The 115,343-nt window shown below is 58.4% G+C and carries 87 protein-coding genes, 1 tRNA gene, 1 pseudogene and 1 riboswitch (2 of these 90 cut by a window edge); of the genes and pseudogenes, 47 read left to right on the top strand and 42 right to left on the bottom strand.

Going from position 1 to position 115,343, the window contains the following annotated elements:
* Positions 1–635, bottom strand: partial view of an undecaprenyl-diphosphate phosphatase gene (locus tag HHJ06_RS05250; RefSeq protein ID WP_215428269.1) — the 5' portion only. Its footprint begins 202 nt before the window's first position; the window shows 635 of its 837 coding nt (coding positions 1–635); the start codon lies at positions 633–635; the stop codon falls past the left edge of the window.
* A 26-nt stretch (positions 636–661) separates the two neighbouring features.
* Positions 662–1,810 (bottom strand): twin-arginine translocase subunit TatC, encoded by a 1,149-nt coding sequence (gene tatC, locus HHJ06_RS05245; RefSeq protein WP_215428267.1) that lies wholly within the window; start codon positions 1,808–1,810, stop codon positions 662–664.
* Positions 1,811–1,962: 152 nt separating this feature from the next.
* On the opposite strand from tatC, the gene gltX reads away from it, so the two are divergent.
* Complete coding sequence (gene gltX / locus HHJ06_RS05240; RefSeq protein ID WP_215428266.1) at positions 1,963–3,264, top strand: glutamate--tRNA ligase; 1,302 nt, start codon at positions 1,963–1,965, stop codon at positions 3,262–3,264.
* Between the two features lie 71 nt (positions 3,265–3,335).
* Here the strand turns inward: gltX and HHJ06_RS05235 are convergent, their stop codons facing one another.
* Entirely contained in the window at positions 3,336–4,658 is a 1,323-nt protein-coding gene (locus HHJ06_RS05235; RefSeq protein ID WP_215428263.1) for an amidohydrolase family protein, read from the bottom strand.
* Positions 4,659–4,867: 209 nt separating this feature from the next.
* On the opposite strand from HHJ06_RS05235, the gene HHJ06_RS05230 reads away from it, so the two are divergent.
* The 3 genes from HHJ06_RS05230 to queC are packed head-to-tail and all read left to right on the top strand — an operon-like array spanning position 4,868 to position 8,465.
* Positions 4,868–7,324 (top strand): mechanosensitive ion channel family protein, encoded by a 2,457-nt coding sequence (locus tag HHJ06_RS05230; protein WP_215428261.1) that lies wholly within the window; start codon positions 4,868–4,870, stop codon positions 7,322–7,324.
* 30 nt (positions 7,325–7,354) lie between these two features.
* On the top strand, positions 7,355–7,762 hold the full coding sequence (queF, locus tag HHJ06_RS05225) for a preQ(1) synthase (protein ID WP_215428259.1): 408 nt from the start codon (positions 7,355–7,357) through the stop codon (positions 7,760–7,762).
* Positions 7,763–7,772: 10 nt separating this feature from the next.
* Complete coding sequence (queC, locus tag HHJ06_RS05220) at positions 7,773–8,465, top strand: 7-cyano-7-deazaguanine synthase QueC (RefSeq protein ID WP_215428257.1); 693 nt, start codon at positions 7,773–7,775, stop codon at positions 8,463–8,465.
* Between the two features lie 33 nt (positions 8,466–8,498).
* On the opposite strand, the gene tmk is transcribed toward queC, so the two are convergent.
* From tmk to HHJ06_RS05200, 4 genes are all read right to left on the bottom strand, one after another.
* Positions 8,499–9,125, bottom strand: a complete 627-nt coding sequence (gene tmk / locus HHJ06_RS05215) for a dTMP kinase (RefSeq protein WP_215428255.1) — start codon at positions 9,123–9,125, stop codon at positions 8,499–8,501.
* On the bottom strand, positions 9,122–10,492 hold the full coding sequence (locus HHJ06_RS05210) for an MBL fold metallo-hydrolase (protein ID WP_215428253.1): 1,371 nt from the start codon (positions 10,490–10,492) through the stop codon (positions 9,122–9,124). The genes tmk and HHJ06_RS05210 overlap by 4 nt, the downstream gene beginning before the upstream one ends.
* 193 nt (positions 10,493–10,685) lie before the next feature.
* Complete coding sequence (locus HHJ06_RS05205) at positions 10,686–11,174, bottom strand: GNAT family N-acetyltransferase (protein ID WP_215428251.1); 489 nt, start codon at positions 11,172–11,174, stop codon at positions 10,686–10,688.
* An 87-nt stretch (positions 11,175–11,261) separates the two neighbouring features.
* Positions 11,262–12,023, bottom strand: coding sequence for a hypothetical protein (locus HHJ06_RS05200; RefSeq protein WP_215428249.1), 762 nt, complete (start codon positions 12,021–12,023; stop codon positions 11,262–11,264).
* A 338-nt stretch (positions 12,024–12,361) separates the two neighbouring features.
* On the opposite strand from HHJ06_RS05200, the gene HHJ06_RS05195 reads away from it, so the two are divergent.
* The 4 genes from HHJ06_RS05195 to HHJ06_RS05180 all read left to right on the top strand — a co-directional run bounded on the left by HHJ06_RS05195 (position 12,362) and on the right by HHJ06_RS05180 (position 15,257).
* Entirely contained in the window at positions 12,362–12,649 is a 288-nt protein-coding gene (locus HHJ06_RS05195; protein WP_215428247.1) for a YkvA family protein, read from the top strand.
* A 23-nt stretch (positions 12,650–12,672) separates the two neighbouring features.
* Entirely contained in the window at positions 12,673–13,365 is a 693-nt protein-coding gene (locus HHJ06_RS05190; RefSeq protein WP_215428246.1) for a DUF4230 domain-containing protein, read from the top strand.
* An 81-nt stretch (positions 13,366–13,446) separates the two neighbouring features.
* Positions 13,447–14,694 (top strand): NADP-dependent isocitrate dehydrogenase, encoded by a 1,248-nt coding sequence (gene icd / locus HHJ06_RS05185; RefSeq protein ID WP_215428244.1) that lies wholly within the window; start codon positions 13,447–13,449, stop codon positions 14,692–14,694.
* Positions 14,695–14,825: 131 nt separating this feature from the next.
* Positions 14,826–15,257 carry a VOC family protein gene (locus HHJ06_RS05180; RefSeq protein ID WP_215428241.1) on the top strand — a complete coding sequence of 144 codons (432 nt, stop codon included), beginning with the start codon at positions 14,826–14,828 and terminating at the stop codon, positions 15,255–15,257.
* A gap of 125 nt (positions 15,258–15,382) precedes the next feature.
* Here the strand turns inward: HHJ06_RS05180 and HHJ06_RS05175 are convergent, their stop codons facing one another.
* Genes HHJ06_RS05175 through nrfD form a run of 5 tightly spaced genes read right to left on the bottom strand, consistent with a single transcriptional unit; the run spans position 15,383 to position 21,513 of the window.
* Positions 15,383–17,719 carry a c-type cytochrome gene (locus HHJ06_RS05175; protein WP_215428239.1) on the bottom strand — a complete coding sequence of 779 codons (2,337 nt, stop codon included), beginning with the start codon at positions 17,717–17,719 and terminating at the stop codon, positions 15,383–15,385.
* Positions 17,716–18,948: a hypothetical protein gene (locus HHJ06_RS05170; RefSeq protein WP_215428237.1), complete on the bottom strand. Its 1,233-nt coding sequence runs from the start codon at positions 18,946–18,948 to the stop codon at positions 17,716–17,718. The genes HHJ06_RS05175 and HHJ06_RS05170 overlap by 4 nt, the downstream gene beginning before the upstream one ends.
* The gene (locus HHJ06_RS05165; protein ID WP_215428235.1) at positions 18,945–19,616 is read right to left on the bottom strand and encodes a c-type cytochrome; all 672 of its coding nucleotides are present in this window, start codon (positions 19,614–19,616) and stop codon (positions 18,945–18,947) included. Before HHJ06_RS05165 ends, HHJ06_RS05170 begins: the two co-directional genes overlap by 4 nt.
* Positions 19,613–20,176, bottom strand: a complete 564-nt coding sequence (locus HHJ06_RS05160) for a quinol:electron acceptor oxidoreductase subunit ActD (RefSeq protein ID WP_215428233.1) — start codon at positions 20,174–20,176, stop codon at positions 19,613–19,615. The genes HHJ06_RS05165 and HHJ06_RS05160 overlap by 4 nt, the downstream gene beginning before the upstream one ends.
* Entirely contained in the window at positions 20,173–21,513 is a 1,341-nt protein-coding gene (gene nrfD / locus HHJ06_RS05155) for an NrfD/PsrC family molybdoenzyme membrane anchor subunit (protein WP_215428231.1), read from the bottom strand. Before nrfD ends, HHJ06_RS05160 begins: the two co-directional genes overlap by 4 nt.
* 324 nt (positions 21,514–21,837) lie before the next feature.
* Between nrfD and HHJ06_RS05150 the strand changes: the two genes are divergently transcribed.
* Positions 21,838–22,851 (top strand): chorismate-binding protein, encoded by a 1,014-nt coding sequence (locus tag HHJ06_RS05150; RefSeq protein WP_215428229.1) that lies wholly within the window; start codon positions 21,838–21,840, stop codon positions 22,849–22,851.
* Between the two features lie 31 nt (positions 22,852–22,882).
* Here HHJ06_RS05150 and HHJ06_RS05145 read toward each other — a convergent pair whose 3' ends face one another.
* Positions 22,883–25,279: a glycoside hydrolase family 31 protein gene (locus HHJ06_RS05145; protein ID WP_215428228.1), complete on the bottom strand. Its 2,397-nt coding sequence runs from the start codon at positions 25,277–25,279 to the stop codon at positions 22,883–22,885.
* A gap of 220 nt (positions 25,280–25,499) precedes the next feature.
* Between HHJ06_RS05145 and HHJ06_RS05140 the strand changes: the two genes are divergently transcribed.
* Both HHJ06_RS05140 and HHJ06_RS05135 read left to right on the top strand, forming a co-directional pair.
* Positions 25,500–26,798, top strand: coding sequence for a glycosyltransferase (locus HHJ06_RS05140; RefSeq protein WP_215428226.1), 1,299 nt, complete (start codon positions 25,500–25,502; stop codon positions 26,796–26,798).
* A gap of 51 nt (positions 26,799–26,849) precedes the next feature.
* Positions 26,850–28,028 carry a glycoside hydrolase family 57 protein gene (locus HHJ06_RS05135; protein ID WP_215428224.1) on the top strand — a complete coding sequence of 393 codons (1,179 nt, stop codon included), beginning with the start codon at positions 26,850–26,852 and terminating at the stop codon, positions 28,026–28,028.
* Positions 28,029–28,193: 165 nt separating this feature from the next.
* On the opposite strand, the gene def is transcribed toward HHJ06_RS05135, so the two are convergent.
* Genes def through HHJ06_RS05115 form a run of 4 tightly spaced genes read right to left on the bottom strand, consistent with a single transcriptional unit; the run spans position 28,194 to position 31,095 of the window.
* Complete coding sequence (def, locus tag HHJ06_RS05130; protein WP_215428222.1) at positions 28,194–28,742, bottom strand: peptide deformylase; 549 nt, start codon at positions 28,740–28,742, stop codon at positions 28,194–28,196.
* Positions 28,743–28,773: 31 nt separating this feature from the next.
* Entirely contained in the window at positions 28,774–29,172 is a 399-nt protein-coding gene (locus HHJ06_RS05125) for an ExbD/TolR family protein (protein ID WP_286010589.1), read from the bottom strand.
* Positions 29,173–29,209: 37 nt separating this feature from the next.
* Positions 29,210–29,836, bottom strand: a complete 627-nt coding sequence (locus tag HHJ06_RS05120) for a MotA/TolQ/ExbB proton channel family protein (RefSeq protein WP_215428218.1) — start codon at positions 29,834–29,836, stop codon at positions 29,210–29,212.
* 41 nt (positions 29,837–29,877) lie between these two features.
* On the bottom strand, positions 29,878–31,095 hold the full coding sequence (locus tag HHJ06_RS05115; RefSeq protein ID WP_215428216.1) for a hypothetical protein: 1,218 nt from the start codon (positions 31,093–31,095) through the stop codon (positions 29,878–29,880).
* A gap of 192 nt (positions 31,096–31,287) precedes the next feature.
* Here HHJ06_RS05115 and HHJ06_RS05110 point away from each other — a divergent pair, with 192 nt between their 5' ends.
* The 13 genes from HHJ06_RS05110 (at position 31,288) to HHJ06_RS05050 (ending at position 47,856) form a co-directional block, all read left to right on the top strand.
* A complete protein-coding gene (locus HHJ06_RS05110) occupies positions 31,288–31,794 on the top strand; it encodes a single-stranded DNA-binding protein (RefSeq protein WP_215428214.1) in 507 nt (168 codons plus the stop codon).
* Between the two features lie 160 nt (positions 31,795–31,954).
* Positions 31,955–33,211: a phosphoribosylamine--glycine ligase gene (purD, locus tag HHJ06_RS05105; protein ID WP_215428212.1), complete on the top strand. Its 1,257-nt coding sequence runs from the start codon at positions 31,955–31,957 to the stop codon at positions 33,209–33,211.
* Between the two features lie 25 nt (positions 33,212–33,236).
* Positions 33,237–33,836 carry a DUF1287 domain-containing protein gene (locus tag HHJ06_RS05100; protein WP_215428210.1) on the top strand — a complete coding sequence of 200 codons (600 nt, stop codon included), beginning with the start codon at positions 33,237–33,239 and terminating at the stop codon, positions 33,834–33,836.
* Positions 33,837–34,014: 178 nt separating this feature from the next.
* Complete coding sequence (locus HHJ06_RS05095) at positions 34,015–35,637, top strand: formate--tetrahydrofolate ligase (RefSeq protein WP_251841426.1); 1,623 nt, start codon at positions 34,015–34,017, stop codon at positions 35,635–35,637.
* Positions 35,638–35,675: 38 nt separating this feature from the next.
* On the top strand, positions 35,676–36,593 hold the full coding sequence (locus HHJ06_RS05090) for a 2-dehydropantoate 2-reductase (RefSeq protein ID WP_215428205.1): 918 nt from the start codon (positions 35,676–35,678) through the stop codon (positions 36,591–36,593).
* 33 nt (positions 36,594–36,626) lie between these two features.
* Positions 36,627–38,588, top strand: a complete 1,962-nt coding sequence (locus HHJ06_RS05085) for a DUF2075 domain-containing protein (RefSeq protein WP_215428203.1) — start codon at positions 36,627–36,629, stop codon at positions 38,586–38,588.
* A gap of 56 nt (positions 38,589–38,644) precedes the next feature.
* Positions 38,645–39,523, top strand: coding sequence for a hypothetical protein (locus tag HHJ06_RS05080; RefSeq protein ID WP_215428201.1), 879 nt, complete (start codon positions 38,645–38,647; stop codon positions 39,521–39,523).
* Between the two features lie 118 nt (positions 39,524–39,641).
* On the top strand, positions 39,642–40,379 hold the full coding sequence (locus HHJ06_RS05075; RefSeq protein ID WP_215428199.1) for a metallophosphoesterase family protein: 738 nt from the start codon (positions 39,642–39,644) through the stop codon (positions 40,377–40,379).
* A 317-nt stretch (positions 40,380–40,696) separates the two neighbouring features.
* Positions 40,697–41,956 carry an ABC transporter permease gene (locus HHJ06_RS05070; RefSeq protein WP_251841425.1) on the top strand — a complete coding sequence of 420 codons (1,260 nt, stop codon included), beginning with the start codon at positions 40,697–40,699 and terminating at the stop codon, positions 41,954–41,956.
* A gap of 5 nt (positions 41,957–41,961) precedes the next feature.
* The gene (locus tag HHJ06_RS05065; RefSeq protein WP_215428195.1) at positions 41,962–43,569 is read left to right on the top strand and encodes an ABC transporter permease subunit; all 1,608 of its coding nucleotides are present in this window, start codon (positions 41,962–41,964) and stop codon (positions 43,567–43,569) included.
* Positions 43,570–43,597: 28 nt separating this feature from the next.
* Positions 43,598–45,847: an extracellular solute-binding protein gene (locus HHJ06_RS05060; RefSeq protein ID WP_215428194.1), complete on the top strand. Its 2,250-nt coding sequence runs from the start codon at positions 43,598–43,600 to the stop codon at positions 45,845–45,847.
* Positions 45,848–45,850: 3 nt separating this feature from the next.
* Complete coding sequence (locus HHJ06_RS05055) at positions 45,851–46,828, top strand: ABC transporter ATP-binding protein (protein WP_215428192.1); 978 nt, start codon at positions 45,851–45,853, stop codon at positions 46,826–46,828.
* Between the two features lie 20 nt (positions 46,829–46,848).
* A complete protein-coding gene (locus HHJ06_RS05050) occupies positions 46,849–47,856 on the top strand; it encodes an ABC transporter ATP-binding protein (protein ID WP_215428190.1) in 1,008 nt (335 codons plus the stop codon).
* A gap of 104 nt (positions 47,857–47,960) precedes the next feature.
* On the opposite strand, the gene alr is transcribed toward HHJ06_RS05050, so the two are convergent.
* Complete coding sequence (gene alr / locus HHJ06_RS05045) at positions 47,961–49,064, bottom strand: alanine racemase (protein WP_215428188.1); 1,104 nt, start codon at positions 49,062–49,064, stop codon at positions 47,961–47,963.
* 213 nt (positions 49,065–49,277) lie between these two features.
* Between alr and HHJ06_RS05040 the strand changes: the two genes are divergently transcribed.
* The 5 genes from HHJ06_RS05040 (at position 49,278) to dgt (ending at position 55,177) form a co-directional block, all read left to right on the top strand.
* Positions 49,278–49,352 (top strand) — tRNA-Val (locus HHJ06_RS05040).
* Positions 49,353–49,506: 154 nt separating this feature from the next.
* On the top strand, positions 49,507–50,439 hold the full coding sequence (locus HHJ06_RS05035; protein WP_343206604.1) for a DUF5655 domain-containing protein: 933 nt from the start codon (positions 49,507–49,509) through the stop codon (positions 50,437–50,439).
* Positions 50,440–50,548: 109 nt separating this feature from the next.
* The gene (locus HHJ06_RS05030) at positions 50,549–51,418 is read left to right on the top strand and encodes an EamA family transporter (protein ID WP_215428184.1); all 870 of its coding nucleotides are present in this window, start codon (positions 50,549–50,551) and stop codon (positions 51,416–51,418) included.
* A gap of 119 nt (positions 51,419–51,537) precedes the next feature.
* Positions 51,538–53,787 carry a multicopper oxidase domain-containing protein gene (locus tag HHJ06_RS05025; protein WP_215428182.1) on the top strand — a complete coding sequence of 750 codons (2,250 nt, stop codon included), beginning with the start codon at positions 51,538–51,540 and terminating at the stop codon, positions 53,785–53,787.
* A 67-nt stretch (positions 53,788–53,854) separates the two neighbouring features.
* Positions 53,855–55,177: a dGTP triphosphohydrolase gene (gene dgt, locus HHJ06_RS05020; RefSeq protein WP_215428180.1), complete on the top strand. Its 1,323-nt coding sequence runs from the start codon at positions 53,855–53,857 to the stop codon at positions 55,175–55,177.
* A 16-nt stretch (positions 55,178–55,193) separates the two neighbouring features.
* On the opposite strand, the gene HHJ06_RS05015 is transcribed toward dgt, so the two are convergent.
* The 6 genes from HHJ06_RS05015 to thiC all read right to left on the bottom strand — a co-directional run bounded on the left by HHJ06_RS05015 (position 55,194) and on the right by thiC (position 63,436).
* Positions 55,194–57,560 (bottom strand): PDZ domain-containing protein, encoded by a 2,367-nt coding sequence (locus tag HHJ06_RS05015; protein WP_215428177.1) that lies wholly within the window; start codon positions 57,558–57,560, stop codon positions 55,194–55,196.
* Positions 57,561–57,835: 275 nt separating this feature from the next.
* The gene (locus tag HHJ06_RS05010; RefSeq protein ID WP_215428176.1) at positions 57,836–58,789 is read right to left on the bottom strand and encodes a S1C family serine protease; all 954 of its coding nucleotides are present in this window, start codon (positions 58,787–58,789) and stop codon (positions 57,836–57,838) included.
* Positions 58,790–59,192: 403 nt separating this feature from the next.
* On the bottom strand, positions 59,193–59,861 hold the full coding sequence (locus tag HHJ06_RS05005; protein ID WP_215428174.1) for a hypothetical protein: 669 nt from the start codon (positions 59,859–59,861) through the stop codon (positions 59,193–59,195).
* 17 nt (positions 59,862–59,878) lie between these two features.
* Positions 59,879–60,457: an RNA polymerase sigma factor gene (locus HHJ06_RS05000; RefSeq protein WP_251841424.1), complete on the bottom strand. Its 579-nt coding sequence runs from the start codon at positions 60,455–60,457 to the stop codon at positions 59,879–59,881.
* Positions 60,458–60,577: 120 nt separating this feature from the next.
* Positions 60,578–61,522: a thioredoxin family protein gene (locus tag HHJ06_RS04995; protein ID WP_215428171.1), complete on the bottom strand. Its 945-nt coding sequence runs from the start codon at positions 61,520–61,522 to the stop codon at positions 60,578–60,580.
* 90 nt (positions 61,523–61,612) lie between these two features.
* Positions 61,613–63,436, bottom strand: a complete 1,824-nt coding sequence (thiC, locus tag HHJ06_RS04990) for a phosphomethylpyrimidine synthase ThiC (RefSeq protein ID WP_215428169.1) — start codon at positions 63,434–63,436, stop codon at positions 61,613–61,615.
* A gap of 61 nt (positions 63,437–63,497) precedes the next feature.
* Positions 63,498–63,618, bottom strand: a riboswitch (TPP riboswitch).
* Positions 63,619–63,804: 186 nt separating this feature from the next.
* Between thiC and HHJ06_RS04985 the strand changes: the two genes are divergently transcribed.
* A complete protein-coding gene (locus HHJ06_RS04985; RefSeq protein ID WP_215428168.1) occupies positions 63,805–64,398 on the top strand; it encodes an RNA polymerase sigma factor in 594 nt (197 codons plus the stop codon).
* Positions 64,399–64,658: 260 nt separating this feature from the next.
* Here the strand turns inward: HHJ06_RS04985 and HHJ06_RS04980 are convergent, their stop codons facing one another.
* The 3 genes from HHJ06_RS04980 to HHJ06_RS04970 form a co-directional block, all read right to left on the bottom strand.
* Positions 64,659–66,653: a sialidase family protein gene (locus HHJ06_RS04980; protein WP_215428166.1), complete on the bottom strand. Its 1,995-nt coding sequence runs from the start codon at positions 66,651–66,653 to the stop codon at positions 64,659–64,661.
* Positions 66,654–66,851: 198 nt separating this feature from the next.
* Positions 66,852–67,364 (bottom strand): hypothetical protein, encoded by a 513-nt coding sequence (locus HHJ06_RS04975; protein WP_215428164.1) that lies wholly within the window; start codon positions 67,362–67,364, stop codon positions 66,852–66,854.
* A 162-nt stretch (positions 67,365–67,526) separates the two neighbouring features.
* On the bottom strand, positions 67,527–68,576 hold the full coding sequence (locus tag HHJ06_RS04970; protein WP_215428162.1) for a hypothetical protein: 1,050 nt from the start codon (positions 68,574–68,576) through the stop codon (positions 67,527–67,529).
* A 467-nt stretch (positions 68,577–69,043) separates the two neighbouring features.
* Here HHJ06_RS04970 and HHJ06_RS04965 point away from each other — a divergent pair.
* The 7 genes and pseudogenes from HHJ06_RS04965 to HHJ06_RS04935 all read left to right on the top strand — a co-directional run.
* Positions 69,044–70,429: pseudogene (locus HHJ06_RS04965) on the top strand (sugar MFS transporter); the annotation flags it as partial.
* Between the two features lie 573 nt (positions 70,430–71,002).
* Positions 71,003–72,781, top strand: coding sequence for an L-fucose isomerase (locus tag HHJ06_RS04960; protein ID WP_215428159.1), 1,779 nt, complete (start codon positions 71,003–71,005; stop codon positions 72,779–72,781).
* Between the two features lie 50 nt (positions 72,782–72,831).
* Entirely contained in the window at positions 72,832–73,197 is a 366-nt protein-coding gene (locus tag HHJ06_RS04955) for a four helix bundle protein (RefSeq protein ID WP_215428156.1), read from the top strand.
* 24 nt (positions 73,198–73,221) lie between these two features.
* Positions 73,222–74,646, top strand: coding sequence for an L-fuculokinase (fucK, locus tag HHJ06_RS04950; protein ID WP_215428154.1), 1,425 nt, complete (start codon positions 73,222–73,224; stop codon positions 74,644–74,646).
* A 13-nt stretch (positions 74,647–74,659) separates the two neighbouring features.
* Entirely contained in the window at positions 74,660–75,475 is an 816-nt protein-coding gene (locus HHJ06_RS04945) for a class II aldolase/adducin family protein (protein ID WP_215428152.1), read from the top strand.
* A 413-nt stretch (positions 75,476–75,888) separates the two neighbouring features.
* Positions 75,889–76,422 carry a metal-dependent hydrolase gene (locus tag HHJ06_RS04940; protein ID WP_215428149.1) on the top strand — a complete coding sequence of 178 codons (534 nt, stop codon included), beginning with the start codon at positions 75,889–75,891 and terminating at the stop codon, positions 76,420–76,422.
* A 907-nt stretch (positions 76,423–77,329) separates the two neighbouring features.
* Positions 77,330–83,905 carry an autotransporter domain-containing protein gene (locus HHJ06_RS04935; protein ID WP_251841428.1) on the top strand — a complete coding sequence of 2,192 codons (6,576 nt, stop codon included), beginning with the start codon at positions 77,330–77,332 and terminating at the stop codon, positions 83,903–83,905.
* Between the two features lie 220 nt (positions 83,906–84,125).
* Here HHJ06_RS04935 and HHJ06_RS04930 read toward each other — a convergent pair whose 3' ends face one another.
* Positions 84,126–87,287, bottom strand: coding sequence for an AsmA-like C-terminal region-containing protein (locus HHJ06_RS04930; RefSeq protein WP_215428145.1), 3,162 nt, complete (start codon positions 87,285–87,287; stop codon positions 84,126–84,128).
* 208 nt (positions 87,288–87,495) lie between these two features.
* Here HHJ06_RS04930 and HHJ06_RS04925 point away from each other — a divergent pair, with 208 nt between their 5' ends.
* Positions 87,496–88,194: a pirin family protein gene (locus tag HHJ06_RS04925; RefSeq protein WP_215428143.1), complete on the top strand. Its 699-nt coding sequence runs from the start codon at positions 87,496–87,498 to the stop codon at positions 88,192–88,194.
* A gap of 74 nt (positions 88,195–88,268) precedes the next feature.
* On the opposite strand, the gene HHJ06_RS04920 is transcribed toward HHJ06_RS04925, so the two are convergent.
* A complete protein-coding gene (locus HHJ06_RS04920) occupies positions 88,269–88,832 on the bottom strand; it encodes a DUF2062 domain-containing protein (protein WP_215428141.1) in 564 nt (187 codons plus the stop codon).
* 160 nt (positions 88,833–88,992) lie between these two features.
* Here HHJ06_RS04920 and HHJ06_RS04915 point away from each other — a divergent pair, with 160 nt between their 5' ends.
* The gene (locus HHJ06_RS04915; RefSeq protein ID WP_215428139.1) at positions 88,993–89,721 is read left to right on the top strand and encodes a TlyA family RNA methyltransferase; all 729 of its coding nucleotides are present in this window, start codon (positions 88,993–88,995) and stop codon (positions 89,719–89,721) included.
* Positions 89,722–89,806: 85 nt separating this feature from the next.
* Here HHJ06_RS04915 and HHJ06_RS04910 read toward each other — a convergent pair whose 3' ends face one another.
* The 3 genes from HHJ06_RS04910 to nagB all read right to left on the bottom strand — a co-directional run bounded on the left by HHJ06_RS04910 (position 89,807) and on the right by nagB (position 92,590).
* Positions 89,807–90,535 (bottom strand): nitroreductase family protein, encoded by a 729-nt coding sequence (locus HHJ06_RS04910; protein ID WP_215428137.1) that lies wholly within the window; start codon positions 90,533–90,535, stop codon positions 89,807–89,809.
* Positions 90,536–90,553: 18 nt separating this feature from the next.
* Positions 90,554–91,246, bottom strand: a complete 693-nt coding sequence (locus tag HHJ06_RS04905; protein WP_343206603.1) for a type 1 glutamine amidotransferase domain-containing protein — start codon at positions 91,244–91,246, stop codon at positions 90,554–90,556.
* Positions 91,247–91,846: 600 nt separating this feature from the next.
* Complete coding sequence (gene nagB, locus HHJ06_RS04900; protein WP_251841423.1) at positions 91,847–92,590, bottom strand: glucosamine-6-phosphate deaminase; 744 nt, start codon at positions 92,588–92,590, stop codon at positions 91,847–91,849.
* A gap of 497 nt (positions 92,591–93,087) precedes the next feature.
* Between nagB and HHJ06_RS04895 the strand changes: the two genes are divergently transcribed.
* Together HHJ06_RS04895 and HHJ06_RS04890 are read left to right on the top strand one after the other, a co-directional pair.
* The gene (locus HHJ06_RS04895; protein ID WP_215428130.1) at positions 93,088–94,272 is read left to right on the top strand and encodes a class I SAM-dependent rRNA methyltransferase; all 1,185 of its coding nucleotides are present in this window, start codon (positions 93,088–93,090) and stop codon (positions 94,270–94,272) included.
* A gap of 320 nt (positions 94,273–94,592) precedes the next feature.
* Complete coding sequence (locus tag HHJ06_RS04890; RefSeq protein ID WP_102711411.1) at positions 94,593–94,874, top strand: KH domain-containing protein; 282 nt, start codon at positions 94,593–94,595, stop codon at positions 94,872–94,874.
* Positions 94,875–94,892: 18 nt separating this feature from the next.
* Here the strand turns inward: HHJ06_RS04890 and HHJ06_RS04885 are convergent, their stop codons facing one another.
* Complete coding sequence (locus tag HHJ06_RS04885; protein ID WP_215428129.1) at positions 94,893–97,361, bottom strand: hypothetical protein; 2,469 nt, start codon at positions 97,359–97,361, stop codon at positions 94,893–94,895.
* Between the two features lie 587 nt (positions 97,362–97,948).
* Here HHJ06_RS04885 and HHJ06_RS04880 point away from each other — a divergent pair.
* The gene (locus tag HHJ06_RS04880) at positions 97,949–98,905 is read left to right on the top strand and encodes a hypothetical protein (RefSeq protein ID WP_215428127.1); all 957 of its coding nucleotides are present in this window, start codon (positions 97,949–97,951) and stop codon (positions 98,903–98,905) included.
* A 121-nt stretch (positions 98,906–99,026) separates the two neighbouring features.
* Here the strand turns inward: HHJ06_RS04880 and HHJ06_RS04875 are convergent, their stop codons facing one another.
* A complete protein-coding gene (locus tag HHJ06_RS04875; RefSeq protein ID WP_215428125.1) occupies positions 99,027–100,340 on the bottom strand; it encodes a class I SAM-dependent rRNA methyltransferase in 1,314 nt (437 codons plus the stop codon).
* The gene (locus HHJ06_RS04870) at positions 100,337–101,260 is read right to left on the bottom strand and encodes an SDR family oxidoreductase (RefSeq protein ID WP_215428123.1); all 924 of its coding nucleotides are present in this window, start codon (positions 101,258–101,260) and stop codon (positions 100,337–100,339) included. The genes HHJ06_RS04875 and HHJ06_RS04870 overlap by 4 nt, the downstream gene beginning before the upstream one ends.
* 72 nt (positions 101,261–101,332) lie before the next feature.
* Here HHJ06_RS04870 and HHJ06_RS04865 point away from each other — a divergent pair, with 72 nt between their 5' ends.
* Positions 101,333–102,283, top strand: coding sequence for an enolase C-terminal domain-like protein (locus HHJ06_RS04865; RefSeq protein ID WP_215428121.1), 951 nt, complete (start codon positions 101,333–101,335; stop codon positions 102,281–102,283).
* 102 nt (positions 102,284–102,385) lie between these two features.
* Here HHJ06_RS04865 and HHJ06_RS04860 read toward each other — a convergent pair whose 3' ends face one another.
* Both HHJ06_RS04860 and HHJ06_RS04855 read right to left on the bottom strand, forming a co-directional pair.
* On the bottom strand, positions 102,386–104,563 hold the full coding sequence (locus HHJ06_RS04860; protein ID WP_215428119.1) for a family 20 glycosylhydrolase: 2,178 nt from the start codon (positions 104,561–104,563) through the stop codon (positions 102,386–102,388).
* 110 nt (positions 104,564–104,673) lie between these two features.
* A complete protein-coding gene (locus HHJ06_RS04855) occupies positions 104,674–105,117 on the bottom strand; it encodes a hypothetical protein (protein ID WP_215428117.1) in 444 nt (147 codons plus the stop codon).
* 178 nt (positions 105,118–105,295) lie between these two features.
* Between HHJ06_RS04855 and HHJ06_RS04850 the strand changes: the two genes are divergently transcribed.
* A complete protein-coding gene (locus HHJ06_RS04850) occupies positions 105,296–106,669 on the top strand; it encodes an MATE family efflux transporter (RefSeq protein ID WP_215428115.1) in 1,374 nt (457 codons plus the stop codon).
* A 609-nt stretch (positions 106,670–107,278) separates the two neighbouring features.
* Positions 107,279–108,769, top strand: coding sequence for an alpha-amylase (locus HHJ06_RS04845; protein ID WP_215428112.1), 1,491 nt, complete (start codon positions 107,279–107,281; stop codon positions 108,767–108,769).
* Between the two features lie 89 nt (positions 108,770–108,858).
* Here the strand turns inward: HHJ06_RS04845 and HHJ06_RS04840 are convergent, their stop codons facing one another.
* Positions 108,859–109,308: a YhcH/YjgK/YiaL family protein gene (locus HHJ06_RS04840; RefSeq protein WP_215428110.1), complete on the bottom strand. Its 450-nt coding sequence runs from the start codon at positions 109,306–109,308 to the stop codon at positions 108,859–108,861.
* Between the two features lie 343 nt (positions 109,309–109,651).
* Between HHJ06_RS04840 and HHJ06_RS04835 the strand changes: the two genes are divergently transcribed.
* Positions 109,652–110,137, top strand: a complete 486-nt coding sequence (locus tag HHJ06_RS04835; RefSeq protein ID WP_215428108.1) for a MerR family transcriptional regulator — start codon at positions 109,652–109,654, stop codon at positions 110,135–110,137.
* A 139-nt stretch (positions 110,138–110,276) separates the two neighbouring features.
* Here the strand turns inward: HHJ06_RS04835 and HHJ06_RS04830 are convergent, their stop codons facing one another.
* Positions 110,277–111,323 carry a carboxymuconolactone decarboxylase family protein gene (locus HHJ06_RS04830; protein ID WP_215428106.1) on the bottom strand — a complete coding sequence of 349 codons (1,047 nt, stop codon included), beginning with the start codon at positions 111,321–111,323 and terminating at the stop codon, positions 110,277–110,279.
* A gap of 8 nt (positions 111,324–111,331) precedes the next feature.
* On the bottom strand, positions 111,332–111,910 hold the full coding sequence (locus HHJ06_RS04825) for a flavodoxin (RefSeq protein ID WP_251841421.1): 579 nt from the start codon (positions 111,908–111,910) through the stop codon (positions 111,332–111,334).
* 278 nt (positions 111,911–112,188) lie between these two features.
* Between HHJ06_RS04825 and HHJ06_RS04820 the strand changes: the two genes are divergently transcribed.
* Positions 112,189–113,925: an AAA family ATPase gene (locus tag HHJ06_RS04820; protein ID WP_215428104.1), complete on the top strand. Its 1,737-nt coding sequence runs from the start codon at positions 112,189–112,191 to the stop codon at positions 113,923–113,925.
* A 19-nt stretch (positions 113,926–113,944) separates the two neighbouring features.
* Here the strand turns inward: HHJ06_RS04820 and HHJ06_RS04815 are convergent, their stop codons facing one another.
* Positions 113,945–115,087 carry a metallophosphoesterase gene (locus HHJ06_RS04815; RefSeq protein WP_215428102.1) on the bottom strand — a complete coding sequence of 381 codons (1,143 nt, stop codon included), beginning with the start codon at positions 115,085–115,087 and terminating at the stop codon, positions 113,945–113,947.
* A gap of 141 nt (positions 115,088–115,228) precedes the next feature.
* Positions 115,229–115,343, bottom strand: partial view of an alpha/beta hydrolase gene (locus HHJ06_RS04810; protein ID WP_215428100.1) — the final stretch only. It continues 965 nt past the right edge of the window; 115 of the gene's 1,080 nt are visible here — the last part of the coding sequence; the start codon falls outside the window, past its right edge; the stop codon is at positions 115,229–115,231.

Genomic DNA, 115,343 nt, shown 5'->3' with positions numbered 1-115,343 from the left:
TACGCATCATGCGCCGTGGCCGCGCCCAGGGTAATCAGGCCCAGCAGGAAGCTGAATTCCACGGCGGCCTCCACGCTCAGCCCCACGAACATGCCTCCCAGCATGGTCATCAGGCTCCGGCTGGTGCCGGGGACCATGGCCACGCACTGGAGCGCGCCCACCGTCAGGGCCTTGGCCGGAGTAAGGCTTTCAATGGAAGCCCCGGCGTTCCCCTCATTGGAACGCCCCTGCCTGGCGCGCCAGGCGCAGTACGCCAGAATCACGCCGCCGCCCACAATCCAGGAATAAGCCACCGTGTACGTATTGAACAGGTACTCCTTGATCAGGGAGGCGCAGCACAGCCCCACCACGGCGGCGGGGAGAAAGGCCAGAATGAGGTTCACCAGCAGCTTCAGCCCGGCAGGATTATTGCCGCGCAAGCCCTGCGCCATGGACTTCACCCGGGGGAAATACAGGCTCAGCACCGCCAGGATGGCCCCGCCCTGGATGCAGACGGCCAGGGCGTCCAGGGCCTCCTTGCTCTGGGACATGTTCAGCAGGGATTCCGTCAGGAGAAGGTGTCCTGTGGAGCTGACCGGCAGGTACTCGGTCAGGCCTTCCACAATGCCCAGGATGATGATGTCCAGGAGATTCATGTTACTAGCGTCAGTTGGATGTGTTTTTAATGGTTGTAGGGAGAATTGTCGTTGTTGAAGTCTTCTTCAAACCGGGCGACTTCCTCCCGGGCGCGGGCGGCCTCCTTGCGCTCATGCATCCAGGCCAGGATGATGCATATTTCATACAGCGCATACATGGGGACGGCCATCAGCATCATGGTGGCCACGTCCGGCGTGGGGGTGATGACTGCGGCCAGAATGGCGATCGCCACAATGGCGTAGCGGCGCGTGGCCTTCATCATGTCGTAGGTCAGCACGCCCAGCTTGACGAAGGGCATCACCACCACGGGCAGTTCAAACGCCAGGCCGAACATCAGGATCATCTGCGTGGCGAAGGACAGGTAATAGCCGATGCGCCATTCATTGGAAATGCCGAATTCCAGGGAGTACGTATAGAAGAAGGTCAGCACCCTGGGAAGCACGATGAAGTAGCAGAACAGCGTTCCGGCCAGGAACAGGCCGAAGCCGACCGCCATGCACTTGTACAGCAGCTTGCGCTCATGCTCCAGCAGCCCCGGAATAATAAACTGGAGCAGGAAGTACAGCAGCAGGGGGAAGGAGATCACCACCCCGGCATACAGGGAAAGCTTGATGGTCAGCATGAACGCCTCCCCGGGCTGGAACGCGCTCATCATCTTGAGGGCCCCCCGGCCCGTCCCGTCCGTCAGAATGGCCTCCTTGGCAAACAGGGATTCCGCCAGTTCCCGCACCGTGGAGCTGGGGCTTCCCTCCCGGATGAAAATCTTCTTCCTGTCCTCCGGCAGGGGTTCCGCTCCCCGGAGCACCAGGGCTGCCTCCGTCAAATCCGCCAGGGACGGGGCAATCTGCCGAAGAAGCAGCTTCCGCTGGGCGCCGTCCAGGCTCATCATGGCCGTGGCCGTTTCCTTGGCCTTTCCCCAGGCGTCCAGCCCTATTCCCGCGGGCAGGTGGGATTCCTCAAACATGTCCCACACCTGGTTGACGGGCCGCCGCAGGATGTCCATCAGATTGGACGCGAACCCGGCGCACAGAATCGTGCTGACGGTCAGGCACAGGGCCATCCTCAGCAGCATGGTGCGCAGGTCGTCCAGATGCTCCAGAAAGGGCTTTTCCTCGTCCTCCCGCTCAATCTGCCACTTCTCCCGCAGGCGGAATATGTGCTTTAAAAAGAACACGGCGTTAAATGAACCCTAAAAACCCTTTCCAGGCAAGCCGCAAGGCCGACAACACCCGTAAAAAACGCCCGTCCCCCGCGCCGTCCTTTTTTGGCATGCACCCCCTGTATCTGCTTGACGCGGGCAGGCAGGCCCTTACTCTCTTACCCATCATGAGTCACGTCAGAACAAGATTCGCACCTTCCCCCACGGGCTACCTCCACATCGGCGGCGCGCGCACCGCCCTGTTCAACTGGCTGTTTGCCCGCAAGATGGGCGGCACCTTCATCCTCCGCATTGAGGATACGGACAACGCCCGCAACACGGAGGAAGCCACCCGCGCAATCTTCACCGGCATGGAATGGCTGGGACTGGACTGGGATGAAGGCCCCATGAAGGGCGGCGACTGCGGCCCCTACTTCCAGAGCCAGCGCAATGATATTTACGACGCCTATTTCAAGAAGCTCCAGGACGCCGGGCGCGTGTACGAGGACGGCGGCGCATGGCGCTTCCGCTTTGACCGCTCCAAGCCCGTCACCTTCCATGACCTGATCTGCGGAGACATCACCATTGACTACCGGGACGCCTCCAACACGCCGGACATGGCCATCCGCCGCGCGGACGGCTCCTACATTTTCCACTTCGTCAACGTGGTGGACGACATTGAAATGAAGATGACCCACGTCATCCGCGGGGAAGACCACATCATGAACACGCCCAAGCACATCCAGCTGTTTGAGGCCTTCGGCGTCACTCCCCCGGTCTTCGCCCACATGCCGCTGATCCTGAACCAGGACGGCTCCAAGATGTCCAAGCGGGACGTGGGCGCGGCCCTGGGCACGTACCCGGAAGAAGGCTTCCTGCCGGAAGGCGTCATGAACTTCCTGGCCCTGCTGGGCTGGTCCCCCAAGGACGACACGGAAATCTTCTCCCCGCAGGAGCTCATTGAACGCTTCTCCCTGGAAGCGGTCAACCACTCCGCCGCCAAATTTGACATCACCAAGTGCCGCTGGGTCAACCAGCAGCACATCATTGCCCTGCCTGCGGAAGAATTCACGGCCCAGGCGCGGCCCTTCTGCCTGAACGCCGGGCTGCCGGACTCCCCCATTCTGGATGACGCCATCGCCACCGTACAGACGAAGGTGCAGACGCTGGCGGAAGTGCCGGACAAAATCCGCTTCTTCTTTGACCTCAGCATGGACCCGGAAGCCGTCGCCAAGGTCCAGCCGGAAGCCCTGGAACTGCTTTCCAAACTGGCGGACAGGCTGGAACAGGAACCGGAATGGGACGGCCATGAACTCATTGGCGTGCTGAAAGCCTTTGCCAAGGAAAACGGCGTGAAGATGGGGGCCGTGATGTTCCCGGCGCGCGTAGCCCTCACCGGCCTGAGCGGCGGCCCGGACCTCTCCTCCGTCTTCTCCCTGCTGGGCCGGGAGGAATCCGTGAAGAGAATCCGCTCCTTCTCCCTGAACTGATTCCCCCTTCCGGGAACAGCTTTCCTTTCCAACGCTCCGGATGAATGTCCGGAGCGTTTTCCGTGTCCCCGTCAGGGCAGCCCCAGGAATTCAGACGGATTGGCCGTCATCAGTTCATGCCTTTCCTGCTCCGTGAAGGTGTTCCGGAAATTCTCCATGTACACCTTCATCCCGTCCAGGAAAAGAAGGTTCAGATAAAAATCACTGCCGAACAGGAATTTGCGGCGCACCTGTTCCGGGGCCTTGAGGAAATACTCCCGCATCTCCCTGAGCCTGGGCGCCTCCGTGATGCAGGACAAATCCGTATGAAGGCCAGGGAACTGCTCCATCATGCCGTAAATCAGTTCCGTCCATTCCATGCCCTCGTCCCGGCAGCCGAAGTGGGCCAGGTTCAGCCGGAGGCGCGGAAAAGCTTCCATCACCTTCTTCCACAGCCGCGGATGGTTCAGAAGTTCCGCCTTCTCCTTCACCCGGAGCTTGTCCGTCAGGCGGTAGTGCCTGAATTCCAGAACGCCGTCATGCGGAACAACCTCTCCATTCCGGTAAACGTGCCCGTGCACCATGATGGAAGGGGAAAAACTGGCAAAGCCGCCGCCGGAACAATGGGCCGTCAGCGGAACCCCGTGCCGTTCGCAATACTCGTACAGGGCCATCAGCACGGGGTCCGTAGGGGAATAGCCATTGGGGCAGTATAGCTTGAAGCCGTAAAAACCGCCCTTCCCTCCCAGCCTGGGAAGCAATCTGTCCGTCAAGAGGGAAATGTCAATCGTCCCGTCCGGACCGTGCATGCAGTTGCCGGGGCGGCGCGGGTCCACCGCGTAAAACGGAAGCACCCTGCCGGGATGCGCCGCCGCCAGTTTGAGCAACGCCTCCTCCTGCATCCGGAACGCATCCCGTTTTCCCAGGGAAAGCCGTTCCGTCTTTCCGGACAGGCGGCGGAGGGCCTGCTTCATCTCCCCCAGTTCTCTTCTTTCCCCCCTCCCGGCATGCGCCGCCAGCTCATCAAGTTCTTTCCGGAGCGCGGCCCATTCCTTCCGCGCCGCCCTTTTTATATTCTTCTTGCAGACCTTGCGCCGCCGGAACCCGTTGGAATACCCGGCGCCCTTCATGCAGTAATCCAGGTCAAACATCAACGGCACAACGGTATTGCAGGCGCCTTCCGCCAGCAGCTTGCCGTAAATATCCTCCGTATCCATCAACCCCGTCCTGAAAAAGCGGATGATCCTCTTCAGTTCGCCGATGCCTCCCGCCGTTTCCAGACGGGCCTGCATTCCCCGGCGGCGTATCCGGGAAAGGATGAAATCCGCCAGGAGCCTCCAGGAGAGAACCTCGTGGTTGAACAAATGGCAATGGGCGTCTATGGTTAAAATTTCCGGTTCCTTCATACAAATCATGGAATTATTCTCATAATAACCAATATTCCGTTAAAAAATCAATCATAAAATCAATAAGGGCCAGACGCCGGGCACGGAAAGCCGGGTCCTGAAAAAACACCCTGGGGCTGCGCCGGAAAGCGCGCGGCTTCCCCCGCAAAGCCGTCTCAGGCAGCGCGGGAATATAACCTTGACCGTAATGCCCACAGCCCCTAGAACTGGAACCGTTCATGAGCATCCCTGATTACCGGACGTTTTTCCGCTGCTGCGCCGCCTTCCTCCTGGCGGGTTTCCTGGCTCTGGGCCATGCTGCGGCACAGCAGGCTGAAGAGCCCGCCGCCGTTCCGGAACAGGCGCAGGAACCGGCCCCGGCGGAGCCGCAGGCGGAACCGGACCATACGGAAATGGACACCGTCATCATGGCCCTGTGCCATGAAATAGCCATCCTGAAAAAGAATGAAGAAAAGAGGATGGCCATCCGGGACACGCTGGTGAAGGAGGCTGACGACACCTACAATTACTTTGACACCAGGGTTTATGAAATGTCCGCCGTGCTTTACGCGCTGGACGACCAGAAAATTTTTACCCTGGCCTTTTACTGCAAGGCCGCCACCAGCCTGGTGAAGCAGTATTACTCCGAGAGGCCGGACTTCCAGGGGCAGGAGGAGCGGCTGGACAAGGAAATAGAGCGCATCAAAAAACTGGTGGAATCCCTGGAGGAAGTCAATACGGACAACCTCTCGGAACCGTCCCTGGTGCAGAGGGATGAAGCCCTGTACACCTGCCGCGCCCTGGAGGAAGCCCTTCAAAAGGAAAAAGAGCAGATCAGCTACCTCAAGGAGCTGTTCAACAGCCTGACCGTAAAAATAGAAATCCTGAACAACGAGAGCGGCAAGCTGTTCACCTCCCTGTTCAACCGGGTATTCTACACCCCGTCCAATGCGGCCAAATACATCTTCCTGAAGCCGGCCAAGACTTATGAAGTGTGCATGGCGGCGTGGGAAACCTCCGCGGACAGCAAGTTTCAGCTCCCGTCAGACCCGCAGACGCTCAAGCATTACGGCCTCATCCTGCTGGGCATCATCTTCTGTTCCTACTGGCTTTCCCGCTTCATCGTCTTTCTTGGTTTCAAAAAAACGCTGGAAAAGACGGGCCACGTCAACAAGCGCCACGCCTTCACCAACGTCACCACCATCCTCATCGTGGCGCTGGTCCTCGTCATCTCCTCCCTGCGCACGCCGGACTACCTGCTGAAAAGCGCGGCCTCCCTGGGCGCGGAATTCCTCCTGCTGGTCAGCGCCATCCTGTTCTCCCTGGTGACGCGCCTCAAATACGGCACCATCAACGCCGGCATACGCATCTACATGCCCTACCTGATCCTGGGAGGCTTTTTCATGCTGCTGCGCATGTTCATGGCCCCCAACATCATCGTGGACATCTTCATGCCCGTCCTGTTCACGCTGGTCTCCCTCTTCTCCCTGCTGACCTGGGTGCGCCAAAGGCACAAGCTGCCCCGGCTGGACCGCTTCTTCGCCACCATCTCCCTGGTGCTCACCATCCTGGGCAGCGGCCTGTGCTGGGCCGGGTTCAGCTTCATGGCCTTCCTGGTGCTGATGACGTGGATCATGCTGATGACCAGCATCCTGCTCCTGGTGGGGCTTTGGGACCTGCTGCACCACTATGAAAACCACCGCAAGGAACGGAACAAAAAGGACATCCTGTGGTTCCGCCCCTTCGTCTCCAAGCTGGTGCTCCCGTGCCTGGCCATCTTCCTCATCCTGTTCAGCCTCATCTGGCCCGCCGCCACCTTCGACATGGGGGACCTCATCGTCAGCAAAATCTTCGCCACCACGGAAGTCAAGGACCTGCTCACCTTCAGCTGGAGCCACCTCATCACGGTCATCCTGATCGCCATTGTGCTCAACTACCTGATCTTCATCGGTAAAAACACCCTGTATGAAATCTACGGGGAGGAGTATGAAGTGGGCATCATCCCCACCTTCATCACCCTCTCCTCCCTGTTCCTGTGGGGGCTCTTCGTCTTCACGGCCCTCATCATCATGGACGCCAACTACAACGGGCTGCTGATGGTCATGGGCGGCTTGAGCATGGGCATCGGCTTTGCCCTGAAAGACACCATTGAAAACATCATCAGCGGCCTGTCCCTGATGCTGGGGCGCCTGCGCCAGGGGGACATGATTGAATGCGACGGCTACCGGGGGCGCGTCTCCTCCCTGGGCTACCGCTCCACCATGATTGAAACGCTGGACGGCTCCATCATCGCCTTCCAGAACTCCCAGCTCTTCAACAAAAACTTCCGCAACATGACCCGCAACCACAAGTTCGAATGCTCCAAGGTGGAAGTGGGCATCTCCTACGGAACGGATGTGGAGCGGGCGCGCGGCATCATTCTGGAAACGCTCTCCTCCCTGACCTTCCTTTCCAAGGTGAAGAAAACCAGCGTGGTGCTGGACAGCTTTGGGGACAGCTCCGTCAATCTTGGCGTGTGGGTGTGGGTTCCCGTCATGACGAAGGCATCCAGCCTTTCCACCGTGCGGGAAAACATCTATAATGCGTTCAACGAACACGGCATCTCCATCCCCTTCCCCCAGCAGGACCTGTACGTGAAGGAATTCCCCGGCAGGGAACCCGTTCGGGAAAAAGACGGCCCCGCGCAGGAAAACTGAATCTCCACTATAACACAACATCAACCATCCATGTCCGAACCTCTGACTCTCCTCGGCTCACAAAGCTCCTTCTTCACCAGCCCTGACGACGCCAAGCTGGAATCCTTCCCCAACCGCGGCACGCGTCCCTACACCATCACGCTGGACACGCATGAATTCTCTTCCCTCTGCCCCGTCACCGGGCAGCCGGACTCCTGCCACCTGATGATCACCTACGTGCCGGATGAAAAATGCGTGGAAACCAAATCCCTTAAATACTACCTGGCCTCCTACCGCAACTACCCGGCCTTCAATGAACAGATCGTCAACCGCATCACGGATGACCTGGTGGCCGCCATCTCCCCCCGGTGGCTGAAGGTGGAAGGCCGCTTCTCCCCCCGCGGCGGCATCCAGCTCACCGCCATGGCGGAGCACAACCCGGAAAACCGCCCACTTTAACCGTTCTGCCATGGAAACAATGGAAACCGCCGTGCTGCTCAGCGGAGGGCTGGACTCCAGCGTGGCCCTGCACTGGGCGCACCGGAACCACCGCGTGCGGGTGGCCCTTAGCTTTGACTACGCCTCCAACCACGCGGAACGGGAGCTGGAATGCGCCGCGTGGCAGGCCGCCAGCCTGGGCATTGAACACCGCGTCATTGACATCTCCTCCATCTCCGCCCATTTGAAATCCGCCCTCCTCTCCGGCGCGGAAGACATCCCGGACGGCTCCTATGACGAGGAGCTGATGAAGCAGACCGTCGTCCCCTTCCGCAACGGCATCTTCCTGTCCATTGCCGCCGGAGTGGCGGAAAGCTGCGGAGCGCAGCAGCTCGTCATTGCGGCCCACTCCGGGGACCACAGCATTTATCCGGACTGCCGGGAGGAATTCATGGCCGCCATGACGGAAGCCGTCCGCCTGGGGACCTATGCCGGGCTGGGCATCCTGCGCCCCTTCATCCACACCTCCAAGGGCGGCATCGCCGCCATGGGCCATGAACTGGGCGTGGACTTCTCCCGCACCTACTCCTGCTACAAGGGCGCCGCCGTCCACTGCGGCACCTGCTCCACCTGCATGGAACGGCGGGAAGCCTTCAGGGAAGCCGGAATCCCGGACCCGACGGTTTATGCGCCTGCGGCGCAGCGGCCAAATACCGCAGACTGAACCTCAAAGGGAATTCGCGGCTTTGGAGACATCTCATTCCTGATTACCCATCACTTCGGGAAAACGCCCGGAAAGGGTTTTCCGGACTCTTGCCGCCACTTCCTCTTTCCCGGCGTCCGCGTCCACGCGGAGCATCCAGGGTTCATGGATGGAGGCGAATACATTGCGGCAGGCCGCCAGGCCCGCCTCCGTTTCAAACGCGTCGCGTTCCCCGCGGCTCCCGATGCGCTCCAGCGCCACGGAAACGGGAATATCCAGCCAGACCACGGCGTCCGGCACGGGGGCAAACTCCTCATTGGCGGCGCGGATGACGGAAGTATCCACGCCCCGCGCGCCCTGGTAGGCCATCATGGAAAGATAATAGCGGTCCAGCAGCACCCACGCGCCGCGCGCCAGAGCGGGGGCAATCAGCGTCTCCACATGCTCCCGTCTGTCCTTCAGGAATAACTCTACCTCCTCCTCCACGGAGAGGCGGCCCGTCACGGCGGAATCCCGGAGCATCCGGCCCCACTGTCCGCGGGTGGGCTCAAAACTCTGCACCACTTCCAGGCCCTGCCCTTCCAGATGCTTCCGCAACCGGCCGATGTGGGTGGACTTGCCGGTGCCGTCAATGCCTTCAAAGACGATCAGGCGACCCTTTCTCTCTCCGGTGAAACTCATGACTCAAACGTATAGCGCTGTCCCGGCACGGGTGCGATGATGGTGGAATCCGGCATTTTGGCGGAAAGCGTGTCGTGCATCCATTCCACGGCGTCCGGGTCGCCGTGCACCAGAACCACCTGCCTGGGATTCAGCTTCACGGCATAATTAACCAGCGCGTCACGGGTGGCGTGCCCGGAAAAATCAAAACAATCCACCGTGCAATTGCGGCGCACCGGCTGGCCCTTGGGCCGCATCTTCACCAGTTCCCCCGCCGGGGCGGCCCTCAACTGGCCTGCCGGGGAATCCGGATCCGCATACCCCACAAAAAGAATGGCGTTCTTCTCATGCGGAAGAACCTGCTCCGCCATCACGTTGGAGAGCGTATTCTCCGTCATCATGCCGCTGGAAACCACGTAAATATTCCCGGGGGAACACACCAGGGGAGCCTTGCCCTTGCGCGGCAGGGGCATGGTCTTGATCTCCTCCTTCAGCTTGAACTCATGGTCATGCCTGCGGGTCAGCCCGGCAAAACGGTCGTACAGCAGGGAAACCTTGGCGCTCAACCCGCCGAAGTACACGGGCGTATTGGCCGGAATCACCCCCTGCTGCTTGAAACGGTGGATATTGAACAGCATCTCCTGGCTCTTGCCGATGGCGAATACCGGAATCAGTACCGCGCCGCCGCGTTCCAGCGTCTCCGCAATCGCCTTGCCAAACCGCACCATCTCCTCCGGGCGGGAATAATGGGCGCTGCGCTGGAAGCCGCCGCGCGTGCACTCCATGATCAGCGTATCCACGCCGGACTCCGGAAAATCCGCGCCGGGAATCATGCTCTGGTCCTCAAACTGCACGTCCCCCGTGTAAAACACGGTATGGCCGCTCTCGCCCTCCAGCATCACGCCTGCGGAACCCAGGATGTGCCCGGCATCGTAAAACGTGGCCAGCACGTTCTGCCGGAACCCCACGCGGAACACCTCGTTGCAGGACTTGGCATGCCAGGCGTCGCTCAGCCTGTCCAGATCGTTATGGGTGAAAAAGGGATACTCCACAATGCCCAGGTCCAGCCTCTTGGAGCTCATCACATTCACGGAATTGTGCAGCATCACCTCGGACAGGGCGGCGGCGGCGGGCGTCATGAACACATCCGCCGCCGGCTGCTTCTCCTGAAGCACGGGCAGCGTTCCCAGGTGGTCCAGGTGGGAATGGCTTAAAAAAACGGCCTCTACGGAATTGGGCTCCATGGAATCGAAATCCGGCATGGCCGCCAGTCCCTCCCTCTTGGGGTGCATCCCGCTGTCAAGTATGATCCGGGTGCCGTCCATCTCAAGCAAATAGCAATTGGCCCCAATTTCCTCGGCCCCGCTGATATTCGTAAAACTGATCATTATATGCCGCAGGAGAGTACCCCGTGCCCTCCGCCGTGTCAATGCCGCCTTCATGTTTGCGGGAGCAGGACGTTTCCGTTCCCGGAAATGGCCGCGGATCAAGGGAAGAACCGCCCTGCTCCCTATTCCGAAGAATCGTCCGTCCCCAAAAATTCCGGAACCCGTTTGGCCCGGCCATTCCACACAAACGTTCCTACGGCAGTATCATTTCATAATCAATGTAGTCCCCGAAAAAGGCGGTATGGCTTTCGTTCCTCCTTCTCCCGCAGGCCTTGAACCCCACGCTTTCATACATCCGCCGGGCGGGAAGCATCCGGGCATTCGTGGTGACGACTATTTTCCGCGCCTCCTGCCGGGCGATCCGGCGGAGCGCTTCCCGGAGCTGTACCGCGCCGTAACCACGGCCCTTATGGGAGGATATGATGCAATTATGGCCTACTTCCACGTGTTCGGGCATCTTCCTGGGGTCCCATGACGCCAGCCCGGCGGGTCTGCCATTGCAAACAGTGATAAAACCATACCTATCTGCAATCCGGGGGTTATCAAAGAAAAAATCGTCAAACTCCTTCCAGTCCGCCCCGCAGCGATCCTGCCACCGGGAGTCAAAGGAATAGGCGTCCGACAATAATTCAAACAATATCCCGCGGTTAAACTCGGTCACCCTTCTGAAATGAATGTCCATGGCGCCTCCTTGATCAATATTCCGTTATTTTCACGGGAATCCAAACCATTCTTTTTTCCGGATAAGGCTCGTTAATTCAAGTCAAACTTAAAAATTCCCCTGTAAGGGACGGAAACCATTCTTCTCATCTTGCAGCAAGCGTAATTTGGCGCTCCAAGGTTTGCTCCGGAGAACACGCATCCTTTCAAGATAGGCATCCGCTTCCTTCTGCGATTGTTCCGGAACTGACGGATGGTTTTTGATATAAGCCATTCTTGCCTCTAAAGGCACACTGCTTTCCAGAGACGTCCAGAACACATAATCCATGATTTCATATGCCCAGTTTTTCTCCAGAGCCAGCGCCTGATCCTCATCCTTCATCTGTTCCAGAAGTTTGATGGACATTTTCATGGATTTAATAAGGTGATGCTGGTAGCTCTGCAAGACGGCCTCCTGCAACAAAGAAAGATTCCTTGGCTTGTCCTCCACGATCACGGATGGAGAAGCTCCCGCATCACACCAGTGTTTAGGATACCCTGCCTTTCCCCGTGGAATCAGCACAGGGATAATCCCGGAGCATCCCATCCCCGTTGCAGGAGTGAACTCTACAGACTTCCTTTCAAATGCCACGGTTATTGGCACAGGCAGCTTATGGCCGTTGAGAGAAAGAATATCTATTTCCCATGTATCCCGTTCGCGGATGGTTCCTGAAAAATAGGCGGGAGCCACGTGCGGAGATTCGCCATACACGGAAGAGTTAATCCGTTCCTTGAGTCCGTCAGGGACGTTGCTCCCATTCTCTCCGGCTTGCAAAGGCGGCAATGCCGTTCCCGACAACATGCACAGGAAAAACAAAAGCCACTTGTTCATCAGGTAATTCCAGCATACCGGAAAGTAAAACGCAACAAGATTCGGTGAGGCGCGAGAGTTCCGCACGCAACCCGTCCTTTCCCTTGTCGCTGCTTTCTCCGATGGAAGATCATACTGTCCATGCCTTCCGGGATTTGCCTGAATCACATTCCTTTCTACCGGTTTGCATGTCATGAGGAGGTATCCGGGAAAGGTTCTTTCCTGATGCAACGTAATTGCCGTCAACAACCCAGCCCCTGCCGAACAATGGAAAACCTGGCTCCTGCGGCATCCGGGAATTGCTCTGGACGCCGCCGGGAGCGCATGAGATAATTTTTATGTCACCCTTCCAAGCCCTCATGAGCAGCAAGCTTCCCATTCCGCCCCAAGGCCCCAAACAGCAATTGCTGGCCAGGGCCGTCAATTATTTCCGCAGCCGGGAAGGAGAACCGCGCCTGTTTACCAAACGCAAGCTTGTTCTTCTTATCCTGACGGCGCTCTATGCCTTTTCCCCCATTGACCTGATTCCGGACTTCATTCCCGGAGTAGGCCAGATAGATGACCTGACCGTCATCGCCTTTGCGTTCCTGGCCATGTTCCTGCCTCCCATCAAGAAGGACGGCTCCCATGAAGACCCGGAACCCTGAGCTTACCGCCCGTACAGCTTTTCATGAGTGATTCCCCGCCATCCTTTCTCCATTCCCCCTCCGTCGTCGCCCTGGTGAAAGGGGCCGTTCTGATCGGAGCGCTGGCCGTCGTGGTCTGGGGCGTCCGTTCCTGCCTGACGGCTCCGGTGGAAAAACCGATGGAGGTGGCGGAAAAATTGATTGAGGCAGGCAGGGAGCTGGGGCTGACGCTGATCAACAAGGGTTTTTCCACAGATCACGGCGGCGTGGCCCTGATCGTGCAGAAGGATGAAAAAGTAGCCAACCTGGTTACCGTGGAACGGACGTTTGATTATGAATACCGCTATTCCACCACCTGGTGGTGGAGCAAAAAGACGCTGGTCCTGAAAGCGGCCTACCGCGCCCACGGGGGCATTGACCTGGAAGGGCCCGAGCCGCTCCGGATCATCATTCCTGCGGAGAACAAGGGTCCCATCACCGCGGAAGGTCTTCACGGAAAACTGATTTCCTGCGAGATGGTGGAAGGCTCCCTCCGCGTCGTGAGGGATGACGCCGGAATCTGGAACAGGCTTACCCCGGAGGACTCCGCCATCGCCGTCAACCAGTTGAATGAAAGCGCCCGGAAGCACATCATGGAGAGCGATTTAAAACGCCAGGCGGAAGAAAATTTCATGCGCCGCCTCCGGGAAGAAGCCCGGCAGCCGGAAGAACAGCCCGGAAAAGACCGCTGGTTCTGATGCATGCCCATGGAGCGCAGCTTCCCATTCCGTTCTTTTATCTTGCCAAAACAGTCTGCGTCCTATAAAGGAACGCACGTCATGGCCCATTTAACATTCACCCCTCCCACGGACGGCGCAGCCGTCACCATGCAGAACGGCAGGCTTTGCGTTCCGGACAGGCCCGTCATCCCCTTCATCATCGGTGACGGAACCGGGCCTGAAATCTGGGCGGCGGCTTCCCGGGTGATTGACGCGGCCGTGAAGAAGGCGTACCAGGGCAAGCGTTCCATCGCCTGGTATGAAGTTTTTGCCGGGCAGAAGTCCTTTGACAACCTGGGAACCTGGCTTCCCAACGAGACGGTGGAAGCCTTCCGCACGTACCTGGTAGGCATCAAGGGGCCCCTCACCACCCCGGTGGGCGGCGGCATCCGCAGCCTGAACGTCACGCTGCGGCAGGATCTGGACCTGTTCGTCTGCCTGCGCCCGGTGCGTTATTTTAACGGCATTGAAACACCCGTGAAAGCTCCGGAGAAGGTGGACATGGTCGTTTTCCGGGAAAACACGGAGGACATTTACGCCGGAATCGAGTTCAAGGAAGGCTCCGAGGAGGCCAAGCTGTTTTTCGACACCATGAACCGCATCTTCCCGGACCGCATGAAGAAGGTGCGCTTCCCGGAAAGCTCCGGCTTCGGCATCAAGCCCGTTTCCCGGGAAGGCACGGAGCGCCTGGTGCGCGCCGCCATTGATTACGCCGTGGAGAACGGCCGCAAGAGCGTCACGCTGGTGCACAAGGGCAACATCATGAAGTTCACGGAAGGCGGCTTCCGCGACTGGGGGTACGACGTCGCGCGCCGGGAATACGGCGCGCAGCCCATCGGAGACGGCCCCTGGATGAAGCTTCCCAACGGAATCGTGGTCAAGGACTGCATTGCAGACGCCTTCCTTCAGGAAATCCTGCTGCATCCGGAAAACTTTGACGTGGTAGCCACGCTGAACCTGAACGGGGATTACATTTCCGACGCGCTGGCGGCGCAGGTGGGCGGCATCGGCATCGCCCCCGGCGGCAACATCAATTACCTGACGGGCCATTCCATCTTTGAAGCCACGCACGGCACCGGCCCCAAACTGGCCGGACTGGACAAGGCCAATCCCAGCTCCGTCATCCTGTCCGCGGAAATGATGCTGCGCTACATGGGCTGGACGGAAGCGGCGGACCTGCTGATTCAGGCCATCGACCGGGTGATCGCCGCAAAAACCGTCACGTTCGACCTCGCGGAAATGATTCCCGGCTCCACGGAACTTTCCTGCTCCGCCTATGGCGACAAGCTGGTGGAAGCCCTGAGCTGACCTTTTCCCCGGCCACTTTCATCCGGCTGCCTTCCGGCACACTGTGCGGAGGGCAGCCCTTTTTTTGCAGGGGAACCGGTATCCGCGCCATTCCCATCAAACATTTCAAATACCATCCCATGAAAAAGAGCATGAACAGAATGAACATCATCTGCCTTGGAGTCAGGGACATGAAGAAGGCCCTGCAATTTTACCGTGACGGGCTCGGTTTTAAAACGGACGAGGCGGGCGACCACCCGGACGTTGTCTTTTTCAGCACTCCCGGCACGAAGCTGGAACTGTATCCGCTGGATTTGCTGGCAAAAGACATCAACGAGGAGAATCCTCCCCCCATCGGTTCCGGATTCGGAGGAATCACGCTTGCCTATAACGCAAAAACGAAAGAGGAAGTGGTTGAAGTCATTGAACTGGCCCGGAATGCGGGGGCCAGGATCGTAAAGGAACCCCAGGACGTTTTCTGGGGTGGCTTCCACGGCTATTTTGCGGACCCGGACGGCTATTACTGGGAAGTCGCCTGGGGGCCGAACGATGAATTTGACGACCGGGACATGCTCGTCCTGTAACCGGAATTTATTTAAATAAAAGGGCTGACGCTCCATATCCAGGCAACGGCAGACCGCAATGTTCCCTGAGGAACGGCGTCATTCCTTCAAGGCCGCCGCTCTCGTCCGGCCGCTCTCCTTTTCCGTCAGTTCATAGGGTTCCGGCGGATGGCGTCTATCTGTTCCGGCGTATAGGCCGCCTTTTCCAGGCCGCCGAACTGGCGGCGCAGGAACGTGAGCAGGTTCGCCAGGTCACGGGAATCCGTAACGCCGGGCGGCAGCATGGTGGAATCCCATTCCTTCCCGTTCACCGTGATCGGTCCGGTAAGCCCCTGGAGGATGATCTTCACGATTTCCGCGTCAGGTTTTTCCTTCAGCCATTCGGACCCGGCCAGGGGCGGATAGGTCACCTTGTCCCCCATGCCGTCGTTACCGTGGCAGATGGCGCATTTGGAAAGGTACACGCCCCTGCCCTTTTCCATGACAGCGGCGGCACGGGCCTTTTTCAGGCGCTCCATGTCCACGGCGGGAGGATGGGCGGCATAATCCGGATGAATGTGTGACAAGGCCGGGAAGGAATGGATCCGGTCACGCTTCACGGAGGGCTCCACTCTCCGGAGGGAAGCCAGGTAGTTCAGCAGCCGCTCTCCCCGCGGGGACGGAACCAGCTCCCGGCCCTGCTCCATCCGGACAGGCAGGGCAGCCGTGGAAGGGGCATTCCCCTCCACCGGGCGTTCCTCAAACAGGCCGGGCATGGCGGGGCACACGGTCCAGGGCTTTTTGAACTGCGCTTCCCGCGGGTTGTACAGATGCAGGGCCAGCCATTCCCGCACCTGCGCGGCCCGGAGCGTGCCGCCGGATACGGCGTCTTCATATTCCAGCCTTCCGGCGGCGTATTCCGCCGCATTGCTCAGGTCCGGGCCTATGGCCGCCACGCCGGCCTGCGGAGCCCCTTCCCTGTTGAATTCGGCATCCATGTCTTCAGGTTCACTGACGCGGTAGGGAAAATCCGGGTCCGTCCCGCGGTCGATCGCCGTCTGCCAGTCCCTGCCGGACATGGAACGCCGGATCATCTGCGTATGGCACAGGGCGCACCCCTCCGCGGCATAAATCCGGGCTCCTTCCGCGTCCTGGACGGGCCGCCTCACCTCCAGGGAATCCGGGGCCGGGGCATGCAGCAGCACGGCGGCGGCCGTCACCAGCGCAAGCGCCGCAAAAACGGTAAAGACGGAAAAAAGGCGCCCGGTCACCGGAGTTCCCGTTTCCGGCGCTCCGGCCTCCGCACGCGCCGGACGCCACAGGCAAAGACTCCCCGCCAGGCACAGCGCCATGGCGGCGGCATGGACGCAGGCCGCCATGCCCACCCAGCCGCTCATCAATTCCGCTCTCCGGGCCACGGGAAAGGCCTGCACGTCCACCGCGGCGACCACGCCCACGGCATAAGCCAGCAGCACGCCGCAAACGCCCGCAGAAAACAGCCACCATGCCACGGGAAACCGTGCGGGGCCTTTCCTCCCGGCCATCATCAGCACGCCCGCGCCCAGCATCACCCATAATTCCGCCTCATGCCACGCGGACAGGGAGAATTGCATCAGTTCCGGCCAGGAGCCGGAGAGAACATTCCACGCCGCCAGCAAGGCGAGCACGGAGCAGCCGGCTTTCAGCCAAGTTCCCATTCCCGGTTCCGGACACGGTTTCATCCAAAGCCTTGCGGCCATCAGCACGGCGGGAAGCGCGGCGCACCAGGCCCAGACCGCTCCCGCTTCCACCAGCGCCCACGGCACCGGAAAACCGCGGAGTCCCGCCAGGCCGCCAATCACCGGAGCCGCCAGCAACACCACGGCCATCCAGACAGACAAAATGCGGAACATCCGGCCCTGCGCCGCGTTCATGCGGAGGGCCGCCGCACCCAGCGCGGCAAACATCAGCCCGCAGGACAGGGAGCCGCCCAGGGAGGAGGCGTCCAGCAAGCCGTTCATGGACAGGGCCTGCGTATGCCCCAGCATCAGGAGAGCCGCCGCCACGCAACCCGCGGAAGAACTGAACAGCAGGCGCACGGGCCAGGGAAAGGGCTTGAACCACGCGGCGCACGCCATTCCGGCGGAAAGGAGGGCAAAAACCGGGCAAACCCACCAGTCAAAAGGCATCAGGAGGAGGCCGCTCCCGTCTCCCGCGGCTATCGTCCCCAGCCCCAGCAGGACGCAGGCATGCCAGAGCCATTCCGCGGGTTTCAGCCATCGCCCCCCAGGTCCCGCCATGAAAGAGAACAGGACGGGGAGAGCCCAGCCGTACACCAGGGCGCCGTAAAAGGCGAACATGAGCCGCCCCGCCGGCCAGGGGAGCGGAGCCCCCGCCACCAGTCCGGAGGCATGGACCAGGGACCACGCCAGCCCCAGCACGCAGGCCGCCGCCAGCCAGAACAGGGGCAGCCACTCGCCCGGACGGCGGCGGAACAGGGAGGAAACGGAGGCGGAAAGGTTCATCGTGATTCGGGAAATACCCTGCGGACGCTCAAGGCCCCCAGGAAGGAAAAACAGCAGATGGAGCCCATTACCCCCAGGAGCAGGACCAGGGGGACCCACGTTCCCCACGCATCCGGGGCCAGCCCCAGCCCGGGGCCAAACATCCAGCACGCTTCCAGCAGGGAACCGAGCAGAATACAGACGCTGACAGCGGCCAGCGCAGACGGGCGGCGCCTCAACGCGGGAAAGAGCAGGACCAGGAAGGGCAGCAGCAGTTCCAGCCCCAGCGCCACGGGCAGAAGCCCGGACCAGCCGGAGGATGCGGCGTCATAAAAGGCCATTTCATCAGGAATGGAGGCGTACCAGGTAATCATGTACTGGGAGTACGTGATGTACGCCTTCACCAGCACCATGGCCATCAGCATGCCGCCCAGGCGGGGCCACGGCAGGCCTTTCCCCCCGTCCAGTTTCCTCAATCCCGCGGCGGCCAGCACGGCGAAGGCCAGGGAAACCAGCAGGACGCAGGCAATCATGTACACGGGAAACATGGAAAGAACGGGGTTCCCCACGCCTCCCAGCAGGTCAAAGCCCAGCACGCCCAGCACCATGACGGCGGCAATCATGCAGAAGGCCGCCGCTCCCCTGTGGAAGGAGGGCTGCCATACCTCCTTTTCCGCGGCCAGCACGGCCCACACCTGGGCCATGCTCCAGGCCAGCACCACCATGATGCCCATGCGCACATACAGCCACGCCGGATTCCACCATGAGGCATCCGTCAAATCCAGCACGCCGAAGGCTTGGACGCCGGGCAGGGAAACATCCGCCACGCCCCAGTACCGCGCCGCTTCTGGAAAAATCACGGTGGTCAGGCAGCCGGCCGTACCCGCCAGCACCAGAACGCCGGGCAGGAAGCCCCAGCATCCCGCCGCCAGCACGCGCCTCAGTTCAATGCCCCAGCGGGCGCCCGTCACGGAAGACAGGCAGAGCCAGAACAGCGTGCCCAGGCACACTCCGGCCCCCAGGACGCCCACGGCCATTCCGGCGATGGCAAACGGCTTTCTCAATTCCTGGAGCCGCTCCCCGGCTACCGTCATGTCATCCCACGGCATGGCCGTGAAGGACTGGCGCATCAGCACGCACCAGAGCAGGACGGAGATGATCCACAGGGCGAGGGCGGCGGAACGCCCGGCCCAGCCGAATCCCGGCCTGTCCCGGCGTTCCGTTCCGGTTGATGATGTATTTCTGTTCATGGACGGTGTTCCTCCTGTTTCATCAAGTTTTGCTCCTCCGGGGGACCCGGCAGCGCCTGAAGCTGGCGGATGAACGCCACCAGGCACCAGATTTCCCGCGCTGTGAGAATGTTCCCGAACGCGGGCATGTTCCCCTGCCCCAGCCGGATGCTCCGGAACATCTTTCCGGGAGAATAGGCGGCATACTTTTCATCCCGGAAGGAGCCTATCTGCGGGTAGGTGTCATAGGCGGCCATGCTGCCGCGCCCGCTGCCATCCGCTCCGTGGCAAACGGCGCAGTGGGCCAGATACAGCGCGCGGCCTTCCGCCAGCACATCACGGTTGCGGGAAACGCCGCCCAGTTCCAGAGGCATGGAATCCTCCTCCCCGCCCTGCATGCGGCCTGAAGAAAAATAGGAGCCGTCCGCGGCAAAGGAATCCCGGCCGCCCCCGCGCTCCATGGGCGCCCCGCCCAGGGAGCGGGCCACGGCGCGGGGCGGCGTCAGGCGCACATTGCGGCCTGCGGGGGTGAAGACGGGCTCCTGCACCTGCTGGGCGTCCGCCAGCGGACGCTCGTTCATATTGTCAAACAAATGGGGAACGGGATTCCTGCCACCGCCGTCCCGCACCAGGAACCAGGCCGCCCCCAGCACCGCCAGGGCGGCGACCGCCACCACGCCGCCTCTCATGACGGCCCCCCTTCCGCATGGACATGTTCGCTCGCCTCCGGCAAGAGGGACGCGGCCAGGGCGGCGGAAGCCCCTTCCCTGCCGCCCTCCAGCAGAATGAAGTAACCGTCCCCGTGCTCGTCCGTTCTGAAAAAGTCACATTCAAACGCCCAGTCGTTCCACCTGGGGAGGACGGCCCCTTTCAGGAATCCGGCGGCGGTCAGGAGCCCTGCTCCCAGCAGCGTCCCTTCAAACAGGGGCGGAACGTACGCGGGCCAGTTATCCCAGCCCTGCACCCTGCCCTGGGTCACCAGGGGGTCCGCACGGAACTGCGTCCAGTAAAGCCACAGCGCCACAGCCAGGAACCCGCACAGGGCGCCCGCCACGGCCCACAGGCGCACGCCTGCGCCCACGGCCCTCCCGGCATGGCGGTTGGCAAGCCGCACGGCGGCGCAGGGATAGGGCGCGCAAACCTCCCAATGCACGCCTTCCTCCTTCACCAGCTTCCTGACGGCCTGGTAAAGGTCTTCTTCCGACCGGAAAGAAAGCACCCAGCCGGAGGTGATGCGCCTCTTCTTCATGCGCCGCCCTCCTTGTTCAGGGACTGCTGTTCCCGCACGTCGCACAGGGAAAAGAACGGCGTCACGCGCACCAGCACCATGTACAGGGCCGTGAACAGCCCCGCGCTCCCGGCCATCATCGCCAGATCCGTCAGGCTGGGGGAATAATCGCCTATGTTGGCGGCCAGCAGGGACGCCTTCAGGGAATTCACGACAATCCAGAAACGTTCCATCCACATGCCCGCCAGCACGCCCAGGGCCACAACGGCAATCACCCAGCGGCTGGTGCGCAGGGAGCGGAACCAGAACAGCTGGGGCAGCAGCACGTTCCCGGAGATCATGGCGGCCATGAATAAGGCATTGACCGGATTCCTGCCCGGGAACAGCTCCGGGGCGCCTCCGTTCAGCAGAACGGCCATGTGCTCCCAGAGATACATGGCCCCCATCACCAGGCTCAGCGCCAGGACAAACCGGGAACTCAAATCCAGAATGGCGGGGGTGATGGCCTGCCGGACGCCGCTGCCGGACATCAGGCGGCGCACCCCCAGCAAAATCAGCTGGACCATGGCCATGCCGCTTAAAATGGCCCCGCCCACAAAATAAGGGGGAAAAATGCTCTGGTGCCAGCCCGGCACCTGCGTCACGGAAAAGTCAAAGCTCACCACGGAATGGACGGATACCACCAGGGGAGTCAGGACAGCCGCAAAAAGCAGGCTGGCCTTCTCATAGGCGCGCCACTGGCGGCCCGTTCCCTGCCAGCCCAGCGCCAAACGGCCGTACCGCCGCCGCAGGCGCCCCGTGCAGCAATCCCGCAGCAAGGCGAAATCCGGCACCAGGCCGATGTACCAGTACAAAACGGAGAGCAGAAAATAGGTGCTGACGGCCATCACGTCCCACATCAGGGGGGAGGCCATGTCCGGCCAGATGCCGCTCACCTCCGGCAGCGGGGAGGCCATCCACGCCATCCAGACGCGCCCCACGTGCACCACGGGAAAGACGGCGGCGCAGATGACCGCGCACAGCGTCATTTGTTCCGCTCCGCGGGCGATCGGACTTCTCCAGGACTGGCGGGTCAGCAGCAGGACGGCGGAAATCAGGGTGCCCGCGTGGCCCAGGCCTATCCAGAAGACGAAGTGCACGATGTCCAGCCCCCATACCACGTTATTGTTCAGCCCCAGCACCCCCACGCCTTCCGCGGCAATGCGCCAGGAACTCCACCCCACGCCCCACGCCGCCAGCAAGGCGCTGGCAAGGAACACGCACCACCACACAGGCCCCAGCGGCTTGCGAACCTCCGCCAGCATGGTCTTCACCGGAACGGCGGCGGAAGAAACGGCTGGTGCTGGTCTGGTCATCATCTGCATGGGCGGAAGCTCGTTAGAGCTTACTTGAGTGCGTTTTTCCGTCAATTCAAAAGGGGAAGGCACGTGACATGACGCGCGGTTCCCGTCAATGGCGGCGTTATGGAATATCATGCGGAGTGAAAGCCCGGATTCTTTCAAAAAATCTGTTACCCGTCATGCCTCCGCTGCGCTGCGGTAACAATTCAGGCACGAAGGCCCGGAAACCGCCTTTGCAGTTGGACGGAAAGAAAATCTTGAAGTTCCAATCCTCCCTTCCCGCCCTCACAAACATTCAAATGGCTGGAATTCCCCCAGACGGCATTTTAAGATGGGCCGCGCATGGACATAAGCACGCTGAATTCCGGAGCCCTGATCAGACACCCTGCCCGCGGACTGCTCCTCGGGACCGGGCCGTTCCGGGAATCAGCCGCGCCCCCGGAAGACGGTCCCGCCTTTTACGTCAACACGTTCCGGCTGGACGACCCGCACCCCTGGAAGGTACCCTCCGCCCTCCACTCCATTCCGGAACCGGAAGGCGCCCTGCCCCCCGCTCCGGAAATCCGGTGGACGGAGCCGTCACCGGACGCGTACGCCCAGGTTTTTGCGGAAATCATTGAACAGATCGCTTCCGGGCATCTGGTGAAAAGCGTTCCCGCCACGCCCCAGTTCGGAGAAATGGAGGCACCCCATGTTCCCCGTGAGCTCATCCTGCGGGCCATCAACGGCTCCACGGTGCATTACCCCTATGCCTGGTGGACGGAGCGGGAAGGCTTCTGCGGAGCCACTCCGGAAACCCTGTTCCACCAGCAGGACCGCCGCCTGACGACCATGGCCCTGGCCGGAACGGCGCGCCCGGAGGACGAGTGGGTGTTCATCAATGACGACAAGGAAATCCGCGAACATGAAATCGTGGCCGGGAGCATCCTTTCCCGCCTGTCCCCGTACGGCAGCGTCACCAGAACGCCCCGCGGCGTGCTGAACCTGGATACCCTGATTCACTTCGTCACGTACCTCACCCTGGAGGCGGACGCTCCCATGCCCCCGGACCACTGGATACGGCTGCTGCACCCCACCCCGGCCCTGGGGTCCCAGCCCCGCACGGAGAAGACGCTGGCCCAGCTGGATGACTGGCGTTCACGCCTCCGCTGCCCGGCCCATTTCGGCGCCCCCTTCGGATTTCTGGAGGACGGGGACTTCTTCTGCCTGGTGGGCATCCGGTCCCTGTACTGGCAGGGGCAGCGGCTCGCGCTCTGCACCGGGGGCGGCGTAGTGGCCTCCTCCACGCTGACGCATGAATGGCGGGAGCTGAAATTAAAGAGGGACACCGTCAGGCACAGTTTCCAGCTTCCTTGAGCTTTCCGTCCGCCCTTCCTGCGGAAAGGTCTTATTCCTCCGTCCAGCTTACGGAAAGAGTTTCAAATTTGGCCCTCACCGGGATTCTCCACACCCGGCCGTCCCTGGCCACGCCGCTGCACGGAATCCCGTCCATCAGCGCGCTGACGAAAATCCCTGCCGGCAGGCCGTGCAGAACCACCTCCGCGGACTCATGGAACGCGCAGGGATCCCCCTCGCACTTCCAGTCCAGTTCCAGGGAGCTGGAGCCGCCGCGGTAAAGGAATTCATGCACGGCGCATTCCCCGTTCCTGTACCCGTAGCCGTCGCCCGCGTCTTCATACAGGTGGGAGGCTGTTTCCTCCTCCGGCGCCCACCAGACGTCCAGCGCCAGCGGGGGCCTGGACAGCTCGCCCACGTGCTGCTGGACGGGCCAATGAGGCACTACCGCCCCGCCGCGGACGTACACGGGGAGGAAGGAAAGCGGGCACTTCACCCACACGTCCTTTCCGGTGTCCTTCATCAGGCTGTCCGTGTGGTAGGAATACCAGACGCCCTCCGGAATGTACAGGAAGCGCCCTCCCTCCTGCGGCTCATGAATGGGGACAACGTACAAATGGTCTCCAAGGAAGTATTCCGCTCCGCGCCAGTAGGTATCCCGGTTCTCAAAGCATTGGAGCGCCAGGGAGCGCAGCACGGGCATGCCCGTTTCCGCATAACGCCGGAACTGGGTGTAAATATAGGGAAGAAGGCGGTACCGCCCTTCAATGGCGGCCTTCACGTATCCGGTCACCTCCTGGCCGAACACCCAGGGTTCCTGCCCGCCGAATTCCCCGGAGGAATGATTGCGGAAAAGGCCTTGGAACGCGGCCATCTGCATCCAGCGGCAGAACAGCTCCGGCGTGGGGTGGCCCATGAAGCCCCCCGCATCCGCCCCCGCAAAGGAAATGCCGGAGGCGGCAAGCCGCTGGCACTGGAAGTTGGCCAGCTTCAAATGCTCCCAGTTGGAACGGTTGTCCCCCGTCCAGGTGGCGGCGAAGCGCTGCAGTCCGGCAAAACCCGCGCGGGACAGCAGGAAGGGGCGCCTGTCCGGCGCGTGGCGCTTCATGGCCAGCCAGGAGGCCTCCGCCATGCACTGCCCGTAAATGTTGTGGGCCTTCTCATGGGAACAGGGCATGCCGTCATATTCATGCCGCGTATCCATCGGGAACGTGCGGTCCGGAAAAATAACCGGCTCATTCATATCGTTCCAAAGTCCGCGCACGCCCACCTCCTGAAGGTCATGCTTCAACAGGTCCGCCCACCAGCTCCGGACGGCAGGGGCCGTGAAATCCGGGAAATTGCAAAGCCCCGGCCAGACCTCCTCCGACAAAAGGGCGCCCTCCGCACGGCGGCAGAAATAATTCCGTTCCAGGCCCTGCGCCCAGACCGGATTGGCCGGGTTGATCTTCACGCCGGGGTTCACGATCAGGACCGTCTTCACCCCGTCCTCCTCCAGGGAGCGGACCATTCCCGCCGCATCCGGAAAATTGTACTTGTCCCACGTGAACCCCTCCTTCTTCTCCATGTAATGGTGGTCCAGATGGATGGCGTCACACGGTATGCCCAGGTCCCGGAACCGTTCCACCAGGTTGTACACGGCCTTGTCCGGGTAATAGCTCCATTTGGACTGGTGGTAGCCCAGGGCCCACAGCGGCGGCAGTTCCGGCGTGCCGGTAAGGCGGGTGTAGGCGGCCACGATGTCCAGCGGGCGGCGGTCGTAAATGAAGTAGTAATTCATCAGGCCCCCGAATGAACCGAAGGTCAGCACCTTTTCATCCGTGGCGCCGAAGTCGAAGTAAGAGCGGCACGTATTGTCAAAAAGCAGGCCGTACGCCTTCCCGTCCCGAAGGCTCAGGAAAAACGGGATGCTCTTGTACAAAGGGTCGGACTCCTCATGAAAATCATAATGGTCCGCCCCCCACATGGAAAAATACTTGCCCCGCAGGTTCAGGGCGCAGGGCTTGTCCCCCAGGCCGAAGAAGTGCTCCGTTTCCTGGAGTTTTTTCCGTATCCACACGCGGGCGTCCCCCGTCCAGTCCTTGGACTCCCGGCCAAAGCCTCCTTCATCCGCCAGCAGGGGTTCATCCGTGACAAGATCGTAAAAATCCACCTTTTGCTCCTCCGTGCGGATGCGTATCCGCAACAGGGACGTTTCAATGACATGCACTCCCGCTTCGTCATGCTCCCGGATTTCCGCTCCCGGGGCCTCGTACGCGGGGCTCACGGCATAACTGGGTTCGTCCTCCGGCACCGGTCCGGTGAAGTACGTCACACGGACAATTCCGGCGTCCGCAATGCACACGCTGAGAGTTATTTTAGAAACGGCATTCGTGTACTCCCACTTGACCAGACGCCCCCGGAGAGGAGGCGTTTTCCGCTTTTCAGGGATGTTGGAAAAGGAACGCATGGAAGCCAAACAGAAGAAAGTATCAAGGGTGTTCGATTCAGATTAAACCCATTTTATGACGAACGCAAGATTGAACTAAACCAGCGCTTTTCTTTTCATTATTAAGACAAAATTACTAATATTCGTCTAGACCACACATGAAAAATCTGATTTTATTGCCTTGGTGCACAACACGGCATGGCGCCGCATCCTTCCCGACACCGACAACCCACATCAACCAATGAGCACAATCCGAGTTCTTACATTAGGATGGGAATTCCCACCCCTGGTTAACGGGGGGCTGGGCATTGCCTGTCTTGGCCTTTCCAAGGCGCTGGCAAAAAAAGTGAATTTAAGGGTGATCGTTCCCAAGGCCGATCCCTCCGCCCTTTTCGACGGGTTCCAGCTCACTGGCCTCAACAATGTCTCCTACCGGGAAGTGGAGCAGGTGGACCAGAAATATTCCTATGACAGCTTCGCCCTGGTGGAGCACGCCCCCATTGAACTGGACCCCTACACTACGGTGGAAGGGGAGTCCGGCACGGTGCAGTTCACCAAGGAAGGCCGCATCACCTTCTCCAAGACTCATGAAGCGGACCTCCAGCTTTTCAAGAACAAGGAAGACCTCTATGCCGGAGATCTGGCCCTGAAAGTCATCCAGTTCTCCAAAATAGCGGTGAAAGTGGCCATGCAGCAGGATTTTGACGTCGTTCACGCCCATGACTGGATGACCTACCTGGCCGGGGTGGAAGTGAAAAAAGCCACGGGCAAGCCCCTGGTGGTGCATCTGCACGCCTCCCAGTTTGACCGCGCCGGAGCGGATGCCCGCGGCTGGATTTACGACATTGAGAAATTCGGCATGGAACAGGCGGACGCCGTCATTCCGGTCAGCAAGTACACGGGCACCATCGCCAGCGGGCACTATGCCATTGACCCCCACAAGATTTTCCCCATCCACAACGGAGCGGACCCCGTCAAGGTGTTCAAGGGAAAGAAAAAATTCCCGGAAAAGCTCGTGCTCTTCCTGGGGCGCCTCACGGCGCAGAAAGGCCCGGGCTTCTTCCTGCAAATCGCCGCCAAGGTGCTGGAGCAGACGGACGACGTGCGCTTCGTCATGGCCGGCACCGGGGAAAAACTCCGCCAGTTGATTGAATCCGGCGCGTTCAAGGGCGTGGGGGACAAATTCCACTTCACCGGGTTCCTGAACAAGGACAAGGTCAATGACCTGCTTTCCATCACGGACATCTACTGCATGCCGTCCGTCTCGGAACCCTTCGGCCTTTCCGCCCTGGAAGCCGCCCAGTTCAACATCCCCGCCGTCATCTCCAAGCAGTCCGGCGTGGCGGAAGTCATGAAGGGAGCCCTGAAGGCGGACTTCTGGGACGTCAACAAGATGGCGGAACACATCGTGCACCTTTGCACGGATGAGGAACTGTACCGGAAAGTGGTGGAACAGAGCACGGAGGACATCAAGGCCTCTACCTGGGACGCCGCCGCGGACAAGGTCATCCGGGTTTATGAACATGTGCTGAACCGCTGAAAACCATCCTTTCAACCCACCCGATAACTTACAGCCCTCTCCCCCCGTCCAATGAGCAATATCTCCCTCACTTTCGTGGCACACCAGCCCAATCGGCTGATTCATTACGATTTCTTCAAAATTGGAGAACACGCCTTTTATGAAGATGACGATCTGAATGCCCGCGTGCTCAGCACGGTGGCGGAACGCTGTTATTTCCCGGCCACCCGGCTGATGAAGCAGCTCATTGAACTGACGGAGGGCAAATTCCGTTTCGGGCTGGCCCTCAGCGGCGTCATTCTGGAACAGGCCCTGTACCACAGGCCGGACCTCATCGCCGCCTTCAAGGAACTGGCGGAAACCGGCTGCGTGGACTTTCTGGTGATGCCGTACTACAACTCCCTGGCCTCCGTCTATTCCCCCCAGGAATTCGCGGAACAGATTGAAGAACACCGGGAGCTTCTCAAAAAACTTTTCCACCGGGAATCTGACGTGCTGATGAACACCGGAATGCTTTACTCCAACGCCATTGCGGCGCAGGCGGAAACGCTCGGATTCAAGGGAATCATGGCGGACGGCAACCCCGCCATGCTCAAAGGATTCACCAGCAATGAAGTATTTCTGGCTCCGTGGGTGTACAACACCACCACCATCTTCCGCAACCGGGAACTCTCCAATGACCTGGCGATCATGCGGACCGATCCGGAATGGCCGGAATATCCCCTTCCCCCCACCACCTTCGCAGACTGGCTGACGCACCAGCAGGGCAGCGTCACCACCCTGTCCATGGACTATGAAACGCTTGGCGAACGCCAGTCCGACGCTACGGGCGTCTTTGAATTCTGGCGCACCATGATCCTCTCCTGCGTGGATGCGGGCAACCGGTTCATGACCCCGTCTGAAGTAGTGCAGGAAATCAAACCCGTCTCCGTCTGTGAATGCACCCAGGAAATGACCTGCTCCACCTTCGGAACCATGTCCCACTGGAACGGCAACGTCATGCAGGATGAAGCCATCCGCAAAATCTACCGGCTGGAAAAACCGGTAAAGGCCGCCGATGACAAGGACCTTACCCACGTCTGGCGCAAGCTTCAGAGTGCGGACCACTTCCATTACATGCAGAAGGAAAACTCCTTCACCCCGTATGCCTCCGCCTTTGACGCGTACATCTACTACATGAACGCTCTGGCGGACCTGCAAATCCGGGTCAAGCGGGAATCCCGGAAACCCGTTCCGGCGGTAGCTTCCTAACCTCCTGGTCCGTGCCTCCCTGGCCCGTTTGGAGCGCAGCAAAAGCCTTTGCAGCAATAAAAATCCCCGTGCGTTCTCACGGAACGCACGGGGTCAATCAGGAAATCCGTCCTTCTGATATATCCGGTTTCACGGCTGCCGCAAAGCTTGCAGCGCGCCGGAAGGCTAATACTCCACAGCCAGGCGCTTCAGCTTGTTGCGCAGGGTAATCTTCTGGGCGGAGGAAACGCGCTCCACAAACAGGATGCCGTTCAAATGGTCGCATTCGTGCTGCAGGCACCTGGCCAGCAGCCCGTTGCAGTCAATCGTCACTTCCCTGCCGTCTATCAGAAGTACCGTGGCTTTGACAAAATCCGGCCGCACGACGGAAGCGCGGATCTTGAGCACGCTCAGGCAGCCTTCATGGAAGGGGTGCATGGGACCGTAAGGCTCCAGAACGGGATTGGCAAACATCAGGGGCATGATGTCGGACAACTTCTTGTCTTCCCCGTTCACCTTCAGCCACGTCACGGACTCTTCCTCCTGCGGAATGTCAATCACCACCAGTTGCACGGGAATGCTCACCTGCGGTGCCGCCAGGCCGATTCCCTCCGCGGCGTACATGGTTTCCAGCATGTTTTCCGCCAGGGCCTTCAGGCCTTCGTCAAAATGTTCCACGGGACGGCATTTTTCCTTCAATACCGGATTTCCATACTGTGCTATTTCCAATAACATTGGGAGGGGGAAGTGTTATATGTTAAGGCGTTTACTGTGCGCCGGACTTGTTGATTTCTATTCTGGCAGGAACATCCCCCGCGTCAATACCCACAGATGTCAGCGCATCCCAAATGCCTACAATGACGCCAAACTCCGCCTTTTTATCAACATCAAGCTGTAATTTGACCTCCGGATTTTCCTTCTTCAGCGCTTCCAGCGCGGCAGCCAGTTCCTTCATTTCCACCAGGTTACCATTCAGGGAAATGGAGGATTCCCCCGTCACGGCCAGCACGGCCCGCTGTTCCGAGGAAGGAGCCCCTTCCATGAATTCCGCGCCGGGAACGTCTATCTTCAGCAGGGACTGCGGCTTTTTCCACTGGGTATGGACAATGAAAAAGATGAGCAGAATGGTTAAAATATCAATCATGGGGACAATCGGCACCCCCATGCTCCTTGCTTTCTTGCGGTAAAACTGCATGGCCGGATCAGTGTTGGGAATGATGGCAGCGGAAGGAAATCAGCTCCGTGAGCAGAACTTCCATGGAGGCGGAGATGCGCTCCAGCTTGCGGGAATAATAAACGTGGGCGATCACGGCGGGAGTGGCGATGGCAAGGCCGGCAATCGTCGTATTCAGCGCCTGGGCGATCCCCTGGGCAATCATGCCGTGGCTCTCATCCATGCCGAACACGCTGAAAATCTGCACCAGGCCGCTGGCGGTTCCCAGAATGCCGAACATGGGGGCGATCATCACAATCATGTCCAGCAGGGGGAGGCCCGCCTGAAGCATTACAAACTCCTCACGGGCCTTCACCTGGATCATCTCCTTCAGGGAGGCTTCATCCTCCAGCGGGGAATTCAGGGCGTCCAGCACCAGGCGGCCTTCCACGGAATTGGAATCCGCGGCGATCTTCTCCAGCTCACCGCGCTCCAGGGTGCCGCCGGTGTACTGTTCCACAGCCCGGATCAGCCTGGCGGGACAGATGATGCTCCTCTTCATATTGAACATGCGGTAAATGACGGCCGCAATGAGGAGGACGGAACAGGCCGCCAGCGGATACATGAAGACGCCGCCTGCCTGGAAGAATATGATGCAATCCTTGATAAAGTTCATAATGATGTATCAGTGAATGGTGTTTGTAGGATGGTAGGTTGTTAGAAATTGAAGTCGAAGTACATTTCCAGCGACTCCCCAATGAGCGCGCTCTTCACTTCCGGCGGCATCGCGGGAAGCCGCGCGAGCTTGATGGCGAGGAAAGTGAAGGACTTCTGCACCTCGCTGGCCCCCACGCGGGAAGTCTGCCGCATGGAGGAAACCTTGCCGTTCTTGCCGATCAGGATGCGGATGCGCACGGTCCCGGTGACGATCAGGTCCCGGTTCAAGTCACACTGGCGGTACCACTGTTCCCCGATGGCGCGGTAAACCATCGCCTGGTACATGCCCATGGGCGTGGCCTCCACATCCAGCGTGGGACGCCGCCCAAAACTGAATTTGCCCGTCTGCTTGGTCTTCTGCTCATGGGTCTTGAAGCCGGGCTGGCTCTCCGCATTGAACATGGGGTCATACAGGGGCTGCTTCTGCACCGGGCGCGTATTGGGGGGCAGGTTCAGGTCCGGAAGATTCAGGGGAGGATTCTCGGCGCCCTTCGCAATGCTCCTGGCCAATTCCTCAAGAGGGTCCGGCTTTTCCGGCGCGCCGGGCTGGGGCAGCGTCACCGCATGGGGAAGCTGCACGGCCCTTTCCTGCGCAGTGCGGCGGTTCTGCCGGGCCAGCCCTTCCTCGCTTGATTTGCCGGGCGCTCCCGTCTTGTTGGAGGAAAGGTCCATGGAATCCGGATGCCCCGCGGGAGGCATAGACGGCTCCCGGGGCTGGGGCGGAACGCTGGCGGAAGCTCCTGGGGCGGCATCCTTGTTGCCGTCCCGCTCGTGGCTCATGTCGCCATCCTGCCTCTCCTGGTCAAAAAGGACAATCTCCCCGTTCTCACGCTCCACGCCGTCCTGCGCGGGCATGTCCCTGCTGCTGTCCGGATCCTTCCGGCCGCCTTCCGCCCGCGTATTCCTGTTGCTCTGGAATTGGGGCGTTTCCGGCCTGGTGGCGCTCTCCTGCTCCTCACTGGCCTTCACGATGGAAGGCAGGCGTTCCTCCGGCGCCTGTCTCCTGCCCTCCTGCGGGGCCTCCGCCTTCTTTACCATGCGCGCACTCACCACCACCTGCCGCTTCTCCGCTGCCGGGGGGCGCGGGGAGGCCAGCCATTCCTCCGGAACCAGGTAGCTCCCCGCCAGTAAAAACAGGTGCACAAGCACGGACAGCAGCAGGCACATGCCCCAGGAAACCCGGAACAGCCCTTTTCGCCGTCGTTGCTTGAAACTCATGGAGGTAAAGTTTTCACGGTTCCATGACAAATGCAATGTAGAAAGGAGACATGATTGAAGGACGATTCCGCAATTTAGTATTGCACAAGAGCCCGCGCAGGCCCATAGTTGCTAGCGACCAACCACACGCCCCTACAGGCAAGGCGTCCCTCCCATACTATTACCATATACACCTCGTTAACACCCACCCATATGGCCAATCTCAACAAAGTCTTCTTAATGGGCAATCTTACCGCTGATCCCGAGCTGCGCTACACCCCCAAGGGCACCGCCGTCACGGACATTCGCCTTGCCATTAACCGCTACTACGCGGGAGACAACAGCGAACGCCAGGAAGAAACCACCTTCGTGGACGTTACCCTCTGGAACCGCCAGGCGGAAGTGGCCGGCAACTACCTCAGCAAGGGCCGCGGAGTCTTTGTAGAAGGACGCCTGCAGCTGGATTCCTGGGAAGACAAGGCCTCCGGCCAGAAGCGCACCAAGCTGCGGGTAATCGGTGAAAACATCCAGCTCTTCCCCCGCGGCGGTGAAGGCGACATGGGCGGCGCTCCGCGCCAGCAGTCCCAGGGCGCGCCCCGCTCCAGCAACTACGGACAATCCCAGCCCCGCCCGGCCCAGAACTACAACCCTCCCCCCATGCCGTCCAACAACCAGCCCTCCAACGACTTTGGAGACATGGACGACGAAATTCCGTTCTAAATTCCAGGGCATTCCCTTTCTTTTTCCAGGCCGCCTTTCCTCCGTGTCAGGCGGCTTTTTCATGTCCTGGATGTTCGGCGTCCTTCACCAGTTGACGGAGCGCGCTTCCCCGTTCATTTCAGCTTGGCAAAACAGGTCCGTCCCGGCATACTTCCCGCGTATGAAAATAGCCGTCATTGGAAAAGGTGGGCGTGAACACGCACTGGTCAAGGCTCTCAAGGAATCCCCTTCCGCCCCGGAAATGTACTGTTTTCCGGGCAGCGACGCCATCAACCGTCTGGCCGCCCCCATCCCTGCCAGGGATCTGCCTACGCTGATCGACTGGATGGTTTCCAATAAAGTGGACCTCTGCGTAGCCGGGGAGGAAAGCTATCTGGTGAAAGATGAGGGCCTGGCGAACGCCTGTGCCCGTGCAGGCATCCCCTGCTGGGGGCCCGTGAAGGAAAGCGCCCAGCTGGAAGCCAGCAAGGAATTTGCCAAGGAATTCCTGCTCCGCCACCAGATACCCACCGGGCAGGCCCGTGTGGCCGCCACCCTGGAGGAAGCGCAGCAATTCATTGGCGGCGTTTATCCCACCGTGCTGAAATTTGACGGACTGGCCGCCGGCAAGGGCGTGGCCGTCTGCATGACCAGGGAGGAAGCGGACGCATTCCTGAAGGAAGTGTTTACGGACAGGCGCTTCGGTGAAGGGCGCCTGCTGGTGGAAGAATTTTTGACGGGGCCGGAAGTATCCATCTTCGGCGCTTTGGTGGATGACCACTACCTCATTCTCTGCCCGGCGCGCGACTACAAGCGCCTCAAGGAAGGCGACGCGGGCCCCAACACGGGCGGCATGGGCGCCGTGGCCTCTCGCCAGCTCGTGGAGCCGGACATGCTGGAACGCATTGAAAAGGAAATCGTGGCCCCCACGGTAGCCGGACTGAAAAAGAACGGGCTGCCCTACCGCGGCTTCCTGTACTTCGGCCTGATGCTGACCCCTAACGGCCCCAAGGTGATTGAATACAACTGCCGCTTTGGGGACCCGGAATGCCAGGCCGTCATGCCTTTGCTCTCCGGAGACCTGGCCTCTTTCTGCCTTCATGGAGCCAAAGGGGAATTCACCCCGGAAGAAATCTCCTTCCAAAACGGTTGGAGCGTCTGCTGCGTGCTGGCCTCCCGGGGGTACCCGGAAACCTCCCACTCCGGCGACTGCATCCAGGGGTTGAACGATGTCGTGAACGCCTCCGTGTACCATGCGGGCACCAAATGGAACGCGGATAAAAACTGTTTTGAGACCAACGGCGGCCGCGTGCTGGCCGTGGTGGCGCAGGGAGAAACCCTGTCCGAAGCGCGCCAGCGCGCCCATAACGAAACCAAGAAGGTCAAATTTGACGGCATGCAGCGCCGTCCGGATATAGGCTTCGCCAGCTTCGTCTGATTTTTCGCCTCCCCCAACTGCCCCCATGAAAATCCCTGCCCTTCTCACCCTCCTGTTCCTTTCCTGTTCCGCGTGCCTGGTGGCGGACAACGCTGCGCTGGCCGCCAAGGCGCGCGAACAGATAGGAGTAACGGTCTCCTACAACGGAGGCTACCAGTCCATTCCCTACCCTGGCGGGGATGTTCCCGAGGAAACCGGGGTGTGCACGGACGTGGTCATCCGCGCCATGAGGGCCTTTGGCCTGGACCTTCAAAAAGCCGTGCATGAGGACATGAAGGCCCACTTCTCCAAATACCCCAAAAACTGGGGTCTGAAAACCACGGACCGCAGCATTGACCACCGGAGGGTGCCCAACCTCCGCACCTTCTTCAGCCGTCGGGGATGGTCCGTCCCCATCACTAAAACGGCGGCGGACTACAAGCCCGGCGATCTGGTTACCTGGAATCTGGGGGGCTCGGTCCCCCATATCGGCATCGTTTCCGACAAAAAGACGGAGGAAGGCACGCCGCTGATCATTCACAACATCGGCGGCGGCACGCAGGAGGAAGACTGCCTGTTCCTTTACACCATCACCGGGCACTACCGCCCCGTGCTGGACATGGGGAAACAGAGTTCCCAATCCTGATTTCCCCCGTCCTTTCACAGCCTGCCGCCACAAGCTCCCGGAGACTTTCCCCGGAATTGCAAGGAGCGCCGCATGCCCATGAGGCGGATTCGCACATCCGGTGCGGGTCCCCTGTACAAGGTTTGGAATGCCCATGAACCTTCTTGCAAAAAGAGGGGGCTTCCGTCATCATGCATTCATGGTCACACCTGCATTCTCCGATTGTGTCAACAAGCTGGGCGTCGATGAAAACGACGTGATCCCCTTCGGCCGCAACAAGGCCAAGATTTCCCTGGACGTACTCAACAAGCCGGCCTCTCCCGGCAAGCTTATTCTGGTCTCCGCCATCACGCCCACCCCTTCCGGAGAAGGGAAAACCACCGTGTCCATCGGTTTGGCGCAAGGCTTGCAGGCCATCGGTAAAAAAGCCTGCCTGGCGCTCCGCCAGCCCTCCATGGGTCCGGTATTCGGCCGCAAGGGTGGCGCCACCGGCGGCGGCAAAAGCTCCCTGACGCCTCCGGATGAAATCAACATGCACTTTACGGGGGACTTCCATGCCATCACATCCGCCCACAACCTGATCAGCGCCATCCTGGACAACGCCATGTTCTTCCACACGCTGAACATTGACGAACGCAAAGTCACCTGGAAGCGCGTCATGGACATGAACGACCGCTCCCTGCGTTCCGTCATCGTGGGGCTTAACAAGCAGGGCTTCCCGCGTGAAACGGGCTTCGACATCACCCCGGCTTCGGAAATCATGGCGTGCCTTTGCCTCGCCACGTCCTACAAGGACATGGAAGACCGCATCAACCGCATCGTGATCGGCTTCACGTCAGACGACAAGCCCGTATTCGCCCGGGAACTCGGCATCACCGGTTCCGTCATGGCCCTGCTGAAAGACGCCCTGATGCCCAACCTGGTGCAGACCGTGGAAGGCGTACCCTGCTTCCTGCACGGCGGTCCGTTCGCCAACATCGCCCACGGCTGCAACTCCGTGCTGGCTACTAAAATGGCCCTGCACTTTGGCGACTATGCCGTCACGGAAGCCGGCTTCGCCTTTGATCTGGGCGCGGAAAAATTCCTGGACATCAAATGCCGCCAGTCCGGCCTGGACCCGGCCGCCATCGTCATTGTAGCCACGGCGCGCGCGCTGAAAATGCACGGAGGCACCGCCCTGGCGGACCTGAAAAACACGGACGTGGCCGCCCTGAAAAAAGGCCTGGCCAACCTGGATGCCCACCTGGACGCCGCCGCCCACTACAAGCGTCCCGTGGTGGTGGCCGTCAACAAATTCTTTGACGACTCCCGGGAAGAACTGGACGCCATCGTGGAACACTGCGCGGAACGCGGCATCCCCTGCGCCATTGCGGACATCTTCTCCCAGGGAGGGGAAGGAGGCAAAGACCTGGCCCAAATGGTAGTGCAAGCCGCGGAAAAGCCCTCCGCCCCCTTCAAGCCCCTGTATGAATCCGCCCTGCCGGTGGAAGAAAAACTCAACATCATTGCCCGCAGCATTTACGGTGCGGACGGCGTGGAACTGACGCCCGCGGCCAAAAAGAAGCTGGCCCAGTTTGAAGCCAGCCGCCTGACGGACCTGCCCGTCTGCATGGCAAAAACCCAAAACTCCCTTTCCGACAACGGACGCCTGCGCGGGCGCCCCACCGGATTCACCGTTACCGTGCGCGACTTTGAAATCGCCAACGGCGCCGGCTTCCTGGTGGCCCTGTGCGGGGAAATCATGCGCATGCCCGCCCTGCCCGTCTCCCCCAACGCCATGCACATCTATCTGGACAACAAGGGCAACGTCCAGGGGCTCTGAACAGTCTCAACGCAAGACACAACACCTCATCGCACACCATGAAAATCGCCATTCTGGGGGCCGGAGCCCTCGGCTGCTATTACGGCGCCAGGCTCCAGGAATCGGGCCAGGACGTCTCCTTCATCGTACGTTCGGAATACGGCTACCTGAAAGAACACGGCCTGGAAGTGAAAAGCCTGCACGGAGACATCTCCCTGCCCCACGTCAAAGTCTACCGGGACTCCGCGGAAGTCGGGCCCGTGGACCTGGTCGTGGTCGCATGGAAAAGCACGGCAAATGCCGGGTTCGCCAAGGCCCTGCCTCCGCTGATGGGACCGGACACGGTCGTGGTGACCCTGCAAAACGGCATGGGAAATGCGGAGGAAATTGCCCGCATCATCCCGGCGGACCGCATCTATGTGGGCCTGTGCTTCATCTGCGCCATGCGCGCGGAGCCGGGCCACGTCAACCATCTGGAAGGCGGCAACATCCAGTTTGCCCCCTTCGTCCCCTCACCGGAAGGTTCTGAAAAGGCCCGGCAGCTTTCCGACTTGTTCGCCAATGCCGGCATCAAGACCCGCGCCTTTGACGCCGCGGAACAAATCCAGTGGTACAAGCTCGTCTGGAACATCCCATTCAACGGACTGTGCCTGGCACTAGGGGGCATCAGCATTGCGGAACTCTATCAAAACCCGGAAAACGTCGCCCGGGCGCGCCGCATCATGGAAGAAGTAGTACAGGCAGCCAAGGCCCGCGGCTACACCCTGCCGGACGACCTGGTGGAATTCCACCTCTCCCGCACGGAAAGCATGGGCTCCTTCATCCCGTCCAGCGCGGTGGACTACAACGCAGGTCGCCCCATTGAATACACGGCCATCTGGGGTGACCCCCTCGCCAAGGCGCACCAGGCCGGAGCCTCCCTTCCGGAATGGGAGCGCCTGGACCGGGACATCCGCAAGCGCCTGAACATGGACTGATTCTCCTGATTTTGTTCCACTACTCTAGAGAATATGCAACAAGCCTATTATTCTAATGATATACAATCATTTTGCACCCAATCTCTAGAAGAAATTTTAGGTCAACTTGCTGTTAATAACTCGTTTGACCTAGAGCAAAATTTACGTAATTCATGGGTTGACGAGATCAAATTACTACAACACGTTCTTCAAAATATTCCTACTGGTTCACTGGCCTTTGAATATACAATTCCCCGTATTGGAGAACGGATAGACGTGGTCATAGCCTATGCAGGTGTTCTCTACATCCTTGAATTTAAAGTAGGAGAAACATGTTATCCCAGATACGCCAGTGACCAGGTGGTAGACTATGCCTTGGCACTTAAGTATTTTCATCAAGAAAGCCATCACAGGAAAATTGTTCCTCTTGTCGTTTGCACGAAAGCCCCCCCTAAGGAGCATGAACTTAAAGCATACCAAGACGGAGTATATCACCCTCTTTTTTGCAATGCTGATACTTTAGGTCCCACCTTAAGAAAGCTTACTGATAAGTTATTTGATGAGGAGTTCTCTTTTGAACAATGGTTAGCTTCACCATACATGCCAACTCCTACCATTATTGAAGCTGCACAAGCGCTTTACCGTGGGCATGATGTTAAAGAAATTTCACGAAGTGATGCAGGAGCTTACAATCTGAGCCGCACCACACAGACACTGAATAGGATTATTGATCAAAGTAAACAAAACCATGAAAAATCCATCTGCTTTGTCACCGGAGTGCCTGGTGCAGGAAAAACCTTGGTAGGTCTTAATATTGCTAATGAACGGCATCAATATGATGAACAAGAGCATGCTGTTTTTCTTTCTGGTAATGGCCCATTAGTTTCTGTCTTGCGGGAGGCCCTGGCACGGGATGAAGTCAAACGCTCTAAAGGTGAAATTACAAAAACAGAATCTAAAAGAAAAGTCTCTGCTTTTATTCAGAATATTCATCACTTTCGTAATGCAGCCTTACCTCCAGCTACCCAAGCTCCTGTAGAGAAAGTGGCCATCTTTGACGAAGCGCAACGTGCCTGGACAAAAGAACAAACGGCCAAGTTTATGCTGAAACGTCACAGCCTTCCCTGGGATATGTCGGAACCTGAATTTTTGATTAGTGTGATGGACCGGCACCAAGATTGGGCGGTTATTATCTGTTTAATCGGAGGGGGGCAAGAAATCCATACAGGGGAGGCGGGGTTGCCTGCTTGGTTTGACGCATTAAGAGAACGTTTTCCCCATTGGAATGTTTATGTATCCCCTCAAATCTCTGATACGGAATATACGAGAGGAACCTCCCTTAAAACTCTCTTTAAGGGGTTACCTCTTGATGAAAGAACAGACCTGCACCTCTCTGTTTCCATCCGTTCTTTCCGGAATGAACAAGTTTCAGCATTTGTAAAATCCCTTTTAGACAAAGACTTGCCAGTAGCTCAGCACCTCTATTCTGCTCTTTCATCTGACTATCCCATTGTGCTTACTCGTAACCTACAAAAAGCGCGTCAATGGGTACGTAAGCAAGCCAGGGGAACTGAACGTTATGGAATCATTGCCAGTTCTGGGGCCAAACGGTTACGCCAATTTGGAATTTGGGTACAAAGTAACATTCAGGCAGAAAACTGGTTTCTAAATGGTAAGGAGGATGTCCGTTCTTCCTATTTTCTAGAAGATACGGCCACGGAATTTGATATTCAAGGTCTGGAAATTGATTGGGCCGTTGTCGCGTGGGATGCAGATTACCGCATTGAAAATGGACATTTCAAATCTTATAACTTTACAGGGTCTAGCTGGAAAACAGTAGGTCAAAGAGATGCCCAGCTCTATCTTAAAAATACCTATCGCGTCTTATTGACACGAGCCCGACAAGGATTTGTGCTCTTTATACCAGAAGGCTGTGACGCGGATTTGACTCGGCAATGTTCCTTTTATGATGGTATTTATTATTATTTAAAAGAAATAGGAATAAAGGAGCTATAAGAATCCCAGGATGTCTTTTTCTTGGGATGAAAAGCTAAATAACTCTGCGTATTATCATGCTGAAAACCACCATCATTTTCATCATTGCCCTGCTGGGCTTCGGCATGATCCGGCTGCCTTTGCAGAACCATATCCTGGAACAGGAGAAGGCGGCGGGGCTGCTGGATGATCCGGTGAAGCTTTCCTCTTCCGATTATCTGGAGCAGCAGCTTGCGATGGTCTCCCTGGGGGGGCTGCGCTCCCTGGTGGCGGCCGTGCTGAGCATGGAGGCGTTCGACTGTTTCCTGATTTCCGACTGGGCCAATCTGGAGCGCCGCTACAACCAGATTACTTCTCTCGCCCCCCATTCCGATTTTTACTGGGACAACGGTTCATGGCATCTGGGCAACAATGCCTCCTCCAGCTACCTGGACAACAAGCGGCTTTCCCCGATGGAACGCCGGGAGGGCTTCCGGAAGTACATCCAGAAAGGCCGCCGCTTTCTGGAAAAAGGCATCGGCGCCAACCCCGGAAGCTGGTATTTGCAGTCCCTGCTGGGCAACATGTACAGTGATACCTACCGGCAGCCGGATTTTGAAAAGGCGGCGGAAGCCTACCGCAAGGCCCGGGAGCTGGGAGCCCCTCCCCTGACGGCCCGCAAGGAGTTTTATGCGCTTGTCCGCGTTCCCTCCAAATCCCGTGAGGCGCTGGAGCTGGGCCGGGAATTGTTCAAGGACCCGCGGAACCGGACGCCCAGCCTGGTGAACAACATTTTTGTCCTGGAAAACAGGCTGAACGTGCCGGAGAAGGACCGCATTCCCTTCCGGGAATTGTTCCCTACGGATGAAATCGCCCGCGACCTGATGACCAGCCACCTGGCCAATTCCCTCAGGTACCCCGTGGACGGCCTGAGGGAGGCTCTGGAGTCTTTGCCGGAAGAAAAGACCAAAGATTGAAAATCAAAATACTAAACGGAGAAAACTTTAGTCCGGGGTCTTTCCCATTTAGTATTTATTTTACCGGCCGCGCTTGGCAAAGCCCCGGAAAAGTGCTATGGTTTTTCACCGCAATACCATGAGTAGAATAGCCCTGATCAGTGACATCCATGCCAACCTGCCCGCTCTGGAAGCGGTAATGAAGGATATAGAACAGCTGCAATGCGATGCCGTTTACTGCCTGGGTGATATTGTAGGCTACAACGCCAATCCTTCCGAATGCCTTGAATTCATCCGCGAACGCCAGATTCCCACCGTGCGCGGCAACCATGATGAGGAAGCCATTGGGGAGGACAATCCCGCAGGCATGAATCCCGTGGCGTACAACGCCCTGATGTGGACGCGCCAGCAGCTTTCCGACGAACAGAAGAAGTGGCTGCGCCGCGCGCCGTTCCAGCGCATCCTGCCCAATGAAATCGTTCTGGTGCACGCCACGCAGGACAAGCCCAATTCCTGGGCCTACGTCACGAATGTGGATACGGCCACGCACAGCATCAACATGCTGCGCGACAATCAGTTCCTGTGCTTCAACGGCCATACGCACGTCCCCCGCACCTTCATCCGCCATGAAGGGAGCATCCAGGAATATGAATCCGGGGACATCCAGCTTCTCAAAACCAACAAGTACCTCATCAACGTAGGTTCCGTCGGGCAGCCCCGGGACGGGGACCCCCGCGCCGCCTATGGAGTGCTGGATGTGGACAGCATGGTTTACTACCAGCGCCGCGTGGAGTACGACGTGGAGGAGGCGCAGAGGCGCATCCTGGCCGCCGGGCTTCCGGACATGCTGGCACGGCGCCTGGGGGAAGGCATTTAGTGTTCCGCTCCCCTTTTCAGGATCATGCGGGTTCAGCCTCTGAAACCCTGCGGCATAGTCCCTTGTTTCTGCGCCCCATCTGCACCGGCATTGAGAAAAACGGGGATGCCTGCATGTTAGCAAAGGCTCACAAATTTGCATTGCTACTTGCCTCACATGCCACAAACCAGTAGAGTTCTGCGCGACGAATGAAGACCTATATCATCAGACGACTCCTTCTCATGCCCCTGACGCTCCTGGGGGTCACGTTCCTCGTCTTTTGCATAACCCGTTTTGTCCCGGGAGGTCCCATTGAGCAGATGATGCAGCAGCAGAGCATGAGTGCCCTGTCCGGCCAGAAGGCGGGCTCCCAGCGCGGAGACAATAACCTGAGTGAAGCGGATATGGAGCGGCTGGAAGAACAGTACAGCCTGCAGGAACCCATCATCACCGCCTATCTGCAATGGCTGGGGGTGCTCCCCAAAAAGATTTTCATTTCCCGTGAGGAGTTCGGGGACATCGGCGGCATGGAACCGTCCGACACGGAGGATGAATATTCCGGCATTTCCGATACGCACACCCGGATCAATCTGAATGAAACCGGGGAACAGGTCGTCGTCGTCCGTCCGGACAAGAATTCCGGCGACGTGAAGGATGCCTTTTTTTCCGGCACGCCATCCCGGAAAGCCGCCACGGAAGGCTGGACCGTGGACATTGAATCCCCCATGGACCGGGCGGAACGCTGGGCGCGCCGCATGAGGCAGACGGACAACACGGCGGCCGTCCAGGATAAGGCCAAGAGTTATGCGTGGCGCGCCGTGATGTACAAGACCAGCTTTGACGGACTGCTGCAGGGCACCATGGGCAACTCCTTCAAGTACAATGAACCTGTGTGGGACATGATCAAGGAGCGCATTCCCGTCTCCCTGTACTTCGGCATCCTGAGCGCCATCATCACGTACTCCGTCTGCATACCCCTGGGGGTGGTGAAGGCCATCCGGCACAAGAGCCTGGTGGATAACATTTCTTCCGTCCTGATTTTCCTGGGGTACTCCGTCCCCGGCTTCGCCCTGGGCGCGGTGCTGGTGGTATATCTGGGCGCGCGTCTGGAATGGTTCCCGCTCTGCGGCCTGACGTCGCCGGACTTTGCGGACATGGGCTTCTGGGCGCAGGCCGGGGACCTGCTGCACCACACGGTGCTCCCGCTGATCTGTTACGTGGTCAGCTCCTTCGCCATCACCACCATGATGATGAAGAACAACCTGATGGACAACCTTTCCTCCGACTACGTCAGAACGGCCATGGCCAAGGGCGTAAGCTTCAAGGGGGCCGTGATCAAGCACGCCTTCCGCAACTCCTTCATCCCGATCGCCTCCACGCTGGGCAGCCTGATCAGCCTGATTGTGGCCGGCTCCATGCTGGTGGAAAAGGTCTTTGATATCCAGGGCTTCGGCATGTTGAGCTATCAGGCCCTGATGGACAAGGACTACGCCCTGATCATGGGCACGCTGCTTCTTACCTCCTTCCTGATGGTGCTGGGCAACCTGCTTTCAGACATCATCGTGGCTGCCGTGGATCCCCGCATTAAATTTGAATAACACACATGGTTAGAAAACTGGCATACCTTCTGGTCATTCTGGCGGTCCTCACCGCCGTGGGAGAGCTGTGCGGCCTGCTCCTGCCCACGTTGAGCTGGCCCTTCACTGTCTCGCGGGAAATGAGCATGCTCAACATCGTCTGCACGGACCAGAACAACGGCGGCATCCTGACGCCTCAGGGAAAATTCCTGTGGTTCGGCTGGGCCTGCGTGCTGGTCATGGCCGGGGTAGGATTCTGGATCATGCTGAAAGGCCCGCGCCGCTTCCATCCCACGCCTATTACGAAGCGCCGCATCCAGCGCTTTAAAAGCATCTCCCGCGGCTACGTTTCCCTGGTCATCCTGCTGGTGCTGACGCTGCTGGCCTGCATGGACCAGTGCCTGGTGGGCAAGCGGGCCCTCCTTGTAGTGCAGGACGGTTCCTGGTACTTCCCCGCCATCATGCGCAAGGTGTACCAGGGCTCCACCTTCGGCCAGACCGGAGACTTTGCGGATGCGGAAGCCAACTACCGCGAACTGAAAAAGCAGGCCGGACAGCCCGGCAAGCCCTCCCTGGTTATCATGCCCCTGGTTCCGTACGATCCCACGGGGGATTCCACCAATCCCGGTTCCGAGGCCCTGACGGTGAATGAAGACGGCCTGGTGTGCGAGTCCAATGGCAAGCCGTATTCCGGCCTGGCCTCCCGGCTGCACAAGGATGAAGAAGCCCTCCCCCACATCAGCTACAAATTCCGCAAGGGGAAAAAGGTGGACCGCGCCACCGGCTGGCTGGAAGACCGGACGGAGGTATACAGCGCCACCTATGAGAACAACACGATCGTGGCGGAACATTACAGCGGCCCCGGCACCAAGGAGGACTTCCTGAAACAGACGGACGAAAACAAAATCAGCCGCATCTTCTACCACCCGGCCCCTCCCCTCAAGGGCGGCCACCTGCTTGGCACCAACACCCAGGGGGCGGACATCCTGGCGTACCTGTATGGCGGACTCCAGGTGAACATGAAGGCCGCCATCTTCTATCTCCCCATCGTGTACTTCATCGGCATCACCTTCGGAATGATGATGGGGTACTTCGGCGGCATGTTTGACCTCGGCATGCAGCGCCTCATTGAAATCTTCTCCCAGGTTCCCTTCCTGTTCATCATCATGATCATTTCAGACATGGTGCCGCTCCAGATGAAGGGCATGTTCCTGATTATCAGCCTGCTCATCATGTTCGGGTGGATGTCCATGACGTACCAGCTCAGGACCTCCACCATGAAGGAAAAAGCGCGGGACTACGTGGCGGCCGCCCGCGTGCTGGGCGCTTCCACCAGCCGCATCCTCTTCATCCACATCCTTCCGAACCTGGTCGCCATCCTGGTCACGCTGGTTCCGTTCAGCGTTTCCGCCCTGATCCTGGCCCTGGCTTCCCTGGACTACCTGGGCTTCGGCCTGCCGGACACGTACGCCAGCTGGGGTCGCCTGCTCAATGACGGCCTGGCGGACCTCTCCGCCAGCTGGGTGGTCACCTCCGCCTTCGCCGCCCTGGTGATCACGCTCCTGCTCGTCACCTTCATCGGGGAGGCCATCCGCGAGGCCTTCGACCCCAAGAAATTCACCACTTATAAATAATAAAAGACTCCTGTTCCTCCACATACCCATGCTCAAGCTGTCCACCATCCTCCGCACCCTCCTTTCTTCCATGGCGCTGTCCTTCCTGCTGACAGCCGGCGCCGGCTGCAAGGATTCCTCCCAATCCCAGGGGGTGGGCTGGCAGCCTAACGTGCCTTTCGGTACGCTTCCTCCGGGGTTTGACTCCTTCCCGGAGCGGTGGAACAAGCAGGTCAATGACCGCCTGGCACGGGAAGAAGCCGCCAAGCAGAAGGAAATCAAGAGCCTCCGGGATCAATTCTTCAAGGAGGAAGACCCCAAAATCAGGGAAAAGCTGCAAAGCAAGCTCATTGCGGATGAAGCGGCCCTGTCCGTCATCCACCGCAGGCAGACGGAAGGGGACTACATCAAATTCAAAACTCCTGCGGACATCCCCCAGGACCTTAAATGGGAAGACGGGCTGGACAACCCGGAAATAGGAGACCCGGCCGCCAAAAAAGGCGGCGTGCTGCGCCAGTGGGCCCCGGGGTCCTACCCGGACACCTTCCGCCCCAACGGCCCGAACAGCAACAGCGGCTTCCGCGGCCCCCTGTATGATGAAATCATCATCGGTCTCGTCTCCATCCATCCGGTCACCGGAAAAATCATCCCCGGCATTGCCCACAAATGGGCGGAAACCGCGGACAGGCGCACCGTTTACTTTGAACTGGACCCGGACGCCCGCTACACGGACGGGGCCAGGGTGAAGGCCATTGACCTGCTGGTGAACATGTACATCCGCACCTCGGAATACAGCCGGGACGTCTTCTACAACAACTTCTTTTACCAGAACGCGTCCAACATCACCATCTACGACGACAGCCGCTTCTCCATCACCCTCCCCTTCGCCAAACCGCTGCTCCCGTACTACTGCACGCTGTTCATCCCGTCCCCGCCGCACTTCTACTGTGAATTCGGCCCCAGTTACGTGGAACGCTACCAGTGGCGCGTGCCGCCTACCACGGGCGCCTACGTGGTCAAGCCGGACGGCATCATCCGCGGGCGCCAGGTAACACTCCAGCGCGTACCGGACTGGTGGGCCAGGGACAAGAAGTTTACCAAGTACATGTACAACGTGGACCAGATCGTGTACAACTTCATCGCGGAACCGTCCAAGGCCATTGAACTCTTCCGCATCGGCGAGCTGGACGTGATGAACATCACAAAACCGGAGCTGTGGCACGAACGCATGGAAATTCCGGAAGTCCATAACGGCTACATCAACCGCAGCACGTTTTTCACCATCTACCCCCGGCCTCCCTACGGCCTCTTCCTGAACACCTCCAAGGCCCCCTTCAATAACCTGGACGTGCGCCTGGGCTTCCAGTACGCCCTGAACATCCAGAACATCATTGACATCACCTTCCGCGGAGACTACCAGCGGCTCAACTCCTACAACTCCGGCTTCGGCAAATTCACCAACCCCTACATCAAGGCGCGCCCCTACTCTCCGGAACAGGCCCGCGCCTGCTTCGCCAAGGCCGGATACACGATCCCGTGCCCGGACGGAATCCTGCGCAAGCCGGACGGCACCCGGCTCACCGCTGCCATTACTTTCCCCAACTCCTCTCCCTCCCTGGCCTCCACGCTGGGCAAGCTGAAGGAAGACGCCCGCAAATGCGGCCTGGAAATCCAGCTGGACCCGCTGGACTCCACCGTGGCCTTCCGCAAGATCATGGAAAAACGCGTTCAGGCCTCCTTCATGGCCTGGGGCTTCACCCCGCCCCATCCGATGAACGAACAGGGCTTCCATTCCCGCTACGCCTATGACGAGCGCGGCAGCCTCATCACCTACACCAACAACATCTGCGCCTACGCGGACAAGGAGATGGACAAGCTGCTGGACGCCGAAACGAACGCCGCTACGGAAGACGAACTGCAAAAGGCCACGTGGAAGGTGCAGCAGAAAATTCATGACGAAGCCCTGTGGGTCCCGGCCTGGACCACGGAATTCGTCAGGCTTGGCTACTGGCGCTGGGTCAGGTGGCCAAACAGCGCCACCACGCAATTCTGCCATCCCGTCGTGTTTGACCCGATGGAAAGCTACCTGTACTGGGTGGACAACGACATCAAGAAGGAGACGATGGAAGCCAAGCGTGAAGGAAAAACCTTCGAGGAAGTGGACGCCGTGTACGACCAATACCGCTACATGGATTCCATCGACAGCCTGGACAACAAGGAAGGGAGCGGCAAACTGCCGTCCGTGCCCGTCATCCCGGAAAACGGCAGCCCCCTGGAACCCTCTGCAACGGAGAAATAACAAGTGAGCGAACCCCTGTTGGAAATCAAGAACCTGGTCACCGGATTCGAGACGGAATCCGGCCTGCTGAAAGCGGTGGACGGAGTCAGCTTTACCGTACCCAAGGGAACCTGCGTAGGCATCGTGGGGGAATCCGGTTGCGGTAAAAGCGTTACGGCCATGTCCATCGTGCGCCTGCTGCCCCAGCCCATGGGGAAAATTCTGGACGGGCAAATACTCTTCAAGGGCCGTGACCTGGTCCAGGCCAGGGAGACGGACATGCACGGCATCCGCGGCCGCCACATCGGCGTCATCTTCCAGGAACCCATGACGGCGCTCAACCCCGTGCACAGCATCGGCAGGCAGATCGGGGAATCCCTGATGCTCCACCGGGGAATGAACGCCAGGGAAGCCCGTGACGCCGCCATCCAGCTCCTGCAGCGCGTCCGCATTCCTGCCCCGGAACAGCGTGTGGACGAATTCCCGCACCAGCTCTCCGGAGGCATGCGCCAGCGCGTCGTCATCGCCATCGCTCTGGCCTGCCATCCTGAACTTATTATTGCGGATGAACCCACCACGGCGCTGGACGTCACCGTGCAGGCGCAGATTCTCTCCCTGCTCAAGGACCTTCAGGCGGAAATGGGCTCCTCCTCCATCCTCATCACCCATGACCTGGGCGTCATCGCGCAGAGCTGTGACTCCGTGGTGGTCATGTATGCCGGCCGCGTGGTGGAAAAAGCCCCCGTCCGGGAACTCTTTGCCAATCCCCGCCACGCCTACACCAAGGGACTGCTGGCCTCCATCCCTCAGTTAAGCTCCGTGCGCAAAACCAAGCTGCCGACCATTCCCGGCCAGGTGGCCTCCATCGCGGACTTCGTGCCCGGCTGCCGCTTCTGCCAGCGCCAGGGCGTCCCCGTGGAAGAACTGACGGAACGCCCCCCTCTGGTGGAAATATCCCCGGACCACTTTGTGGAAGCCTGCCCCCGCTGCGCCAACCTTTAACCTTTTCCCCTTCTCTCGCCATGCCGGAACCAATCTTGCAAGTCAACAACCTGAAAATGTACTTCCCCGTCCGCTCCGGGATATTCCTGCGGCAGGCGGGCTGGGTCAAGGCGGTGGACGACGTCTCCTTCAGCATCTACCCCGGAGAAACGCTGGGACTGGTGGGAGAATCCGGCTGCGGAAAATCCACCATCGGGAAAAGCATCGTGCGCCTGCTGAAACCTACGGGAGGCTCCATCCTGTTCAACGGCAAAAACATCGCCAGGCTCTCCCAGCGGAGCATGCGCCCCCTGCGGCCGCACATTCAAATGGTTTTCCAGGACCCGGCGGAATCCCTCAACCAGCGCCAGTCCATCGGCCAGATTGTGGCGGAACCCTTCGTCATCCACCGCATGGGCACTCCCGCCGCGCGCCGGGAATGGGTGCGCGGCCTGCTGGACCGCGTGGGAATGCCGGACAGCGCCATTGACCGCTTTCCCTTTGAATTCTCCGGAGGCCAGCGCCAGCGCATCGGCATCGCGCGCGCCCTCACGCTGAACCCCAGCCTCATCATCCTGGACGAACCCGTTTCCGCGCTGGACGTCTCCGTCCAGTCCCAGGTGCTCAACCTGCTGCTGGAGCTTCAGGAAGAACGCAAGCTCTCCTACCTCTTCATTGCCCATGACCTGGCGGTGGTCAAGCACATCTCCGACCGCGTGGCGGTCATGTACCTGGGGAAAATCGTGGAAATGTCAGATGCGGAAACCATCTACCAATCCCCCAAACACGCCTATACCAAGGCGCTGCTGGATGCCATTCCGGAACCGGACCCAGCCAGAGCCAACAAGCACCAGCCCTTGCCCGGGGACGTCCCCTCCCCCATCAACCCGCCGCTCGGCTCCGCCTTCGGCCACCGCATCCAGCACCCCTCCTATCCGGAGACGGTGGGGGCGGACCTCACCCCCGTGGAAATAGAACCGAGCCACTGGGTAGCCCCGGACCCCTGCTCCCTGGAACCGGAGGACTGGAACAAGGTGCGCCAGCGATAACCCTTCCCGGAATTTACCCATTCCCGCCGGGAGCGCCGCAAACCACTGCGGCATCTTAAAAATTTGCGTCCTTTCAAGGGCGCCTGAAATCCGCCGCTTCTCCGTCACACATAAATGCGCGGCACGCGGGCGCTGATGCTGGTCAGCACGTTGCTGGGAATGGTATTTGCGCGGCGCGTCAATTCCTCCCAGCTCACGTTCGGGCCCATGATCTCTACCAGGTCGCCGGTCTCCACATGGTCCATGTAGGTGACGTCCACCATAATCTGGTCCATCGTCACGCGGCCCAGCACGGGGCAGTACTGGCCATTGATATACACGCGGGCACCCTGGTTGGACAGGTATTGAAGATAGCCGTCCGCATAGCCGATGCCGATGGTAGCCACTTTCGTACTCCCCTTGGTGATATAACAATGGTTGTAGGAAACGCCGTGGTTGCCCGGCAGCTTGCGGATCAGGGTGATGCGGCTGTACAGGGTCATGGTGGGCTTCAATTCCTTGTTATAGGGGGAAGGCATGGGGGAAAAACCGTACAGGATTCTTCCCAGCCTTACCATGTTGGCGCAGGGAACCTTGTAATTGAACACGGCTGCGCTGCTGCACAAGTGCCGGAACTCATACTGGTAGCCGGAGGAAAGTTCGTTCACCGCCTCCGTAAACCCGCTGATCTGCCCGTGCGTGAAGGAAATATCGTCAGAAGCCGCGGACAAATGGGAAAACACGCCTTCCAGATGAAGGTGGTCCAGCTTCCTGAGCTTCTCCGTCAGGCCGTGCAGTTCACTGGGAAGGAAACCGCTGCGCCCCATCCCGGTATCCACGCCCACATGAACGTGTACGGGCTTGTTATACAGGGCGCCCAGGGAATTGAAATGCTCCGCCTCCTCCATGCTGGAAAGGGCGGCGCGCCAGCCGTTCTGCACAATCTCCTCCCGTTCTCCGGCAAAACAGGGTCCCAGAATAAAAGGGCACGTCTTCACGCCCGTATCCCGCACCCGGGCGGCTTCCGCCACGGTCGCGACGCCGAAAAAGGCGCACCCCTCGTTATCCAAAGCCTTCACCACTCCCTCAAGACCGTGGCCGTAAGCCTCCGCCTTCACAATGGCCATCTGCCGCTGGTCCGGCATGATGCGGCGGACGACGCTCAAATTATGCCGTAACGCGTTCGTATCAACCTCGGCCCAGGCTCTGGGAGGGCTTGTGCAACTCATGCCCGGAGTGTAGAAAGGCGCACTATACTGTACAAGCCGGAAATCAGCCACCTCCCCACTTTCCGGAACGGAACCCGGAAAAATGTGTCCCCATCCGGAGGAATGAATCCGGAAACCCTGGCGGAAGAAAAACAACGCCTCTTTTTCACCCGCCTTCAAAAAACTCCTTGCCAATCTCCTGCTTGGACGATATATTCCCTCCGCACTGCAAATGCGCGGTTAGCTCAGTGGTAGAGCACATGCTTCACACGCATGGGGTCACTGGTTCGAAACCAGTACCGCGTACCATCTTCACAAACGCCCCGGAATCCAGTATTCCGGGGCGTTTTATCTTCAGGCAAGGACAGGATTAATGAAACAGTCCTGTCTTTCTGCATGTTGATTGTCTTGTCATCTACTCCTTCCAAGGATAGCATGTTTTCAATATCCCATATTTTCTGCAATGCCGCTTTATAATTCAAATTCAAAACTGGAAGTATTGAACCAGATCAAGAAAACCCCGTTCAAGCTGGAACGGGAGATTCAACATCTGGTGGAAGCGAATTTGAATACGCTGCTTGGACTGGAATTCGTCAAATCCGAATTCACGATCTCCGGTTCCGTTCAGCAACTGCGAATTGACACGCTGGCTTTTGACAGGAAGAACAAGGCGTTCGTCATCATTGAATACAAGCAGGACAAGAGTTTCAGCGTGGTCGACCAGGGGTACGCCTATCTTTCCGTAATGCTTAACAATAAGGCTGATTTCATTCTGGAATATAACGAATCCCGGAAGGAGCCGTTGAAACGCAATAGTGTGGACTGGTCCCAATCCCGGATCATTTTCATTTCCCAGAGCTTCACCCCTTATCAAAAAGAGGCGATTAATTTCAAGGACCTGCCCATCGCCCTGTGGGAAATTAAAAAATACAGCAATCAAACCATCAGCTTTGAAGAAGTCCGGAAGCTCAACGCAACGGAAAGCATTAAAACGGTTTCATCGGAAAACAGCGCCGTCAATGCCGTCAGCAAGGAGGTTATCGTCTACACGGAGCAAGACCGGCTGAAGGATATTCCGGAAGAAGTGCGGGATGTTTACAACAGCCTCAGAGAAAAAATTCTTGATTTGGGCAACGTTGAAATAAAGGCTACCAAGCTTTATGTCGCCTTCACGGTCAACGGCTCGAATTTCACGGATATCGCCTTGCAGAAACAAGGCCTGAAACTCTGGATCAACCTTCCCCAAGGCGAATTGGAAGATCCCTATAAACTCGCCAGGGACGTTTCCAGCATCGGCCATCACGGCAATGGCGCGTACGAACTGGCTGTAAAAAATGCGGACAAGCTGGATTATATCCTTACCCTGATCAAACAGTCTTATACGCAAAAGGCTTAAGCCGTCCTGACCGGGGCAATTTCCTCCCCCCCCCTCCGATTGGAGGCAGTGCGCCTTATGCCACGGGCATTGACTTGCCGGAGCGTCCCCCGTATGGTTTCCGCTCTTCATGTCTGCGCTGCTGATCACGTCTTTCATTTGGGCGTTGTCATTCGGGTTGTTGGGGAACTTCCTGTCTGGCTTGCCTGCCAGTTTTGTCGCCATGGCGCGCATGGCCGGGGCCCTGGCCGTTTTCCTTCCTTTCCTGCGGAAGACCCCGCCGCACCATGCCCTGGCCATGATGGGCATAGGCGCCGTGCAGTTCGGAGGAATGTACCTGTGCTATATTGCCGCCTTTCATTACCTGCCCTCCCACCAGGTGGCCCTGTTCACGGCCACAACTCCCATTTACGTGGTGCTGGCGAGTGCGATGATCAAAGGAAGGCTGTCCAGTCTTCACATCGCGGCTGCCGTTCTTGCCGCCGCAGGCGGCGCAGGAATTCTCTGGAACGGGTACACTGCCGGCAAGGGACTTCTTACGGGCATTCTTCTGGTGCAGCTTTCTAATCTCTGTTTTGCGGCGGGCCAGATAGCCTATGCCTCCTTGAAGGATTCGTGGTTTAAAGGCGGCGAAGCTTCCAGTTTTGCCTATGCCTACGCGGGAGCCCTGCTGGTTACCGTGCCCACGGGGCTTCCCGCAGGACTGGCATGCTGGCGGGAGATTTCAACCGTGCAATGGTGGCTGCTGGCCTATCTGGGCGTGGTCGCCTCCGGAATCTGCTTTTTCCTGTGGAATTACGGCGCGCGCAGAGTGGCTCCCGTCAAGCTCGCCATCATGAATAATCTCAAGATTCCCCTGGCGGCGTTTACCTCCCTGGTCCTGTTCGGAGAGAGCACCAGCATTCCCCTGCTCGCCCTGGGGAGCGTGCTTATCCTGGCCTCTTTTCTGGTTACTCCGGTTTCTCCCGGGAGGCGCCCCAACGATGAGCCCAGGGGTTAATACGGCAGTTTTTGTCCCCCTTTCCGTCTTTCACGGAAACCATGACACGGCGCCCGGCGTTCATTTTGAACCGGAGATGGAATGGGCGGGTCTTTTCTGGAGGTAATTTTTTCTTACTCATGTTCAAGCTTTCCTCCCATTTTTTTCCATTGCTGTGCTTCCTGGCGGTACAGCTTTCTCCCTCCCTGGCCAAAACGGTGGAGTATGATTTGTACGTCCGGAACGCTCCGGTTAATTTCACCGGAGTCACGCGCCCCGCCATGACCATCAACGGGAGCATTCCCGGCCCCACCCTGCATTTTACGGAGGGGGATACGGCCGTGATACGGGTGCATAACCTGATGGATACGGAGACGTCCTTCCACTGGCACGGCCTGCTGGTGCCCAATGACCAGGACGGCGTGCCCTACCTGACTTCCGCCCCCGTGAAGCCCCATACCACGCATACTTATACTTTCCCTATTATCCAGAACGGCACGTACTGGTACCATTCCCACAGCGGCCTTCAGGAGCAGAGCGGGCTGTACGGCGCGTTCGTCGTCCGCAAACGGCCCGGCGACCCGGCTCGCAGGACGGAAGACTCCCTGCCGGAGTACACACTGGTGCTGAGCGATTGGACCAATGAGAATCCCAACGAGGTCAACAGAAAGCTTCACACGGGGTCGGACTGGTTTTCCATCCGCAAGGGGAGCGTGCAGAGCTACTGGGAGGCCCTGCGCGCCGGGTACCTGGGAACCAAGCTGACCAGTGAATGGAAGCGCATGAACGCCATGGATGTGAGCGACGTGTTTTACAACCGCTTTCTCCTGAACGGAACCCCTCAGGCTTCCCTGCCCCGGCTGAAGGGCGGCGACCGCATCAGGCTGCGCATCGTCAACGGAGCTTCTTCCACGTATTTCTGGCTGAGGTACGCTGGCGGCAAGATCCGCGTGGTGGCGAGCGACGGCAAGGACGTGGTTCCCGTGGACGTGGACCGCATGATTATTGCGGTTTCCGAGACTTATGATGTGATCCTGACCGTGCCGGAGTCCGGCAAATCCTTTGAGTTCCAGGCGACGGCGGAGGATACCACCGGGTCTTCCTCCCTGTGGCTTGGCCATGGGGAGAAGCAGCCGCTGCGCCCCTTTCCCAAACTGAATTATTTCAAGAAGATGAAGGAGATGAACGGGATGATGACCATGGGCGGCAATATGAAGATGATGAAGATGAATTCCGGCCCCATGTCCCGCCAGATGCATCATCACGGCATGTCCGGCGGCATGCCGGCCTCTCATTCCGGAAATATGGGGATGATGGATATGAAACCCGGTTCCTCCCACGGAGGAGGCCATGGGAACATGCAGGAGGACGGGGAGGGAACCACCCTGACTTACGATATGCTGAAGTCCCCCTCCCGCACCAACCTTCCCTCCGGCGTTCCCGTGAAGGAACTGCATTTCATGCTGACCGGGAACATGAACCGCTACGTGTGGAGCATGAACGGGAAGACTCTTTCAGAGACGGACCGCATCATGATCAAGGAAGGGGAGAATGTGCGCATTATCCTGACCAATAATACCATGATGAGGCATCCCATGCATCTGCACGGGCATTTTTTCCGGCTGGTGAACAGGCACGGAGATTTTTCGCCGCTCAAGTTTACGGTGGATATCCAGCCCATGGCCACCCAGGTGATTGAGTTCAACGCCGCGGAGAAGACACGCGGCAACTGGTTTTTCCACTGCCATATCCTGTACCATATGATGAGCGGCATGGGGCGCATTTTCACGTATGAGGATTCTCCGCCCAATCCGCAGCTTCCCCATCCCATGCGCGCGCTTCAGCGCGTTTACGATATGGACCGGATGTGGTACCTGACCGTGAATAATGATTTTGCGTCCAACGGGAACATAGGGGACCTGGAATTCGGGGGCACCCGCTGGAGCATACAGGGGGAATGGCAGATAGGCTACAAGGATACCCATGGTTATGAGGCGGAGGGACGGCTGGGCAGGTACATCGGAGAAAAGCAGTGGCTTTATCCCTACATCGGCGTGGATTGGACCTACCGCAAGGGGGAGGCGGGGGAACGCAACATGTTCCGCCAGACCACTAAAAAGGACCGGGAAGTGGACGGCACCCTGGGCGCCCGGTACACGCTCCCCATGTTCCTGATTGCTGACGCGCGCATTGACACGGACGGAAAGGTGCGCCTGCAATTGGAACGGGACGATATTCCGCTTACCTCACGCCTGCGCCTATCCTTTTCCCTGAATACGGACCGGGATTATTCCGTGGGCCTGCATTACATCCTGACCTCCCACCTCAGCATTTCCACCAATTACGACAATAACCTGCACTGGGGCGTGGGCCTGATGCTGACCTATTGAACGGCCGCCCCATTTTCTCCTGTTCCATCCGGGCATTCCCCTGTAGCATTCCCGTACCATGCCAGGGATGATGAATTGGGAACAGCTTTTGTCGGATACCCGGTGCGGGTCCACGCACCAGAGCACCACGCCCCCGCAGAAGGACCGGAACGAGTACGACAAGGATTACGGCCGCGTGCTGTTTTCCAGCGCCTTCCGCCGCCTTCAGGATAAAACGCAGGTGTTTCCCCTGGGCCGCAATGATTACGTGCGCACGCGGTTGACCCACAGCCTGGAGGTGGCCCACATCGGTTCCTCCCTGGGCATGCACGTGGGCCATTTGCTTGGGGAAAAGCGGAAGGAGCTGAATGCCATTATGAGGCCTTCCGGACTGGCCACCATCGTTTCCACCGCCTGCCTGGCCCATGATATCGGGAATCCCCCCTTCGGCCATTCCGGGGAAGACGCCATTGAGTCCTCCCTGGCGCGCCACGGCGTGACTCATCCGTTTGAAGGGAACGCCCAGGGGTTCCGCATCCTGACCTGCACCGGGGACCCGATGGAAGGCAAAGGATTGAAGCTGACGTGCGCCATTCTGGGAGCGTTCATGAAGTACCCCTGTACGCAGTCCTATTCCGCCGCAGTAAAGAAGAAGGCGTTTATTCCCGCCAACAGGCTGGAATGCAAGAAATTCGGCATCGGGGAGCCGGAACGGGAGGCCGCTTCCTTCGTGGCGGGAGAACTGGGACTGCTCCCCCGGCATCAGCCGGGAGCTGCGGAGCTGTGCTGGTGCCGCCATCCCCTGGCCTACCTGATGGAGGCCGCGGACGATATTTGCTACCGCATTGCGGATATTGAAGACGGCTTTTTTTCCGGCCTGCTGGATTTCAGCCATGCCAGGGAGTTGTTCAGTCCTTTCCTGAAGGAACGGCAGCTCAAGTACGTGGCGGAACTGGCCCAGCAAGGGGAAGAAGCTTCCTGCGTCCATTACATGCGGGCCATTGCCATCGGCGCCAGCATCCAAGCCGCCGTGAACAGTTTCATGGACCACGAAGAGGAGCTTCTGCAAGGGAGGATGGAGCAGTCCCTGATAGACAGTTCAACATTGTCCGCCGCGCTGGACGGCCTTTACAGGTATGCCATTGAGAACGTGTACCAGGCCAGGGAGGTGATTGAGGTGGAGGCCATGGGCTACAAGGTGCTGGGCGAGCTGATTGACTTTTTCATGGAGTGGGTGAACCATCCCTCCTCCGGACAGGCCAGAAAAGTGGCCATCATGCTTCAGGGCGCCAAACTGCCCAAGGATGATGCAGGGAGGGACGCGCGCCTGACGCACATGCTGGATTACCTTTCCGGCATGACGGATTCCTTCGCGCTGGAAACATACCGGAAATTGACCGGAATCCTGTAGTTCCCGGCAGCGCGGGTCAAAGCTGCATGGCAACGTTTTTGTTTTCCTGGTTCCTCCTGATGGTCACTTTCAATTCGCCGGAGGGCGGCAGAAGCTGTTCCAGGCTCTTCACTCCGCGCACCTTGCGACCGTCCACCGTCAGAAGCACGTCGTTGGGCTGAATGCCGGCGGAGGAACACGGGCCATCCTTCTGCACCTTCACCACAACCAGCGCACTGCCCAGGTCTTCCGGCATCAGGCCGAAAACGGACAAGTCTCCCTCGCCTTCCGCCACCCTCACTTCAGCGCCCAGCCTGCGCACCCGGACCGCCGCGGGAGCCGTGCCCCCCTTTTTTCCGCTGTTCCCTGCGGTTCCCGGAATGTCCGGCGTTCTGGCCAGGGCTTTCAAATGCGGGGAACGCACGCCGAAACGGTTCATCGGGAAGTTGCGGAAGCCCAGCTTGAGCGCCGGGGAGGAGGAGCGGACGGAAAAGTCACCCTTGCCGGGATTTACAAAGAGGGCGTCCCCTTTTATGGAACGCCGGTCGTTCCCGGACTGTCCCGCCAGCCCGGAGGCCTTTTCCGTATTTTTCATCCCTTCCGCATGGACGAAATTCCTGTCCATATTCTTTCCCCACGGGGAAAAGTCCATCTTGCCCGCCTGGCGGTAGCGGTCTTCAAAAACAATGTTGCTGTAAAATTCATCCCCGCTTTCCCGGAACCACACGTGCGGATGCAGCGTGTTGTTCACAAAAATGTTGTTGTACACCTTCCGGAAGAATCCCTCACGGAGCTTGAGTCCGGAGGAGAGCATCACATTGTTGCAGATCACATAGTTGGAGGACCCATCGTCCAAATCCACATCCCACCCGTGGTCACACCGCCAGCGGTTGTTCCGGAGCACATTGGGCTGAAGGCAATCCAGGAGCACCACATTCCGGTCCTGGCTCAGCGCCATCTGGTCCCCCGCCCAGTACCGGTCCCGGCCCCAGGAGTTGAAGGAGCCATGGTCACTGGTTTCCCTCACCGTATCAAAGACATCGCAATATTCCACAACATGGCCGCCAAAGGCCCCCTCCCCGATGTTGATGCCCGCACGCGGGACCTCGTAAATGGAACAGCTGCGGACGGTAATATTCCGCGCCAGGGAGATTTGCACCCCGGCCGTCTGCTTTTCCACCAGTCCCGTGCGCCAGATCAGGCAGTCGTCCACCAGGCAGGTGGACGGGAATTTCCCGTTTTTGGGCCCCGGCGTCCTGTCCAGCTTCTCCAGGGCCATTCCCCGGGCTTCCCCGTAGTCCCTGGGTCCCCGGTAGGCGGAACGGTCCCCCACCAGGGCCACGCCGTTTCCCCCCACTTCATGGATATGGCAGGAGCGAACCTGGGCACGGTCATTCTTTCCATCCACAAAGACGGCATTCCCTCCCAGATGGACGAACTCACAGCCCAGGATACGGCAGTTTTCCGTATTGCGCAGCAGAACGGCCCCGCTCCGGAAAATGGTCCAGTCACTTCTCAGCAGGGGTTCCCGGTTTTCCATGAAGGTGCGCCGCGTTCCCGTCAGCACCAAGTCGCGGAGAGTGACGTTTTTCACGGGTGCGCCTTCCTTCCCCTGAAGGCGGACCAGCTCCGGAAGCCCGGTGGCTTCCACCACGGCCCGGGATAAATCCGTGCCCGGTTCCGGATACAGGTAGAGCACGTTTTCCCGCCTGTCCAGATACCATTCCCCGGGAGCATCCAGTTCCTCAAAGATGTTTTCCACAAATTTGTACCTGTCATGCGGAGGCGAGGGACGGTTGTTCTGCCAGCCGCCCTCCGTGACCAGTCTATCTCCCTTTTTGCCGGTGATGCGGAAGTGCATGTCCCCCCACATGCGCGCATGAAGGGCGTGCAGGAATCCTCCTTCCGGATTTTTCCAGCGCGCCACACGCCTCGGGCTGTCCGCGTCCGCAGATGTTCCGTTGAAGATGCGGGCTTCCGGGTCATGGTTGGGGTACCGGGCCATGTGCATGGGTTTTCCATTAACCATCAGCACATCCATTTCCAGTCCGGCGGGTACGGAAGCCTTCATGATGCCGTCCCTGAACGGCTGCCAATCCGCGGAGAACGGCACGGCGCCGCTCAATACCGCCCTGCCCGGGTTTTGGGCGCGGATGGTCAGTCCGGAGTGCTCCGGACGAAGGGCCAACGGTTCCCGCAGGTAGTAAATGCCGTCTGCCAAAATAACCTGGCATTTTCCCCGGGCACCTTCTCCGGCTTTCCGCACGGCGGCTTCCACGGAACGCATGGGGAGCTCTTCCGTTCCCGCATGGGAGTCATTCCCGGCGGGGGAAACAAAAATATCCGCGCCCCATGCACAGGAGGCGCACCACAGCATCCCCCAAAGACAGTTAAGACCATTCATACCATTTTCTGCGTAAAAGCCGTTGCGGGAACCGGCCCTCTGAAAAACTTCCCGTTTTCATCATGCAAGCCAGTCCCTCTGATGAAAACAATACGGCATTCCCTCATTCGTTCTTTCCCCGCACCCATCCTTATTTTTCCGTTTCTTCAAGGAACGATCCGCTTTTCCGGAAGGGCAAGAACAACCCCTCCCCCTCATAAGAAAAAGGCTGCCCCACCCGGGGCAGCCGTCCTTAACATAATGATCATGGATTTCTCCACTATTTCATGAAGACGTTAAAAGCAGAAGTTGGTTTCTATGTGTTTCAGACGTTCCCTGACGGCTTCCGGAACGGCCTCCTTTTCCTCCTGCGTATTGTAGGGGCCGGAGTACAGGACTTTACCGGAGGCATCCGTCACATGGACGGTGGTGCCCGTCTGGGAACTGGAAGAAACCACGATGGTTCCTTTGGCGTCCGACATCTGGACGGAAGACGAGCTGTGGCCTCCGCCGGAAACCTTGCCCATGGGAGGCATGGGCATCTGGTGAAGCCCCTGCAGGCTCCGGAGCATTTGGGCCGCCCCGGGCGTCAGGTCCATCCGGCTGATGATGTCATCCATGCGGGAATCATCAATGGCGGAGTCCTTTAAAAAATCATCCATCATCTGCTGCATGTCCAGGATGCGCTGCGGAAGAGCAGACCGTCCGGCCATTCCCGCGGGCGGGGCCATTTGGCGCCGTACGGAGGGGACCACGCGCGGCTGCGTGCGGGGGTCTCCCTGGGCGGCTAGTATTTCCTCAGCGGAAAGCGTTCCTCCATCCAGCGTGATGTCCGCCGTTTCCCTCTTGCCCTTGCGGTAAAATACCGCCGTAACCTTGTCTCCCGGCACTTTGTCAGTGAGGGCTTCCGTCACGGACTGCGGACCGGACAGGGAGATGTCACCCAGTTTGACAATGACGTCATTTTCCTTCAGTCCGGCCTTGGCGGCGGGACTGTCCGGCATGATTCTGGTCACCAGCACTCCGGGGAATCCGCTCAACTCCAATTGCGCCACCACCGCCTGCGGAACCGTACCGGGCACAATGCCCAGCCTGGCGGGTCTGGAGGAGGGGAGAGGCCTGGTCTGCGGGGTATACGGCGTCAGGGGCGGAGGCTGGAGGGGGTCCGTACTTCCAGCGGGCCGGTCAATGGAATATCCGGAGCCCGAACCTATCAGCAGTCCCAAGGTCAGAAAGATACAGGTTTTCATATCCATGTGAGATAATATACAGCATCCGTCCGTGCAATGTTCAAAATTTACACATTTTTTTTACAGCCCCCAGCCACCCTGCCGGCTCAGGTTCATCACGGAGCGCCGGAAGGGCCCGCAGAAGGAGCATTACGGGAATAAAGGGAGCCGGACAGCCAGAGGGGGGGAGAAAGTTCTTTTCCCAAACAGGGAACCGGGTGGCATTCCCCCGTATTCCTTCAGTTGCCACAGAAGGGCGGCGGCTCTCCCCGACTGTTCCCGGCCGCAACGGAGCCTCATGTGAACAACCGGGCCATACGCGATTACGGCCGCACTGCCGGGCGCAAAAGATTCCGGCCTGCGCAACGTCACCGACGGTGCACGGAAAGAGAAAAATTCCTCCATTGCCCCAGACGGCAGCTTCTCAATATTCCTTTTCAGGAAGAATCCTGCGGATGACGGCGGGGGCGATCACGGGCACGCGTTCGTCCCCTCCCTGCAATTCAAAAAGGGTGGGCTTCCGCAGTTCACGCTTTTCTCCGGGGAGCATCGGCGCCTGCGCCTTTTCAACCCCGGCTTCCATGCCGTTCCCTCCGGCCACCGTGCCGCCGGACGGCGCCAGCGTATTCTGCATAATCAGGACAGCGCCCACGGCGGCGGCCACGGAAATGCCGGAAATATAGACCAGCCGGCGCCACAGGGGCATTTTCACCGTTTTTTCCTGCTTCACTTCCCCGGCACAGTCCATGGCCCGGGCCATTTTGCACACGGAGAATTCCAGAATGGACGAGGCGGAAAGCCTTTTCAACCGGGTTTCCATTTCACGCTCGGATTCAGCGCACATCAGGGAACAGCACTGTTCCCTGAACAGAACCCTCGCGGGAGAAGGGCTTAAACGCTTCAACAGGGATTCCATCTCACGGAGTTCCTCATCAGAGATTTCATCATGCCGGAGACGGGCATTCAGGGGGAAGATTTCCTCACACTTTCCGGCCAGGCGGGAAATCAGTTCATCGGATACGGGAAGGGGCTGCATGGCGGCAGTACCGCCGCCTTCCTCCCCTGCGGCAGATGATGTTGTTTCATGTTTCATAAGAGCGGGGTGCGGCGTTAAATTTGTTCTTTTTTATTTCTCAGCGCCTTACGGAGCAGGTCGATTCCATAGCGGTACCGGCTCGCCACCGTGTTTTGTGAGATTTCCAGCGTTTCCGCAATTTGCTGAAAGGTTTGTTCCCCCCATATTTTCAGGACAATGACCTCTGAGAATTTGGAAGGGAGCTTCTTGAGCTGCATTTCCATGAATTGCTTGAGTTCTTCGTCCGCCGCGGCGCTGGAAAACCAGGGGTCCGCATAAATATCCCCGTCCTGTTCGGCGGCGCAGGCCTCATCCTCCCTCTTCTGGCGCCTGTCGGATTTGCGGCCATAGTCCACCGCCAGGCGCCGGATGGAGGCAAATACATAGGAAAGCCACGCCTCCTGGCCCCCCACAAATTCCCCGGAAGCTTCTTTCCTGGCCAGCCGTATCAGGGCATCCTGAAGGATGTCCTCCGCATCTTCCGGCGAACGGGATTGCTGGCGGGCAAACAGCAACAATTGAGCGACGTGCCTGCGCAGCCATTCATCCCAGCTCAGCAAATGGCTGTCTTCTTCCTTTACTTCCTCTTCCCTGATGTAGGCGGACGTATTCATTTCTGCATGTTCGGTTCCTTCATCAATCATAGCGCAGCAAGTTCATTTTTTTGTTTAAAATAATAGATGGAATATGGTTCCCCTGTTCACGGGGAGAGGGGATGCCTTCTGGAACAGGGTCTACTTACCCTTATTGATAACTTTCTGCATATTGCCTATCCACGGCTCCAGCTTTTTGGCCGCTTGAGATTCCGGATCGGCGTCACGGGCCATTTTCAGATACTCCAGGGCCTTGGGATAATTGCGCTCCAGCGCATACCCGTCGCTGACGTATTTGGTTATTTCCAGGCGGATGGCCGGCAGAAGGTTCCGCTTCTCCAGCATTTGCAAAGCTTCCTCCCGGCTTGCCCGGATTTTTTCCGGGGAAAAGGAGCCAGCGTGCTTTTTGTAAAATTGCTCCATCATGAGCCGCTGCGCCGCCATGGTTACGGCTTTTTCAGCCTTTCCGGAAAATCCGTACTGGTCTTCCGGGTCCAGGGCGGAGATTTCCGCGATCAATTCCTTTTGATAAGGCTGCAAGTCTTCCGGAAGCTGCTTGAGGGCCTGAACCAGTTTTTCCAGCTTTTCCTTTCCTTCCAGCGCGCGGGCAGCAGCCACGGCTTCTTTCAGTTTCATCCTTGCCTCCCCCGCGGCCTCAAGTTTTTCCAGGTATTCCTGCGCCGTCCTGGACGGCCCTACTATTTTGGCATAGGGAGCGCCATTCCCTTCCATCAGCAGAACGGTGGGGAACACGGAGATTCCGTAACGGCGCATCAGCTCTTCATGGAACTTGAGCTGTTCCGGAGGCATTTTCCCCTCCTTCCTGGGAAAATCCAGCTCCACCAGCATGAGGTTGTTGTCTTCCACGTATTTGGAAAAGGCCTCCGTATCAAAAATATTGTTGCGCAGATAAATACACCCCGGGCACCAGTCGGAACCGGTAAAGTCAGCCAGCACCGGCTGCCCGCTTTTGCCGGCTTTCTCCAGAGCCTTGTTCCAGTTCGTCTCCCAGACGGGAGAAGCGGAACAAATCATGGCAGAAGCCAGGGAAAGAATGCCAAGCACAGGAACATATGAATTCTTCATCCTGGGAGGCATCATAACACCATCCCTGCCCTTGTCATTCTTTTTCAGATGCTCCCACGGCCGCAGCCGGAACGCCGCGCCTCCGGCTCCCTACTGCTGTGAACGGCGGCGGATGTCCTGGCTCAGGCGCATGGCGCAGAAGTCCGGACCGCACATGGAGCAGAAGTGGGCCTTTTTGGCGTTGGCATGGGGCAGCGTCAGGTCATGGTAGGAACGCGCCTTCTGCGGATCAAGGGAAAGGTTGAACTGGTCCTCCCAGCGGAATTCAAACCTGGCTTGGGCCAGCGCGTTGTCCCGCCACTGGGCGGAGGGATGTCCCTTGGCCAGGTCCGCGGCGTGGGCCGCCAGCTTGTAGGTGACCACGCCTTCCCGCACGTCCTCCCGGTCCGGAAGGCCCAGGTGTTCCTTCCGGGTGACATAGCAGAGCATGGCGCAGCCGCGCTGGCCGATGATGGCTCCGCCGATGGCCCCGGTAATGTGGTCATAGCCGGGGGCTATGTCCGTCACCAGCGGCCCCAGCGTATAGAACGGGGCTTCCATGCACCATTCCAGCTGCTTGCTCATGTTCTCCGCAATAAGGTGCATGGGCACGTGGCCCGGCCCTTCATTCATGACCTGGACGCCCGCCTTCCACGCGCGCATGGTCAGGTCCCCCTGCACTTCCAGCTCCGCCAGCTGGGCGAAGTCATTGGCGTCCGCCACGGAGCCGGGGCGCAGTCCGTCCCCGATGGAGACGGCAATGTCGTAAGCAGCCAGGATGGAGCAGATTTCATCCCAGTGGACGTAAAGGAAGTTTTCCTGTTCGTGAATCATGCTCCACTGCGCCATGATGGAACCGCCGCGGGAGACGATGCCCGTCATGCGCCGGGCGGTATGGTTCACAAACCGGAACAGCAGCGCGGCGTGCACGGTGACGTAATCCACGCCCTGCCGGGCCTGCTCCAGAAGAGTGTCACGGAAGATTTCCCAGCTCAGGTCCGCCACCTTGCCGCCCACCTTTTCCAGCGCCTGGTAGATGGGCACCGTCCCGATGGGAACGGGGGAGTTCCTCAGAATCCATTCACGGGTGGCATGAATGTTCTTTCCGGTGGAAAGGTCCATCACGGTGTCCGCCCCCCAGTGGATGGCCCAGCGCAGTTTTTCCACCTCCTCCTCAATGCTGGACCCCAGGGCGGAGTTGCCGATGTTGGCATTGATCTTCACCAGGAAATTGCGGCCTATGGCCATGGGTTCGCACTCCGGATGATTGATGTTGGCAGGAATCAGGGCGCGCCCGGCGGCAATCTCGTCCCTGACGAATTCCGGCGTAAAATAGGCAGGCATGCGGCAGCCGCCCCGGCGCTCCGGCGCGTGCTGGTGGTCCAGGCGGTCGCGGGCCACCATGCTGGACGGGCCAAACCCTTCCTGCGCTTCCAGCTCGGACGGCCGCGGCATCATGGTCAGCTCATCCAGTACGGCCTGAGCCTCTTCCGGGCGGCTCTTTCCACGGGGGTAACGGTCATATACCGCCTTGAACGCCTGTTCCCTGCCCAGGTTCTCCCGGATAGCCACGAATTCCATTTCCGGCGTAATGACGCCCTGACGGGCGTAATGCCGCTGCGTCACGGGAGCGCCGGCGGACCGGAGGCAGACTCCCTGTTCCGTCTCCACTTCCTCCACATCTCCGCGGGTCCGTATCCAGGCTGCGCGCAGGGCAGGCAGCCCCTGCTCCGCCGTTCCTTCATAAGCTTCGTCCCCCCACGGACCGGAACAGTCGTAAACGCGCACGGGCGCATTTTCATGGGTGGCGCCGTCAGGCAGCAGGGTGTCGCTCAGGAGGATTTCCCTCATGGGAACCTGCACGTCCGGATGCAGATGGCCCGGAACATAAATGCGGCGGGACCCGGGATAGGACAATTTGGCGGTATCGTTCATGGCATGGTTGCTCTGTTCAAGTACCGGCAACGGGGGAAAACAAGCTCCGCGCAAAACGGGCACGCCCGCTTGATCGAACTCCCTGCGGCGGAATTATCCGCATCAGGTTTGAAGGGTTCCGCGCAGACGGCATGCCGCCGCGCAATCTCAGCCTTTATTGTCTGGCACCCCTGCCGAACTTGGAGGGAAAGTACCACGGCATCCGGCGGCATCCAAGCGTTTTCCTTCCTCCCGGGCTTTAAACCGGAAAAAGAAAGACCTTTTTTCGGCTCGTCAGTTCCCGGAAAATGGGATAGAAATTTTTTACAGGCCTCCGGGCCGCCAAATGCAACCTTCCTCCCCCCGCGGGGTTTATACAAGGGAATTTCATGGACGAAGCACAACACATGCCATCCGCCGAACCGGACGAGGACGCCCAGCTCATGCTGAGAGTCAGGGATGGAGATGCCTCCGCCATGGAACAACTGATCCGCAGGCACCAGAATTCCGTGTACGCCACCGTGGCCCGCATGCTGAATAACGGGCCGGAGGTGGACGACATCGCCCAGCAGGTTTTTATCCGCATCTGGAAGGGAGCGGGGAATTATGAGCCCTCCGCACGCTTCACCACCTGGATGTTCACCATTCTGCGCAATCTGGTCTTCAATGAAGTGCGCCGCCAGAAGCGCAAGCCCACCACCTCCGCGGACGCCATGGAGGAGGAAGGCGGCATGACCGTGTTTCTGGAGCCCTCCCAGGCTCCGGACGAGGCCCTGGAGCATACCGAACTCCAGCGGGCCGTGGATGATGCCATCGCCGCCCTGCCGGAGAAGGCGCGCCTGGCCGTCCAGCTCCGCCGCTTTGAAAACATGCCTTACGAGGAGATAGCCAGGACGCTGGAGATGACTGTTCCGGCCACCAAAAGCCTTCTGTTCCGCGCCCGGAACATGCTGAAGGAGGCGCTGGCTTCTTTTCTGGAGTGACCTCTCAAAAGACGGGCGCGGGGCCCGCAGGCATCGGGGGGTTCTGAATCGGTACACGGTCCAAGGACATTCCCTTCTGCCGGGGAGAAACGTGGTTTGTTTGATTTACAAGGGCCGGGAAACCGGATAATCCGGTTTCCCGGCCTTCTTACCTGAAATTTCTCTGAAGCGCAGCAGAGAACTTCCTTCTCAAAGACCCACACCTGCAAAAACAGGCCGCATCCCTGAAGGAAGCGGCCCGGAAATGATTTGCCCGAACGTCAGCGCGCGCTGCCCGCGTTCAGCACATCCCTGTACGGGATTTTCAGGAAGTTCAACGCTCCCTGGGATTCATACAGAACGCCCACGTGGTTTTTATCCACAGGAGCCAGGCAGGAATACCCCCAGCCGTTGCGGGCATCGTAAAGGAGCCACTTGTCCTCCGGCCAGGAGCCGGCGTCATCCGTGGAGGCCTTCAGGGTCATGTGGGAACGCCCGGAGGTGGTGTTGGGGTTGGAGAACAGGACCACCCTGCCCGCGCCCGGCACTCCGTCCACCGCCAGCAGGCTGCCCTGGCAGACGGGTTCCCTCAACTGGGGAGTGCGGTTGGTGGGATGTTTCTCCCAGGTCTTGCCCAGGTCCTTCGTGACGCCCACCACGCGGGAGCCGCCCCAGTTGCAGCGGGCATTGATCATGATGGAGCCGTCTTTCAGCTCAATCACCTGGGCTTCCGTCGTCTGCTCGTTGACGCCCGTGCCGCAGTGCCAGGTTTTGCCCCGGTCCTTGGAATAAACGATGGTGGACCACGGCACCCCCTTGCCGTCCCAGTACTGGGCGGCGAAGACCAGCGTGCCGTCCTTCATGCAGATGCCGTTGCCGGGGCCGTTGAACAGGATGCGCCAGTCCTTGTCCTTGGTCTGTTCCGTAATGTTGATGGGCTTGGACCAGGTAAGGCCGTCGTCATCGCTGTACGCCAGTACCAGCTGGCCGCAGGCTTCCGGGGAATTGTCTCCGGACTTGCTGCCCCAGATGGAATGCTTGTGGCTCCAGATGGCGGCCACCCAGATGCGGCCCGTCTTTTCATCCACCAGAATGGCCGGGTCCCCCACGCCCTTGGTTGCTCCCAGGGAGGGATCAATCTTGGAATCATCCATGGCTATTTTGACGTCGGACCAGGTGCGGCCGCCGTCCGTGGAGCGGCTCACGCCCACGTCAATGTTGGCCGGAAGGTCGCCGGAATGGTTGTAACGGATGTCATACACGGCCAGCAGGGTTCCTTTCCTGGAACGGTCCAGGCCGGGAATGCGGTAGAACTTGGAATTGAAATCCCCGTGCTTCACTACGGCCACGCCGATGCGCTGCGCCACGGGAGCGGCATTCGCCACCTTCATCAGTTTGTTCCCCGCCACGACGCTCGCCGGACGCACCACAACTTTGCCGTCCAGGGACGCGCCTTTCTTCATCGTCACGCAAGCCCACAGGTGATTGTCTCCGGGTTCCAGCTCCAGCTTTCCCTTCACGGAAATCTGGGGTCTGGCGGAGCCGGAAAGCTTTACCGTGCCCAGCACCTGGGAAGCGTCCTTCGGGAACGGGTCTTCCCCGTGGTGGATGGGCGGAGCTTCTTCCCCCCGCATCACGGTCACGGAGTCAATGTCGGAAAGCTTCGTCGTGCCCGTAAAATCCAGATTCACGGCCGTCAGATACTGCGGATTCAGGCACCCCTCCGTCTGAACATTCAGGGAAAGCACGGGACTGCACGGGATGCGCACCATCACCGGATAGGCGGAAGAGGCCATCTCCACCTGCGGATTCACCTTCATGGGAATGCAGGGCACGATAAACAGGTCGTCCAGCTTCATCCCCTTGTTGTCCGGAGATGTCAGCTTGAACACCAGGGAACGCGTTCCGGCGGGGACGCGGGCTTCTATCTTGGTATTGAAGCCGCCCGTCCTGATATCCTTGCCGTCATAGATCTTCTTTTCTCCCTGGGGACCTACGGCCACAATGGAAAATTCAAAAGGAGCCTGTCCGGTCCAGCGCTCCGCCCAGGCAGACAGACGGACCTCCCTGGAGGGCGTATCCTTCAAGTCCAGCTTCAGTTCCGTATCCTGGCCGCCGAACATCCGCAGGGAAGACTTTCCGGATTTTCCCCCTCCCCCGATTTCCGCCACGCCGTCCCGGCAGGACATGGGGCCGTACTTGGTGGAGAGAGTGGTGAACTTGCCGCGTTTGGATTGCTCAAAACTTTCCGTGCCCAAGGCTGCGGGAATAGACATGCCCAGGGCGCACAGCAGGGCAAGTCCCGTTAATTTATTCAAAGGTAAACGCATCGTATTTATGGTGTGTTTCGCAGGACAATACGCAGCAGCCCGCAGCAATCTTGCTCAAGCCCGCGTCATTGCCGGCCTGTTTCCTACCACACCCTTTTCCGTTGCGTCCAGTCCTGCCTGAAAAGCTTGTAGAAAGACCAGTCCTCAATCCTTCGCTTCCTCACCGGAAGAAGCAGCCGGCTCTATGGAAATCACGGGGCGTTCCGGGAAGGAACTGGAATCCTTGTGCATGTAGTAATGGGACCAGTGAAGGACCACCTTGTCCCCCGGTTTCAGCGCGGCTACCTCTTTCAGGATGTCCGCGCCCTGCAGGATGGGCTTGTGGGCGGGATTAACGTCAATCATCAGCTGTTCCTGCTTTTCATCCCCGTACTTGCCGGGTTTCCGGTAATCCAGATACTTGATGATTTTGAACACGGCAAAATCCTTGGCGTGGTCGCACTTGTCCGGACACAGGGAAGTAAGGAACCTGCATTTGCGGTGAATGATCCCGGTAAACTCCGCCTCCGCCACATGGTCTGACAGCAGTTCTCCGGAGGAAAGGGGAGTCTCCTCCTTATCGCCGGAAGCCGGGAGAACGGCCACCGGATTTTCTACGGCAGGAGAGGCAAAAGGAAAAATCAGGAAAAGACAGCAGGGGAGAATGAATTTCTTCATACTCCCCTGCTTAAACATTCCGTCAACAAGAGTCAAGCAGAAGGCCCGCCCTCTTTCTTTCCGGATAAAATTTCTGCGGGAGACGGTCAGGGCGGCAGCCGCAATTGACCGAAGAGGGACCACGGCCATGCCTGGAAAGCCCCAGGGATATATGGAATGGTCTTAATGGCCGGTTCCGGCAATGCAGCCTTCACAGGCCAGTTCCTCCGTATTCTTGAAATCAGACGGAGCAATGAAGGAGGAGCGATGTTCATTGAGCCAGAGAAGGGCTTCTTTCTGGGCCTGCCGGCTCCACAGGCTTTTCCAGTCTTTCTTGTGGGTGACAAGGCAATACCAGACGTACGCCACTCGAGCCGTCCACATGACAAGCTCTATTTTTTCCTTGAATGAAGAACACAGGAATTCGCGGTTTTCCAACTCCGCCGCCATGGCATCCCTCCCGGCCTGCAACAGGATGGCGCCGTGCTTCTCCGGATCGAAAACATTTTCAGCCATCCCCTGCATCATGAAATCCTTCTCATCCCCGTCCGGGACATTTGGAACGTCCCATTCTCCGGACTCCATTTCTTCAAGGGCTTTCGACAAAAGAGACTGCCCTCCCGGCCCGGTGGCAGCATCCAGAGGAATAACCGGCTGCTTGTAATGCAACTGATACGGCTCGCCGGCTTCTTCATAACACTTCGCTACAAATTGCGAGCAAAATGCCGTTGGATGGCTGCCTTCCAGCAGGGACCGCAGTACTTGGTAAGTGGATGCCAGCAGGCAGACGGCGGCTGCCGCCGTCTCCCGGTCCCAACGGAACCTGGAGTATTTGGAAGTGATCAGAAGAAGCCCCAGCATATAAATACCTCCATACGGCAGCTTCTGCTGCAGGTATTTCCTGCCTGTTTCAACAACCGGCTCCAGCGAGGGAAGATTCCTGTTTCTGTAAACGTGGATGGTACGCCCTGCAAACCTTTGCCGGGCCGGATTTTCCAGGACAGGATGTTCTCCGGTAGCTTCAAGCAAGGTTTCCTTCTCCTCATCGGCATAAAGGGCGGCATGGCTTACATCGGATCCCGTCAGCAATCCGATCAGAGAAGAAATGGTATCCCCCTGAAGCACGGAGAACAGCAGAACATCCCCTTTTTTCAGATCCTCAACAGACAGTTCGTTCTGAACATCTTTCCGCTCCTCCGCGGCCTTGTTTTTTACATCGCTTGATTTTTCCATAACATTAAAGTTTCACCTACCATAGTATGATTTATTGAAAAACAATCAATAATTAATCTGAAAACATGTATTTTCCCCACAGAAGCCCTTCCGCCGATCCAGTGCGGTCCCTTTTCCGGTCAATTCCTCCTGGCTTCCTCTCCTGTTCCCATGCGCTAAGCGTCCCCTGAAGAAACAGTGGAGAAAACTCCCTTTCCTCAAAACCGTGTCTCAGGCCCGCAGGCATCCATCCGGTGCAATGCCGCCGTTCAACAAGGATTCGTCCCCGGATTTTCAGCGGAATGTGGAAACGCATCTCCCGCAGTCGCCATGAAACCGCGCAGGAGTCAATCGCTTACCTAGGGCCAAAAGCATAGGAAAAATTTGAAGCGGCTGTCCGGGTGCATGGAAAAGAATCAGAAACCCAACTTCTTCCCCGTTTCCAAATTGACGCGTCGCCTTCCGTGTGAGAGATTGAGAAAAGTAATATGGACAACAACCGTACCTCTACCGTGCCGATCGTTCCCAAACAATACCGGCTGCCGTTCTTCATGCTGGTCTCCTGTTTTGCGTTGTGGGGCCTGCTGAACAACATGACGGACAACCTGGTTCCGGCGTTCAGCAAGATATTCATGATTAACGCTTCGGAATCCGCCGGGGTGCAAATCTCCTTTTACGGGGCGTATGCGGTGCTTGCCATTTTCGCCTCCATCCTGCTGGAGGAATTCTCCTACAAGGCGGGCGTGCTCATCGGCCTGGGCTTCTACATGATCGGCGCGCTGTGCTACATTCCCGCCGCCATCGGGCAAAGTTTTGACATTTACCTGGTAGCCATCTTCGTCCTGGCGGGCGGCCTCTCCATCCTGGAAACCACCTGCAACCCGTTCGTCCTTTCCATGGGGTCCCAGGAGACAAGCGTACGCCGCCTGAACTTCGCCCAGGCTTTCAACCCCATCGGCTCCCTGACGGGCATTTTCCTGGCCAAATATTTCATCCTCGCGCACTTGAATGACGCGGACATGGACACCCGCAAGGCCATGGACCCGGAACAGTTGAACGCCATCGTCAGCGATGAACTCTTCTGGGTGTGCGTTCCGTATGTGGGCCTGGTGGCCATCGCCGCCGTCATCTGGTTCTTTTTCTGCCGCTACAAGTCCGACGACGAAAGCGTGCCCACCCAGGAAAACACGCAGCCCCTTTCCTCCAAGCTCGGCCGCCTGGGCCTCTGCGTCGCCTTCATCCTCATCCCCTTCCTGTTCCAGTACTATTCCACCTTTGAATTCAGCATGGTGCAGCAGATCCTGATCATGATGGTGGGCCCCATCGCCTTCCTGCTCATCATGCCGGACTACCGCTGCCAGCTCATGAAGCTGGTGAAGCTGCCGCGCTACTTCTGCGGCGTGGTGGCCCAGTTCTTCTACGTGGGCGTGCAGATCGCCGTCTGGACATGGACCATCAAGTACATCATGTCCGTCTTCCCCGGCATGCAGGAAGCGGCGGCCTCCAATTACTATATCTTCTCCATCGTCCTGTTCATCGCCTGCCGCGCCATCACCACGGCCCTGATGAAAAAGTTCAACCCGGCCAACATGATGTCCCTCTTCGCCATTGCGGGCATCCTCTGCTGCCTGGGCACCATGTACCTGCCCAAGGAAATCTCCGTCTGGACGCTGGTGGGCATTTCCGGCTGCATGTCCCTGATGTTCCCCACCATTTACGGCATCGCCCTGCGCGGGCTGGGTTCCGAAGTGAAGCTGGGCGCCGCGGGCCTCATCATGGCCATCCTGGGCGGCGCGGTCATCACCCCGTACATGGGTTCCTGCATTGACAACACCACGGTGAAAAACCAGGTGGCCTACTTTGAATCCATTGACCGCCCCCTGATCGCCCAGGCGGAAGCGGCGGACTCCCGCAAGTCCGTCTCCGGAGCCATGCTGGCTCTTTACAAAATGTCGGAAGCGAATCCCTCCGAGGGCGAGGAAGAGGCCAAAGCCGCCGCCAAGTTCCAGAAAAACCTGGACACTTTCCTTTCCCTCCATGCCCTGGACGGGGAAGCCTTTGACCAGGCGGCCAAATCCCTGCCCGGCTGCTCCGGGCTGAAGCCTGCGGAACTGGCGGTCTTCAAGGCCAACCTGGACCGCCTGCCCGCCCCCGCGGACCGGGAGCAGCAGATCCAGCAATTCTCCCTGATTCCGGCGCTGACCACGCTTTCCGGAGGCCAGGCGAACGTGCTGAATGACCTGATCGCCCATCCCCTGGACATGAAGCAATTCCAGACGGCCCAGGAAAACTTTGTGGAAAAAGCGGTACGGTCATCCTTCTTTATTCCCATCATCTGCTTTGCCGTGGTACTAATCTACGGCTTCTTCTTCCGTAACACCCATCTGAAAAAGGAAGAAGAAGCGCCCGCCCGGGCATAACCCCTCTTCACATCACCTACGCAAGATATGAAAACAGCATTACCAACCATCGGTATCCGCCCCACGATTGACGGGCGCCGCCTCGGCGTCCGGGAATCCCTGGAAGACCAAACCATGAACATGGCCAAGGCGGCCGCGGCCCTCATTGAGGCCAACATCCGCCACGCCTCCGGAGAAACCGTCAAGTGCGTCATCGCAGATACCTGCATCGGCGGTCCGGCGGAAGCCGCCGCCTGTGCGGACAAATTCAAGGCCAACAACGTGGGCGTCTCCCTGGCCGTCACGCCCTGCTGGTGCTACGGCAGCGAGACGTTTGACATGGACCCCTTCACCCCCAAGGCCATCTGGGGCTTCAACGGAACGGAGCGCCCCGGCGCCGTGTACCTGGCCGCCGCGCTGGCGGGCCTGAACCAGAAGGGATTCCCCGCTTTTTCCATTTACGGAAAAGACGTCCAGGACGCCGGCGATACCTCCATTCCGGAAGACGTGGCTGAAAAAATCCTGCGCTTCTGCCGTGCCGGCCTGGCCGTAGCTACCCTCCGCGGCAAGGGGTATCTCTCCATCGGCGGCTGCTCCATGGGCATTGCCGGCTCCATTGTGGACCAGTCCTTCTGGGAAAACTACCTGGGCATCCGCGTGCAGGCCGTGGACATGACGGAAGTGCGCCGCCGGATGGACCAGAAGATTTACGATGAAGCGGAATTCGACCTCGCCATGGAATGGGCGGACGCCGTCTTCAAGTTTGCGGAAGACAAGAACCGCCCGGACTTGAAGCTGGACGAAGCCGGACGCCGCAAGACCTTCAAGGAAAGCGTGCTGATGGCCATGATCTTCCGGGACATGATGCAGGGCAACCCCAAGCTCAAGAAAATCGACCGCGAAGAAGAATCCCTGGGCTACCAGGCCATTGCCGGCGGCTTCCAGGGCCAGCGCCACTGGACGGACTTCTACCCGAACGGAGACATTGCGGAAACCCTGCTCAACTCCACCTTTGACTGGAACGGCCCGCGCGCGCCGATGCCCTTCGCCACGGAGAACGATTCCCTGAACGGGGCCTGCCTCCTCTTCGGCTACCTGCTTACCGGGCAGGCCAACGTCTTTGCGGACGTGCGCACCTACTGGAGCCCTGAAGCCGTGAAGCGTGTCACGGGCTACAAGCTGGAAGGCCACGCCAAGGACGGCATCATCCACCTCATCAACTCCGGCTCCGCGGCCCTGGACGGCTGCATGGCCTGCACGGACAAGGACGGCAAGCCCGTCATGAAGAAGCACTGGGACGTCACCCCGGACGACGCAAAAACCATGATGGAACAAGCCGTCTGGTGCCCGGCCAACCGGGAATACTTCCGCGGCGGCGGCTACTCCGTCCACTACGTCACCCAGGGCGGAGCCCCCGTCACCATGATGCGCCTGAACATCGTCAAGGGCCTGGGTCCCGTCCTCATCGTGGCGGAAGGCTGGTCCGTGGACCTGCCTGCCAAGGTGCACAAGACGCTGGATGAACGTACCGATCCGGGCTGGCCCACCACCTGGTTCGCCCCGCGCCTGACCGGCAAGGGAGCCTTCACGGACGTCTACAGCGTCATGGCCAACATGGGCGCCAACCACGGAGCCTTCACGTACGGCCACATCGGCGCGGACATCCTGACGCTGGCCTCCATGCTGCGCATCCCCGTATACGCCCACAACATTCCGGACGACCAGATCTACCGTCCCTCCGCTTGGGGCCTCCACGGCACCGCAGACCCGGAAGGCGCCGATTTCCGCGCCTGTTCCAACTATGGGCCATTATACGGAAAATACTGAAAACGGAAGGTAACAGTTAATAGGTAATAGTTAACAGCTTCGGATAAAACATGGCAGAAAGTCTCGTTTCCGCTAAAAGCTTTTCCTTCGCGGTCCGCATTATTCAATTATGCAGGCACTTGAAAAAGCAGGATGTTGAGCGGGAACTGCTTAGCCAGCTCATACGTTCCGGTACGAGCATTGCTGCCAATTTATCCGAAGCTGTTTACGGGAGCAGCAGAAGGGACTTCTTTTCCAAAGCCCGCATTGCCCTGAAGGAATGTTCCGAGACGCATACCTGGCTTAAACTGCTGCATGCCACCGGGAGCCTGACGGAACCGGAATACTCCTCTATCAACCAGGACTGCACGGAAATCCTTAAAATGCTCGTTTCCATTAACAAAACAGCTCAAAAAGCACCCCCCGATACCTATTAACTTTTAACTATTCACTCTTAACTCATGTATTCTCTCTGCTTGGACTGCGGCGCGACGAACGTGCGCGCGATGGTGGTGGATGAACAAGGCGTGATCGCGGGAAAGGCCTCCCAGCCGAACGCCACGCTGCCCGGTGAGGAAAATCCGGAGTTCCATGTCTGGGACGCGGACCGGATTTTCCAGCAGCTTTCCGAATGCGCCGTGCAGGCCCTGAACGGGCTGGACGCGGACAAGGTGCGGGCGGTAACCGTCACCACCTTCGGCGTGGACGGCGCGCTCGTGGACGCGGAAGGGCGGCAGCTTTACCCGGTCATTTCCTGGAAATGCCCCCGCACGGCGGAGGTCATGAAACACATCGGCAAGTACATCTCCCAGGAGGAGCTTGACTGGATCTCCGGCGTGGGCGCCTTTGCCTTCAACACCATTTACAAGCTTGTCTGGCTCAAGGAAAACCGCCCGGAACTGCTGGAAAAGGCCCATGCGTGGCTCTTCATCTCCAACCTGCTGGCGTACAAGCTCACCGGCATCATGGCGACGGACCGGACCATGGCCGGGACCTCCCAGCTTACTGACCTGGAAACGGGAGACTTCTCCCCCTTCATTCTGGACCGCCTCGGCCTGCGCCGGGACCTCTTTCCCCCCACCGTGGACGCGGGAGAAATCATCGGCGTTCTCACGCCGGAAGCGGCGGCGTCCATAGGCATCCCGGCCCTGGCGGGCGTTCCCGTCATCTCCGCGGGGCATGACACCCAGTTCGCCATCTTCGGTTCCGGCGCGGACCGGGACCAGCCGGTTCTCTCCTCCGGCACCTGGGAAATCCTGATGGCGCGCTCCGCGCAGGCCCGGCTGACTCCGGAAGATTACGCGGACGGAGCCACGGCGGAATTTGACGCGGAGCCGGGCCTTCTGAACCCCGGCCTGCAATGGCTCGGCTCCGGAATCATTGAATGGGTAAAAGCCGCCTGCTTCCATGGTGAAACGTACGATACCATGGATGCGGAAGCAGCCCTCATCCCCCCCGGCTGCGACGGCGTGACGATGGTCCCGGACTTCCTGGCCTCCGGAAACCGGAAAGGCTCCATCAACGGCCTGGTGCTGGGCAGGACGCGCGGCCACATCTACCGCGCCGCCATGGAGGCGCTCACCTGGCGTCTGAAATCCCGCCTGCGCCGCCTGGAATCCGTGGGCGGCTTCAAAAGCGAATTCCTTATCCTGGTGGGCGGAGGCGCCAGAAACAGCGTCTGGACCCAGATGCGCGCGGACATCCTGCGGATTCCCGTGAAGGTCTCTGAAGTATCTGAAAGTACCGTGCTGGGCGCATCCATGTTTGCCTTTGCGGGCGCCGGGGTGTACTCTACGCCGGAAGAAGCCAGGGACGCCTTCGGCATCACCTACCGGACATACATGCCGGGGCCCCAGGAGGCCGCCTACGAAAATCTCAATCACTAACACGCAACTATATATGTCAGAAGACTGGTCAATCTCCCCTCCCCTCCCGGACAAGGTGTTCCCGTGGGAAAAATATAATCCCGTCACGCGGGAGGAAGTGAATGAATTCTTCCACTCCCCGCAAATCCTGGTGATTAAGGAACGCATGTGCGACATAGGCCGCCGCCTGTGGAACCGCGAATATGTGGACGGCAACGGAGGCAACATTTCCGTGCGCGTGGCGCAGAACCTGCTGCTCTGCTCCCCCACCCTGTGCTCCAAGGGCTTCATGACCGTGGAAGACATCTGCATGGTGGACATGGACGCGCGCCAGAAGGCGGGCATCCGCCCCTCCACCAGCGAGGTGAAGACGCACATCGCCATGATGAAATCCGTGGGGGTCAACGCCTGCATCCACGCCCACCCCCCGCACTGCAATGCCTTCCTGTTCGCCGGGCAGGTTCCCCCCTCCGGCATCAACCCGGAAGCGGACATCTTCCTGGGCCACATACCGCTGGCTCCCTATGGAACGCCCGGTTCTCCGGAAACGGCGCAAGCCGTGGCGGAAGCGGCCAAACAGTCCACCGTGGTCTTCATGGAAAACCACGGCGTGATTGCCGGGGCCCGCGACGTGGAGGAAGCGGAATGGTTCATGGAGAACGCGGACGCCTACTGTCGCATGGTGCTGATGGCCGGCCTGCACAAGGCCCCCCTGAACCAGGTGGGACCTGAAGGCGTTGATGACTTCCTCGCCATCCGCAAAGCCATCGGCTATGCCGTTCCGGGAAACCAGCCCCTGTACAATACGGAAACCTACGCCGGGTACAAGCTGGGCAAATCCGGCAAATAACCCCCCTCTCCAACGGGGAGGCTGAGAAAGTTCAGCCTCCCCGTTTTTTCAACTTTCTCCCCTCCCCTGTGGAAAATTGGTCTTCCTCCCTCCCTTGCCTTCTTGTGCAGGCCGCCAGCCATTCCGCGATTTTCCGAACCATTACCGCCAGCGCGGAGTATGCCGGGACCGGAAAAACGCCTCTGATGAAAAAACGTCCTTAAGCATTGCACGGACATGCGGAATCGGGAGGAAGCCGGATTAAGAAACTGTCCCTCCTCCGGGAGAATCCTCCACCCGGCGTTGTTGGAGCAGTCTATTCTTCCGTGGCGGCGGAGACGGGGAGCTATTCTTTGACTGAATGGGAAAACCTTTTTCCAGATAATCCGCACCAGGCTGCCCGTCTGTGACCGCCTTTCCCCTATTGAACGGCCATGTTCATCGCCCATCTGCCCGCAGGCTATCTTCTGGCAAAAGCCATCCGTTCCCGCCCTCCGGCAAGGAAGGCCGTCATGACCGCCGCCCTGCTGGGGGCTATTGCCCCGGACCTGGACCTGTTTTATTTTTATACCCTGGACGGCCGCCAGCACCACCATCATTCCTACTGGACGCATTATCCTTCCGTCTGGCTCGCGCTGATGCTCCTTGCATGGAGCGTCAGCCGAATCAAGCCACGGAGCGCGGGCGGAACATGGATGTTCGTCTTTTCCACGAGCGGATTCCTGCACCTTCTCCTGGACTGCATTGTGGGAGATATTCCCCTCCTGGCTCCGTGGTCCATGCGGCTTTACGCTCTGGCCAACGTTCCGGCGCAGCATCATCCCTGGTGGCTGAACTTCCTGCTGCACTGGTCTTTTTTACTGGAGCTGCTGATTATTGCCGTTTCCCTCCGTCTCATGGTTTCCGGGAGAAGGAAGCCGGACTCTCCCCTGGGAGCTCCATTTTCCGCAGGAAAACAACACCAATGATGCGGGTCCGCTTTTCCTCTTTTCCTGAAAAACGGGCAGGATGACACCCCCGGCCGCAGACAGCTCTGACGCCGCTGAACCGTTTAAATATTTTTTCTTCAACGTCTTGCCGTTTGAAAAACCTTCCGTGAAAGAAAACGGTTTCCCGCCCGTATCACCCCGGAGCCATTCGTCTCCCGATTTTTCATTTCTCTTGAATTCAGAAAAAGAACATTACCAATAATTCAAATTTATTATTATTTATAACAATTTTTAATAGGAGACGGGAAAATATTTTCTTTCCTCTTTCAGGAAATTTCCTGGCCGGAAAAGATCCATCCAGCTAACCGCAACAAGCGGGACAGGTGAAAGAAGCCTCTTTCCTTCCCAAGGGAGGAACACCGTGGAGGACGGGCTGTATTTTTGCCATTATTAAAGCGTTTCTTCACTTGAGAACTCATTTTAAGCAATTTATAATGAACAAATTATCAACTTGTTCATTTTCATCGGATTCGCAATCCGTTCATATTTTTAACGATATAAAAATTTTCACAAAATAGATTTTTTTATTTCAAGCGGTCAAGGCCATCCAAGGAAACAATGCTTTGTGTATGAGCACCTCATGACTCCCTCCCCTATCCGGCATGAGGAAGAAAAATCTCCCTCCCTTCTGTGCCAGCCCCCGGAAAAACGGGACAATCCCGTTCTTCGCTAAAAAGTTTGTCCGGCATAACTCTTTTTTATTCAAACATGAAGCCCGTCTCCGGATTGCGAATCCGATGCCCGCCATCCGTTGAAAAAACAGATTGACACCAATACGCCAATTCTATAGGTTAATTAGAACAAAAGACCAGAATTAGTCTTACACGTTTATAATCAACAATATATAAATACCTCAACACTCTTTGTCATGAAACTGCATTTGCCTATGACACTCTTGGCGGCTCTCCTCGCCAGCCTTTCTCTCCCCCCTTCCGCCACGGCAGCCGAGCTGGCCTGGGCAGGAACAGCCGGCAATAATGTATGGACCCTGAACGGAACGCCGGACGATTCACCATGGGCGAACAATGCGGTTTACACGGATGCGGATACCGTCATTTTTGGAACTATTGACGGGCAGGACCTGGTGGAGGTGCTCCTTTCCGGGACAGTGACGCCGGCAGGGCTCACCTTCAATTCGGACACCACCAATTACACGCTGAAAGGGGACGGAGCCCTGGCTGGGAACGGCCCCCTCACCAAATCCGGAACTTCCACGCTGAGGCTTGAAACGCTCAATCCCGGCTTCTCCGGCACCATCAACCTGAACGGAGGCGTTCTGGAACTGGGCGCAGACGGCGTACTGGGAACAGGAAAAATCAGCTGGGGTGGAGGAACCGTCAAATACGGGGAGGGCGTCACCACGGACATCTCCAGCAATATGAACAGCGCGGCCTCCGGCAAGGATACCATACGCATTGACACCAACGGAAATGACGTCACATGGTCAGCTTTTGCGCGCACCAAGTATGCCTATGTCAAAGACGGCGAGGGAACCCTCACGCTTGCCTTCAATGCGGGTGATTTCAATAAAAACCTCACCATCAACGCAGGGTGCCTGAATTTTGATGCAACCAATGCAGCCGTCAATTACACTGGGTCAAAAATCAGCGGAAGCGGGGAATTGAGAAAAACCGGCGCCAATAACATGGTTATCGGCAACAGCTCCAGCCTGAGCGACGACTTTACAGGGCTGCTCCATATCGTAAAAGGGACCGTTCAGCTGAATCAGACGTCAAGCGCCACGCTGAATTTCAACTTTGCCGTCAGCATAGAAAACGGAGGTATCCTGAATCTGAATGGAGGAGGAAATGCCGCTTTCCGGTTCAACAAGCTGATTACCCTCGCACACGGTTCCACCATCCAGTTCTCCAATGCAAACAATAGCGACAGCAAGCCTTACCTGATCAGCGGGGGCGTCCGGATAGGGAACTCCTCCGAAGACGTCACCGATTGGATATCCGGATGGAACCGCCCTATTTTCGTTGAAACCCAGGGGCTCTCCGGTGAAGGAACGCTGCAATTTCTTGTACAGGCCACCGGCGACATCGGCAACAATACCGATCGCATCCTGAACCTTGCCGCTTCCGGGGAAAATTTCACCGGAACCCTTAACCTGGGGTCCGCTACATCTGCGGCGGACAAAACAGCCGTAGGACGCGCCGTCGTTCTCCGTCATCAGGATGCCCTGAAGAATGCCACCGTCAACCTGCTCCTTGCCAACAGCACCCTGTCCATCAATAACGCGGAGAATACCGCCACCATTGCCGGCCTGAACGGCCAGGGGTCCCTCACCGGAACGGTTAACGGAGACGGAAACACCACAACCACGCTGAACCTGAAGCAAAAGGCAGACCTCAATACCTTTACGGGAACCATTGGCGCCAACGTCGGCCTGGTCAAGTCCGGAGCGGGCGCCTTCGTCTTTGCGGGAGTCAACAACGGCAGCATCACTTCCTCAGAGGGAATATTGCAGCTTGGCAATGCCGCGGGAGACTATACAGCCGGAAACGTCAGCGTTACGGGAGGTTCCCTGAATCTGGGGGGCACGGGCACGATCTCCAATGTCAGCGTCTCCTCCCTGGCTTTCAGCACAGGGGTGAATGTCTACATGGACATCAACGGAGCGGAGCACGACCAGCTTGCCTACACGGGAACGGCTGCCGTTGAAGTGGGCGGCCTGTCCTTCAACATTGACCTTTCCACCTCCACGGAGAATGAATACACCTTGTTCACCACCGCTACAGGAAGCTTCATTAATAACGGAGAACTTCATTTCCTCGGTCTTAACCGGGGGGCTTCCGGCAGCATCGCCGTGTCCGGTGACGGCAAATCCCTTGTCCTGAACATCACGAACAAGGGGGAAAACGGCCATCTGGCCTGGAACGGCGCCGGAGAAGGCATCTGGACCACCGGGGGAGAAACCGGGGCCAATTCCCCTTGGAACATCTCCGGGAGCGATGACAACAAATTTTACACGGGGGACCATGTCACCTTTGACGGGACCGCCGCGGCGGACAAACGCGATGTTACCATTTCCGGCAATGTCAGCCCCGGTTCCATGACGGTCACGGCGGACGGCTATGTTTTTGGCGGCAGCGGCTCCCTCACGGGCAGCGGAAAGCTGACGATGAATGCAGACGGCACCCTGACAATCAACACGGCCAACTCCTATACCGGAGGAACGGAGCTCCTTAAAGGCAGCATTGCGCTCAACAACGCCCAGGCCCTGGGCACGGGAGGCATCACCATGGCCGCGGGCACCGGGCTCATCCTGAATCATTCCGTCACCCTTGCCAATAACATCTCCATGACGGGCGACGGGCTCTTCACCGTAGCCGGAGACGGCACGGCCACCCTGGCGGGAATCCTGTCAGACACGGCAGACGGCTCCGCCGGAAAACTAGTCAAGGCCGGAGACGGCACGCTCGTCATTGGAAACGCAGCCAATACCTACACGGGAGGCACGCAAATCACGGGGGGCACGCTGTCCTTTAACTATGGAACCAGAACGGGCCTGGGAACCGGAGGAATTGAGGTGCAGGAAAACGGAACCCTGCTCTATTCCATCGCCGCCAATGTCACCGATAAGGAGCAGACCCTCTTCTCCAATGCCGTAACGGGAAACGGCACCCTCATCCTGAACAATACCGGAACGGATGAAGCCGCCATCAATAAAGCCATCTTCTCCGGATTTGAAGGAGAACTGGTCCTGCGAGGCAACAAGCGGTTCAAAGGCGGCAATGGAAACAACCTGAATGCGAATCTGGACATCACGGTAGAAGCCGGCTCCCATCTTTACATGGCCGGCGGAACCTGGGCACAGGATTTTACAATTGCCGGGACAGGCACCGGGACGGGAAATGACAGAAACGGAGCACTGCGCATGGACGGCGTTACCATGACGGGCAACGTTACCCTGTCCGCTGACGCCAGCGTCATTGTTTACAGCCCGGGCACTTCCATCATCTCCGGGGACATCATCGGCGGAGACCATGTGCTGACGTTCCGCACCAACGGCGGCGCGGGCCAGAAGCTCCAGCTCTCCGGCGCCGGCATAGCGGCCCGCGGAATCAAAAGCACCCAGGCCGGAACGCTCATTCTGGGCGGCGGCACGGGAGATGGCAACAAGGATACCGTCGCGGAGCTGGGGGCCGGAGGCTTGAATCTCAACGCCAACACGGTTCTGGAACTGAACAACGCCACCATCCGGGCCACGGAGCAATGGGAGCAGAACGTGGCCTCCAACACCGTTACCCTGAAATCGGGGACCGCCAATACCATTGACACCAACGGAACGGACATCACCTTCAACGGAAATGTGGGAGGGGAAGGCTCCCTGGTCAAGGAAGGGGACGGAACACTCTCCATCGGCGCAGGAAGCAATTACACCGGAGACACCACCGTTAACGGCGGCCTCCTGAATATGAACGGAGCGGCCCTGGCCGGAGACATCTTCCTGGGTTACGGCTCCCTGGCGGGAGCGCAGAACGCCCGGGGAAACGTCTCCATCCGGCAAGACACTCCCGGCCGGGAACCCACCGCCGTTTCCATGGGCGGCATGTCCGGCAGCAACCTTAAATCCTTCCAGGGGGCGGCCAGCCGCACGGGTGACCAGGCCACGCATGTCACGGACATCGGGGGCGGGAACATTTCCCTGTCCGGCAGCACGCTGGGCATCTCTTCAGGCATGGTGGGAGGCGGCAGCGGAGAGATATTCTCCTTCTCCACCGCCGCGGACGGCACCGTCACCCTTTCCGGAGACCTGCTGCTCCAACTGACAGACGACGCGGTAGCGGCCCTTCTGGCGGACCTGAACGACGCCTCCATCCGCATCACCAACGGCACGCTTAATCTGGAAGAAGGAACCACGGTGGACTTTGACACGCCCTACCATATTTTTGACTCCATCTTCGGCTCCGGCGTCACGTCCAGGGGAGGTTCCCTGGTGCTGTCACCACGGGACGGAGCTCCCGCCGCCGGCTGGCTGGTGCAGAACGCGGGGGACGTCCCCCTCACCCTTCAAGACGGAAACAAGGACATTGTGGAAGCTCTGGCAGGCATCCACAACAACGGGGTCATCAATATAGACATGACCGGAACGCAGGAGCTTCACCTGAACAATCTGGAAGGAGCGCTCTCCACCGCCATGATCAACACGGGGACCAATACCAGCCTGACCGTCGTCCTGACCAACACCGGAGACATCACGGATTCCACCTACCAGGGCTCCATTGAAGGAGACGCCGCCATCCGCAAGGAAGGCGCCGGGTATGCCATGAACATTGGCGGAAACGTCCGGACAAGTTATCTGGATGTGGCGGAAGGCGCCCTGAGCATCGGCGGAAAGCTGACGACGGCGCATGCCGCGGTGGCGCAGGACGCCGTCTTGAACCTGACCGGGAAAGGCAGCGCCATGGAGGCGCTTGACGTGAACGGCTTGCTGTCCCTCGGAGAAAACGCCGCGGCCGCGGCCAACAGCCTGGCCACGGGCGCGGGTTCCTCCATTGGCCTGGGGAAAGGCTCTGAACTGACCGTTCTTTCTTCCACGGCGCTTGCCGCAGCTGTCACAGGGAACGGAACGTTCACCATCAGCGGCAATGGCAGCGTCTTCTCCCTGGCGGCGGGCGGCTCCATCAGCAATGACACCACGCTGGCCCTCCGGGACGGAGCCTCCACCACGGTGGACGGCACGCTCAGCCTGGGCGGCCTGGCGGGAGACGGCACCGTAAACCTCAACGGAGGAACGCTTGAGCTGAACAATGCCACGGCGCTCTTCTCCGGAGACTTCCAGGGCGCGGGCACCATCCGTAAAAACGGAACCGGCACGCAAACCTTCACTGGCCCCGGCTCCGCGGACATCAACCTTTCCATCAACGGAGGCACCCTGGTTCTCAAGGGGGACGACCTGACCTACGGACAGGTGGATACAGGCGCCGGAGCCTCCCTGAACCTGGTTTCCGACACGGGAATGCCCCATCTGAAAACCAGCGGGGACTTCAGCATGGGCAATGGCTCCACGCTGAACATCTACATGAATGCGGGCTCCACCTCCGGCCTGGGTACCGCCGTATCCTCCACCGGAACTGTCAGCGTGGGAGATGCCGCCGTCAACCTCTACAATACCTCCACCTCCTTCAGCGCAAATGACCGCAGGCTGGACCTTGTTCTGCTGGAAGGGGCGGACGGCACCACGGCTACGCTGGGAAGCGGCTACAAACTCACCGCCGGATTCCTCTCCCTGCTTTACAACCTGCGCCTGGAAGCGGAGGGAAGCAATATCTTCCTGCGGGGAGACGAACGTACGGAGAATCCCTACCTGGACGCCTCCACCACCCATAACTCCACCTCCGGGGGAGTGCTGCTGGATGCAAGCAAGTGGCTCATTGCGGAAGACCAGACCTCCAATCTCTACCTGGTTTCCGACTCCATTGCAAGGGATATGGAAAACGGAGACATGAATTCCGCCACCCGCAAGCTGGCCGCCGCCGCAGGCAGCACGGTCAACGCGTTGGGAACGGCGCAGAAAGACGCCCTGCGCGACCAGATGGGCTGGATCAGGAACCGCACTACGCTGATGGGCGTCAACCCTGCCTACATCAACGAAGACCTCCCCTACTTCCACATGTGGATGGAAGGAACAGGCTCTTACAGCAAGCTGGACACCAAGGGGGATGAAAGCGGCTACCAGCTCACCACCTGGGGCGGAACCGTCGGCATGGACGTGGACCTCAGCGACCACTTCACCATGGGGGCGGCCTTCACGGCCAACTATGGGGACCTGACGGCCAGTGCGGCGGACACGGCCGACGGCCACCTGGACAGCTACTACGCCAACCTCTTCGGGCGCTACCAGAGCAAGAGATGGGCCCACACGCTCATCCTGACGGGCGGGTGGAACGACGCCAAGCTCAACCGGACGGTCAACTACGGAGAAGGCAGCTACAGCACGCAGGGCAACACCAACGGGTGGGGCTTTGGAGCGATGTACGAACTCACCTACGACATCTACCTCAATGAAGACAAGAGCAGCATCCTGCAACCGCTGGCCAACGTCTCGGTGGTAACCACCCGTATGGACGGATACACGGAAACGGGAGCCGGAAACGCGGGGCTGAATGTAGGCAAGCAGGAATGGACGACGGGAACGGTGGCGCTTGGCGGCCGCTGGATGGGGCTGGCGGGCAGCAACCTCTTCGGACGCGAGGCACTGGTGGAATTCCGAGCCAACGTAGCCCAGGACATGGGAGACCGCCGCGGCGAGACCGGGGTGGGCTTCCTGGCCAACCCCGGCTACACGCAGACGGTGAGGGGTGCCAAGGTAGGAACGACCGCGCTTCAAATCGGAGCGGGACTCAGTGTGCCTGTGGGAACACAGGGAACGGTGTTTGTCAACGGCAACGCGGACTTCCGGGATGGAGCCAACTCGGTGAACGGAAGCGTGGGCTACCGCTATGACTTCTAAGGAGAGTTGAGGTTTGAGAGTGGAGAGGCACCACTCTCCATCCCTCCAGGGCCGTTCCGGACAAGAACCGGAACGGCCCTGTTGCGTTGATGAAGGGGTCTTTCCCGGAGAAGGAGGACGGAATGGACCAAGCAGACTCCATGGACGGAATAGAAGGGGGAAATTGAGTCCATGAAGTTCATCCTGTCCATTCCGTCAACTATTTCCACTCTCCACTCTCCTACCTTCTCCGCGCCGGAGCGGCGGCAGGAGGAACAGGGGCCTTCCCGCCGGAGAACGGCGCAAAGCTCCAGGAAACATTGCTCAATGGTCCTTTGCCGCGCACCTGGAACAATCCCCCGGCCAGCAGGAAGACGGGGGAGGTGATCAGCCCCGGCAGGCCGCGGAGCCTGAGCTTGAAATCCGAATTGACCTGTAAATCGGCAAGGCGTATCCAGCCGCCCCCTTCCAGGGACATGTTGCTGCCCTTGGCGACGAAATTGCTGGTGCGGATGTAGCCCTTTTCTATGGAGAAATCACAGTCGGCCCTGGTGATCTTGTAATTGATCAAATGGCCCAGCCCCGGAATATAATTGGAGAGGGCTTCTCCCAAAAAGCCGAACAGGGGAATTTCCACCAGGTCGCCGTGCACCAGCGCGGCTTCCCCCTTAGCCTGGATGGAGTTCATGTTCCCTCCCTGGGATGAAAATTCTATGGCTCCGTGCACGGTGGCTTTCTCCATTTTTTCTCCGTAAGACCTCCCGATGGAGGTCAGGTTCATGTCCTGGAGCACAAAGGAGCCGTTCAAGGCGTCCCCCTTGTCAATCTGCGCCAGCACGCGGCCCGTAAAGGAACCGTCCCAGATGGTTCCCTTCAGTTTGTCCACAACCACCCACTCCGGAGAAATCAGTATTTCCCCTGTGGCCCTCCCCAGGTCCAGCGTGGTTCCCAGCAGGGGATAGCGAACGCGCCCCGCGGAGGCGTCAAAACGGATGCGCCCCTTCATCAGCTTCATGTCGTCCCCCATGGGGAACATGCCGCCGCCGGAAAGCGTTACGGGCCGCGTAAAGACAAACTCCTTCAACACCTCCACGGCGCTGTCGGAAAACATGCGCATGGTATAGCCGGGGTAGGCCTGCCCCTCCATGCCCAGCACTTCCACCGTATCCTGCACGAAGCGGAAGTCAATGCTCTTGGCCTTGAGCGTGCATTCAGAGGGGCCGCCGGACAAGCCGGCTGAAGACAGGTACGCCCCGTTGGAAACCACCGTCGTCACGTTGGTCAGCACCAGCTGGTCCGTTACCAGATGGGCGTCCGCCCGGGCGGACTTCAGGTCCACCCCCTTGTACCGGGTATTCGTGGCGGAAGCCGTGGCCTGGATGTCATACGCCTTTTCCAGATTGTACAGCCCCAGCGTTCCCTGGAAGGAAAGCTCCAGCCCAGAATCCTTGCGGAACACGAAGCGGCTCATGAAAAAGTCGTCATCCTCCATGCCCAGCAAATGGTCAATGGTATCCAGAGGCACCGTGGACTGCCCCATCACGAACATCTGGCCGTCCAGAAAACCATTGGCGAACAATTCAAAAACGCCCTTTTCCATCTCTATCCGGCAATTCTGCACAAAGAGCTGGTTGGGACGGTATTCCACCTCCACATTCGCCGTCTTGACGGGAATTTTATTCCACGCCAGGTTCTCCGCACTGATGCGCGCCCGGACCAGCGTAGGCTCCACGGGCTTTCCTTCCGGAATGTCCAGCCTGCCGTGCACTCTGAGAACCGCTTTTTCCGGCAGCTTCAGCTTCTCCGGCACCGGCACCAGGTTCCCGCCCAGGGCTACCAGCAGTTCAGGCTTCAAATCCGATTCCAGCGTAAAAACAAGGTCAGTCCCCAGGTAACTGCCTTCCAGCTTCACGTGGCCGTCCTCCCTCGCCAGGTCCAGCCCGGTGACGTTGATGGAGCGGCCAATCAGCTCCCCCCTGGCGGAGGCGGAGGCGAATTCCACCCCCTGGTAGGATATATCCGTCACGGCGGCTTCCACCTGCAGGCGGTCCACCCGGAGCGGCCCCTTCCAGTCACTGCCCATGCCTACGGTGCCGTACACCTTCAGCTCAGGGTCTCCCTTGATCTCCAGCGTGGGCGGCAGCTTTACGTCCTCAGGGGCAATGGAGCGGGCCATGTCCAGCATGGCGTGCATGGGCAGCGTGCTGTGCACGTCCACCTTGATCTCCCCATTCACGCCCATCACCTTGCCGGAAAAACTGCCGCCGGGGTGGCGGATATCCAGATCCGTCACATAAAAATTGCCGTCCTCGTAACTGAAATCGCAGGAGGCCCGCTGGAACTTTTCCCCCAGCACGGAAAAGGCCCCCATGGAGCCGGAGCCCATCATGTTCACATGCTCCACGCCCTCCCAGTTCTCCGTGAATACGGCACGGCCGGAAATCTGCACATGCGGCTCACTCAGGAACTTCATTTCACGCGGCACCAGGGCTTCGTCAACAATGGCCACGGCCCAGGACACCAGAGGGGCCGTGCTGCGCACATCCCAGATCAGGGAGCGTTTTTTCAAATCAGCCTGAAGGGAAAGATTTACGAAGCCCGCCGTTTCCGCATCACGCATGGTGAAGCGCTTGGCCATGATGACGGAATCCGCGTAATCCCCGCTGAACTGGAAATCCATGACCCGGATTTTCCCGTACCTCAGGGAAGGAGCCTGCAAATCCATCCCCACGCGCATCCCTCCCTTGGGATCGTCGCTCAGGCTGACGGCCAGGGCGGGCGGGGATTCTTCCGGCCACTTGACGCGGTCCAGGTATTTCAGCACCTGGTTCAGCTGTTCCCTGACGGCGGCCATGTCTCCGGCCGTCAGCGTAAAATCTCCGGAGTCCCCCTGCCCGATGGAAAAAGCCCCCTGGGCAGTCACACGGATGCCCTGCACCACGGCGTCCGCTTTCACAATATCCACCATGCCGGGGCGCCCCAGGTCCAGCTCCGCATTCAGCCCCTTGGTGGAAAAAACTCTTTCCGGCTTTTCCGCATCCACGGGCAGCGTGATATCCAGCCCCTTCACATTCAGCCGTTCCGGAGACACGTTCCCGTCTATCAGCTCCTTCCAGTTCAGGGCCACATCCGCCTCATGCAGCAGGGCCACGGGACGGCGCGCCTCCGGCGGAGCCTCCGGGTCCAGCAGGGACACCTCCTTCAAGGTGACGACGGCGCGGGGCCACAGGGAAATTTTCAGCGTCTCTATATGGACGGGAATGCCTTTTTCCAGAAGGGCCTGCTCCACGCGCTGCACCACGAAGGATGGAGCCCCCCAGATGGCGACATAACAAATGCAGCCCAGCACCATGGCGCACAGCAAAATAATCACCGTGGGAACCAATCCCTTGATCCATCTCATGAATGTCCGCTGAGCCATATGCCTTGCCTTGTTTGTACAGGTGCCTCCATAAGTTACCTTAAAAGAAGAGACATTGCACCACCAATTTGTGTTGCCAATTTATTTTAAAGCTCCGGAAATGCTGTCATCCCCCTTGAACGGCCCGGCGTTCCGTCCGGTCAAACTACAGACCGGATGAAACCCGGCTTAAACACCAACCCCATCAATCATGAACATCATTATTGACCGTGCATCTTCCCGCGGACATGCCAATCACGGGTGGCTGAACACGTACCATACTTTCAGCTTCGCCAATTACTTTAATCCGGACCGCATGCAGTTCGGAGCCCTGCGCGTGCTCAACGACGACACGGTTCTCCCGGAAGAAGGCTTCGGCACCCATCCCCACAAGAACATGGAGGTGATTTCCATCCCCCTGAAAGGAGAACTCCGCCACGGGGACAGCCTGAATAACAGCCATACCATCACGCGCGGAGAAATCCAGGTGATGAGCGCCGGAACGGGCATCCAGCACAGCGAATTTAACGGCAGCTCCACGGAACCCCTGGAATTCCTGCAAATATGGGTCATTCCGGACCGGGTGAATACGCCCCCCAAGTACCGGGATTACGACATCAAGCCCCTGCTGAAGCATAATGAGATTTCCACCTTCCTGGCGCCGGAAACGAACATTTCCATCATGCAGCAGGCCTGGTTCTCCTGGGCGGAGCTGGACCGCGGCGTGGAGCGCGAATACAAATTCAAGTGCCAGAACACCGGGGTGTACGTCTTCGTGATAGACGGAGAAATCAAGATCGGAGACACGGTGCTGCACCGCCGGGACGGAGCCGGCATCACGGATACGGACTCCATCACCATGGAGGCCCTCCAGAACTCAACCGTTCTGCTGATGGAAGTGGCCGTCTGACCTTTCCGGCGCCGCGCCATGGGCGCACGCACCTTCCGGACCCGCCTGCCCTGAAAAGCCGGCGGGTTTTTGCATTACTCCCCGCCAGCCTTGCTTTTGCTGCGCAGGAAGTGGCCCACGCCCCAGGCCAGCTGCACCAGCCCGTAGCACAGGAAACCCAGCACCACACTGGAAACAATCCAGCCCGTCAGGAACTCCAGGCTTACCATGCCGATGCTCAACCCGTCAAACGGAGCCCAGGACCACTGCTGCACCCCCGTTTTCAGCATCTGCCAGTTTGCCCCGGAGGTGGGAATCCCCACGCTGGAAAAAAGGAACCACCCCAGCCACCACTGGCCCGGAATGGCAAAAAAGGTGAAGCCAGGAGGGGAAAGCCACGCCATCAGAATGGCTACGGGGATATTCCCCTTGCGCCACAGGCAGGCAAACACGCCCCACAGGCTCTGCATGGGCAGCGGGGCAATCGCCGCCGCGGCCCCCCAGCCGGCGCCCGTAGCCACGGACTGCCTGTTCCAGGACCAGTAAACATGGTCAAAAATCCTGGCGGAAAGGAACTTGCTGGTCCACGATTTCTTACGCACTTCCGTCAGCAGGTAGAGCCTGACCTTGCGCATCAATTGCCTGTAGCGGTGTTCCATTCGCCGGAAAGTCTCATATAAATCCGCGCTGAATCAATGGTAAAATGCTCCAGCGCGCGCCATGGCGCAAATTTGCAGCCAAATGCCCTCTGCGCGCGGTTTTTCTTGATTCCCCATGCGGTTTCATGAAATACCTGCGTACGCACCTTTCTTACGAATTATGAGCAAGCAACGACTCGACGTCCTTCTGGTTTCCCGCAATCTCGTAGAATCCCGGGAACTGGCCCAGAGGCTCATCATTGCCGGAGAGGTGAGCGTGGGCGGCCACCCCTCCACCAAGCCGGGGCTCAAGGTCAATGAAGACGCGGAGATCACCATCAGGAACCGCCCCCGCTACGTCAGCCGCGGCGGCCTGAAGATGGAGGGAGCCCTGAACGCCTTTCCCGTCTCCGCGGAAGGCAAGGTCTGCCTGGACATCGGCGCGTCCACCGGAGGCTTTACGGACTGCCTGCTCCAGCACGGAGCCGCCAAGGTCCACGCGATCGACGTCGGCACCAACCAGCTCGTCTGGAAACTGCGGCAGGACCCCCGCGTCATCGTAAAGGAGAAATTCAACGCCCGTTACATGTCCCCGGAAGACATCGGGGAGCAGGTGGACCTGATCGTTTCCGACGTTTCCTTCATCTCCCTTAAAAAAATCCTGCCCGCAGCCTTCCCCCTGCTGAAGGAAGGCGGAGACGCCCTGGTGCTCATCAAGCCCCAGTTTGAGCTTCAGCCGGAAGACATCGGTCCCGGCGGCATCGTCCGGGACCCGGCCCTGCACCAGCGGGCGGTGGATTCCATACGCGCCTTCGTCACGGAGGAGCTGAACCGCACCTGGATGGGCTGCGAACCCTCCCCCATCACCGGAACGGACGGCAACCATGAATTCCTGGCATGGCTCAAGTAGCCCAAGCCCTGTTCCTGTGAGGCATACCGCGCCCCCGGAACGCCGCAACAGGCGGTCCGCCTCGGGCCAATCTTCACCGGGCAGGTCAGAGCCTGTGGTATACCTCATCAAACGGAACTCTGCACCGCTCGCCCCAGATGCCTTTCTCTCCGTCCCGTATGCCGCAGGGAATCACCATATTGATCCCGGCGCCATGGGGCAATTTGAGCAGCTTTTTCATACGCTTGCTGTCAAATCCCTCCAGCGGGCACGTATCATACCCTTCAGCGGCCATGGCGATCATGAACGTCTGGGCGGCGAGGGCGCAGGATTTGTTGACCGTAACGCGCATATCACACTCCGAGACTTCTCGCATCATGGGGCGGAAAAGGCCGATGACCCTGGCCAGCAAAACCCGGAAAGCTCCCAAAACGCCGCCACAACGCGCATAAAGGAACGGCATCAGCTTCCCATAGTATAATTCCCGGTCCCTGATGCGTTTGGCCTGGCGTTCCTCCGGGCTGTTCCTGCGGATGTTTCCACGCTCGAATTCGAGGACGAATTGCGCCCGCTGCCGGTACAAGTCCTGCCGCGTCACGAAAACGACTATTTCCGAAGCCGTGGCGGCAGCCGACTGGCCGAGGCAGGCCCCGGCAATGCGGGCGATCAATTCAGGCCGGGTGATTTGGAAGAATTCCCACAGCTGCATGTTTGAACTGCTGGGAGCCAGGGAGGCCATTTCCAGGCAGCGCTTTACCTTTTCAGGGTCCAGCGGTTTATTCTTATTGAATACCCGTACGGCCCTCCGGTAATTCAAGGCTTCTTCCAAATTCATAACGTTCACCGCCAACGGCTATTGGTTAAACCGGCTCATGACCGTTTCAGCCATTTTTTCAGAACTGAACGGGTCCTGGCCCGTGATCAGGTTTCCGTCCGTCACTACTTCCGGCATCATCGGAATCAATGACTTCTTGTAATCCGCCCGGCGTTCCTTCAGCGCGGATTCCAGGTCGAAAGGCACCAGCTTTTTCTTTCCGGCCAGGCCTTCCTCAAACCAGCTGAATCCCGTGACCTTTTTATCTTTTACCAGGTATTCTCCGTTTGAGAGTTTCACGTTTAACAATCCGCATACGCCGTGGCAAATGGCTCCAACTACTTTATTGTTTTCATAGTGGTCTTTGATGAGCGTTTGCAGAGTGGCGTTATCCGGAAAATCGAACATCGCGCCGTGGCCCCCGGCCAAATAAATGCAATCGAACAACTCTCCGGAAACATCATCCAGGCTTTTCGTGTGCCGCAGCACGTCCCGGAATTCGGAATCGTCCCAGTATTCTTTGGAGATTTTGTCCATGTACATCGTTTTCAGGCTCATGGGATCGACCGGGGTATCGCCTCCCTTGGGACTGGCAATGACGATATCGTATCCCCGCTTTTTCGCGCTGTCGTACATGTGGGTAAGCTCACTGAGCCATAATCCCGTTTCTTCTTTTCCGTCCGGAAACATCCCGGTTCCGGTGACAACCATTAATATTTTCATTTGTTTCATCTCTCTGTTTTTCCTGTTCTATATAAAAGCCGGCCATCATCTGTAATTCCTGAATGAATTATTAATTACACACTGCCGGACATATTTTATTTTTCATCTATTGGCAGTTTCACCATGCACGGAAAATGAAACCCTTGTCAATGCGCCACTTCATCCTAATAAAAAGGCGCAGCCGGTTAAATGGCCAGCGCGCCGCACCTCTTTTAAAGGAAATCCTTAACAGGAATTCCGGGGAACCTCCGGGCTTCAGAACCGCCTCCGGAGACAGGAAAACATGCCGCACCAAGCCTTAAAACACTTTTATTTCCAACACAATAAACAAGAACTGCCCCCCTTTCACCCCCCCGGCCCGGCCATGGAGGGGAAAAGGGACTCTTTCATTTCCCCCCGCCCCGCGAACGCCGGAACAGCCCCGGCGGTTCCGCGCCTCCTCCAATGACACGAAATCTTCATTCACGAAACCAGGCCGCTTGAACATGCAGCGCTCCTCTCCGGCGCCAACCCGCCGGAAAAAGAAGATTCCGCCTTCCTTCATTCCATCAAAAACGCCGCCTTCCCACGGAACCGGGAAAGGCGGCGCGCCGTTGCTGAAACGGAGAATTAAAGCTGGGAAGCGGCGCCCTTGTCCAGAAGGAACTTGGCGTTCGGGTGCTTCTGCAGGTAGGAGGCGGCCACATCCACCGTCACGGGCCCCTGAACGGCCTTCTTCACGATGGAAGCCTTCTTTTCTCCCCAGGCCATCAGAGCCACTTCACGGGCGCCCATGATGGTGGCCACGCCCATGGTGATGGCCGTGGTGGGAACATGTTCCACACCGCCGAAGGCGGGGCCGGCGTCGGAGCGGGTCAGCTCGTCCAGGTGCACCTGGCGGGTAATGGTGGTATCATCGGAACCGGGTTCATTGAAGCCGATGTGGCCGGTGCGGCCGATGCCGAGAATCTGGAGGTCAATGCCGCCGCAGTCCTTGATCTTCTGTTCATAGGCGGCGCAGTGGGCGGCAATTTCATCACTCTTAACGGTGCCGGAGGGCAGATTGATGTTTTCCGGCTTCATGTCAATGTGGTTGAACAGGTTGGTGTGCATGAAGTACCAGTAGGATTCCGGATGGTCGTGGTCCAAGCCGCTGTATTCGTCCAGATTGAAGGAGATGACGTTGCTGAAGGAAAGGCCTTCTTCCTTGTGAAGACGGACCAGTTCCGCATAAAAAGGCAGCGGAGTGGCGCCCGTGGCAAGGCCAAGAACCACGTTCCTGCCTTCAGCGGCGCGCTTACGGATGAGTTCCGCAACTTCTCCTGCCAAAGACTTGGCAGCATCCTGGGGAGTTTCAAAAGTTTCTACTTTCATAACGCGCCGCATTTTACCGTGCAGGGAATCTTTTTCAATGGAATAGTCCCGGAATCATGCACTTTGATGCGCTTGAGCGGAAAATTCCCGGAAATGGAAGCTTCCCGGTCCCGGGTAAAGCGGCCAGGAAAAAAACGCGGGTGTTTGATTTGCAAGTGCCGGGAAACCGCGTTGCGGCCGGACGGAATGCGTAGCATGAAGCCCGGAGGGTGAATGAGTCTCAAAGACGAATGAATCAACCCCTTGTTCCGGCAGCGCGGCTTCAAGCTTCCCTTTCCGTTTAACCGGTTAAACGGCCTTCATGCCTGGAATTACTCCGAAGCGCGGCGGAAGGGCTTATCTTCTCCCTTCTGGCCAGGGTGCAGGAACTACGGAAAAGAAAATACGCCCCTTTCCTTGCCCTCCCCGCCCTTCGTCACGGCAACCGCCGCTCTTGCGCGTCCCTGCCCGCATTACCCTTGAACTTTCCCCCCTGATCATGTATTGCCTTTCCTGACATGGCAGGTTTGATTATTTCTCCAAGGGCACGCCTTTTCCAGGGGCACGACTGGGTTTACGGCACGGAAGTGCGCAAGGTGTTCGGCAATCCCCAGCCGGGGGACGTGGTAGCGCTGAAGGATTTCAAGGACCGTTTTCTGGGGTCCGCCATGTTCAACCCCCATTCCCAGATCGTCGCCAGGCGCTTTTCCCGCCGCAAGCAGGAACTGGACGGAGACTTTTTTTCCCGGCGCATCAGCCAGGCGGTGGAACTGCGGCGCCGGTACCTGCCGGAAGAAACGCTCACGCGCCTCGTCTGGAGCGAGTCGGACGGCCTCCCCGGCCTGATCGTGGACCGTTACGCGGACTACCTGGTCGTGCAGACGCTGACCGTCGCCATGGAACGCCGCCTTCCCATCATCCTGAACGTTCTGGAAGACCTGCTCTCCCCCAGGGGGATCATCGTCAGGAATGATTCCCCCATGCTGGCGGCGGAAGGCATTGAGCCGTCCGTCCGCGTGGCGCGCGGACAGGAGCCGGAACCCTTCGCCGCACGCAGCGGAAACGTGCAGTTCATGATTGACCTCCAGACGGGACAAAAAACCGGCCTGTACCTGGACCAGCTGGACAATTATGCCGCCGTGGCCCGTTTTGCCCGCGGGCGCCGCGTGCTGGACTGCTTCTGCAACCAGGGCGGCTTTGCCCTGGCCTGCGCCCTGGAGGGAGCTGCGGAAGTCACGGCCGTGGACGTCTCCCAGGACGCCATGGACGCCGTGGCGCGCAACGCAAAGCTGAACGGCATCTCCATCCAATGCGTTACGGACAACGCGTTTGACTTCCTGAAGAAGGAGGCCGCCCTCGTCCGGGACGGCGGGGAGCACAAGTGGGACCTGATCATTCTGGACCCTCCCTCCTTCACCAGAAACAAGAAATCCGTGCATGACGCCATGCGCGGGTATAAGGAAATCCACCTCCGCGCCATGAAGCTTCTGGCGCCGGGAGGCATCCTTTCCACCTTCTGCTGCTCCCACCACGCCGGGGCGGACCTGTTCCGGGAAAGCGTTCTGGACGCCGCCATTGACGCGCCGGCCACCCTGCGCCTGGTACAGCAACACGGCCAGAGGCCGGATCACCCGGTTTTACTGAACATTCCGGAAACGGAATACCTTAAGGGGTTCACTTATGAACTGCTTCCCGGCAGATGATTTCGTTACAATGACAGTATCTTTCCCTCCGGCCTGATATTGTAAAGAATACGATGCTGTTTTTCCTGAATAAAAACAATCGTTTCAATGAAAAAATACTTGCTTATCCCCTTTTCCTGTCCTATATTGCGTTTCGAGCAGGTGAGCGCTCGTTAAAAAAGCTCTCTGGATCTTAACCGATCCAGTTTCATAGGGTAGTTGGGGCGCCCCGGTCGTTTTACGACCGGGGCGACTTTCTTTTTCAGGGAATGTCTGGAATTGCATCTTTTCAATCAGGGAGTTTTATAGTAGGTTGATTGAAATAACCCACATTTCCCCTCATGCATCCTGCCGTAGAACAAATCCGCCAGTACCTGCAATTGATCGCCCTGCAATTCGTGCAACACCCGGAACAGGCGGAATTGCGCGTTGCGGAATCCCCGCAGGGAGACGCCGTCCGCTTCCGCCTGATTCTGGAGAAAACAGACGTGGCCCGCATCATTGGCCGCAACGGGATGACGGCCTCGGCCATCCGCTCCCTGGCCAAGGCGGCGGGGGAAAAGCACGGCCTCAAGGTCATCGTGCACATGCTTTCCCATGAGGAAGCGGCGGAACAGCCGTAAGGTCCCCGCTTCCCTTTATTATAATTCCACATCCAGCACCAGGGCCAGCAGATTGAACGGGGCCGGCGTCTCCACCCGGAGGGCAAAGGAAGACTGCTCATTCATGCCGTAATTGTGGATCATGCGCACGTAGCCGGAATAAGGCTCCTCCACGCCGTACCTGCCGGGCTGAAAATCCCTCCACGCATCCGGATGGCCCGTGCCGTACCGGAACTTCAGGGAGCTTTCGTGAAGCAGCGCCCTCGCGCCAAGCTGCTTTTTAAACCTGCCCAGCGTCTCAAGCGTTTCCAGGGGCATCGTCCTCACCTCCGCCGGGGCGGCCAGCCCTACGGACACGGTTTCTCCGTCCCTCCTGCCGGGGCAGGCGGCATTCCCCTCCCCGTCAACGCTAATGGGCATCCATGCTCCGTCCCCGTCCAGCAGTAGGGCACCGCATCCCGCCAGATGGCCCAGCCCGGCCAAAGCCTCCCCCTGCACCACGGCCTCCGTGCAGGCGTCCAGGCAGGCATTGCCGTCCGCCAGGCGCTCCACGGTGATGCAGGCCCGTTCCCCCTCTCCGCGCGCCACGGCAAACCACACATCCTCATCCGGCGTATCACGGGAGCCGCGCAAAGCCGCCACGGACAGAATGCGGCCATGTTCCAGGCGGTGGGCGTGCCACGCCACCACGTTCTGCTCCCTGTTCAGCGTCATGCACACGGCAGAGCCGTCCCCCAGCACGCACCAGACATGGAACGCCGTGCTCCTCTGCACCGTCCAGTCCACAATCCCCGCCTTCAGCAGATGGCCGGACAACAGGCTGACGTCCCGCGTCTGGTAGCCGTCCGCCTCCAGGGAATAAAACAGTTCCCGCACCATCATGCCCCCCTGCTGGACAAAGAGGAGGCTGTTTTCCACCGTCAGGGCGTCCAGGGAGGCGGAACCCACTCCGGAATGGCGCTGGAATTCAGCATTGGCCGCGCTCAGTCCTTCCGAGTTGGAGGCGGACAGCCGCCACTCCCCTTCGCTGGTGCCGATCATCAGCCCCCGCAGGGAGGCAATCCAGGAGATGCGGTTCTGCTGGGAGGCCGCCATCGTCAGAATCATGGCGGAATCCGCCGGAATGCCCGGAGCAAACGCGGAAAAATCATCCACCCGGCTGGCCCACAGCGTCTGTGGCTGGCCGGGAGTTCCGCCGAACCACAACCGCCCCTGGTGGAACTCCACCGTGCACGGATACCCGTTCCGGACGCCGAACGCGCCAAAGGACCAGTCATTGGTCTCGCAATCCCCCAGCACGTAGTAGGACAGGTGAAGGGCGTTCGTGAGATAAACGCTGCGGGGGGAAACGTATTCCTCCACTACCATTTCATGGTCAAAGGCCCCGGCGGAGGCCCGGAACACGGGCGTTCCCGTGGAAGCGCCGTGCCTGTACGCCATCAGGCGGATTTTATAATAGGATAATTCCTCTTCATGGCCGCTTAGGGAAAAATTGTTCCGGAACCCGTCCTTCTGCTGGAAGCTCTTCACGGAGTGCCAGACCAGGGAGGGCTGGCTGGGGAGGTAATTGGAGCCGTCCGGATACCCCCGGCACACTTCCCACTCCGCATCCCAGGTGCCCGTCGTTTCCAGCGTCCACGCGCCGCTGACGTAAACGCGCGCGCTGGCATCGGAGCCCTTTTCAAAAAAAGCCGTGTACCTCTCCGGGCGGTTCACGCCGGGCTGGTAGTCGGTCTTCCTGCTGAAATCCCGGATGCACGTATAAGCCTGCCGCCAGCCGTCCTCCCGGTCCATGGAAAAAGTCTCCCCCTTGTAAAGGTCCCGGTCCAGGTTCGTCAGATGGTAAAAAGGCATCTGGGTCCCCTCCACTACGGATTCCCCGTATTTCCGGGTAATGCGGAGAAACTCCCTGCCCTCCATTTCCGGCGTGAAAACGTCGGCGTCCGCACTGGCCAGCAATCTGGCGGCATTCCCTTCCCTCACCGTCCGGCATTCCAGCCTCACGGCATTGAACAAGGAGCTTTCATAAGGCATGCCGGAAAACTCCAGCGCCTCCAGCCGCCAGTCGTCGTCCGCATGGCGGGAGAGCGTCATGGGCGGCGTGGACGGCTCTACGCAGTAAATCACATCATTCAGCTGCTGCATCCGGAGGTTCCGGACCTGTTCGTCCGTCTTCCACGGCGTACGCGTTTCCAGCACGCCGCCCTCCGCATCCCGCAGGGGCGCGCCGTCCTTGAAGTACCGGATGTAGCCCCGCCCCGCTTCCAGCATGAACTGGACTCCCGTGGAATACTTGAAGGAAACCAGCCTCACGGTCCCCTCCGTGCATCCCGCGCGGGCGGCCAGGCGCGTTCCCGGCCTGCGCCGGAGGCCGCCAAAGGGGCTGACCAGGAAATTCATCAGCCGGGAGGCGCCCCGGGACACAGGGTCCAGGTCCGCACGTCCGGCCAGCCACGGGGTCAACTCCCCGGCAGTGAAACTGAGCCGCTGTAATACTTGTTTTGCCATATTCCTCCCCACCAAAGCAGAAAGGAGGAAAAGCCGTCAACACGCCTGAAAGGTGATGTGAAGAATTGCCCCTTCCGGCGCCTGCCTGCTTCAATCTCCTTTGCGCACCATATACCGGACAGACTAACCATTTATTGATATAAAATCTCCATAGCCCTGCATTTAATCAAATTTTCAAAAACTCATATTGACAGATAATGTGTTTTTATATAAAAAATTAAATATTTATTATATAGTGCTGTTAACTCCACTTTCATTTCTTTTCCGTCTGCTGATCCTCATCCTGACGGTTCTATTCAGTTCCGTCTTCCTGTAGGCTGACGAAGAAGAGGAAGACACTCTGGAAGAAACGGAAGAAGAAGCCACCGGCCCTCTGCAAATTAAACAGCAAACAGCACTTTGTTCTGCAGATTATTACATCAAGGGTGGAACAGGAGACAAGGAAGAGGATCGGAAAAGGAGAGAGGGAGGAGAGGGAAGCGAAGCAGAAGACACCATTCTGTTAAGCACAACTAATCAAAAATATCATATAGAAGCCGTTGATGAATCTACAACAAATACGATTGTCGAAAAATTCAATATCAAATTTGAAAGAAACAGCAATGAAGACTAAAACCTTGATGAAAATACTGCCACGTTTATTCCTTTATTTTGTCTTGCCAATGATTGGCTGGAATTCCGGCTTGGCTGCTCCTGCGTTGGAAAGCCCGGACTGCATTGAGCAGTATAAACACCCCTCCCCCGTCATCGGAGAGCTTGCCGCCATGCTGAAAGACAAACGGTTCAAATCCTTTTACAAGAAGATGGAACAAGATGCCCTCACTTTTAAAGTGACAACGCAGGATAACGTCCATACTGAGTTAAAGGAAAAAGTCTGGCATTGCTACCTCGCCGCCCTGGCTCCGGTTTTTACCTTTAAGACCTACCGGGAGACGGAACCGGATGTCGATATGGACGATGCGGGGGATCTGAACTGTAAATCCATGGTATGCGGCCATCTGGAAAAATATATAACCCTGGTCCGAAATTCCGGGGAAATGAAACCATCACTGAAAAAAACGGTTATTCGGAATCTTCTGCTCCCCTACTACGCCTGTATTCTGAAACAGTTTAAAAATGCCGGAGAGAAAAATCCCTACAGAATTGTAGCTTATAAGGATCTTAAAGATATGCCTGCCCAAACAGAGGAAAGCCGGAAATGCTCTGAAGAACAGGTGAAGAAACTCAAACAATTCAGCATGAGAGAGCTTAAGATTCTTATCAATAATGTAGCGTGGGGAGAGTCTTTCATTGAAGCAAGAAACGTCATGGTGGAAGACGAAGTCAAACATTTGGAAAAAGTGTTTATGGAATTGCTCGTCTCCGAATTTCCCGGCCAATATTCCAAGGTAGAAGAATTCCTGCTTCAATCCGGATACACCCGGGAAGACATTCCCAACCTGATTGACCGCACCGTTGGCCGTGAACCTCAAACCGACTTTCTCTATCAGGGCAGGCACCGGGTTGAACATGACCGGCTTCTTAAAAAGAAGGGAAAGAAATAAAAACACCTGTTCCCCTTTGAAGAATAATCTTTCAAAAGCACCTGCCATAAAGACGGCAGGTGCTTTTTCCATTCATTACTTTCGCAAAGAGCGAGGAAACGTTTGAATATCCAGTCCTTCCCTACAGGGCAATGGCCCACAGCACCTTCAGGTAGCGGCCTTCCGGATAGGTGCTCAGGAAGGGGTGGTCCCAGCCGGGGCCGGTCATGGCCATGATCTGGAGCTTGCGCCCCTGCCGCTGGGCGGCCTTGATGACGGTCTGTTCAAATTCCGCGGGGGAAAGCAGCCCGGAGCAGGAACAGGTGACGAACAGGCCGCCGGGCCGCACGCACTGCAAGCCCAGCATGTTGAGGTCATGGTATTTTTTGATGCCTTCCTCGTATCCCTCCCGGCCGATGATGAATTTGGGCGGGTCCAGCAGCACGGCGTCAAACAGGCGTCCGTTGCGCACCATCTGGCGCGCGTAGACAAAGGCGTCCGCATGCACAAAGTCAATGCGCTGCTGGTTGATGTTTCCGTTCCTCTTGGCCATGGCGATGGCCTTTTCATCCAGGTCCACGCCCGTGACTTCCGCGGCGCCTCCCAGCATCTTGGCGGCAATGGAAAAGCCGCCGCTGTAGCAGCACAGGTCCAGTACCGTGGCCCCCTTCACCAGGGAGGCGAATTTGAGGCGGTTGTCCCGCTGGTCGCAGAAGAAGCCCGTCTTGTGCCCCTGGGCGAAGTCCACTTCATAAGTGATGCCGTTCTCCACAATCTTCACCATCCGGACGGGAGCCGGGGATTCCGGGGCGTCGTCCGCGCGGATGCCTTCCATGCGGGCAATGCCCTCGTCCACCTGCACCACGTGGCGCCTGGTGCCGCACAGGCGGTGCAGCAGGGGCAGCCAGCGGTCCAGGCGCTGCCAGACGGCCAGCGTGCTCACCTCCAGGCTCAGCACGTCTGCATAACGGTCCACCACCAGGCCGCCCAAGCCGTCGGAGTCACCGTGCAGCACGCGGTACGCGTTAGTGGTTTCATCCAGGCGCAGAATGTCCCTGCGCAGCTTCACGGCGCGTTCCAGGGCGGCGTCCAGGTCCCGTTCCGTAAAGGCGTCCTTCCCGTGGTACACCACGCGCAGGGGCGTCCGGCTGGCTTCATTCCAGAAGCCGGCGCCGAAGAGCTCCCCGTTCTTGTCATAGACGTGCACCAGGCTTCCCGGAGCTATTTCCCCGCTCACGGAGCCGAGCATGCGGGGGAATACGGCGGGATTGTACGTGAAGTACTTCAGTTCCACCCACGGCGTGAGCCATTGCTCACTGCCTTCCGGTGATTTGTTGACAAAAGAGGCCTTCCTGGGGGACGTGCGGGGGCGCAGCCCCTGCTGGGCACGCCGGTCCCGGTAGGAGGGCCTGGGGCGGGAATCACGGGAGTCACGGGGATTGCGGAAATCATTCATGAGATTCGGGAGAGAAATGTTGGATCTGAGGCATAGCGGGCCACGGCCAGGTCAATGGCCTCTTCATACGCCCTCACCGGCTTCTTCATCAGGGAAGCGAGCCGTTCGCAGGACATGGCGGTATGCCGGGGCCGAGCATCCCTGAAACCGGCCTGTTCGTCGAGCTTTTGTTCCGCCACGGGCGGCAAAGAAGGCAGAAGGCCGTGCCTTGCCGCGCTCTCCAGCGTCTTCACGGCATATCCGTGCCAGGAAACGGGCTCCCCGGACTGGCACAGGTGCAGCACGCCGGACGCATCGCTTTCATACGCCAGGAAGCGCAGCCAACCGCACAGGTCCTCCACCCAGGCGGGCATGGACCATTTATCCGCCACGGCGGAGAGCGGTTCTCCGTTCAGCGCCTTGCGCAGCACCATCTCCGGGAAGGAGGGCCGCTCCGGATTGCCGAACACCCAGGAAACGCGGGCAATCAGCGCCTCCGGCATCTCCTCCCGCACGCGGAGTTCCGCCTCCAGCTTGGATTCTCCGTACACATTCACGGGGCGGCACTTTTCCGACTCCGTTTTCAGGCCGCCCCTCCTGCCGTCCAGCACGTAGTCCGTGCTCAGATGGATGAAGCGCATGCCTTCCAGGCGGCAGATGCGGGCCATCATCTCCGGAGCCATGGCGTTCACGCGGTGCGCCGTCTCCGGATCATCCAGGCAGGCCTCCAGGCCGCTCACGGCGGCGCAGTTCACCACATGGGTGGCGCCCGAGGAAAGCAGCACGTTTTTCAGGGCTTTTAAATCCTTTAAATCACAGGCGTTCCGTCCGCACCTCACCACTTCCATGCCTTCTTTTTCCAGATGCGCCGCCAGCCGGCTTCCCACACGGCCGCCCGCGCCGAACACCAATGTTCTGTACATGACACGGAGCTTAGCCATTCCCCCTCCAAAATCCAATGAAAACCTTTTTTCATCGTGACAAAAGATTGAAAGGCTGTTTGAATTAAAGTTGTGTTTTACCATGAATATTCTTTAACGGCATGCGGTCCGCTGAACGCCAGAGCCGCGGAAGTATGCAGGAAGGGAGCCCTCATTAAGACGGATGAAGGCGGGTACGGCTGCATCCAGCCCTGGCCGGAGCTGGGGGACGCCACCTTGCAGGAGGAACTGGACGCGCTCAGGAAGGGAAGCCCCCTGCCGCTGGGCGTCCGCGCCGTGGAGTGCGCCCGGACGGACGGAGAGGCGCGCGCGAAGGGAATCAGCCTGTTTGACGGCCTCCACATCCCCGCCAGCCACGCCACGCTGCCCTCCTGCGTCAGCCCCGCCACCATCCGCATCATGGAATCCAAGGGGTTCAGGGCCGGAAAAATCAAGGCCAGCCCCAACCTGGCAGCCGCCCTGGAACGGCTGACCATGCTGGCCTCCATGGTCCCCGCCTGGCGATGGCGGCTGGATTTCAACGGCTGCCTGAATGAGAACGATTCCCTGAAGTTCTGGAAATCCCTGCCCCACCACCTGAAAACCCGGATAGATTTCATTGAAGACCCGTGCCCCTTCTCCGTCCAGAGCTGGGAAAGGCTGGTGGACGCCGGAATGCCGCTGGCCCTGGACATGGGCTCGGACTCGGAGCACCAGCCGGCCATCTCTTCCGACCTGCCTATCATCCGCATCGTCAAGCCCGCGCGGGAAGCCACCCCCGCGCATCTTTACGAGCCTCCCGTCTTCACCACCGTCATGGACCATCCCGTGGGCCAGCTCTGGGCCGTTTACCAGGCTGCGGACTACTACCGCAACGCCCTGCCCACGGAAATTCCTCTCTGCGGCCTCTGCACGCACCTTCTGTTTGAACCGGATCCCTTCATTGACCAAATGGGCGGCATGAACCCGCAGGTGGCCGTTCCCGCCGGAACGGGCCTGGGCTTTGACGAGATGCTGGAGGCCCTGCCCTGGAAAAAACTTTAACGGCGCGCCGCGCTTTCCCGGACCCAGGCGCGGGCACAAAAAAGGCATGAAGCGGAACGCGCTTCATGCCTTCGTCATTTACCGGAACAGCAGGGAACCCCGTTACCTGGGCTCCGTGGAGAACTTCAGTCCGGGATATTCCTTCACGTTGCAGCCGGGCGTTTTGGGATTCACCTGCACCGGAACGAACGTGAACATCCACCGGCGCGCGGAATTATTGCTGGGGCTTTTCACCAGTACGCGGTTCCAGCCTTTCTTGAGGGGAATCATCGTGGGCTCCCGGAAATGGTAGTTTTCATCCACCATCACGCCGCCGTTGCGCGGCTTCTTCCATTGCGGGGGGTCAATCTCCTGGCCGTTCACGAAGAACTTGGGATTTGCGTGGAACCACTTGCCGGGAACGCTCGCCGGGCCGTTGCGCCAGTCGGACGTGGCCCAGGTATGGCCGCTGATCCAGAAGGGCACCGTCTGCGCCTTGGGGGAGTAAATGTACGTTTGCGCGTAATAGGTATGGTTCTTGTGGGGGTAGGCCCCCATCTTCGCCCCGTTGAACAGCGTCGGGAAATCGCAGTAATGCTTGAAGATGATGGTGGCTCCCGTGTAAGCGTCCTTGGACCACTCGTAGGTGACGCCGTCAATCTCGTAGGAATCCTTCATCTTCCCGGTCTTGTTGTCCGCCTCCGGGGCAAACTCCGTTTCCGTCTTTCCGCCGTTGGGGATGGGCCCCAGCAGCTTCCACGGAATATGGGCCTGCCGCACGTAATTGAACTCCTTGTTCACGAAGAAGCGGTCCCGGATGGCGAGCACGCGGTTCTCGTACTCCGCAAACCCTTTCAGCAGCGGGTCCCCCTGCACCGGAAGGTTGGAGAAATACTTCATGTACTCGTCCTGGTTGGGGTCTCCCTGCACCTTTTCATGGGGATTGTTCCACAAGGGTTCGGAAACGAACGCCATGCCCGCGTAAACGGGCGTCTGGAGAACCTGGTTGCGTGGGTCCGTAATTTCCAGGTCCGGGAAGGAGCACAGCATCATGCCCAGGCCGTCCGCGTTCTGGAACGGGCACGCCCGGCGGAAATACATGGTCATGGCCGTTTCAAACGGATCAAGGTGGTTCAGGTAGGTCTCCAGGGAATCCACGTACCTGGCCCCGTTGGTAGGCCACGCGCCGCGGTTCTGGCGGCCGGACCACAATTGCTGGATGGAGCCGTTATAGCCTTTCGGAGTCAGGCCGGGGTGCCACCTCATGGGCGTACGGCCGCAGGACTCCACCGCATTGATGTACTCCTTCAAAATGTCATTGTTCACCTGCTCGTCCTTGCCGTGGGCCTCATCCGTGCCGATGTGGATGATAGGCATCTTCTCCCTGGGCACCAGGGAGCACATCTCCTTGATGAGGGCCACCAGGGCCTTGGTGGCCTTCTCATCGCTCATCTTTACGTTGAGCGCCTTGCGGAACGCCTGGCTGTGTCCCGGCATGTCCATCTCCGGAATCAGCAGGATGTTGCGCAGGCGGCAGTACTCCACCAGCTGCTTGAACTCCTTCTGCGTATAAAACTTGCCGGGCATGCGCGTAAAGTTCTTGGGATCATTCAGCTCCGGATAAATCTTGGACTCCAGCCGCCAGCCGGGATGTTCCGTGAAATGGAAGTGGTACACGTTCAGCTTCAGCTGCGCCATGGAGTCCAGCTCCTGCGCGATCAGGGGGAGGGGCATGTAATTGCGCCCCACGTCGTTCATGAATCCGCGGATTTCAAAATCCGGCCAGTCCACGATGTCGCACGCGGCAATCGTGGTGGTTCCGCCGCGGCGCAGAAGAAGCTGCTCCAGCGTCTTCATGCCGTAATAAAACCCCTTGGTGTCCCTGGCCGTGATCAGCGCGCCTCCGGGAGTCACGCGCAGGGAGTAAGCCTCCTCCTTCAGCTTGGGATTCTCCGTCCCGGCCTTCACCTCCCCTTTCACGAACTTGATGGCGAACGCTCCGTCCTGGGCCACCTTCACCCGGTGGTCCGCCAGGAAGGACTTCAATTCGGAAACGATGAACTTCATCTGCTCCGGATAGGAAGTCCTGGACGGCGCGGGAGCCAGAATCCGCACGGACTGCACGGGTATGGCCTTGCCGTCCCAGCGCAGTTCCTGGGGCTTGGGAACCAGCGGAGGCTGGTCGGCCGGAAACAGTCTGTAATTGGCCCCCGTGGCCGGAAAGGAGGGAGCGGTATCCTGCCCCCACGCCCCGGCGCACGCCATGCACATCCATGCCAACGATAACAAGAGAAACTTCATGCGGCTAATAATACGCCCGGAAAGCCCCCGTCCTGTCAAATCCATCGTGCCGCATTCCCCGGAAAACGGGCCTTTTACAGCAGTTTTTGCAAAAAGACCAGTACCGGAGCCTACATGACGGAGGGAGCCTGCACCGGCTGCACGGCGGGACGGGCGTCCGTCTCCCCGCTGATGCCGTTCACGGCCACGCCGTGGCGCACGACGTAAAGCCCCGCTTCCTCCTCCGTCTTCCCGGCCGCAAAGCCCCAGTAATAATTGCTCCGGTCATGGTAGCACGCCCATTCCCCGCTGATGCCGGGGCGAGCCTCCATCAGCAGGGAATAGGAATCCGCCGGGGAAACCTTGAAGCCGCGGGGCGTCTCCAGTCCGGAGGAGGGAAAGGAGCTGATGTCCCCCCTCCAGACCAGATCCAGGGGGGAGGAAGATATCAGGCCGTCCGCAAGACGGGTGCCCGCCAGCATCTGCCCGGTGCCGAGCATGGGCAGGCATGAGGCGTACAGAAGGGTGGTTCCGCAGACGGCGGCGCAAAGAACGGAGCGAAGGGATAAAGACATGGCAGGTTCCTGGAAAAGGCGGAAAGGAATCAACTACCAAAAACTTCCCCAGTCAATCAAAAACAGGCCTTCCGGCCGCTGCGGCGGAAAAATGCCCGCTCCCCGGACGGGTGGACAGCTTGACAACCCCTCCGCGCATTTCTATAGTTTGCCTCCCGTCTGAAAAGGAGGTCCGTTCATGGCAGCCCAGTCACGCAACATCGCAGAGTTGGAAAACGCATCCGTATGGCGTCTGCTGGTCCAGTACTCCCTGCCATCCATCGCCGGCATGGTGGTGTACTCCCTGTACAACATCATTGACAGCGTCTTCATCGGCCACGGGGTGGGCCCCCTGGCCCTGTCCGGCCTGGCCGTCACCTTCCCCATCATGAACCTGACCTTTGCCCTGGGCACGCTGGTAGGCATTGGCGGAGCGGCCATCAGCTCCATCCGGCTGGGCAAGAAAGACCAGGAGGGGACGGAACGCACGCTGGGGAACGTCCTCATCATGAGCCTGATCGCCGCCGTGGTGCTGGTGGTTCCCACACTGCTTTTCCTGACGGAAATCCTGACCGCCTTCGGAGCCAGCGGACAGACGCTCACGTACGCGTATGACTTCATGCTGGTCACCCTGCTGGGGCTGCCCGTCACGTACGTCTTCTTCAACCTCAACCACGTCATGAGGGCCACCGGCTACCCTAAAAAGGCCATGGGCTCCACCCTGCTCTCCGTGGGGATCAACATCATCCTGGCGCCCATTTTCATCTTCTGGTTCAAATGGGGAATCACCGGGGCCGCCGTGGCCACCCTGCTGGCCCAGGTCACCGGCATGGCGCGCGTGCTGCTCCACTTTTCCGACGCGGCCAGCACGGTCCACTTCCGCCGCGGCATCTGGGAACTGCGTAAGGCCATCGTCACCGGAATCCTGTCCATCGGCATGGCTCCGTGCCTGGTAAACGTCTGCGGCAGCGCGGTCACCATCGCCATCAACAGGCAGCTGGCGGACCACGGGGGAGACCTGGCCATCGGGGCCTACGGCATCATCAACCGCATCCTCATCCTCTTTGCCATGCTCGTCATCGGCCTCACGCAGGGGATGCAGCCCATCATCGGCTACAACCACGGGGCCATGAAGCCGGGCCGCGTGCTGCTCACGCTTAAATACGGCGTCCTGGCCGGGACCGCTTTCACCACGCTGGGCTTTCTGGCCTGCGTGCTCTTCCCCCGCGGCATTGCCGGACTGTTTACGGATGACGCGGCCCTCATCAGCCTGGCGGCCAACGGCCTGACCATCTGCGTGCTCGCCTTCCCGCTCATCGGCAGCCAGATCATCATCGGCAACTTCTTCCAGGCCATCGGCAAAGCGCGGCTGGCCATCTTCCTTTCCCTGACGCGCCAGATGCTCTTCCTGCTCCCGTTCCTGCTGGTACTGCCGCGATTCTGGGGCCAGGACGGCGTCTGGGCCTCCCTGCCGCTGGCGGATGTGCTCTCCTTCATCGTCACCCTGCTCTTCATCCGCCGGTTCCTCAAATACTACCGCCTGAAGAACAGGCACTACCTGCCCCAAGCGTAAGCCCCCGGCGTGTGACACAATCCTTCCGGGGCCTTCCTTCGCTGCCGCCCAGTTTCCCCCTGGCTGCCGTAAAAGCTTGCGGAGTTCCTTCCCGGCAGAAAGAAAGCATGGTTTGTTGGTTTACAAGGGCCGGGAAACCCCGTTGCGGCTGGACGGAATGCGGAGCATGGAGCCCGAAGGGTGAAAGAGTCTGAAAGACGAATGAGTCAAACCCTTGTTCCCAGCAGCGCGGCCATCAGGAAACACGGGGGAAAGAACATACCGCCATGGCGTGAACGGCAAACGGCCAGCCGGGAGCGGAAGCCTCCGGCCTTCGTGCCACTTTACCGCAGCACAGCGGAAGGAGTTTTCCCTTCCCGGCGTCCTGCTTTATTTCAGTTTCCGCAAGGGCCGGAGGCGCTTCATCAGGCCTTTTTCATCCATTTTTTACAGACATAACCCCGGCAGTATGCCTAACGCGCCGCGCGTTAGGGACTCTATTTTGTTGACGGCTTCGTGTGAATTCATCATCCGGAGCCGGGTCCGGGAGCAGCCAGGGAACCTGTTTTCCACCTGCCGGCCACCCTCTGAGAGAATAACCCGAAATACATTTACAAGGAATCTGACAAAATGAAAAACGGAATCATGATGCAATATTTTGAGTGGAACCTGCCCAATGACGGGCAGTTCTGGAACAAGCTGAAGGAAGACGCCCCCCATCTGGAAGAGATTGGCGTCACAGCCGTCTGGATTCCCCCGGCCTACAAGGGCAAGGAACAGAATGACGTGGGTTACGGCACCTACGACCTGTTTGACCTGGGTGAATTCGACCAGAAAAACACTGTCCGCACCAAATACGGCACCAAGCAGGAACTCCAGGACGCCATCAAGGCCCTTCATGAACACCATGTGGGCGTTTACCTGGACGCCGTGATGAACCACAAGGCCGGAGCGGATTATACGGAAAAATTCATGGCCAAGGAAGTGGACCAGCAGAACCGTGACAAGGAAATTACGGACGCGTACGAGATCGAAGGCTGGACCGGCTTCAACTTCCCCGGGCGCGGAGACAAGTACTCCGACTTCAAATGGCACTGGTACCACTTCACCGGAACGGACTATGACGCCGCTACGCAAAAAACCTCCATCTTCAAGATCATGGGGGACGGCAAGGACTGGAGCGAGGGCGTGGACGAAGAAAACGGCAATTATGACTACCTCATGTTCGCCAATCTGGACTTTGACCACCCGGAAGTGGTGAAGGAAATGGAAAAATGGGGCGTTTGGGTATCCCGGGAACTGGACCTGGACGGCATGAGGCTGGACGCCATCAAGCATATCAATGACGAGTTCATCAAGAAATTCCTGGCGGCCGTCCGCAAGGACAGGGGAGAGGACTTCTACGCCGTGGGCGAATACTGGAAGCAGGACCTGGATTCCCTGAACGAGTACCTCAAGGAGGAACGCTACAAGGTGGACCTGTTTGACGTGCCCCTGCACTACAACATGTACCAGGCCTCCAAGCAGGGCCGGGATTACGACCTCTCCAAGATTCTGGACGGCACCCTGGTCCAGAACCACCCCACGCTGGCCGTCACCTTTGTGGACAACCATGACTCCCAGTGGGGCAGCTCCCTGGAATCAGCCGTGGAAGACTGGTTCAAGCCCTCCGCCTACGCGCTTATCCTGCTCATGAAGGAAGGCTACCCCTGCATCTTTTACGGAGATTACTACGGCGTGAGCGGCAACCCGCCCATGCACCGCGGCATCATCGACAACCTGCTGGAAATCCGCAAGAACCATGCCTTCGGGGAGCAGAACTACTACTTTGACCACCCGAACACCATCGGCTTCACCCGCGTGGGGGATGAAGACCACCCGCATTCCGGCGTGGCCGTGCTCATTTCCAACGGGGAGAACGGAGACAAGGTGATGAACGTGGGCAAGCAGCACGCGGGGGAAACCTGGAAGGAAGCCACCGGAAACGTGGAGGAAACCGTCACCATTGACGAGGAAGGCAACGGCCAGTTCCTGGTCCACGGCGGCAACGTGGCCGTCTGGATTCCGGAAAACGCTCCGCAGGACCCCAAGCAGGACGCCCGGGTGGAAGACGAAAAATAAGCTGAACCATGGCTCCGCCGGCAGGCAAGCCGAGCGGGCATGAAGGAACGGCCTGTCCCCGGCTCCGGACCATTGTTCCGGAATGCGGGTCAGGCCGTTCTGACTTTAATCACCAGTTTCCGGAGAGCGCCTTCCCCAATGCAGCCGGCATGGGCGTCCTCCGGGAAAAAGACGGCGAACTGCCCCGGCTTCACGGTAAAAGAGGTGTCCGGCGCATCGTCGTAATGCTGCGCGTCCTTTTCCGTATTGAACGGTTCGGAAGGCTTTTCCAGGGCTGCACGGTCCTTCCACGCAAACCCTTCCTCCCGTGAAAGGGGCACGTGGATGTCTATGAACCTGTCGTGCACTTCCATGCGGGCCTTCTCCGGCTTCTTCATCACAGGTTCATTCACCATGACGACCAAGGCATCCTGAACCAGCACATGGGGCCCCGGTTCCAGGGTGGCCGGACCGGCCTCCCTCACAAAATCAAAGGCACGCTTGAACAGCGGATTCAGGTTCTCGTACCGGGCGGCGTCGGAAAGGGGGGCGATAATCATGGCGGGTTCTTTTCTGGAACGGCCTTCATTGTAATGCGCCGCCGCCAGCCGTCAAACCCTTTGGCCTTTCCGCCGTTCCTGCGCCTTTTCCGCGCGGTCCGCGGGGGAGCGCATGAAAAGCGGCGCGTTTTTCCGGCGCGAGAAACTGCGGCGTTCTTTGCCTCGTTCTCCACCGGAACAGGGATTGAAAAAGCCCTTCTCGTTTATTCACATGTTATCAATATGTTATTCACTAATGGATTTCCACGCGTTTTCAGCGCCTTCCCAGCCTGAATCCCGTCAAAACGCTTGTCTTTACGCGCCAGTAAGTATATTAGAGTAACTGTAAGCTATCAACCGCACGATGATCACTCAAAAGAATCCATCCAGCGCCTACCGGCCCTCCTATGACCGTACCCCCAAATATACCGTGAAACAGGTTGCGGAAATGATGGAGATGTCCGCCTACACCATCCGGTATTATGAAAACGCCGGGCTGATTCCAGATGTGGACCGCAGCGGAGGGAATGCCCGCATGTTTTCAGACTACACCCTGGGCTGGCTGCGCTTGGTTCACTGCCTCCGGATGACGGGCCTCCCGATTGAAGGCGTCAAGCACTACATTGACCTGTGCCAGGAGGGGGACACCACCATTCCGGAACGCGCGGAACTGATTTTCAAGCAGGAGAAAAGCCTCCGGGAACAGCTCCGCATCCTGAAAAAACAGATGGAGGTCCTGAAATACAAGAAGAAATTCTACCAGGACCTGCTGGACAACCACAGGCCGGACAGCTGCAACCCGCTGAACCACGCCAGCGCGAGCGAACCGAACATTGCTCCGGAGGAATAGGCCGCTCCCTCAAAAAACGTAAAAAGCAGGGCCGGGAATTCCGCTGGAATTCCCGGCCCTTCCGTATTCCCGCTCAGGGAGAACCCGCTCCTTTCCGTCTCCCCGGGAAAGAACGGAACGCAGGGCTGTCCCGGCGTTTTTATCTGCTTCCCGTCGCCTCCGCATACTCCGCGTCAGTCACGGGACCTCCCCACGTTGTCTTGTTGGAAGCGGCCCTGGGCGTGATGCCGAGGTGGACGAATCCGCTGTCCGGAGCCGCGCCGTGCCAGTGCTCCGTGTCAGCCGGAATCTCCACCACGGAACCGGGCGCCAGACGCCGGGCGGCCTTGCCGCGCTCCTGGTAATATCCCGCGCCTTCCGTGCAGAGGAGCACCTGCCCCACGGAATGGCTGTGCCAGTTGTTCCGCGTGCCGGGGGCAAAGGTGACGTTATAGGCGGACAGGTCGTAATCCTTATTGTCCACCAGCATGGCTACCCAGGCGTTCCCGGTAAAATTGGCCGGGGCCGGCTCCCCCGTGGGGAAGGCGTCCTTCTTTGCGGAGGCGGAAGACACGGCCAGAATGGCCTTCACCTGCTCGTCAGTCAAGCCATTGTGCCTGCCGATACGGATGTGGGAATTCAACTGGCTTTCCGTGCCTTCCATGGCCGCCAGGGCCGCAATGGTGGCGAGCTCCCGGGTCTTCCAGTCCATGTTGTCGCGGCCGAAAATGTCCCCGAACAAATGCGCCTTCAGGAACTCGTCAATGGCCGGGGCGAACAGGAAAAGGTCCCCCTTCACCGGAGCGCCGCAAAGCTTCGTCTGATTGGCCGTGCCAAAGTCAATGCTCTTTCCGGCGGGCGGAGCTCCCGCTTCGGCACCCGCCGTATCATTAATGCCGCGCGCGGCCCGCTCCTTCGCCAGAACCATCAACTCATTGAGGGCATTCAGGCTGCGGGGGAAGCCGCAGTAGGCGTACATCTGCACCAGCACCTCCTTGAGCTCGTTCAGGGTCAGTCCGGCGTCCAGCCCCGCGGCCAGGGCATTGCGGAGGCCGGGCATGTCACCCCGGGCCGTATGGGCGCTGATGGCGGCAATCTGCTGTTCTTTTGGCGACAAGGCGCTTGTATCGTTATTCATGGTTTTGGCTTCTGAAAGGTTCATCAGGCAGGCGAGGGAAAAAGCCATTCCCGCAAGGGTTCGTTTCATCAGGAGCATTATTTGTTGATGGTGATCGTGTCATTGACCCATTTGACCAGGGCGGCCCTGGACGTCCGGATGCCCTCTCCGGCAAAGGCTCCGCCCTTGAGAACGGTGGACTTGGGGCACAACTTCCGCACCTCTTCCCCACAGCGCGCCATGCCGCCGCCTCCGTGCGTCACAAACGGAATCACCGTTTTTCCGGAAAGATCATAACTTGCCAGGAAAGCGGCGACCGGCGGCGCAATCGTGCTCCACCAGTTGGGACTGCCGATGAAAATCACATCATACTTGCCGATGTCCTCCACCTTGGAGGCGAGTTCCGGCCTGAAGCCTTCCTGAATCTCCTTCTTGGCCTGCACGGTGCATTCCCGGTACTCGGCGGGATAGGGCCTGGCCGGCTTGATCTCAAACAGGGTCCCGCCCGTCGCCTTCTGAATCTGCGCGGCGGCGTACTTCGTATTGCCGCCCCATGAATAGTAGGCCACAAGAACTTTGGCAGGCTCCGCGGAAACCTTCGGCTGTTCCTGTCCCGAGCATCCGGCCCCCGTCATCAGGACGGCCGCCAGCGTGCATATCATTGATATTGTTTTCATAAATTTAATGTCTGGGTTGGAAGGCCACGCAGAAAACAGCCTGGGATGAAAACGTCTTCATCCCGCAGTCCCCGTGCATGAACCTTGTTCCTTATCCCTGTCTAAACGTTAGAGCAACTATAAGTCAACATGTTTTTCATTTATATATTATTAATGAAAATTTGGCACTAACCTTTATTCCACTTGATATTTTATTATACTCATTTATTATTATTTTTAATTTTTTGATACATAAAAAAATACTACTAAATATATAAATATAAATATTAATAAATACTATGATAACGAGAATTAAAATTGAAAGATTTAAAAGTATTGAAAGTTTTGAGCTAATCTTGCATGGAGTAGATGTATTAATAGGAGGGAATAACGCAGGAAAAAGCAGTGCTCTACAAGCATTACAATTTGCAGCTTCTCTTTTACAAACAATGGCATTAGAATCTTCAATGCAATATGATGACAATCCAAAATCTAAATCGCTTTCTCCAGAAAGAATTATTTATTCTCCCATAAGTAATGTGTATGCCCTACTTCATGGTAATGAGCCATTACGTGAGGGGTCTGGGTGTGATATGTCTATTGAATTAGAAGAAAAAAATGGAAATAATATTAACAAAGGACAAATAATCATAAAAAAAGGACGTAATAAAAATATTGTAGTGTCGTATTCTGGCAAAGAATTATGTCAAAAAATGGCTAATCTAAATCCAGTTTTTAGTATGTATGTTCCAGGATTAGCTGGGATACCGTTTTATGAAGAATACCGTTCTATTGGAGCTGTACGCAGAGCTGCAGCAAGAGGTGACTGCAATACTGTCCTTAGAAATGTTTTATATAACTTAAGTACAGACACTGAAAAATATAAAAACTTTCTTAATGACCTTAATTCCATATTTCCCGACATCAGTATTGAAATTAATCCGCGCTTAGAGAATGATGGTATGATCGAAGTACTGGTCAATAATTCAAAATACACAAAACCTATTGATGCGACAGGAACTGGCGTGTTACAAGCTATACAAATATGCGCATATATGAATTATTTTGAACCACAATTATTATTATTGGATGAACCAGATTCTCATTTGCATCCGAATAATCAGAAAATGTTAGCTCAAATGATATTACAATTAGCTCAAAAAAATAGAAACATTATTATTTCCACTCATTCCAGACATCTGGTGGGAGCACTAAGGAAAAATGCTCAAGTAACACTGTTAAAGAACGGAACATCACAACCTCATAATTATTCTGAATATGATATTTTAATGGAAATTGGTGCATTAGATGAATATGATGTATATCGTGATCCAAATATTAAATATGTCATTGCAACTGAGGATGCTTGTCCTAATAGTCACAAACTGCTTAGTCTTATATTGCAATGTTCTGGATTTGACACCAAATCATTTGTAATATTACCATATGAAGGATGTTCTAAAATTGATTCAGCTATTTATGTATCAAAATGTTTGAAACATTTTAGAGAAGATTTAAAAATAATTATTCATAGAGATCGTGACGGTATGACCATAGATGAGGTAACTGATTTTATAAACAAAATAGAACAAGAAAAAAAATTGCATTGCTTTGTCACTAAGTATAATGATTTGGAAATGTATTTTTGCTCTTCGAAGCATATACAAAAAATCCTCGCTGATCAAGGCATACCTATTGATTTAGATAAGGTCCAAAATATAGTTGATAGGGCCACGGAATATGCCCACCATCAATCATTAGAAAAATATTTGAATCGAAGATTAGATTCAATGAGAGCAGGTGGACGAGGAACAGAGTCAATAGAAGCTATTAATTATTTTAATGCCAATCAACAGTGCTGTCTGAATGGTCACATTATGATAGGTTCTATAAAGTCAATTTTACACCAAGAGTATCATGTCAAAGAAGGGGAACTAATTAAATTAACCGAATTTATTGGCGATGATACATTAAAAAAAATTATTACTTCTCCTACAAATACAACAAATTCAACGACTCAGTGTCCAACAGAGTGATATATAGAAACAACACACCTCACCATTTCTTACTTAGTCGAAGAAGAATAATTTCCGAAGGAACTCCGATGCGGATGGGAAAGCCGTTCCAGATTCCGGCTCCGTTGGAGACGTACAGCTTCATATCCCCCACCGTATACAGCCCGGAAACGAAGCCCTCGTTAAACCGGGCCACCAGCCGGTCAATTCCGGCAATCATGCCGCCGTGCGTATGGCCGGAAACCTGAAGGTCCACGCCGTGTTCCGCCGCTTCCGGGGCCAGCCGCGGCTGATGGGAGGCGAGGATGCGCACTCCCTTTTCCGGAGCCCCCGCCAGCGCCTTGCGGATGTCCGGCTCCTCCCTCCCCATAATGGCCGCCACCGGGTCCGTCACCCCGGCCAGCACCACTGCGCCTCCCTCTCCCGTCAGCACATGCCCGTTGGAAAGCATCCGGATGCCCAGGGTGGGCAGGAACTCCATCCACTCCTCATAACCGGAATAATACTCATGATTGCCCGGCACGCCGAACACCCCGTACCTGGCCTTCAAATCCGCAAGCGGCCTCAAATCATCCCCATGCACGGGAACCGTCCCGTCCACAAAGTCCCCGGCGATAATGACGATGTCCGGATTCAGGGCGTTCGTGCGCTCCACGATCTTCCGGATGCGGTCCGCCCGCGTGATGCCGTCCACGTGCAGGTCCGCCAGCACGGCGACGGTCAGGCCGTCCGCACCCTCCGGCAAATGATTCACGGCAATCGCCTCCTCCCTCACCCGCGGCACCGCGGTACCGCCGACCATCCCCACCGTAGCCAGCGCGGCGGCCATAACCAGCAGCACAAGGTTCACCCGGTTGCCAATGATGCGGAATTGTTCCGTCCTCTTCCTCCGCAGGCAGAACAGAACCAGCAGGTACAGCAGACGCACCACGTCCGCCGCCAGCAGCAGGAAAAAGAACAGGAAAAGAACGGAGAACAGCCACGCGGCCGCCAGCAGGACTCCTTCCGGCAGAACCGGGGAGAAAAACATGGGGCCGCCAAACAAATGCAGCAGGTGGAATTTGAATGACGCCACCGCCAGAAGGACGGCAAGCAGGACCTTCCAGCCCCATTTCAGCCTCAGCGGCAGGATGGCGCGGCAGAAAACGTAAACCGCAAGCAACGCTCCGAAAATCAGTATCATGTGTCTCTTCCTTAAAAATTACCTGAATCCTGCGGGACGGAAAAGAAAACTGCCCTGCCCCCCTGCCGGAAACCGGCGGATGACTCCCATTTCAAGTTACTCACCGTAACGCTGTTCCTGGGGAGCCAGCCGCAGAACCGCCTATTTCAAATGCTCCTGAAAGAACTGCTCTATTTTGTTGAAAGGAATAACCCCGGCCTGATTGTCATAGAGATCCACATGGCTTGCGCCGGGAATGATCATCAGCTCCTTGTTA

The organism is Akkermansia muciniphila, assembly GCF_018709685.1.
GTDB lineage: Bacteria > Verrucomicrobiota > Verrucomicrobiia > Verrucomicrobiales > Akkermansiaceae > Akkermansia > Akkermansia muciniphila_E.
The sequence above is the reverse complement of the archived record's forward strand: the minus strand, read 5'-3'. Positions and strand labels throughout refer to the sequence as shown.

What these genes read in the sequence shown, in the direction of transcription:
- HHJ06_RS05075 (WP_215428199.1), top strand. Translation starts at nt 39,642, where the DNA reads ATGAGTAGAATAGCCCTGATCAGTGACATCCATGCCAACCTGCCCGCT.
- HHJ06_RS05115 (WP_215428216.1), bottom strand. Translation starts at nt 31,095, where the DNA reads ATGAGTTTCAAGCAACGACGGCGAAAAGGGCTGTTCCGGGTTTCCTGG.
- HHJ06_RS04940 (WP_215428149.1), top strand. Translation starts at nt 75,889, where the DNA reads ATGTTCATCGCCCATCTGCCCGCAGGCTATCTTCTGGCAAAAGCCATC.
- nrfD (WP_215428231.1), bottom strand. Translation starts at nt 21,513, where the DNA reads ATGATGACCAGACCAGCACCAGCCGTTTCTTCCGCCGCCGTTCCGGTG.
- HHJ06_RS04835 (WP_215428108.1), top strand. Translation starts at nt 109,652, where the DNA reads ATGATCACTCAAAAGAATCCATCCAGCGCCTACCGGCCCTCCTATGAC.
- HHJ06_RS04870 (WP_215428123.1), bottom strand. Translation starts at nt 101,260, where the DNA reads ATGGCTAAGCTCCGTGTCATGTACAGAACATTGGTGTTCGGCGCGGGC.
- dgt (WP_215428180.1), top strand. Translation starts at nt 53,855, where the DNA reads ATGATGAATTGGGAACAGCTTTTGTCGGATACCCGGTGCGGGTCCACG.
- HHJ06_RS05210 (WP_215428253.1), bottom strand. Translation starts at nt 10,492, where the DNA reads ATGATCAGTTTTACGAATATCAGCGGGGCCGAGGAAATTGGGGCCAAT.
- HHJ06_RS05065 (WP_215428195.1), top strand. Translation starts at nt 41,962, where the DNA reads ATGGTTAGAAAACTGGCATACCTTCTGGTCATTCTGGCGGTCCTCACC.
- HHJ06_RS05125 (WP_286010589.1), bottom strand. Translation starts at nt 29,172, where the DNA reads ATGGGGGTGCCGATTGTCCCCATGATTGATATTTTAACCATTCTGCTC.
- nagB (WP_251841423.1), bottom strand. Translation starts at nt 92,590, where the DNA reads ATGAAAGTAGAAACTTTTGAAACTCCCCAGGATGCTGCCAAGTCTTTG.
- HHJ06_RS05050 (WP_215428190.1), top strand. Translation starts at nt 46,849, where the DNA reads ATGCCGGAACCAATCTTGCAAGTCAACAACCTGAAAATGTACTTCCCC.
- HHJ06_RS05070 (WP_251841425.1), top strand. Translation starts at nt 40,697, where the DNA reads ATGAGTGCCCTGTCCGGCCAGAAGGCGGGCTCCCAGCGCGGAGACAAT.
- HHJ06_RS05080 (WP_215428201.1), top strand. Translation starts at nt 38,645, where the DNA reads ATGCTGAAAACCACCATCATTTTCATCATTGCCCTGCTGGGCTTCGGC.
- HHJ06_RS05230 (WP_215428261.1), top strand. Translation starts at nt 4,868, where the DNA reads ATGAGCATCCCTGATTACCGGACGTTTTTCCGCTGCTGCGCCGCCTTC.
- HHJ06_RS04885 (WP_215428129.1), bottom strand. Translation starts at nt 97,361, where the DNA reads ATGGCAAAACAAGTATTACAGCGGCTCAGTTTCACTGCCGGGGAGTTG.
- HHJ06_RS04840 (WP_215428110.1), bottom strand. Translation starts at nt 109,308, where the DNA reads ATGATTATCGCCCCCCTTTCCGACGCCGCCCGGTACGAGAACCTGAAT.
- def (WP_215428222.1), bottom strand. Translation starts at nt 28,742, where the DNA reads ATGTTATTGGAAATAGCACAGTATGGAAATCCGGTATTGAAGGAAAAA.
- HHJ06_RS04995 (WP_215428171.1), bottom strand. Translation starts at nt 61,522, where the DNA reads ATGAAGAATTCATATGTTCCTGTGCTTGGCATTCTTTCCCTGGCTTCT.
- HHJ06_RS04920 (WP_215428141.1), bottom strand. Translation starts at nt 88,832, where the DNA reads ATGGAACACCGCTACAGGCAATTGATGCGCAAGGTCAGGCTCTACCTG.
- HHJ06_RS05170 (WP_215428237.1), bottom strand. Translation starts at nt 18,948, where the DNA reads ATGAACAGAAATACATCATCAACCGGAACGGAACGCCGGGACAGGCCG.
- HHJ06_RS04875 (WP_215428125.1), bottom strand. Translation starts at nt 100,340, where the DNA reads ATGAATGATTTCCGCAATCCCCGTGACTCCCGTGATTCCCGCCCCAGG.
- HHJ06_RS04915 (WP_215428139.1), top strand. Translation starts at nt 88,993, where the DNA reads ATGAGCAAGCAACGACTCGACGTCCTTCTGGTTTCCCGCAATCTCGTA.
- HHJ06_RS05090 (WP_215428205.1), top strand. Translation starts at nt 35,676, where the DNA reads ATGAAAATCGCCATTCTGGGGGCCGGAGCCCTCGGCTGCTATTACGGC.
- HHJ06_RS04975 (WP_215428164.1), bottom strand. Translation starts at nt 67,364, where the DNA reads ATGAAGAAATTCATTCTCCCCTGCTGTCTTTTCCTGATTTTTCCTTTT.
- HHJ06_RS05095 (WP_251841426.1), top strand. Translation starts at nt 34,015, where the DNA reads ATGGTCACACCTGCATTCTCCGATTGTGTCAACAAGCTGGGCGTCGAT.
- HHJ06_RS05205 (WP_215428251.1), bottom strand. Translation starts at nt 11,174, where the DNA reads ATGGACATTCATTTCAGAAGGGTGACCGAGTTTAACCGCGGGATATTG.
- HHJ06_RS05100 (WP_215428210.1), top strand. Translation starts at nt 33,237, where the DNA reads ATGAAAATCCCTGCCCTTCTCACCCTCCTGTTCCTTTCCTGTTCCGCG.
- HHJ06_RS05120 (WP_215428218.1), bottom strand. Translation starts at nt 29,836, where the DNA reads ATGAACTTTATCAAGGATTGCATCATATTCTTCCAGGCAGGCGGCGTC.
- HHJ06_RS05005 (WP_215428174.1), bottom strand. Translation starts at nt 59,861, where the DNA reads ATGAAACATGAAACAACATCATCTGCCGCAGGGGAGGAAGGCGGCGGT.
- HHJ06_RS04925 (WP_215428143.1), top strand. Translation starts at nt 87,496, where the DNA reads ATGAACATCATTATTGACCGTGCATCTTCCCGCGGACATGCCAATCAC.
- queC (WP_215428257.1), top strand. Translation starts at nt 7,773, where the DNA reads ATGGAAACAATGGAAACCGCCGTGCTGCTCAGCGGAGGGCTGGACTCC.
- purD (WP_215428212.1), top strand. Translation starts at nt 31,955, where the DNA reads ATGAAAATAGCCGTCATTGGAAAAGGTGGGCGTGAACACGCACTGGTC.
- HHJ06_RS04970 (WP_215428162.1), bottom strand. Translation starts at nt 68,576, where the DNA reads ATGGAAAAATCAAGCGATGTAAAAAACAAGGCCGCGGAGGAGCGGAAA.
- HHJ06_RS04945 (WP_215428152.1), top strand. Translation starts at nt 74,660, where the DNA reads ATGTCAGAAGACTGGTCAATCTCCCCTCCCCTCCCGGACAAGGTGTTC.
- HHJ06_RS04855 (WP_215428117.1), bottom strand. Translation starts at nt 105,117, where the DNA reads ATGTCTTTATCCCTTCGCTCCGTTCTTTGCGCCGCCGTCTGCGGAACC.
- alr (WP_215428188.1), bottom strand. Translation starts at nt 49,064, where the DNA reads ATGAGTTGCACAAGCCCTCCCAGAGCCTGGGCCGAGGTTGATACGAAC.
- HHJ06_RS05150 (WP_215428229.1), top strand. Translation starts at nt 21,838, where the DNA reads ATGGACATAAGCACGCTGAATTCCGGAGCCCTGATCAGACACCCTGCC.
- HHJ06_RS04930 (WP_215428145.1), bottom strand. Translation starts at nt 87,287, where the DNA reads ATGAGATGGATCAAGGGATTGGTTCCCACGGTGATTATTTTGCTGTGC.
- HHJ06_RS05160 (WP_215428233.1), bottom strand. Translation starts at nt 20,176, where the DNA reads ATGAAGAAGAGGCGCATCACCTCCGGCTGGGTGCTTTCTTTCCGGTCG.
- HHJ06_RS04845 (WP_215428112.1), top strand. Translation starts at nt 107,279, where the DNA reads ATGAAAAACGGAATCATGATGCAATATTTTGAGTGGAACCTGCCCAAT.
- HHJ06_RS05200 (WP_215428249.1), bottom strand. Translation starts at nt 12,023, where the DNA reads ATGAACAAGTGGCTTTTGTTTTTCCTGTGCATGTTGTCGGGAACGGCA.
- HHJ06_RS04980 (WP_215428166.1), bottom strand. Translation starts at nt 66,653, where the DNA reads ATGTCTATTCCCGCAGCCTTGGGCACGGAAAGTTTTGAGCAATCCAAA.
- HHJ06_RS05060 (WP_215428194.1), top strand. Translation starts at nt 43,598, where the DNA reads ATGCTCAAGCTGTCCACCATCCTCCGCACCCTCCTTTCTTCCATGGCG.
- HHJ06_RS04905 (WP_343206603.1), bottom strand. Translation starts at nt 91,246, where the DNA reads ATGAAACAAATGAAAATATTAATGGTTGTCACCGGAACCGGGATGTTT.
- HHJ06_RS04850 (WP_215428115.1), top strand. Translation starts at nt 105,296, where the DNA reads ATGGCAGCCCAGTCACGCAACATCGCAGAGTTGGAAAACGCATCCGTA.
- HHJ06_RS05175 (WP_215428239.1), bottom strand. Translation starts at nt 17,719, where the DNA reads ATGAACCTTTCCGCCTCCGTTTCCTCCCTGTTCCGCCGCCGTCCGGGC.
- HHJ06_RS05000 (WP_251841424.1), bottom strand. Translation starts at nt 60,457, where the DNA reads ATGAATACGTCCGCCTACATCAGGGAAGAGGAAGTAAAGGAAGAAGAC.
- HHJ06_RS05165 (WP_215428235.1), bottom strand. Translation starts at nt 19,616, where the DNA reads ATGAGAGGCGGCGTGGTGGCGGTCGCCGCCCTGGCGGTGCTGGGGGCG.
- HHJ06_RS04910 (WP_215428137.1), bottom strand. Translation starts at nt 90,535, where the DNA reads ATGAATTTGGAAGAAGCCTTGAATTACCGGAGGGCCGTACGGGTATTC.
- HHJ06_RS04960 (WP_215428159.1), top strand. Translation starts at nt 71,003, where the DNA reads ATGAAAACAGCATTACCAACCATCGGTATCCGCCCCACGATTGACGGG.
- queF (WP_215428259.1), top strand. Translation starts at nt 7,355, where the DNA reads ATGTCCGAACCTCTGACTCTCCTCGGCTCACAAAGCTCCTTCTTCACC.
- HHJ06_RS05135 (WP_215428224.1), top strand. Translation starts at nt 26,850, where the DNA reads ATGAGCAATATCTCCCTCACTTTCGTGGCACACCAGCCCAATCGGCTG.
- HHJ06_RS04815 (WP_215428102.1), bottom strand. Translation starts at nt 115,087, where the DNA reads ATGATACTGATTTTCGGAGCGTTGCTTGCGGTTTACGTTTTCTGCCGC.
- tmk (WP_215428255.1), bottom strand. Translation starts at nt 9,125, where the DNA reads ATGAGTTTCACCGGAGAGAGAAAGGGTCGCCTGATCGTCTTTGAAGGC.
- HHJ06_RS05195 (WP_215428247.1), top strand. Translation starts at nt 12,362, where the DNA reads ATGAGCAGCAAGCTTCCCATTCCGCCCCAAGGCCCCAAACAGCAATTG.
- HHJ06_RS04825 (WP_251841421.1), bottom strand. Translation starts at nt 111,910, where the DNA reads ATGAAAACAATATCAATGATATGCACGCTGGCGGCCGTCCTGATGACG.
- HHJ06_RS05235 (WP_215428263.1), bottom strand. Translation starts at nt 4,658, where the DNA reads ATGATTTGTATGAAGGAACCGGAAATTTTAACCATAGACGCCCATTGC.
- icd (WP_215428244.1), top strand. Translation starts at nt 13,447, where the DNA reads ATGGCCCATTTAACATTCACCCCTCCCACGGACGGCGCAGCCGTCACC.
- HHJ06_RS04895 (WP_215428130.1), top strand. Translation starts at nt 93,088, where the DNA reads ATGGCAGGTTTGATTATTTCTCCAAGGGCACGCCTTTTCCAGGGGCAC.
- HHJ06_RS05025 (WP_215428182.1), top strand. Translation starts at nt 51,538, where the DNA reads ATGTTCAAGCTTTCCTCCCATTTTTTTCCATTGCTGTGCTTCCTGGCG.
- HHJ06_RS05190 (WP_215428246.1), top strand. Translation starts at nt 12,673, where the DNA reads ATGAGTGATTCCCCGCCATCCTTTCTCCATTCCCCCTCCGTCGTCGCC.
- HHJ06_RS04830 (WP_215428106.1), bottom strand. Translation starts at nt 111,323, where the DNA reads ATGAAACGAACCCTTGCGGGAATGGCTTTTTCCCTCGCCTGCCTGATG.
- HHJ06_RS04955 (WP_215428156.1), top strand. Translation starts at nt 72,832, where the DNA reads ATGGCAGAAAGTCTCGTTTCCGCTAAAAGCTTTTCCTTCGCGGTCCGC.
- fucK (WP_215428154.1), top strand. Translation starts at nt 73,222, where the DNA reads ATGTATTCTCTCTGCTTGGACTGCGGCGCGACGAACGTGCGCGCGATG.
- HHJ06_RS05180 (WP_215428241.1), top strand. Translation starts at nt 14,826, where the DNA reads ATGAACAGAATGAACATCATCTGCCTTGGAGTCAGGGACATGAAGAAG.
- HHJ06_RS05140 (WP_215428226.1), top strand. Translation starts at nt 25,500, where the DNA reads ATGAGCACAATCCGAGTTCTTACATTAGGATGGGAATTCCCACCCCTG.
- HHJ06_RS05110 (WP_215428214.1), top strand. Translation starts at nt 31,288, where the DNA reads ATGGCCAATCTCAACAAAGTCTTCTTAATGGGCAATCTTACCGCTGAT.
- HHJ06_RS05085 (WP_215428203.1), top strand. Translation starts at nt 36,627, where the DNA reads ATGCAACAAGCCTATTATTCTAATGATATACAATCATTTTGCACCCAA.
- HHJ06_RS05010 (WP_215428176.1), bottom strand. Translation starts at nt 58,789, where the DNA reads ATGAAAACCTGTATCTTTCTGACCTTGGGACTGCTGATAGGTTCGGGC.
- HHJ06_RS05015 (WP_215428177.1), bottom strand. Translation starts at nt 57,560, where the DNA reads ATGAATGGTCTTAACTGTCTTTGGGGGATGCTGTGGTGCGCCTCCTGT.
- HHJ06_RS04935 (WP_251841428.1), top strand. Translation starts at nt 77,330, where the DNA reads ATGACACTCTTGGCGGCTCTCCTCGCCAGCCTTTCTCTCCCCCCTTCC.
- HHJ06_RS04890 (WP_102711411.1), top strand. Translation starts at nt 94,593, where the DNA reads ATGCATCCTGCCGTAGAACAAATCCGCCAGTACCTGCAATTGATCGCC.
- HHJ06_RS04860 (WP_215428119.1), bottom strand. Translation starts at nt 104,563, where the DNA reads ATGAAGTTTCTCTTGTTATCGTTGGCATGGATGTGCATGGCGTGCGCC.
- HHJ06_RS05035 (WP_343206604.1), top strand. Translation starts at nt 49,507, where the DNA reads ATGCCGCTTTATAATTCAAATTCAAAACTGGAAGTATTGAACCAGATC.
- HHJ06_RS04985 (WP_215428168.1), top strand. Translation starts at nt 63,805, where the DNA reads ATGGACGAAGCACAACACATGCCATCCGCCGAACCGGACGAGGACGCC.
- gltX (WP_215428266.1), top strand. Translation starts at nt 1,963, where the DNA reads ATGAGTCACGTCAGAACAAGATTCGCACCTTCCCCCACGGGCTACCTC.
- thiC (WP_215428169.1), bottom strand. Translation starts at nt 63,436, where the DNA reads ATGAACGATACCGCCAAATTGTCCTATCCCGGGTCCCGCCGCATTTAT.
- HHJ06_RS04820 (WP_215428104.1), top strand. Translation starts at nt 112,189, where the DNA reads ATGATAACGAGAATTAAAATTGAAAGATTTAAAAGTATTGAAAGTTTT.
- HHJ06_RS05145 (WP_215428228.1), bottom strand. Translation starts at nt 25,279, where the DNA reads ATGCGTTCCTTTTCCAACATCCCTGAAAAGCGGAAAACGCCTCCTCTC.
- HHJ06_RS05030 (WP_215428184.1), top strand. Translation starts at nt 50,549, where the DNA reads ATGTCTGCGCTGCTGATCACGTCTTTCATTTGGGCGTTGTCATTCGGG.